104 protein-coding genes (2 of these 104 running past the window's edge) are annotated in these 113298 nt (G+C 72.2%); 54 read left to right on the top strand and 50 right to left on the bottom strand.

Annotation, left to right across the window (positions count from 1 at the left end):
* On the top strand, positions 1-288 hold the 3' portion of the coding sequence (locus VT50_RS20415) for a cupin domain-containing protein (protein WP_046089322.1). The gene continues 72 nt to the left of window position 1, outside the view; 288 of the gene's 360 nt are visible here — the last part of the coding sequence; its start codon lies beyond the left edge, outside the window; it ends in the stop codon at positions 286-288.
* A gap of 62 nt (positions 289-350) precedes the next feature.
* Here the strand turns inward: VT50_RS20415 and VT50_RS20410 are convergent, their stop codons facing one another.
* The 3 genes from VT50_RS20410 to VT50_RS20400 form a co-directional block, all read right to left on the bottom strand.
* On the bottom strand, positions 351-1049 hold the full coding sequence (locus VT50_RS20410) for a TIGR04222 domain-containing membrane protein (RefSeq protein ID WP_158083216.1): 699 nt from the start codon (positions 1047-1049) through the stop codon (positions 351-353).
* A gap of 119 nt (positions 1050-1168) precedes the next feature.
* The gene (locus VT50_RS20405; RefSeq protein WP_046089321.1) at positions 1169-1849 is read right to left on the bottom strand and encodes a maltokinase N-terminal cap-like domain-containing protein; all 681 of its coding nucleotides are present in this window, start codon (positions 1847-1849) and stop codon (positions 1169-1171) included.
* Positions 1850-2026: 177 nt separating this feature from the next.
* The gene (locus VT50_RS20400; RefSeq protein ID WP_046089320.1) at positions 2027-2650 is read right to left on the bottom strand and encodes a hypothetical protein; all 624 of its coding nucleotides are present in this window, start codon (positions 2648-2650) and stop codon (positions 2027-2029) included.
* A 174-nt stretch (positions 2651-2824) separates the two neighbouring features.
* Here VT50_RS20400 and VT50_RS20395 point away from each other — a divergent pair, with 174 nt between their 5' ends.
* The 15 genes from VT50_RS20395 (at position 2825) to VT50_RS20325 (ending at position 21118) form a co-directional block, all read left to right on the top strand.
* Positions 2825-3502 (top strand): response regulator transcription factor, encoded by a 678-nt coding sequence (locus VT50_RS20395; protein ID WP_046089319.1) that lies wholly within the window; start codon positions 2825-2827, stop codon positions 3500-3502.
* Between the two features lie 4 nt (positions 3503-3506).
* A complete protein-coding gene (locus VT50_RS20390; RefSeq protein WP_240529230.1) occupies positions 3507-5003 on the top strand; it encodes a sensor histidine kinase in 1497 nt (498 codons plus the stop codon).
* Between the two features lie 113 nt (positions 5004-5116).
* A complete protein-coding gene (locus VT50_RS20385; protein WP_240529237.1) occupies positions 5117-6562 on the top strand; it encodes an ATP-binding protein in 1446 nt (481 codons plus the stop codon).
* Positions 6562-7011, top strand: a complete 450-nt coding sequence (locus VT50_RS20380) for a roadblock/LC7 domain-containing protein (protein WP_046089318.1) — start codon at positions 6562-6564, stop codon at positions 7009-7011. Before VT50_RS20385 ends, VT50_RS20380 begins: the two co-directional genes overlap by 1 nt.
* Entirely contained in the window at positions 7008-7373 is a 366-nt protein-coding gene (locus VT50_RS20375; protein WP_046089317.1) for a DUF742 domain-containing protein, read from the top strand. The genes VT50_RS20380 and VT50_RS20375 overlap by 4 nt, the downstream gene beginning before the upstream one ends.
* The gene (locus VT50_RS20370; RefSeq protein ID WP_240529229.1) at positions 7357-8118 is read left to right on the top strand and encodes a GTP-binding protein; all 762 of its coding nucleotides are present in this window, start codon (positions 7357-7359) and stop codon (positions 8116-8118) included. Before VT50_RS20375 ends, VT50_RS20370 begins: the two co-directional genes overlap by 17 nt.
* A complete protein-coding gene (locus VT50_RS20365; protein ID WP_046089316.1) occupies positions 8115-9440 on the top strand; it encodes a cytochrome P450 in 1326 nt (441 codons plus the stop codon). Before VT50_RS20370 ends, VT50_RS20365 begins: the two co-directional genes overlap by 4 nt.
* Positions 9441-9489: 49 nt before the next feature.
* Positions 9490-10758 (top strand): cytochrome P450 family protein, encoded by a 1269-nt coding sequence (locus VT50_RS20360; protein ID WP_046089315.1) that lies wholly within the window; start codon positions 9490-9492, stop codon positions 10756-10758.
* Between the two features lie 183 nt (positions 10759-10941).
* On the top strand, positions 10942-13527 hold the full coding sequence (nirB, locus tag VT50_RS20355) for a nitrite reductase large subunit NirB (protein WP_240529236.1): 2586 nt from the start codon (positions 10942-10944) through the stop codon (positions 13525-13527).
* Positions 13524-13919, top strand: a complete 396-nt coding sequence (nirD, locus tag VT50_RS20350) for a nitrite reductase small subunit NirD (RefSeq protein WP_046089313.1) — start codon at positions 13524-13526, stop codon at positions 13917-13919. The genes nirB and nirD overlap by 4 nt, the downstream gene beginning before the upstream one ends.
* 159 nt (positions 13920-14078) lie before the next feature.
* Complete coding sequence (locus VT50_RS20345) at positions 14079-15122, top strand: LacI family DNA-binding transcriptional regulator (protein WP_046089312.1); 1044 nt, start codon at positions 14079-14081, stop codon at positions 15120-15122.
* 350 nt (positions 15123-15472) lie between these two features.
* The gene (locus tag VT50_RS20340) at positions 15473-16780 is read left to right on the top strand and encodes an extracellular solute-binding protein (protein WP_046089311.1); all 1308 of its coding nucleotides are present in this window, start codon (positions 15473-15475) and stop codon (positions 16778-16780) included.
* Complete coding sequence (locus VT50_RS20335) at positions 16780-17724, top strand: carbohydrate ABC transporter permease (protein ID WP_046089310.1); 945 nt, start codon at positions 16780-16782, stop codon at positions 17722-17724. The genes VT50_RS20340 and VT50_RS20335 overlap by 1 nt, the downstream gene beginning before the upstream one ends.
* On the top strand, positions 17721-18638 hold the full coding sequence (locus VT50_RS20330; RefSeq protein WP_078840925.1) for a carbohydrate ABC transporter permease: 918 nt from the start codon (positions 17721-17723) through the stop codon (positions 18636-18638). The genes VT50_RS20335 and VT50_RS20330 overlap by 4 nt, the downstream gene beginning before the upstream one ends.
* Before the next feature lie 65 nt (positions 18639-18703).
* On the top strand, positions 18704-21118 hold the full coding sequence (locus VT50_RS20325) for a beta-xylosidase/alpha-l-arabinosidase (protein ID WP_046089309.1): 2415 nt from the start codon (positions 18704-18706) through the stop codon (positions 21116-21118).
* A 28-nt stretch (positions 21119-21146) separates the two neighbouring features.
* Here VT50_RS20325 and VT50_RS20320 read toward each other — a convergent pair whose 3' ends face one another.
* Both VT50_RS20320 and VT50_RS20315 read right to left on the bottom strand, forming a co-directional pair.
* Complete coding sequence (locus VT50_RS20320; RefSeq protein ID WP_046089308.1) at positions 21147-23156, bottom strand: hypothetical protein; 2010 nt, start codon at positions 23154-23156, stop codon at positions 21147-21149.
* Between the two features lie 108 nt (positions 23157-23264).
* Positions 23265-23930 carry a TetR/AcrR family transcriptional regulator gene (locus VT50_RS20315; RefSeq protein ID WP_046089307.1) on the bottom strand — a complete coding sequence of 222 codons (666 nt, stop codon included), beginning with the start codon at positions 23928-23930 and terminating at the stop codon, positions 23265-23267.
* A 120-nt stretch (positions 23931-24050) separates the two neighbouring features.
* On the opposite strand from VT50_RS20315, the gene VT50_RS20310 reads away from it, so the two are divergent.
* The 3 genes from VT50_RS20310 to VT50_RS20300 all read left to right on the top strand — a co-directional run bounded on the left by VT50_RS20310 (position 24051) and on the right by VT50_RS20300 (position 27326).
* Positions 24051-25466, top strand: a complete 1416-nt coding sequence (locus VT50_RS20310; RefSeq protein ID WP_107424842.1) for an MFS transporter — start codon at positions 24051-24053, stop codon at positions 25464-25466.
* On the top strand, positions 25463-25852 hold the full coding sequence (locus VT50_RS20305; protein ID WP_046089305.1) for a cupin domain-containing protein: 390 nt from the start codon (positions 25463-25465) through the stop codon (positions 25850-25852). Before VT50_RS20310 ends, VT50_RS20305 begins: the two co-directional genes overlap by 4 nt.
* A 541-nt stretch (positions 25853-26393) precedes the next feature.
* Positions 26394-27326, top strand: coding sequence for an oxidoreductase (locus VT50_RS20300; protein WP_046089304.1), 933 nt, complete (start codon positions 26394-26396; stop codon positions 27324-27326).
* A gap of 64 nt (positions 27327-27390) precedes the next feature.
* On the opposite strand, the gene VT50_RS20295 is transcribed toward VT50_RS20300, so the two are convergent.
* On the bottom strand, positions 27391-28392 hold the full coding sequence (locus tag VT50_RS20295) for an NADP-dependent oxidoreductase (protein WP_046089303.1): 1002 nt from the start codon (positions 28390-28392) through the stop codon (positions 27391-27393).
* Positions 28393-28623: 231 nt separating this feature from the next.
* Between VT50_RS20295 and VT50_RS20290 the strand changes: the two genes are divergently transcribed.
* Together VT50_RS20290 and VT50_RS20285 are read left to right on the top strand one after the other, a co-directional pair.
* A complete protein-coding gene (locus VT50_RS20290; protein ID WP_046089302.1) occupies positions 28624-29607 on the top strand; it encodes a GlxA family transcriptional regulator in 984 nt (327 codons plus the stop codon).
* 163 nt (positions 29608-29770) lie between these two features.
* Positions 29771-30589 carry a putative protein N(5)-glutamine methyltransferase gene (locus VT50_RS20285; RefSeq protein WP_079343863.1) on the top strand — a complete coding sequence of 273 codons (819 nt, stop codon included), beginning with the start codon at positions 29771-29773 and terminating at the stop codon, positions 30587-30589.
* Between the two features lie 506 nt (positions 30590-31095).
* On the opposite strand, the gene VT50_RS20280 is transcribed toward VT50_RS20285, so the two are convergent.
* On the bottom strand, positions 31096-31536 hold the full coding sequence (locus tag VT50_RS20280; protein WP_046089001.1) for a MarR family winged helix-turn-helix transcriptional regulator: 441 nt from the start codon (positions 31534-31536) through the stop codon (positions 31096-31098).
* A 236-nt stretch (positions 31537-31772) separates the two neighbouring features.
* On the opposite strand from VT50_RS20280, the gene VT50_RS20275 reads away from it, so the two are divergent.
* The 10 genes from VT50_RS20275 (at position 31773) to VT50_RS20230 (ending at position 42099) form a co-directional block, all read left to right on the top strand.
* Positions 31773-32597 (top strand): CoA transferase subunit A, encoded by an 825-nt coding sequence (locus VT50_RS20275; protein ID WP_046089000.1) that lies wholly within the window; start codon positions 31773-31775, stop codon positions 32595-32597.
* A complete protein-coding gene (locus tag VT50_RS20270; RefSeq protein WP_046088999.1) occupies positions 32594-33445 on the top strand; it encodes a CoA-transferase subunit beta in 852 nt (283 codons plus the stop codon). Before VT50_RS20275 ends, VT50_RS20270 begins: the two co-directional genes overlap by 4 nt.
* Positions 33442-34674: a thiolase family protein gene (locus VT50_RS20265; protein ID WP_046088998.1), complete on the top strand. Its 1233-nt coding sequence runs from the start codon at positions 33442-33444 to the stop codon at positions 34672-34674. The genes VT50_RS20270 and VT50_RS20265 overlap by 4 nt, the downstream gene beginning before the upstream one ends.
* Positions 34675-34680: 6 nt before the next feature.
* Positions 34681-35448, top strand: a complete 768-nt coding sequence (gene pcaH / locus VT50_RS20260; protein ID WP_046088997.1) for a protocatechuate 3,4-dioxygenase subunit beta — start codon at positions 34681-34683, stop codon at positions 35446-35448.
* On the top strand, positions 35448-36092 hold the full coding sequence (gene pcaG / locus VT50_RS20255; RefSeq protein WP_078840896.1) for a protocatechuate 3,4-dioxygenase subunit alpha: 645 nt from the start codon (positions 35448-35450) through the stop codon (positions 36090-36092). Before pcaH ends, pcaG begins: the two co-directional genes overlap by 1 nt.
* A gap of 25 nt (positions 36093-36117) precedes the next feature.
* Positions 36118-37386 (top strand): 3-carboxy-cis,cis-muconate cycloisomerase, encoded by a 1269-nt coding sequence (gene pcaB, locus VT50_RS20250; RefSeq protein WP_053048729.1) that lies wholly within the window; start codon positions 36118-36120, stop codon positions 37384-37386.
* Positions 37387-37679: 293 nt separating this feature from the next.
* Positions 37680-38903: a bifunctional 3-oxoadipate enol-lactonase/4-carboxymuconolactone decarboxylase PcaDC gene (gene pcaDC / locus VT50_RS20245; protein WP_046086740.1), complete on the top strand. Its 1224-nt coding sequence runs from the start codon at positions 37680-37682 to the stop codon at positions 38901-38903.
* 117 nt (positions 38904-39020) lie between these two features.
* Positions 39021-40283: an ABC transporter substrate-binding protein gene (locus VT50_RS20240; protein WP_046086741.1), complete on the top strand. Its 1263-nt coding sequence runs from the start codon at positions 39021-39023 to the stop codon at positions 40281-40283.
* On the top strand, positions 40283-41209 hold the full coding sequence (locus VT50_RS20235; protein ID WP_046086742.1) for a carbohydrate ABC transporter permease: 927 nt from the start codon (positions 40283-40285) through the stop codon (positions 41207-41209). Before VT50_RS20240 ends, VT50_RS20235 begins: the two co-directional genes overlap by 1 nt.
* Positions 41209-42099, top strand: coding sequence for a carbohydrate ABC transporter permease (locus VT50_RS20230; RefSeq protein WP_046086743.1), 891 nt, complete (start codon positions 41209-41211; stop codon positions 42097-42099). Before VT50_RS20235 ends, VT50_RS20230 begins: the two co-directional genes overlap by 1 nt.
* Before the next feature lie 57 nt (positions 42100-42156).
* Here VT50_RS20230 and VT50_RS20225 read toward each other — a convergent pair whose 3' ends face one another.
* On the bottom strand, positions 42157-42858 hold the full coding sequence (locus tag VT50_RS20225; RefSeq protein ID WP_046086744.1) for a FadR/GntR family transcriptional regulator: 702 nt from the start codon (positions 42856-42858) through the stop codon (positions 42157-42159).
* Between the two features lie 224 nt (positions 42859-43082).
* Between VT50_RS20225 and VT50_RS20220 the strand changes: the two genes are divergently transcribed.
* Positions 43083-44234 (top strand): aminotransferase class V-fold PLP-dependent enzyme, encoded by a 1152-nt coding sequence (locus VT50_RS20220; RefSeq protein ID WP_078840743.1) that lies wholly within the window; start codon positions 43083-43085, stop codon positions 44232-44234.
* 82 nt (positions 44235-44316) lie between these two features.
* Positions 44317-45858 (top strand): APC family permease, encoded by a 1542-nt coding sequence (locus VT50_RS20215; RefSeq protein WP_046086745.1) that lies wholly within the window; start codon positions 44317-44319, stop codon positions 45856-45858.
* Here the strand turns inward: VT50_RS20215 and VT50_RS20210 are convergent.
* The 7 genes from VT50_RS20210 to dusB form a co-directional block, all read right to left on the bottom strand.
* Positions 45844-46959, bottom strand: a complete 1116-nt coding sequence (locus tag VT50_RS20210; RefSeq protein ID WP_053048594.1) for an ArsR/SmtB family transcription factor — start codon at positions 46957-46959, stop codon at positions 45844-45846. The genes VT50_RS20215 and VT50_RS20210 overlap by 15 nt on opposite strands.
* 429 nt (positions 46960-47388) lie before the next feature.
* Positions 47389-50115 carry a pyruvate, phosphate dikinase gene (gene ppdK / locus VT50_RS20205; protein WP_046086746.1) on the bottom strand — a complete coding sequence of 909 codons (2727 nt, stop codon included), beginning with the start codon at positions 50113-50115 and terminating at the stop codon, positions 47389-47391.
* Between the two features lie 491 nt (positions 50116-50606).
* The gene (locus VT50_RS20200; RefSeq protein WP_046086747.1) at positions 50607-54140 is read right to left on the bottom strand and encodes an SAV_2336 N-terminal domain-related protein; all 3534 of its coding nucleotides are present in this window, start codon (positions 54138-54140) and stop codon (positions 50607-50609) included.
* Positions 54137-55099 (bottom strand): AAA family ATPase, encoded by a 963-nt coding sequence (locus VT50_RS20195; RefSeq protein ID WP_046086748.1) that lies wholly within the window; start codon positions 55097-55099, stop codon positions 54137-54139. Before VT50_RS20195 ends, VT50_RS20200 begins: the two co-directional genes overlap by 4 nt.
* 15 nt (positions 55100-55114) lie before the next feature.
* On the bottom strand, positions 55115-57313 hold the full coding sequence (locus VT50_RS20190; protein WP_046086749.1) for a VMAP-C domain-containing protein: 2199 nt from the start codon (positions 57311-57313) through the stop codon (positions 55115-55117).
* A complete protein-coding gene (locus VT50_RS20185) occupies positions 57310-58635 on the bottom strand; it encodes a lipase family protein (protein WP_046086795.1) in 1326 nt (441 codons plus the stop codon). The genes VT50_RS20190 and VT50_RS20185 overlap by 4 nt, the downstream gene beginning before the upstream one ends.
* 94 nt (positions 58636-58729) lie before the next feature.
* Positions 58730-59941 (bottom strand): tRNA dihydrouridine synthase DusB, encoded by a 1212-nt coding sequence (gene dusB, locus VT50_RS20180; RefSeq protein WP_046086796.1) that lies wholly within the window; start codon positions 59939-59941, stop codon positions 58730-58732.
* Between the two features lie 211 nt (positions 59942-60152).
* Here dusB and VT50_RS20175 point away from each other — a divergent pair, with 211 nt between their 5' ends.
* Entirely contained in the window at positions 60153-61643 is a 1491-nt protein-coding gene (locus VT50_RS20175; protein ID WP_046086750.1) for an MFS transporter, read from the top strand.
* Positions 61644-61702: 59 nt separating this feature from the next.
* On the opposite strand, the gene VT50_RS20170 is transcribed toward VT50_RS20175, so the two are convergent.
* Positions 61703-62650: a helix-turn-helix transcriptional regulator gene (locus tag VT50_RS20170; protein ID WP_420822207.1), complete on the bottom strand. Its 948-nt coding sequence runs from the start codon at positions 62648-62650 to the stop codon at positions 61703-61705.
* Between the two features lie 119 nt (positions 62651-62769).
* On the opposite strand from VT50_RS20170, the gene VT50_RS20165 reads away from it, so the two are divergent.
* The 3 genes from VT50_RS20165 to VT50_RS20155 all read left to right on the top strand — a co-directional run bounded on the left by VT50_RS20165 (position 62770) and on the right by VT50_RS20155 (position 65998).
* A complete protein-coding gene (locus tag VT50_RS20165) occupies positions 62770-64257 on the top strand; it encodes an MFS transporter (RefSeq protein WP_206269445.1) in 1488 nt (495 codons plus the stop codon).
* A 119-nt stretch (positions 64258-64376) separates the two neighbouring features.
* Positions 64377-65399 (top strand): aldo/keto reductase, encoded by a 1023-nt coding sequence (locus VT50_RS20160; protein WP_046086751.1) that lies wholly within the window; start codon positions 64377-64379, stop codon positions 65397-65399.
* Positions 65400-65407: 8 nt separating this feature from the next.
* A complete protein-coding gene (locus tag VT50_RS20155; protein ID WP_046086752.1) occupies positions 65408-65998 on the top strand; it encodes a TetR/AcrR family transcriptional regulator in 591 nt (196 codons plus the stop codon).
* A 21-nt stretch (positions 65999-66019) separates the two neighbouring features.
* On the opposite strand, the gene VT50_RS20150 is transcribed toward VT50_RS20155, so the two are convergent.
* On the bottom strand, positions 66020-66313 hold the full coding sequence (locus VT50_RS20150) for a hypothetical protein (RefSeq protein ID WP_240529228.1): 294 nt from the start codon (positions 66311-66313) through the stop codon (positions 66020-66022).
* A 143-nt stretch (positions 66314-66456) separates the two neighbouring features.
* Positions 66457-67839 (bottom strand): glycine--tRNA ligase, encoded by a 1383-nt coding sequence (locus VT50_RS20145; protein ID WP_046086754.1) that lies wholly within the window; start codon positions 67837-67839, stop codon positions 66457-66459.
* A 150-nt stretch (positions 67840-67989) separates the two neighbouring features.
* Between VT50_RS20145 and VT50_RS20140 the strand changes: the two genes are divergently transcribed.
* The 5 genes from VT50_RS20140 (at position 67990) to VT50_RS20120 (ending at position 71818) form a co-directional block, all read left to right on the top strand.
* A complete protein-coding gene (locus VT50_RS20140) occupies positions 67990-68991 on the top strand; it encodes a metal ABC transporter substrate-binding protein (RefSeq protein WP_046086755.1) in 1002 nt (333 codons plus the stop codon).
* An 11-nt stretch (positions 68992-69002) separates the two neighbouring features.
* Positions 69003-69836, top strand: coding sequence for a metal ABC transporter ATP-binding protein (locus VT50_RS20135; RefSeq protein WP_167396613.1), 834 nt, complete (start codon positions 69003-69005; stop codon positions 69834-69836).
* A gap of 1 nt (position 69837) precedes the next feature.
* Complete coding sequence (locus VT50_RS20130) at positions 69838-70737, top strand: metal ABC transporter permease (protein ID WP_046086756.1); 900 nt, start codon at positions 69838-69840, stop codon at positions 70735-70737.
* A gap of 166 nt (positions 70738-70903) precedes the next feature.
* The gene (locus VT50_RS20125; RefSeq protein ID WP_046086757.1) at positions 70904-71329 is read left to right on the top strand and encodes a Fur family transcriptional regulator; all 426 of its coding nucleotides are present in this window, start codon (positions 70904-70906) and stop codon (positions 71327-71329) included.
* A 186-nt stretch (positions 71330-71515) separates the two neighbouring features.
* Positions 71516-71818: a hypothetical protein gene (locus VT50_RS20120; RefSeq protein ID WP_053048596.1), complete on the top strand. Its 303-nt coding sequence runs from the start codon at positions 71516-71518 to the stop codon at positions 71816-71818.
* 138 nt (positions 71819-71956) lie between these two features.
* On the opposite strand, the gene VT50_RS20115 is transcribed toward VT50_RS20120, so the two are convergent.
* Positions 71957-72331 (bottom strand): hypothetical protein, encoded by a 375-nt coding sequence (locus tag VT50_RS20115; RefSeq protein ID WP_046086758.1) that lies wholly within the window; start codon positions 72329-72331, stop codon positions 71957-71959.
* 213 nt (positions 72332-72544) lie between these two features.
* Between VT50_RS20115 and VT50_RS20110 the strand changes: the two genes are divergently transcribed.
* Entirely contained in the window at positions 72545-73519 is a 975-nt protein-coding gene (locus VT50_RS20110; protein ID WP_046086759.1) for an NAD-dependent epimerase/dehydratase family protein, read from the top strand.
* A gap of 24 nt (positions 73520-73543) precedes the next feature.
* Here the strand turns inward: VT50_RS20110 and VT50_RS20105 are convergent, their stop codons facing one another.
* Positions 73544-74146 (bottom strand): dihydrofolate reductase family protein, encoded by a 603-nt coding sequence (locus VT50_RS20105; RefSeq protein ID WP_046086760.1) that lies wholly within the window; start codon positions 74144-74146, stop codon positions 73544-73546.
* A gap of 71 nt (positions 74147-74217) precedes the next feature.
* On the opposite strand from VT50_RS20105, the gene VT50_RS20100 reads away from it, so the two are divergent.
* Complete coding sequence (locus VT50_RS20100) at positions 74218-74796, top strand: TetR/AcrR family transcriptional regulator (RefSeq protein ID WP_046086761.1); 579 nt, start codon at positions 74218-74220, stop codon at positions 74794-74796.
* 40 nt (positions 74797-74836) lie between these two features.
* Here VT50_RS20100 and VT50_RS20095 read toward each other — a convergent pair whose 3' ends face one another.
* The 5 genes from VT50_RS20095 to VT50_RS20075 are packed head-to-tail and all read right to left on the bottom strand — an operon-like array spanning position 74837 to position 77753.
* Positions 74837-75670 carry an isoprenyl transferase gene (locus VT50_RS20095; RefSeq protein WP_046086762.1) on the bottom strand — a complete coding sequence of 278 codons (834 nt, stop codon included), beginning with the start codon at positions 75668-75670 and terminating at the stop codon, positions 74837-74839.
* Positions 75671-75720: 50 nt separating this feature from the next.
* Positions 75721-76470: a DNA repair protein RecO gene (gene recO, locus VT50_RS20090; protein WP_046086763.1), complete on the bottom strand. Its 750-nt coding sequence runs from the start codon at positions 76468-76470 to the stop codon at positions 75721-75723.
* 15 nt (positions 76471-76485) lie between these two features.
* Positions 76486-76680, bottom strand: coding sequence for a DUF397 domain-containing protein (locus VT50_RS20085; protein ID WP_046086764.1), 195 nt, complete (start codon positions 76678-76680; stop codon positions 76486-76488).
* 10 nt (positions 76681-76690) lie between these two features.
* Positions 76691-76882 carry a DUF397 domain-containing protein gene (locus VT50_RS20080; protein ID WP_046086765.1) on the bottom strand — a complete coding sequence of 64 codons (192 nt, stop codon included), beginning with the start codon at positions 76880-76882 and terminating at the stop codon, positions 76691-76693.
* Between the two features lie 19 nt (positions 76883-76901).
* Positions 76902-77753 carry a helix-turn-helix domain-containing protein gene (locus tag VT50_RS20075; protein ID WP_107424841.1) on the bottom strand — a complete coding sequence of 284 codons (852 nt, stop codon included), beginning with the start codon at positions 77751-77753 and terminating at the stop codon, positions 76902-76904.
* A 142-nt stretch (positions 77754-77895) separates the two neighbouring features.
* On the opposite strand from VT50_RS20075, the gene VT50_RS20070 reads away from it, so the two are divergent.
* From VT50_RS20070 to VT50_RS20060, 3 genes are all read left to right on the top strand, one after another.
* Complete coding sequence (locus tag VT50_RS20070; RefSeq protein ID WP_046086767.1) at positions 77896-78339, top strand: ATP-binding protein; 444 nt, start codon at positions 77896-77898, stop codon at positions 78337-78339.
* Positions 78340-78482: 143 nt separating this feature from the next.
* The gene (locus VT50_RS20065; RefSeq protein ID WP_046086768.1) at positions 78483-79151 is read left to right on the top strand and encodes a class I SAM-dependent methyltransferase; all 669 of its coding nucleotides are present in this window, start codon (positions 78483-78485) and stop codon (positions 79149-79151) included.
* Positions 79152-79401: 250 nt separating this feature from the next.
* Positions 79402-79605, top strand: a complete 204-nt coding sequence (locus tag VT50_RS20060) for a hypothetical protein (protein ID WP_046086769.1) — start codon at positions 79402-79404, stop codon at positions 79603-79605.
* Between the two features lie 49 nt (positions 79606-79654).
* On the opposite strand, the gene VT50_RS20055 is transcribed toward VT50_RS20060, so the two are convergent.
* The 3 genes from VT50_RS20055 to VT50_RS20045 all read right to left on the bottom strand — a co-directional run bounded on the left by VT50_RS20055 (position 79655) and on the right by VT50_RS20045 (position 81567).
* Positions 79655-80203 carry a DUF1062 domain-containing protein gene (locus VT50_RS20055; RefSeq protein ID WP_046086770.1) on the bottom strand — a complete coding sequence of 183 codons (549 nt, stop codon included), beginning with the start codon at positions 80201-80203 and terminating at the stop codon, positions 79655-79657.
* 190 nt (positions 80204-80393) lie between these two features.
* On the bottom strand, positions 80394-80777 hold the full coding sequence (locus VT50_RS20050; protein WP_046086771.1) for a VOC family protein: 384 nt from the start codon (positions 80775-80777) through the stop codon (positions 80394-80396).
* A gap of 121 nt (positions 80778-80898) precedes the next feature.
* Positions 80899-81567, bottom strand: a complete 669-nt coding sequence (locus tag VT50_RS20045; RefSeq protein ID WP_046086772.1) for a hypothetical protein — start codon at positions 81565-81567, stop codon at positions 80899-80901.
* A 448-nt stretch (positions 81568-82015) separates the two neighbouring features.
* Here VT50_RS20045 and VT50_RS20035 point away from each other — a divergent pair, with 448 nt between their 5' ends.
* Positions 82016-82489, top strand: coding sequence for a carboxymuconolactone decarboxylase family protein (locus VT50_RS20035; protein WP_046086773.1), 474 nt, complete (start codon positions 82016-82018; stop codon positions 82487-82489).
* 186 nt (positions 82490-82675) lie between these two features.
* On the opposite strand, the gene VT50_RS20030 is transcribed toward VT50_RS20035, so the two are convergent.
* Positions 82676-83224 (bottom strand): GNAT family N-acetyltransferase, encoded by a 549-nt coding sequence (locus VT50_RS20030; protein ID WP_046086774.1) that lies wholly within the window; start codon positions 83222-83224, stop codon positions 82676-82678.
* A gap of 124 nt (positions 83225-83348) precedes the next feature.
* Here VT50_RS20030 and VT50_RS20025 point away from each other — a divergent pair, with 124 nt between their 5' ends.
* Both VT50_RS20025 and VT50_RS20020 read left to right on the top strand, forming a co-directional pair.
* On the top strand, positions 83349-83993 hold the full coding sequence (locus tag VT50_RS20025; RefSeq protein WP_206269439.1) for a GNAT family N-acetyltransferase: 645 nt from the start codon (positions 83349-83351) through the stop codon (positions 83991-83993).
* Positions 83994-84123: 130 nt separating this feature from the next.
* Positions 84124-84318, top strand: a complete 195-nt coding sequence (locus VT50_RS20020; protein WP_046086775.1) for a YegP family protein — start codon at positions 84124-84126, stop codon at positions 84316-84318.
* Here the strand turns inward: VT50_RS20020 and VT50_RS20015 are convergent.
* The 5 genes from VT50_RS20015 to leuA all read right to left on the bottom strand — a co-directional run bounded on the left by VT50_RS20015 (position 84287) and on the right by leuA (position 91918).
* The gene (locus tag VT50_RS20015; RefSeq protein ID WP_046086801.1) at positions 84287-84919 is read right to left on the bottom strand and encodes a response regulator; all 633 of its coding nucleotides are present in this window, start codon (positions 84917-84919) and stop codon (positions 84287-84289) included. The two genes, VT50_RS20020 and VT50_RS20015, sit on opposite strands and share 32 nt — an antisense overlap.
* Positions 84920-85059: 140 nt before the next feature.
* A complete protein-coding gene (locus VT50_RS20010) occupies positions 85060-86544 on the bottom strand; it encodes a sensor histidine kinase (protein ID WP_075200376.1) in 1485 nt (494 codons plus the stop codon).
* 238 nt (positions 86545-86782) lie between these two features.
* Complete coding sequence (locus VT50_RS20005) at positions 86783-88978, bottom strand: MMPL family transporter (RefSeq protein WP_107424840.1); 2196 nt, start codon at positions 88976-88978, stop codon at positions 86783-86785.
* Positions 88979-89125: 147 nt separating this feature from the next.
* On the bottom strand, positions 89126-89836 hold the full coding sequence (locus VT50_RS20000; protein WP_046086776.1) for a TerB family tellurite resistance protein: 711 nt from the start codon (positions 89834-89836) through the stop codon (positions 89126-89128).
* A 261-nt stretch (positions 89837-90097) separates the two neighbouring features.
* Positions 90098-91918: a 2-isopropylmalate synthase gene (leuA, locus tag VT50_RS19995; protein WP_240529227.1), complete on the bottom strand. Its 1821-nt coding sequence runs from the start codon at positions 91916-91918 to the stop codon at positions 90098-90100.
* 335 nt (positions 91919-92253) lie between these two features.
* Between leuA and VT50_RS19990 the strand changes: the two genes are divergently transcribed.
* On the top strand, positions 92254-93378 hold the full coding sequence (locus VT50_RS19990; protein ID WP_240529226.1) for a M4 family metallopeptidase: 1125 nt from the start codon (positions 92254-92256) through the stop codon (positions 93376-93378).
* A 27-nt stretch (positions 93379-93405) separates the two neighbouring features.
* Positions 93406-93672 carry a protealysin inhibitor emfourin gene (locus tag VT50_RS19985; RefSeq protein ID WP_046086777.1) on the top strand — a complete coding sequence of 89 codons (267 nt, stop codon included), beginning with the start codon at positions 93406-93408 and terminating at the stop codon, positions 93670-93672.
* Positions 93673-93690: 18 nt separating this feature from the next.
* Here the strand turns inward: VT50_RS19985 and VT50_RS19980 are convergent, their stop codons facing one another.
* The 14 genes from VT50_RS19980 to hrcA all read right to left on the bottom strand — a co-directional run bounded on the left by VT50_RS19980 (position 93691) and on the right by hrcA (position 108947).
* Complete coding sequence (locus tag VT50_RS19980) at positions 93691-94704, bottom strand: GTPase Era (protein WP_107424839.1); 1014 nt, start codon at positions 94702-94704, stop codon at positions 93691-93693.
* 93 nt (positions 94705-94797) lie between these two features.
* Complete coding sequence (locus VT50_RS19975) at positions 94798-95148, bottom strand: cytidine deaminase (RefSeq protein WP_046086806.1); 351 nt, start codon at positions 95146-95148, stop codon at positions 94798-94800.
* 203 nt (positions 95149-95351) lie between these two features.
* Positions 95352-97751, bottom strand: coding sequence for a beta strand repeat-containing protein (locus VT50_RS19970; RefSeq protein ID WP_046086779.1), 2400 nt, complete (start codon positions 97749-97751; stop codon positions 95352-95354).
* Positions 97752-98168: 417 nt separating this feature from the next.
* On the bottom strand, positions 98169-99479 hold the full coding sequence (locus VT50_RS19965; protein ID WP_046086780.1) for a hemolysin family protein: 1311 nt from the start codon (positions 99477-99479) through the stop codon (positions 98169-98171).
* Entirely contained in the window at positions 99476-99973 is a 498-nt protein-coding gene (gene ybeY / locus VT50_RS19960; protein ID WP_046086781.1) for an rRNA maturation RNase YbeY, read from the bottom strand. Before ybeY ends, VT50_RS19965 begins: the two co-directional genes overlap by 4 nt.
* A gap of 12 nt (positions 99974-99985) precedes the next feature.
* Positions 99986-100990 (bottom strand): PhoH family protein, encoded by a 1005-nt coding sequence (locus VT50_RS19955; RefSeq protein WP_046086782.1) that lies wholly within the window; start codon positions 100988-100990, stop codon positions 99986-99988.
* Positions 100991-101186: 196 nt separating this feature from the next.
* Positions 101187-102299, bottom strand: a complete 1113-nt coding sequence (locus VT50_RS19950) for a carbohydrate kinase family protein (RefSeq protein WP_046086783.1) — start codon at positions 102297-102299, stop codon at positions 101187-101189.
* A 161-nt stretch (positions 102300-102460) separates the two neighbouring features.
* The gene (locus tag VT50_RS19945) at positions 102461-103381 is read right to left on the bottom strand and encodes a ribonuclease Z (protein ID WP_046086784.1); all 921 of its coding nucleotides are present in this window, start codon (positions 103379-103381) and stop codon (positions 102461-102463) included.
* Between the two features lie 3 nt (positions 103382-103384).
* Positions 103385-103744 carry a histidine triad nucleotide-binding protein gene (locus VT50_RS19940; RefSeq protein WP_046086785.1) on the bottom strand — a complete coding sequence of 120 codons (360 nt, stop codon included), beginning with the start codon at positions 103742-103744 and terminating at the stop codon, positions 103385-103387.
* A gap of 77 nt (positions 103745-103821) precedes the next feature.
* Positions 103822-104517, bottom strand: a complete 696-nt coding sequence (locus VT50_RS39325) for a hypothetical protein (protein WP_158083215.1) — start codon at positions 104515-104517, stop codon at positions 103822-103824.
* A 261-nt stretch (positions 104518-104778) separates the two neighbouring features.
* Positions 104779-105522, bottom strand: coding sequence for a 16S rRNA (uracil(1498)-N(3))-methyltransferase (locus VT50_RS19930; protein WP_046086786.1), 744 nt, complete (start codon positions 105520-105522; stop codon positions 104779-104781).
* On the bottom strand, positions 105519-106610 hold the full coding sequence (locus VT50_RS19925) for a nitronate monooxygenase (RefSeq protein WP_046086787.1): 1092 nt from the start codon (positions 106608-106610) through the stop codon (positions 105519-105521). The genes VT50_RS19930 and VT50_RS19925 overlap by 4 nt, the downstream gene beginning before the upstream one ends.
* Positions 106611-106796: 186 nt before the next feature.
* Positions 106797-107930: a molecular chaperone DnaJ gene (dnaJ, locus tag VT50_RS19920; protein WP_046086788.1), complete on the bottom strand. Its 1134-nt coding sequence runs from the start codon at positions 107928-107930 to the stop codon at positions 106797-106799.
* Positions 107931-108947: a heat-inducible transcriptional repressor HrcA gene (hrcA, locus tag VT50_RS19915; protein ID WP_046086808.1), complete on the bottom strand. Its 1017-nt coding sequence runs from the start codon at positions 108945-108947 to the stop codon at positions 107931-107933.
* 165 nt (positions 108948-109112) lie between these two features.
* On the opposite strand from hrcA, the gene VT50_RS19910 reads away from it, so the two are divergent.
* Positions 109113-109835: an MBL fold metallo-hydrolase gene (locus tag VT50_RS19910; protein WP_046086789.1), complete on the top strand. Its 723-nt coding sequence runs from the start codon at positions 109113-109115 to the stop codon at positions 109833-109835.
* Between the two features lie 118 nt (positions 109836-109953).
* On the top strand, positions 109954-110775 hold the full coding sequence (locus VT50_RS19905) for a DUF3097 domain-containing protein (RefSeq protein WP_046086790.1): 822 nt from the start codon (positions 109954-109956) through the stop codon (positions 110773-110775).
* Between the two features lie 129 nt (positions 110776-110904).
* Here VT50_RS19905 and hemW read toward each other — a convergent pair whose 3' ends face one another.
* Positions 110905-112137, bottom strand: a complete 1233-nt coding sequence (gene hemW / locus VT50_RS19900; protein ID WP_046086809.1) for a radical SAM family heme chaperone HemW — start codon at positions 112135-112137, stop codon at positions 110905-110907.
* Positions 112138-112504: 367 nt separating this feature from the next.
* A protein-coding gene (locus tag VT50_RS19895; protein ID WP_046090749.1) for an ATP-binding SpoIIE family protein phosphatase crosses the window boundary here: on the bottom strand, positions 112505-113298 show its end. It continues 1264 nt past the right edge of the window; 794 of the gene's 2058 nt are visible here — the last part of the coding sequence; its start codon lies off the right edge, out of view; it ends in the stop codon at positions 112505-112507.

The raw sequence follows: 113298 nt of genomic DNA, 5'->3' as shown, positions 1-113298 counted from the left end.
CATCTGTTCCTGCATGACGGTCCGCTGCGGCAGAGCGTGATCGCCATGGTCTCCGGCTGTGAGCTCGACGAGCACAACGCTCCCCCGGCGGCCAGTCTCCAGGTGCTGTACGGGCATGTGCGGCTGACCGGCGGCGTGGACCCGCTCGATCTCATCGCGGGCCAGCTGCAGGAGTTGCCGCACGAACGGCACGGGTTGCGGGCGCTGGAGGACTCGGTGGTGCTGCTGACGGCCGTGACCGCCACGCATGGCTGCCCCGCCCCTTACGAGGACACGGCCACCGCTTGACGACGGGCCCGGTCGCCGCCGACGGCCGGGCCTAGAAGGTCTCCGGTTCGCAGCCCTAGTCCCTAGTCGCCGCCTCCGCCGCCACCGCCACCGCAGGAGTGGTGGCCGCCGCCGTAGTCGCCCCCGTGACCGCCATGGTCGCCATGGCTGCCATGGCTCCCGTGACCGCCATGGCTGCCATGGGCGCCGTGGCCGCCGCCATGGTCGTCGGCCCAGCCGTGCGCTTCGTAGAAGGGCTCCTGGTCCAGATACTCGGGGTCGTAGGCGATGAGGAGGTTCCGGTCCCAGTAGGCCGGGTCGCCGTTCGGGATCGGTATCGCGTCGCTGACGGCCCTGCGCCGGGCCGGTTCCGGGACGACGACGGGGCCGTGGAAGACGTACGGGGGGAGCGTCCCCTCCCGCACGGCCGCTTCCACGCGGCGCCTTCCCGTCCGGGTGGGGCGGCCCCGGAGACGGGTGAGCAGACCGCCGTCGGCGAGTCGGCGCCGGACCTCCGCCAGCTCGGGTCCGCCGAGCAGCGCGGGGACCACCTGGGCCACCGGCTTCGAGCGCGGGCACAGTGCGACGAGCGCGCGCTCGACCGGGTGCTCGGCCCCCTGCCCCACCGTGGCGCGGATCCGCGAGCGCCGGAGGGTGATCACATCCCGCTCCTGAAGCGCTATCAGGAGGGTCTGGATCACCCACCGCCGCCCGCCCACCAGATAGGCGATGTCATAGAGGTCCAGCGCCGGTGGCCCCACCGGAGCGGGGCGTCTGGTCATGGCACACATCGGAATGCCCCCGTCCATCCGGACTGCTCAACTACCGCCAGTTTTGTCTTTCTGAACGGTGACGAACCCCGATGAGTGCTGATTCAGAGCATGATTTGAGCTTTCGCGCCTTACCTGGACACCATGTCGCTGTCGCCGTCGTACACAACGACGTACCGGCCACGCGCCTCGCCGCCCTCCGGCAGCCGCCAGCCCGCGCTGACATGGCCCCGCGACCCGGCGGGCTCCGCGCCGGACTCCGGGCGCAGAACGCGCGCCACCTGGAGGGCGGGACCCCCGTCACCCAGCAGCAGACGGGTGCCGTCGGGACCGTTCGCGACGGCCGGAGCCCCCGCGGCCCCGGCCGGTACGTCGAGCCCGGCTCCGGTCACCTCGGCGGTGACGGAGGGGTCGGGGGTGTGGGACGTGCTCTGCGCCTGCGGTTCGGCGCGGCCCTGAAGGAGCGCGAGCAACTGGGCCACCAGCACCGGGTCATGCGGCCCGTCGTAGATCCAGCGCTTTCCCAGCACCCCGTGCTCGGTCGTGCCGATGAGGGCCTGCTCGGCTCCGTCGAGCGGTGCCGCGCGGTAGGTCATCGGTACGTGGTACCAGGCGGGCCGGTCACCGGCGTCGTCACGGACCACCATGAACTCGATCCCCACCTCGCCCTCCGGGTCGTCGAGCCGGAAGCCCCCGACCCTGGACAGCTCCGGCGGGCCGCCCGCGCTGGCGTACCACGGTTGCTCGGGCAGCCACGGGGTGAGGAGCTCCAACTTGGTCGGTCTCATCGTGGTCTTGTGAATGATCGACATGCCGTGTGAACGCCTTTCCTCGCCGTACGCTTCCCTCCCGGGCGCTGTTCCCTTCCCGGGGGCTGACACGATCGCACCCGGAGGCCGACACGATCGCGAACGGCGCGCGGGAAGGCCCGGCGCACCGCGCGCGCCGGGCCTCTTGACGGCCGACCCCCCACGTGGTCGGCCGGCGGATCAGGAGCGGGCCGCGCGAGCCGCCTCGGCCTCCGTGGCCGCCGTGGTCTTCGCGCCCGCGGACGGCTTGGTGGCCCCGTGCCCGTCCTTGGGCAGGACGATCACGCAGATCTTGCCCGGCTTACCGGGCTTGCCCGGCTTGGTGGGCATGGGCTTCCCGGGCTTGCCCGGCTTCGCGGGCGTGGCGGGCTTCCCCGGCTTCGCGGAGCCACGCTCGATCACCACGACCTTGCAGGTCTTCCCGGGATGGGTCGGGAAGGCGGGAATGACGACACAGGTTTCGGCGTGCCCGCGGGAGCGGTCCTTCGACGCCGCGGTGGCCTTCTCACCGGTGGCCTTGCCCGCCTCGGTCAGCTTGACCGACGTGGCACGCTCAACCACCTTGCCGGGCTCGGTCGGCTTGCCCGGCTCGGTCGGCCTGGCGCTGCCGTCCTCGTCCCGGATCACGCAGAAGGCCGGGCCGTGGGAGGTCTTCCCCTTGGTGGCGGAGGCCGACGCCGAGGAGGACTGGGAGGCGGAGGCCGAGGCGGGGGCCGTGGCCCCCAGCGCCAGGGCGCCAGCCGCCACGGCGAGCACGACACCGCGCCGCTTCGCGGCCGGGGCACGGAACAGGGAACGAGACATGGGCACAGCTCTCCTTCAACTCAGGGGGTTGCACTGGCTGCCGCGGATCCCTTGATCCGTCGGCGCACTCACCGTGGCGCACCGATGCTGAGTCCCCGCTGAACCACCTGAGGCCCCGCTGAAGCCGGTACCGGTTTCAGCGGGGCCTCAGCTCGCCCGTGCCATCCTTACCGCGTGCGCATACTGGTGGTGGAAGATGACGCCCGGCTACGCGAACTCCTCACCGAGGGCCTGGAGCAGGAGGGTTTCACCATCGAGACGGCGGCGGACGGGCTGAGCGGCCTGGCGCTCGCCCGGTCCGGCGAGTACGCCGCGATCGTGCTGGATGTGATGCTCCCCGGGTGCTCCGGCTATCAACTGTGCTCACGGCTGCGCGAAGAGGGCGACTGGACGCCCATCCTGATGCTCACCGCCAAGGACGGCGAGTACGACGAGGCCGATGGGCTCGATGTGGGCGCGGACGACTATCTGACCAAGCCGTTCTCCTTCGTCGTCCTGATCGCGCGGGTGCGCGCCCTGGTGCGGCGCGGCGGGCTGGACCGGCCCGACGTGCTGGAACTGGGCGATCTGCGGCTGGAGCCCGCGGCGCTGGCCTGCGCCCGCGGAACGGACGACGTCACGCTCACCGCCAAGGAGTTCGCCGTGCTGGAGTACCTCGCACGGCGCGCCGGGCAGGTGGTCTCCAAGTCCGAGATCGTGCAGAGCGTGTGGGACGCCGCGTACGACGGCGGGGCCAATCTCGTCGAGGTCTACATCCGCAGTCTGCGCCGGAAGATCGACGTGCCGTACGGACGGCGGTCGATCCGCACGATACGGGGCGCGGGCTATCTGCTGGCCCGCGACGGAGGGTGAGACGGTGGGCTCAGAACGCGTCGCGGACGCCGAACGCGTCGCGGACGCCGAGCACATGGCGGACGCCGAACGCATCGCGCACCCGCAGCCGGAGTCGGAGGGCGTCCGGGCCCACCGCCCGCGCCTGACCTCCGGGCTGAGCGTGCGCGCCAAGGCCGTGCTGGCCGCCGCCGGGACCGTGGCCTTCGCGATCGCGCTGTGCATGCTGGCCCTGGTGCTCGCCCTCCAGCACAACCTCCGTGACAGCGCCGACCTGGACGCCAGGAACGCCGCGGTGGCGATCAAGGGCCAGCTGGGGAAGACCCGGGCCATGCCACAGCGGGCGTACATCATCGCCCCCGGCGCAGTGACGATCAAGGACGCCTCCGGCCGTACGGTCACCACCCACACGACCCCGACGGACGCCACCTCGCAGGGGCCGACCGGGCTCTCTGATCTCCCCGCAGAACCAGCCGAACCCGTCGAGGCCATCGAGGCCGGGCAGCCGTACAGCGTGTCGGTGAGCCCCTCGACCACCTCCGTCAACAGCGCCACCGGGCTGCTGCTGCGCCAGGCCGCACCCGCCGCCGCCGGGCTGGTGCTGTTCGTGGCGGGGCTCACCTGGCTGCTGGTGGGGCGCGCGCTGCGCCCGGTCGCCGCGATGCGGCAGGAGTTCACCGAGATCACCGAGCGCGATCTGCACCGGCGGGTGCCGGTGCCCCGGGCGCGGGACGAGATCCACCGGCTGGCCAGGACCATGAACGCCACGCTGGACCGGCTGCACCGGGCCATGACCCGGCAGCGGCAGTTCGTGGCCGACGCCTCGCACGAGCTGCGCAGCCCCATCGCGGCCGTACGCGCCCAGCTCGAGCTGGCCCTGACCCGCCCCTCGCGCACCGACTGGCCCGCCGCCGTGCACAAGGCGCTGCGGGACACCGACCGGCTCCAGACCGTCGCCTCCGATCTGCTGCTGCTCGCCCGGCTCGACGCGCAGGAGGCGCCGCCCAAGGCCGCGGTGGACCTCGGCGCGCTGGCGGCCGAGGAGGTGCGGCGCCACCCGGGTGCCCTGACGATGGACCAGCCCACGACGGCCGGGGACCAGTCCACGACGGCCCCGAGCCAGTCCCCAAAGTCCGGGGACCACCTCACCAAGACCCGGGCCCAGGACCCGCCCGCCGTCGTGACCGGCAGCCGGGTGCAGCTGTCCCGGCTGCTCACCAACCTCGCCGACAACGCCCGCCGCCACACCCGTACGGCCGTCTCCATCACCGTGGCGGTCCGTGGCGGCACGGTCGAACTGGCCGTGGACGACGACGGCCCCGGCATCCCCGAAGGCGACCGCGAGCGCGTTTTCGAGCGGTTCACCCGGCTGGATGACGCCCGGGCCCGCCAGGACGGCGGCACCGGTCTCGGCCTCGCCATCGCCAATGACATCGCTCACGCCCACGGTGGCACCCTTACGGTGCTCACCAGCCCGCGGGGCGGTGCTCGCCTGCTGTTGCGCCTGCCGCGGGCGGCGTAGCCGGACCCCGACCCCGGTGCGGACGCGGCTTCCCGGTCGTGAGAGTTTGGCAACTACCGGACCAGACTGATCAGTTGGTCAGTAGTATCTGCCCTTTCTTGGCCGTGTCCCAGATGGAGGTGTCGAAGGTGCTGTCGGGGACGGGGGCCGTCGTGCTGGCCGCGTCCGCGGTGCTGGTACTGGTGTTATCGCTGTGCCTCACCTGGGTGGTCAGACTTCGCCGCGCGCTCGCGGGGGCGCGTAGGGCGACCGAGCGAGAACGAGCCGTTTCCGGGCGGGAACGAGCCAAAGCGGCCGAGGAGCGGGCGCTCGCGGCCGAGCGCGGCGAGGAGGTCGCCCGGCTGGCCGCCGTACAGACCGAGCTGGACGAGGCGGCGCGCAGGGAGCGGATCCTCCGGGACTCCGTCCAGGCGTCGTTCGAGTCCGTGGCCCGCAATATGCACGCCATGTCGATGGTGCAGCAGCAGGTACTCGACGGCCTGGAGCAGCATGTCGAGGACGCCGGGCTGATGGGCGAGGTCATGAAGGCGGACCACGCCGCCGCCCAGATGACCCGTAAGGCACAGACGCTGCTGGTGATGTGCGGGATCTGGCCCGCGCGTCGGGAGACCCGGCCGGTGTCGCTCTTCGACTGTGTGCGGGGCGCGCAGTCGCGCATCGTGGAGTTCGGCCGGGTGGACGTCCACGGCGGCCAGAACCTCTACGCGGTGGCCCCCGCCGTGGAGGGCCTGATGCACGCGGTGGCCGAACTCCTGGAGAACGCCACCGTCTTCTCCCCCTCCCGCACCCAAGTCGCGGTCGCCGTCCGCGAGGTCGCCGCGGGCGCGGTCATCGAGATCGACGACGCGGGGCTCGGGATGCCGCCCGACGTCCTGGAGAAGGCCGTCGACCAGCTGCGGGACGGTCTTGACCTGGCCCAGCTCGGCGCGGTGCCCCGGCTGGGGCTCGCCTGTGTGGGGCGCTGGTCGCGGGAGCTGGGCTTCGGCGTCGAGCTGTCCACGGCGTCCGCGTACGGCGGCACGCGGGTGGTGGTCTTCGTACCGCACCGGCTGCTGACCGAGCAGCCGAGCGCCGTAGGGGCGGCGGACCGCAAGCCGGTGGTCGTGGAGCCGGTGGTCGTCGGCACGGTGAACCAGGACGCGGGCGGCGCGGGGCTCGGCCCGGCCGCCGCGGGCCCGGCCGGGGGCGGCCTGCTGAACGACGCGTCCGTGGACGATGTTCCCGGCGTCCCCGACGCCCCCGGCGCGCCCGATGCCCCCGCGCCGCTGGACACCGGGCTGCCCCGGCGCCGCAACCGCCGCCGCCCGGCCTCCGGAACCGCCCGGGCCTCCCCGGCCTCCTCTCCTGACATGGCCGATGACATAGCCGACGCGGCGGCCCCCTGGACACCCGACGCCGCCCGCGCCTCCATCACCAGCGTCGTCTCCGGCACCCGCCGCGGGCGCGTGGAAGCGAAGACGGAAGCCGAAGCGGAAGCGGAGGGAGAAGCAGCGGCGGAGGCCGTACCGCCCGAGGACGCATCGAGTCCGGATCGAGAAGACCGAGAGGGAGGCCGGTAGTGGCCGGAACCATATCCAGATTGCCCGACGTTGGATGGATGCTGCGCCCGCTGACCGGGATCCCCGGGGTGCGCCATGCCGTCGTCGTCTCGGAGGACGGTCTGCGGATGGGCCATGACTCCGCCGAGGGACTGACCGGCGAGGTGTCCCGGCTCGGGGTGGACGAGGCCGAGTCGCTGGCCGCGGCCTGTGCCGCGCTCACGGTCACCAGCCAGTCCACGGTGTCGCTGCTGTTCGGCGACGAGGCCGGGGTCCGGCAGCTGATGATCGAGTCCGACAGCGGGTTCGTGCTGTTCACCTCGGCGGGCCAGGGCGCCTCGCTGGGGGTGGCCACCGACACGGAAACCGATGTCGGCCTGGTGGCGCAGCAGATGCAGTTACTGGTCGCGAAGATCGGTGCCCATCTGAGCAGCCAGCCGCGGAAGTCGATGGGCCGCCCGGCGTCATGAGCCGACCCGGCGAGGAACGCACCACGGCCGCGGTGCGCCCCTATGTGATCACACGGGGGCGCGCCGGTTCCTCACGGGATGCTCTGTCACTGGAAACGCTTGTCGTGGTGTCCGGGAGCGCGCTGCCGCCGCATCTCCAGCCCGAGTACCGGCGGATCGCCGACTTCTGCCAGGGGCTGCTGTCGGTGGCGGAGGTCGCCGCCCATCTCGGCCAGCCACCGGCCGTGGTGCGGGTGCTGCTCACGGATCTCATCGACTGGGGGCACATCGTGGCGCGTCCGCCGATCCGGGTGGTCAAGCGAAAACGTGCCGATTTGGACTTCCTGAGGAAGGTGCTCGATGGGCTTGAGAACAAGCTCTGAGATCTCGACGGCCGGTACGGACGGCACAATCAGGACCGGCCACCCGGCCCACCCGGGCCACCCGGCCCACCGGGGCCACGCGGACCGCACGACCCGCACAGACCACACCAACGAGACAGGCGAGACGGACGAGACGGGCGATACGGACGACATGGATGACATGGACGACAGCCCCGTCATGTACGTGGAGTCCAGCGTGGCCGGGGCGGCCAAGATCCTGGTGGTCGGCCCGATGGGCGTCGGCAAGACCACGCTGATCGGCACGGTGTCGGAGATCAAGCCGCTGTCCACCGAGGCGACGATGAGCCAGGCCGGGGCCCGGCTGGACACCAAGGTCCGGCCGTCGAAGACCACGACCACCGTCGCGCTGGACTTCGGGCGGATCACCCTGGGCGGCGAGCTGGTGCTGTACCTCTTCGGCACCCCCGGTCAGCAGCGGTTCCTGCCCGCCTGGAAGGACCTGGCGCGCGGTGCGCTGGGCGCGCTGGCGCTGGTGGACACCCGCGATCTGGAGGCCTCCTTCGACGCGATCGGGCATCTGGAGGACCTGGACGTACCGTTCTCCGTCGCCGTCAACGCCTTCCCGGACAGCAAGCCGCACAACGAGGACGATCTGCGCTCCGCGCTCGATCTGCTCCCCCACACCCCGCTGGTCATCTGTGACGCCCGGGAGCACAAGTCCTCGGTCCAAGCGCTGATCTCGCTCGTCTCGCATCTGATCGAGACGCTCACGGAGGCGTCATGACCGCCCGGGCCGCCTCCCGGGTGCCGCTGCACGGCACCGCGCTGGACGGGCCGCTGACCGAGCTGTACGAGCGGATGCGGCGCGACCACGGTCCGGTGGTCCCGGTGGAGATCGCGCCCCGGGTCGAGGCGTGGCTGGTCATCGGCCACCGTGAGCTGCTCCACCTCACCCGCGACGAGCAGTACTTCTCCCATGACCCGCGCCGCTGGACCCCGCTGCGCGAGGGCCGGGTGGCCGCGGACTCACCGCTGATGCCGCTCGTGGGCTGGCGCCCGGCGCTGCTGTTCGCCGACGGCGCGGCGCACCGCCGGATGCGCTCGGCGGTGGCCGACGCGCTGGGGCGGGTCAACGGCCATGAGCTGATCCGCAGGGTGCGGGCCACCGCGGAGCGGCTGGTCGCCGGGTTCGCGGACCAGCACGCGGCGGATCTGGTCGAGAGCTACGCGCGGATACTGCCGCTGCGGGTCGTCACCGAACTGCTGGGCCTGGACGAGGAGAACGGCGCCCTGCTGGTCGAGGCGCTCACCACGATCGTCGCCCCGACCGTGGCCGCCACCGGCGCCAACAAGCGGATGGGCCAGATCCTGCTGCGGCTGATCGCCGAGAAGAAGCGGCGGCCGGACGCGGACTTGACGTCCTGGCTGCTGGAGCACCCCGTCGGACTCAGCGACGAGGAGGTGCTGCACAACTTCGTGGTGATCATCGTCGCGGGCAACAACACCACCGTGAACTGGATCGTCTCCACGCTCCAGATCCTGCTCACCGACCCCGCGTTCCGCTCCTCGCTGGCCCGCGGCCATCTCACCGTGGACGACGCCCTGGACCTGGTGCTGTGGCGCCAGCCGCCCACCCAGAACTTCCCCGGCCGCTACGCCACCCGCGATCTGCGCTTCGGCGGCCAGGACATCCGCGCCGGGGACATGCTCATCCTGGGCCTCGCGGGCGCCAACGCGGACCCTGAGGTGCTGCCCGAGGACGGCCGCCCGGTGGTCGGCAACCGCTCGTACCTCGCGTTCGGGGCGGGTCCGCACGGCTGCCCGGCGCGGGATCCGGCCCGGCTGATCACCCGTACCGCCGTGGACACCCTGCGCCACCGGCTGCCGGACATGGAGATCGCGGTGCCGGAGGAGCAGCTTCCGTGGATCACCTCGCCGTGGTCCAAGGGCCTGGCCAAGCTGCCGGTGCGGTTCTCCGCGCCACAACTGGCCGCCGATGCCCCGGCGTCGGGCTCGGCTTCGGCATCGGGTTCGGCTTCGGGCTCAACTTCGGCTTCGGCATCGGGCTCGGCGTCGGGTGCGGCCCGGGCCGCGGGCCCCGGCTGACCGGCCCCGAGCCCCCGACTCCCCCCAACTCCCCCGCAGGAGACAGCAGATGACCGACGGCCGATGCCCCGTGGCGCACGCCGACCCCGCCGCCCCGCACCGCCTGGACCCCACCGGGGCGCGCCAGCACGCGGTGAACGCAGAGCTGCGCGCCCGCGGGGCCGCGGTCCCGGTCCTGCTGCCCGGTGACGTACCGGCGTACGCCATCACCCGGCACGAGGAGCTGAGGGACTTCGTCAGCCACCCCGACGTGGCCAAGAACGCCCGCCACTTCGCCGCGCTGCGGAACGACGAGCTGCCGCCCGGCTGGCCGATGCGGACCTTCGCCACCGTACGCGGCATGATCACCGCGGATGGCGAGGACCACAGGCGGCTGCGGTCCCTGGTGACCCGGGCGTTCACCCCGCGCCGGGTGGAGGCGCTGCGCCCGGAGGCCCACACGCTGACCGGCACCCTGCTGGAGCGGCTGGGCGGGGCCGCCGCGGCCGATCCGGACGGGGTGGCCGATCTCCGCCGCCACTTCGCGCTGCCGCTGCCGATGGGCGTGATCTGCCAGCTGCTGGGCGTGGACGACCGCTACCAGGACCGGCTGCACGAGCTGTCCAACGAGATCGTCTCCACCCAGACCGCGCCCGAGCGGGTCCCGGCCGCCAACCGCGAGATGGTGGCGGTCCTCGGCCAGGTGGCGGCGGCCCGGCTGCGGGACCCCGGGGACGATCTGACCAGCGCGCTGATCGCGGCCCGCGCGGAGGACGGCGACCGGCTCAGCGAGGAGGAGCTGATCGGCACGCTGATGCTGACGATCATCGCCGGGCACGAGACCACGCTCAACCTGATCACCAACGCGGTGCGGGCGCTGTGCAACCACCGCGATCAGCTGGATCTGGTCCGCTCCGGGGCCGCGAGCTGGGGCGATGTGGTCGAGGAGACGCTGCGGTACGACAGCCCGGTGTCCTTCTTCCCGTTCCGCTACGCCACGAGGGACCTCCCGGTCGGGGACGCGGTCATCCCGCGGGGCGCGCCCGTGCTCGTCTCGTACACCGCCGCCGGGCGCGACGAGCGGGCGTACGGCCCGGACGCCGACCGCTTCGACGTCACCCGCGGCGCACGTCATCTGTCCTTCGGCCACGGCGCCCACTTCTGCCTGGGCGCCCCGCTGGCCCGCATGGAGGCCGTGATCGCCCTCGAGGCCCTTTTCACCCGCTTCCCCGCGCTGGACCTGGCGGTCCCCGACGAGGAGCTGGTCCCCCACCCCAGCTTCGTCGGCAACAGCCCGCGACGGCTGCCCGTCCGGCTGGGGACGCCTCACAGCGGCTGACCCGGCGCGCTGAGGGCAGCGTTGCCCACGGGAAACGGCGGGGATGCGGCCGGGTAACAGCCGCCCCGCAGGCTTCCCGGCATGGAGTCGTACAACCCGCACGCTCATCCGGCTGACGCTCACCTCGGCATCCCGCGGAACGCCCGTGCCGCGGCCCCCACCATCGTGCTCGTCGGCCACGGCATGGTCGGCCAGCGGTTCCTCGAAGCGCTGGCCGAACGGAAGGTCACCGAGACCGCCCGTGTCGTCGTGTTCTGCGAGGAACCCCGCCCCGCCTATGACCGCGTCCAGCTGACCTCGTACTTCTCCGGACGCAGCCCGGACGGGCTCTCCCTCGTCGAGGAGGGCTTCATGGCGCGGCACGGCATCGAACTGCGCCTGGGCGACCCGGCCCGGGCCATCGACCGCGGGGCCCGCACCGTGACCAGCCGGTCCGGGCTGACCGTCGGCTATGACACGCTCGTGCTGGCCACCGGCTCGTACCCGTTCGTCCCGCCCGTGCCCGGCAGGGACAGCGACGGCTGTTTCGTCTACCGGACCATCGACGATCTGCTCGCGATCGAGGCGTACGCGAAGGACCGCGGGTCCGGCACCGTCGTCGGCGGTGGGCTGCTCGGCCTCGAGGCCGCCGGTGCGCTCAAGGGGCTCGGACTCACCACCCACATCGTGGAGTTCAACCCGCGCCTGATGGCCCTCCAGGTGGACGAGGGCGGTGGCGCCGCGCTGCGCCGCACGGTCGAGGGCATGGGCCTGATCGTGCACACCGGTGTCGCAGGTAAGGAGATCACGGCGGACGGCGACGGCGCCGTCACCGCCATGGCGCTGTCCGACGGCTCGTCCATCGACACCGACCTCGTCGTCTTCTCGGCGGGCGTGCGCCCCCGCGATCAACTGGCCAGGGACTGCGGCCTGGACGTCGGCGAGCGCGGCGGCATCGCGGTGGACGAGGCGTGCCGCACCAGCGATCCCGCGGTGTACGCGATCGGCGAGTGCGCGCTGGCCGCCGACGGCCGGGTGTACGGGCTGGTCGCGCCCGGCTATGAGATGGCCGAGGTGGCGGCCCGCGAGATCGCCGATACGCAGGTCGGCGAGGGCTCCAGCCCCCCGGGTTCCAGCGGTGCGGGCTTCAAAGGCGCCGACACCTCCACCAAGCTCAAGCTCCTCGGCGTCGACGTGGCCAGCTTCGGCGACGCCCACGGCACCACCGACGGCTGCCTGGACGTCGTCTACTCCGACTCCCGCACCGGCGTCTACAAGAAGCTCGTGGTGGGCGCCGACGGCGCCCTCCTCGGCGGGGTGCTGGTCGGCGACGCCGAGGCGTACGGCACGCTGCGCCCCCTCACCGGCGCGGTGCCGCCCATCAGCCCGGAACAGCTCGTCCTCCCGGCGGGACCGGGCGCGCCCGCCGCCCTCGGCCCGTCCTCACTCCCGGACGAGGCGGTGGTGTGCAACTGCCACAACGTCACCAAGGGCGCGATCCGCTCGGCCGTCACCGACCACCACCGCACCACCGTCCCCGAGGTGAAGAAGTGCACCGGGGCGGGCACCGGCTGCGGCAGTTGCGTCAAGGCGCTCACCTCGCTCGTCAACGACGAGCTGGAGGCGGGCGGGATCAGCGTGGACAAGGGGCTGTGCGGCTGCTTCGCGTACACCCGCGCCGAGCTGTACGAGATCGTCCGCACCCTGCGCATCACCACCTACGCCCGGCTACTGGACGGCCACGGCCGGGCGGAGGCCCGGGAGGGCGACGGCTGTGAGGTATGCAAGCCCGCCGTGGCCTCGATCCTCGCCTCGCTGGCCCCGACCCTCGGCGCGAGCGGCTATGTGCTGGACGGCGAGCAGGCGGCCCTCCAGGACACCAACGACCACTTCCTGGCCAACCTCCAGCGCAACGGGTCGTATTCGATCGTGCCCCGGATCCCCGGCGGGGAGATCACCCCGGAGAAGCTGATCGTGATCGGCGAGGTGGCCCGCGACTTCGGGCTCTATACGAAGATCACCGGCGGTCAGCGGATCGACCTCTTCGGCGCCCGGGTGGACCAGCTCCCGCAGATCTGGACGCGGCTGGTGGACGCCGGTTTCGAGTCGGGCCACGCGTACGGCAAGGCGCTGCGCACCGTGAAGTCGTGCGTGGGCCAGACCTGGTGCCGCTACGGGGTGCAGGACTCGGTCCGGATGGCCATCGACCTGGAGCTGCGCTACCGGGGGCTGCGCGCACCGCACAAGCTGAAGTCGGCCGTCTCCGGCTGTGCCCGCGAATGCGCCGAGGCGCGCGGCAAGGACTTCGGCGTGATCGCCACGTCCAACGGCTGGAACCTCTACGTGGGCGGCAACGGCGGGGCGGATCCGCGCCACGCCGATCCGCTCGCCCAGGACCTGGACGACGAACGGCTGATCCGGCTCATCGACCGGTTCCTGATGTTCTACATCCGCACCGCGGACCGTCTGGAGCGCACCTCGGCCTGGCTGGAGCGGATCGAGGGCGGCCTTGACCACGTCCGCGAGGTGGTGGTCGAGGACTCGCTCGGGCTGTGCGCCGAGCTGGAGGCGATGATGGCCGACCATGTGGCCGGTTACCGCGACGAGTGGGCCGAGACCCTGGGCGATCCGGAGCGGCTGCGGCGCTTCGTCTCCTTCGTCAACGCGCCGGGCGCGCCCGACCCGACGGTGAGGTTCGTGCCCGAGCGCGACCAGGTCAAGCCGGACCTGACGGTCCTGGCGGGCCCGGCCCTCCCCGTCCGTACCCTCGAAGGGACCGCCAGCCGATGACCACGGCACCCGGGACACCACCCGAGCGGACCGCGGTCCGTGTGGAACTCCTGATCGACCAGCGGTGGTTCACCGTCTGCGGGCTGACCGACCTCACCCCCGGGCGCGGGGTGGCCGCCCTGCTGCCGGACGGCGCCCAGGTGGCGGTCTTCCTGGACCGCGCGGGGCGCACGTACGCGATCGCCAACCGCGACCCGTTCACCGGCGCGTATGTCCTCTCCCGGGGGCTGCTGGGCTCGGCGGGCGGGCGCCCGTTCGTCGCCTCCCCGCTGCTGAAGCAGCGCTTCGACCTGGTGACGGGGCGGTGCCTGGACGACGAGGGGGTCGCCGTCCAGGCGTATGCGACCCGCACGCGGGCGGTCCCGGACGAGGTGACGGCCCGGGTCGCCTGAGTCCGGCGCCCCACGCTGGGGCCCGTCGCCGTTCCCGTGCTGAAATGGCCGCGTACTTCACGCCCGATCCGGTTTTCCGGAAGACTTCTGCAAGGTTCCGAGGGTGCGCCCCCGGGAAGTGCGGGGCGGGGGTGGCTCCCGTCAACGGAGGAGGCGGTCATGGCTACGGAGAGCAGGGGCACCGAGGACGGCACTCGGCCCAAGGTGACGATCACGGCCATCGCCCAGGAGGCCGGGGTGTCGGTGCCCACGGTCTCCCGGGTGGTCAACGGCCGTTCGGACGTCTCGCCCGAGACCCGGGCCCGGGTCGAGGACCTGCTGCGGCTCCACGGCTACCGCCGCCGCCAGAGCGCGCCCGGCCACCGCGCCGCGCTGGTGGACCTGGTCTTCAACGACCTGGACAGCCCCTGGGCGGTGGAGATCATCCGGGGCGTGGAGGACGTCGCGCACCGGGACGGGGTGGGCACGGTGGTCTCGGCGATCCACGGCCGCGCGGGCTCGGCTCGGCAGTGGCTGAAGAACCTGCGGGCCCGCGCCTCGGACGGGGTGATCCTGGTGACGTCCGTACTGGAGCCGGTGGTCCACGAGGAGCTGCGGCGGCTGAACGTGCCGATCGTGGTGGTCGACCCGGCCGGTTCCCCGGCGCTGGACGCGCCCACCGTGGGGGCCACCAACTGGGCGGGCGGCATGGCCGCCACCGAACACCTGCTGGGCCTCGGCCACCGCCGGATCGGGCTGATCGCCGGTCCGGCGCGGCTGCTGTGCAGCCGCGCCCGGCTGGACGGCCACCGCGCGGCGCTGGAGGCGGCGGGGGTGCCGTTCGACCCGGCGCTGGTGGCGCAGGGCGACTTCTACCACGAGTCCGGTTTCCACGGCTGCGACCAGTTGATGTCCGGACCCACCCCGCCGACCGCCATCTTCGCGTCCAGCGACCAGATGGCGCTGGGGGCGATCGAGGCGCTGCGGCGGCGGGGGCTGCGGGTTCCGGAGGACGTGAGCATCGTCGGCTTCGACGACCTCCCCGAGGTCCGCTGGTCGGCGCCGCCCCTGACGACGGTGCGCCAACCGCTCGCGGACATGGGGAAGCTGGCCGCCCGTACGGTGTTGCGGCAGGCGCGGGGCGAGGAGATCGAGTCCCCGAGGGTCGAGCTGGCCACCCAACTGGTCACCCGCGCCAGCACCACCCAACCCTCCGGGGGCTGACCCCAGGCCCAGCTCGCCGGGGCTGGTCCCACCGCGTGCCGCGCGCCGAGGGTTGATCCCCCACTCCGCCCCTTCCCGAAACGGGGGCTCCGCCCCCGGCCCCGGACGCCCTTCGGGCGTGTCCTCAATCGCCGGACGGGCTGGAAAATCCAGCCCGTCCGGCGATTGAGGACGGGGGTCCGGGGCGGAGCCCCCGCGTTGGGGGCCGGGGAGGCCCCCGGTTCGGGAAGGGGCGGGGTGGGGGAACAGAAGCCAGCTCACTGCCGGAGACCTTGACACCGCATCAGCGCCCCCCTACCTTCCACGCAACCACTTCCGAGAATTATCGGGCTACTTCCGGAAGGAAGACGATGCGCATACCTCGGTCAAGGTCCACCCTCCGCGCGTCCACCCTCACAGCAGCCGTGCTGCTGTTCGCAACCGCGCTCACCGGCTGCGGAAGCGGCGGCCCCGGGGGTTCGGACGACGGCTCCCTCGATGTCTGGGTCTACCAGGACGCCTCGACCAAGGTGCAGCGCGAGGTCATCAAGCGGTTCAACAAGACCTCCGACATCAAGGCGAAGCTCACCGAGGTGCCCGGTGAGGGCTACTCGGACAAGATGCGCACCTCCATGGGCACCCCCAACGCCCCGGACGTCTTCTTCAACTGGGGCGGCGGCAGCATCAGCGACTTCGTGAGGAAGGACATGCTGCTGGACCTGGACCCGGCGATCGCCAAGGACCCGGAGCTGAAGAAGGCGTTCATCCCCACGATCCTCGACGCGGGCGCGATCGACGGGAAGCACTACGGGATCCCCATGCGCGGAATGCAGCCGGTGATCCTCTTCTACAACAAGGAGGTCTTCGAAGACGCCGGGGCCAGCCCCCCTGAGTCCTGGGACGACCTGCTGGGGCTCATCGACACGTTCAAGGGCGCGGGCGTCACGCCGTTCGCGCTGGCCGGCACCGATGCCTGGACCGAGCTGATGTGGGTGGAGTACCTGGTGGACCGCTACGGCGGGGCCGGGGTGTTCCGGAAGGTCCAGAGCCGGGGCATGGCGGCGTGGGACGACCCGGCGGTGCTCAAGGCCGCGCAGACGGTCAGGGACCTGGTCGGCCGGGGCGCGTTCGGCAAGAACTACAAGTCGGTCAACTACACCGCCGACGGAGCCTCGACGCTCTTCGCCAAGGGCAAGGCGGCCATGCATCTGATGGGCAGCTGGGAGTACGCCAACCAGAAGGCCAACCAGCCCGCGTTCGCCAAGTCGGGGCTGGGCTGGACCACCTTCCCCGCGGTGCCGGGCGGCAGCGGTGACCCCAGGAGCGTCGTCGGCAACCCGACCAACTACTGGTCGGTCAACGCCAAGCTGAAGGGCGACGAGCGGAAGACCGCCATCGAGTTCGTGAAGTTCGCGGCGGGGCAGGACTACTCCAAGGACCTCATCGCCAACGGGGACGTCCCCACCACCTCCGACGCCGCCGCCCTGCTCGCCGAGCACGAGAACCCCGACTACGCGCGGTTCCAGTACGACCTGGTCAAGCGGGCCCCCGACTTCACGCTCTCCTGGGACCAGGCGCTGCCCGCCACGTACACCCCGCCGCTGCAGACCGCCGTGCAGAAGCTGTTCAACGGGCAGCTCAGCCCGGCCGGGTTCGTCGACGCCCTGAAGGGCATGTGATGGCGGACGCCGCGCCGACCCGCGCGCGGCGCCCGGCGCGCCAGCCCCGCCGAAGCGTCGGACGGGCCGGGGTCGGGCGGCCCGGCGTCGTCTGGGCCCTGCCCGGCGCGCTGTTCTTCGTCTTCTTCGCCGTGGCGCCGATGCTCCTGGTCGGCGCCCTCGCCTTCACCGACTGGGACGGCATCGGCACCCCGAGCTGGACCGGGATGAGCAACTGGTCCCGGCTCTGGGACGACCCGGAGACCCATCAGGCCATCCGGCTCAGCCTGGTGCTGACCGTGCTGACCTGGGTGTTCCAGACCCCGCTCGCCCTGCTGCTGGGCGTGTGGGCCGCCGGGCGGCAGCGCAACCGTGCCGTGCTGTCGGCCGTCTTCTTCCTGCCGCTGCTCGGCTCCTCCGTGGCGCTCGCGCTGGTCTGGAAGTCGCTGCTCGACCCCAACTTCGGTCTGGTCGCCGACATCGGGCCCGCCCTGGGCTTCGCGGACGGCGATCTGCTCGGCAGCTCCAACGGCGCCTTCGGGGCGATCCTCTTCGTCACCGCCTGGCAGTTCATCCCGCTGCACACGCTGATCTACCAGGGCGGTGCCCGCGCCATCCCGCGCTCGCTCTACGACGCGGCCGCGATCGACGGCGCCGGGACCGTACGGCAGTTCTTCTCGATCACCCTGCCCCAGCTGCGCAACACCGTCGTCACCTCCTCGGTGATCATGGTGGTGGGCGCGCTGACCTTCTTCGACACCGTGCTGATCCTCACCAAGGGCGGTCCCGGCACGGACACCACGATCGTGCCGTACCTGATGTACAAGAACGGCTTCCAGGCGTTCGACCTCGGCTACGCCAGTGCGGTCGCCACCATCCTCGTCTTCGTCGCCACCACCGTCTCGCTGCTGCTGGTGCGGCTCACCGGCTTCGCCGCGATGCGCAGCACCCGGGAGGGGATGTGACCGAGGTCCTGCACGACCGCAAGAACCACCCCCCGAACGGCGTCCGTACGCCGAAGAAGACCCCGGCGGCCCCTCGCCCCCGCCTCAGCCGCCGGGGTCTGCCCCGCGCCAACTACCCGGCCGGGCTCGGCGCCCTGATCTGGCTCGGCATCGTCGGACTGCCGCTGTACGTCCTGGTGGCCACCACCTTCCAGACCCGCGACGGCTATATCGACGACGGCCCGCTGGCCCTGCCCGACCATCCGACGCTCACCAACTACCGGCGGGTGCTGCGCTCCGACTTCCTCTCCTACCTCCTCAACACCGCGCTGGTCACGGCCGTGTGCGCGGCGATCGTGATCACGCTGTCGGTGACCGTCGGCTACACCGTCGTCCGCGCCCGGGGCCGCGCCTCCCGCCGGATCTTCCAGATCTTCCTGCTGGGTCTCGCGATCCCCTCCCAGGCGGTGGTGATCCCGGTCTATCTGGTCATCACCAAGCTCCAGCTGTACGACACCCTGCTCGCGGTGATCCTGCCGACGGCCGCGTTCTCCCTCCCGGTCAGCGTGCTGGTCCTGGTCGGCACGATGCGCGACATCGACGAGGAGCTGTACGAGTCGATGGCACTGGACGGGGCGAGCCCGACCCGGGTGCTGCTCCAGCTCGTGGTGCCGCTGTCGCGGTCCGCAATCTCCACGGTCGGGGTGATGTCGGCCCTGCACGCCTGGAACGGCTTCCTCTTCCCGCTGCTGCTCACCCAGTCCAAGGGCAACCGGCTGCTGACCCTGGGGCTGTACGACTACGTGGGCGAGTTCCGGGTGGACACCCCGGCGCTGCTCACCGCCGTGGTGCTCTCCATCGTCCCGATCTTCCTGGTCTATCTCTTCGCCCGCCGTCAGCTGATCAGTGGGCTGATGGGCGTGGGCGGCAAATAGGCCCCACCGGTGGCCCGCCCGGCCGTTCTCCCGCCCCCGCCGTCCTCCCCCCGACAAGGAGCTTCATGCCTCAGCCCTGGCAGGACACCTCCCTCTCCGCCGAGGACCGCGCGGCGGCCCTGCTCTCCTCGATGACGCTGGAGGAGAAGCTGGCCCAACTCGTCGGCGTATGGCCGGGATCCGAGGCCGAGGAGGGTGGGGACGTCGCCCCGCTCCAGCACGAGGTGTCCGAGGCCGTGGACCTCGACGGCCTCCTCCCATACGGCATCGGCCAACTGACCCGCCCCTTCGGCACCTCCCCCGTCGAACCGGCCGAGGCCGCCGCCGCGCTGGCCCGCCTCCAGGCCCGGATCGCCGCCGGGAACCGCTTCGGAATCCCGGCGCTGGCCCACGAGGAGTGTCTGACCGGCTTCTTCGCCTGGCGCGCCACCGTCTTCCCCACCCCGCTCGCCTGGGGCGCGTCCTTCGATCCCGCGCTGGTGGGGCGGGCGGCCGAGCTGATCGGCGGTTCGCTGCGGTCGGCCGGTATCCACCAGGGTCTGGCCCCGGTGCTGGACGTGGTGCGGGACGCGCGCTGGGGCCGTACCGAGGAGTCCATCGGCGAGGACCCGTACCTCGTCGCGACCATCGGCACCGCGTACGTCCGCGGGCTGGAGTCCGCCGGGATCGTCGCCACCCTCAAGCACTTCGCGGGCTACGCCGCCTCCCGGGGCGGCCGCAACCACGCACCGGTCTCCATCGGGCCACGGGAACTCGCCGATGTCATCCTGCCGCCCTTCGAGCTCGCGGTGCGGGACGGCGGCGCGCGGTCGGTCATGCACTCCTACAACGATCTCGACGGTGTGCCCTCGGCCGCAAATCCCTGGCTGCTGACCGAACTGCTCCGCGACACCTGGGGCTTCACCGGCACCGTCGTCGCCGACTACTTCGGGGTGTCCTTCCTGGAGCTGGCCCACCGGGTGGCCGCCACCCGGGGCGGCGCGGCCGGGCTCGCCCTGGCGGCCGGTGTGGACGTGGAGCTGCCCGCGGTGCGCTGCTTCGGCACCCCGCTGCGGGAGGCGGTACGGGCCGGGGAGGTGGACGGGGCGCTGGTGGACCGGGCGGCGCTGCGGGTGCTGCGGCAGAAGTGCGAGCTGGGGCTGCTGGACGCGGACTGGTCGCCGGTGCCGTCGGCGCTCGCGGGAGCGGCGGACTCCGTGGGGGCCGTGGGCTCCGTGGAGGCCGTGGGCTCCGTGGAGGCCGTGGGCTCCGCAGACCCCGTCGATCTCGACCCACCGGAGATGCGGGCCCTCGCGCGGGAGCTGGCCGAGGAGTCGGTGGTACTGCTCGCCGACGACGGCGATGTGCTGCCGCTCGCGCCGGACGCCCGGATCGCGGTGGTCGGCCCGCTCGCCGACGACCCGGCCGCCATGCTCGGCTGCTACACCTTCCCCCGCCACGTCGGGGTGGACCACCCCGAACTGCCCCTGGGCATCGAGGTGCCGACGCTCCTCGCCGCGCTGCGCGCCGAGCTGCCCGGTGCACGGATCACCCATGCCGAGGGGTGCGCCGCGCCCGGCCCGGCCACATCCACCGGGTCCGCCGGGTCCGCCGAGAGCCGACTGGCGCGGGCGGCGCGTACGGCGGCGGACGCGGATGTGTGCGTCGCGGTGCTGGGCGACCGCTCGGGCCTGTTCGGCCGGGGCACCTCGGGCGAGGGCTGTGACGCCGCCGACCTCGAACTCCCCGGTGAGCAGGGGGCGTTGCTCGACGCCCTGGTGGCCACCGGCACCCCCGTGGTGCTGGTGCTGTTCACCGGGCGGCCGTACGCCCTCGGCCGCTGGTCGCGCCTGCTGGCCGCCGCCGTGCAGACGTTCTTCCCCGGGGAGGAGGGCGGCCCGGCGGTCGCCGGGGTGCTCAGCGGGCGCGTCAACCCCTCGGGCCGGCTGCCGGTGAGCGTCCCGTACGGGCCCGGCGGCCAGCCCTGGACGTATGCCCAGCCGCCGCTCGGGCTGGGCGGCGACGCCAGCTCGAGCGACCCGACCCCGCTGTTCCCGTTCGGCCATGGGCTGTCCTACACCTCGTTCGCCTGGGAGCGCCCGGAGGCCGACGCGGCCGAGGTGCCGACCGACGGGGAGACCACGGTCCGGCTGACCGTGCGCAACACCGGTGACCGGGCCGGGACGGAGGTCGTCCAGCTCTACCTCCACGATCCGGTGGCCCGTACCGCCCGGCCGGTGTCCCGGCTGACCGGCTACGCACGGGTGCCGCTGCGGCCGGGCGAGTCCGCCGAGGTCCACTTCGCCTTCCACGCCGACCTCGCCTCGTATCCGCTGGGCGCCGATGGCAGACGGGTGGTGGATCCGGGCGCCCTGGAGCTGCGGCTGGCCTCCTCCAGCGCCGAGTCCGACGTGCGGCACACCGTGCCGCTGACGCTGACCGGGCCGGAGCGCACGGTGGACCACCGGCGGCGGATGGTGTGCGAGGTGCGGGTGAAGTAGGCGCCCCGGGGATGCGCTGGGGGGCGGTTCAAACCGGCCCCTCGCCCTTCTCCACCAGCGACCAGGCGTGGGCGAACAGTTCGGGCAGGGTGCGGGTGGGCAGCGGGAGCGGATTCTCCAGCCGACGGTTGTAGGAACGGCGCAGCCCGATCAGCTCCGCCTTCCACGCCTCCATGGGCTGGTACGGCTTCTTGGCGTGGATCCACTCGCCGGGCAGGAAGAGCTGACGGCCCGCCCGGGGGCGCTTGTCCTCGATGACGAGGCCGCGCTCGACCAACGTGGCGGCGGCCTTCTGGTGCCGGGCGGTCCGCCACCCGTTCCAGGTGCGGACGTTGCGGTCGGTCGGCGCGGGCAGGGCCAGCAGCTGGAGGTGGAGCGCCGCCGCGTCCTCATCGAGGCCGAGCGCGTCGGCGACCCGGGCCACCAGGTCGGGCGCGGAGGCCGCCGGGTTGGACTCGTACGCCCCGGCCGGCAGCGACCCGCTCTCGACCCGCTCGACGATGCGCGCGCAGACCGGGCCGCGCACCCACTCGACCAAGGGCAGATCCTCCCGGCCGGAGCCGGAGCCGGAGGCGAGGGCCGCGAGGGCCCGGGAGCGCTCGTCGTCGCCGTAGAACGCGGGGCGGAAGTGCACCCTGGGCGGGGAGCGGTGGCCCCTGCGGTCCACCGCGCCGTCGGTGATGACGGTGAGCCCGTCGTCGATGCTCGCCACGTCCAGCCGCTCGGGGCCCGCATACGGCCGGAACCCGAACCGCTCCTGGAGCTCGGCGACCGTACGCTCCGGACCGGCGGGGCGCCCGGCGCCCAGGAGCAGCCCCGGGTGGTCCAGCCGCTCGAGGAGCAGCCGTACCAGTCCCGGCAGCCCCTCGCGGACCGGGTCACCGGCGGGGAGCTCGCCGTAGACCAGGGCCAGGTGCGGCACGAGGGAGTGCAGACGGTCCTCGAACCGCATGATGTCCCACCGGGCGTCGGTGACCAGCGGGCCGTGCTCGCTGTTCATGATCCAGGTGTCGAGGGGCGCGCTGAGCCCGGGTTCGGCGGCGGGGTTGGTGAACGCCGCGCAGAACTCGGCCGCCGAGAGGCGCGGCAACCGCAGCTCCACGACCGCCTTGAGGGTGCGCTCGGGCACCACGGCCCGCTGGCCGCGCCGCGCCTGCCACGCGTCGGCGAGCCGCTCCGCCACCCCGCGCATCCCGTCCGGCTCCCACAGCCCGGCCGGGTCCTCGGGCAGCACGTCCGCGAGCAGGTCCAGCCGCTCCGGCGCGGTCAGCCGGGCCAGTTCGGACGCGCCGTCCTCGGCCTCGGCCGCCTTCAGCCGCAGCGTCGCCCGCTCGTCGGCGTCCAGGAACGGGACGTACATCCGCTCAAGGAGCCCGGCGAGCGCGAGGGACGCGGCGGGGCGCCCCATGCCGGTGCGCTCCCGCAGCAGGGCGACGGCCTCCTGGTCCCACGGGGCCGGGCCCCGCTCGCGGACCAGCGCCACCAGCCGCCGCAGCTGTTCGGGGCTCCCCCAGCCGCGCGGCACCTCCCCCACCTCTTCGATCTCCCCCAGGCTGGGCGGCTCCGCGTCCCCCGTCCGCAGCTCGACGAACCGGCGCCGCCCCTCACGGCTCCACCCGACGCTGACGGCCGCCCCGCGCCCGTCGCGCACCGCCGACCGCTCGGTGACCACGATCCCGGTGCGCAGCCGGGCGACCGGATCGGCGAACGGGCTCTCCGCCCACATCTCCAGCAGCGCCAGCTGCCGCTCGCGCCGCTCGGGGCGGGTGGACGCGACGGCGGCCCGGAGCGCGACGGCCCCGATCCGCCCGATGAACCGCACCCAGGACCCTTCCCCGGCGATCCCGGGTCCGTCCTCGCCCCCGGGTCCGTCCTCGCCCCCGGGGCGGGGCGGATCCCACGCCCCGGTCAGGAACCGGCCCGTACGGTCCATGCAGGCCAGCGTCCCGGTCCGCCACATCCCCATGCCCTCGATGAGCCCGCCGAGCGCGGGCACCACGCGCTGGTCGTCCACCGCCGCCCAGGCACCGTCCGTCATCGGCCCTCCCCCGTCTCCCCCGTCGCACACGCCATGGAGGGATCATCGCTCACGGGTCCGACAGCGGCCCCCGCCACACCACCTCCGGCGGGCCCGTGCACCCGGCGGTCAGCTGGCCAACAGGCCGTCCACCAGGGCGCGGAGCCCGTCCCGGTAGGTGTCCTCGGCGGTCAGCTCGGCCCAGCGGCCCGACAGCCGCGCCAGGCGCGGGAGCTCGCCGGGGTCGAGATCCGCGAAGACCCGTTCCCGGTAGGTCGGCTGGTCGTCCGTCGCGCGCCGCCGGGCCGCTGTCGCCCGGACCAGGATCTCCCCGGCGGTGTAGTACCAGATCGCGCGGTAGCCGTGCACGGCCCGCTCGGGCGTCAGCCCGCACTCGACCAGGTTGTCCACGATCTGTTCGACGAACCACAGGGCGGTGGTGGACATCAGGTCATCGGCGGTCAGCACCTCCACGATCCAGGGACAGGCCGCCAGCACATCGTGGATCGCGGCAGCGGCGACGACGACCCGTTCGCGCGGCTGGTCGGGCAGCGCGGGCCGGTGCAGCGTCCGCTCGGCGTAGTCGTTCAGCAGCAGGAGGAGCAGTTCCTCCTTGCCGCGGACGTGGTGGTAGAGCGCCATCGGCGTACTGCCGACCTCCTGGGCGAGCCGCCGCATGGTCAGCCGGTCCGCGCCCTCCTCGGTCACGATCCGGCGGGCCGTCCCGATGATGTCTTCCCGGGAGATACGGGCAGGTCGGCCGGGTGTCTTGCGCGGCGCTGAGGAGTGCGACATGGCCTCATCATCCACCAGGTCTCGACATCGGCAAGGAGCTTCCGCTATTTTTCTTACATGTATAGAAACCAAATCGTGGACCCAGTGGCGGGCCCACACCCCCCACGGCCCCGCCCCGGTGTGGTGCTGGCCGCCGCGGCCGTCACGCAATTCGTCGTCGCGCTGGACATGGCGGTGGTGAACGTCGCGCTCTCGGCGATCCGGGCCGATCTGGGCTTCGCACCGCTCGACCTGTCGTGGGTCGTGCATGTCTACGCGCTCACCTTCGGCGGCTTCCTGCTGCTGGGCGGCCGGACCTGCGACCTCTACGGCCGGCGCCGGCTGCTCCTGCTGGGCCTGGGCGTCTTCGGGCTGTGCTCGCTGGCGGGCGGACTGGCCCAGGCTCCCTGGCAGTTGATCGCCGCCCGCGCCGGACAGGGCCTGGGCGCCGCCGCGGCCGCCCCGGCCGCGCTGGCGCTGCTGACCACCACCTTCACCGAGGGCCCACGCCGGGTCCGGGCGCTCGGCGTGTGGAGCGCCACGAACGCCGCGGGCGGCGCGTTGGGGGTGCTGGCGGGCGGTCTGCTCACCGAGTACGCGGGCTGGCGCTGGGTGATGCTGATCAACCTGCCCATCGTGGCGGCGGCGCTCGCGCTGATCGCCGCCGTACCCGCCGAGGGACGGCCCGCCCGGCGAGAGAAGCCGGACGTGCTCGGCGCGGTCCTTGCCACCGGCGGAATCGGACTCCTGGTGCTCGGCGTCGTCCGCACCGACACCCACGGCTGGGGCTCCCCCGCCACCCTGGGCACGCTCTTCGCCGCGGCCGTGTCCCTGACCGCCTTCGCCTTCGTCGAATCGCGGGCGCCCGCGCCCCTGTTGCGGCTGGCCCTGCTGCGCAGCCGCTGGGTCGCGGGCGCGAACGTGCTGGTGTTCCTGGCGGCGGCCGGGCAGTTCACCGCGTTCTACTTCGTCTCCCTGTATATGCAGCAGGTCCTCGGCATGAGCGCCGCCGCGACGGGCACCGGATTCCTGCCCTTCTCCGTGGGCCTGGTGGCGGGCACGGCCGTCGCGACCCGTATCACCGCGGCCCGCTCCCCCCGCGCGTCCCTGGTGCCCGGCGCCCTGCTGGCCGCGGCGGGGCTGGCCTGGTTCGCCCTCATCAGCCCCGACGGAGGCTTCCTTACGGATGTCCTCGGCCCGTCGCTCCTCACCAGCGTCGGCGCCGGACTGGTGCTGGCCCCGGTCGCCGCCGCCGCGACCACCGGAGTCGCACCCCACGAGGCCGGGATGGCCTCCGGCGTCCTCAACAGCTCACGCCAACTCGGCGGCTGCATCGGCCTGGCGGCCCTGGCCACCGTCGCGGCCCACCGCACCGGCACGGCCACCGACCCCGCCGCGCTGGGCGACGGCTACGCCCTGGGGCTGGCCGTCACCGCCGCCCTCTTCGTCCTCGCGGCGGCCGTGGCGATCGTCGCCCTCCCCCGCCACCGGGCCACCCAGCCCGAGCCGCGCCCCACCACCTCCACGGACCCCCAACTGGAAGGAACCGCGTCATGACCACCCACCCCATCGACCTGTTCTCCTCGGCGCTGCACATCCACCTGGACGGTGAAGTCCGCGCCGCGGAACGGCAGATGACGTCAAGCGACTCCGGCGCCTGGCAGGTCGCGACGTTCCACGTCGAGACCGACGCGGACGTCCACGCCGACCACTGGGAGCAGCACCCCGAGGCCGAGGAGGCGGTCTGCTGCCTGACCGGCGGCGTGCGCCTGTACTTCCGCCCCACCGACCCCGACGACGCCGAAGAGATGGTGCGGCTCCCGGCGGGGCACGCCGTGATCGTCCCCCGCGGCCGCTGGCACCGCCTGCGGCTGGACGCCCCGAGCGACCTGATGACGATCACCCTCCGCCAGGGCACTCGCCTAGAGAAGCGCACCCCCTGAAGCCCGCGCCCCACGGAGCCGATTCCCCGGCAGGCGCGGCACCCCTCTGGCCGTGGGCCCTATGGGGGTGTCCGGCGGGCCACGCGGCGAAGCCTCAGATCGTTCTTTGGCCGGTGCCGATGCCGAACGGCAGGAGTGGGGTGCCTTCTGGAAATCGCTTGATGTATGAGTTGCGCCAGATCAAGTACTTTCCGGAGGGGTACCGGGAGGGACGGAGTCGAGTGCGGCGTTGGACCACCGAAACACCTCCCGGCGTGGCCCTGCATCGCACTTACCGGGCTCTTCCCCCACCACGCCCGCCTGCCCCGCTGCTCCATTGCGCCGGAGGCGCGGGACGGCGCCGCGCCCGACCGGGCCGGGCAGCCCCTCAGCGGCGCCGCGTACCGCTGGGCGGCGCTGCCCACGCCCAGCGGCAAGGGCGTCTGGTCCGAGTGCGGGCCCGCGCACCTCGCACCTTCGGCACCCGGCCCTTAGGCTGTCGCCGCACACAGGGGCTACCGGCGCGTAGCGCACACCGCGACGGACCGCGAAGGAGCGCGTGATGAAGGGCTGGACCGCGAGCGACATCCCCGATCAGACCGGCCGCACCGCCGTCGTGACCGGTGCCAACAGCGGGCTCGGCCTCGTCACCGCACGGGAGTTGGCCCGGCGCGGCGCGCATGTGGTGCTCGGGTGCCGTAGCGAGAAGCGGGGGGCCGAGGCCGCGGAGCGGATCCGGGCGCGGGCGCCGGGCGCGCGGGTGGAGGTCGCGCGGCTGGACCTCGCGGACCTGGCGTCCGTACGGGCCTTCGCGGCCGGGCACAAGGGCGACCGGCTCGATCTGCTGATCAACAACGCGGGGGTGATGGCCCTCCCGCACCGCAGGACCGCCGATGGCTTCGAGACGCAGTTCGGCGTCAACCACCTGGGGCACTTCGCGCTGACCGGGCTGCTGCTGCCGAAGCTGCTTGCGGCGGGCCCGGGGGCGCGGGTGGTCACCGTCTCCAGCTTTATGCACATCCTGGGGACGGTGGACCCGCGCGATCCGAACATGGAGCGGGGGTACCGGCGTTGGGTCGCCTACGCCCGCTCCAAGTCCGCCAATCTCCTCTTCACCCATGAGCTCGCCCAACGGCTGGGCGCGGCGGACGCCCGCCTGGTGGCCGCCGCCGCGCACCCCGGCTACGCGGCGACCAACCTCATGTCCGCCGCGCCGAAGATGGAGGGGCACCGGGCGAAGGAGCGGTTCATGGAGATCGGCAACCGCTACTTCGCGCAGAGCCCGGAGCGGGGCGCGCTCCCCGTGCTGTACGCGGCGACCGGGCCTGATGTGCGTCAGGACGACTTCTTCGGCCCGCCGCTCCAGGGGCTGTGGCGCAGCTCCCCCGTCCGCTCGGCCCGCGCCACGTGGACGCGCGACGACGCGGCGGGGCGGGGGCTGTGGGCAGCGTCCGAGCGGCTGACGGGGGTGCGGTACGTGGCGCTCGCGGGCTGAGTCGCCTCGACCGCATCGACCGCTTCCGTCGCTTCCGCCGCCGCCCCGGATGAGCCGTTCCGTCTCAGCGCACGGTGATGACCAGCTTGCCCGTGGTGCGGCCGGTCTCCCCCTGGACGTGGGCCCGGGCGCCCTCGGCGAGGGGGAAGGTACCGGAGACATGGGCGCGGAGCCTGCCCCGCTCGACGAGTCCGGCGATGGCGCGCATCCCGGCCTGGTCGTGCTCGACGAGCAGGGTGACGGCGCGGACCCGCGCCTTCTCCGCCGCGGCCCGGGTGTCCTCGGCGCCCGGCAGCAGGGAGACGAGGACACCGCCGGGGCGCAGCACCCCCACGGAACGGGTGGCGGTCTCCCCGCCGAGGGTGTCGAGGACGACGTCGTAGCGCTCCTCGGTGTCGGTGAAGTCCTCGGAGCGGTGGTCGACGCAGACATCCGCGCCGAGCTCGCGCAGGAAGTCATGCTTGGGGGCGCTCGCCGTCCCGGTGACATGCGCGCCGCGCTCCTTGGCGAGCTGTACGGCGAGATGGCCGACGCCGCCCGCAGCGGCGTGGATCAGCGCCCGTTGCCCGGCCCGGAGGCCCGCGGTCTCCACGAGGGCCTGCCAGGCGGTGAGCGCGGCCAGTGGCAGAGCGGCCGCCTGGACGTGGTCGATTCCGGCGGGCTTGGCGGCGAAGGCGCGGGTGGGGCCGGTCACGTACTCGGCGTGGGAACCGGCCCCGTACGGGTAGGGCAGCATGCCGAACACCTCGTCACCGGGCTGGAAGAGGGTGACGCCGAAGCCGGTCTCCACCACGGTGCCGGAGACGTCCCAGCCGAGGGTCAGCGGCGGGGGCGGCAGGAAGATGCTCAGGGCGCGGTGCTTGAAGTCCGTGGGGTTGAGTCCGGCCGCGTGCACGGCGACGAGGATCTCCCCGGGGCCGGGCGCGGGCCGCGGAAGCTCGGTCAGCCGCAGCACCTCGGGGCCGCCGAGGGCCGTCTGGTGCAGGGCGAGCATCACGGGGGCGCCGCCCGGGGTGGCCGCCGTCGCCGAGGAGTCGAGGTCTTCAGGGGTGTCCGTCGAAGTCATGCCTCGATCCTGGCCGTACGGTCCGTCCTGGACGATGGCCAGAAGGTCAGCCTCCGATACATTCCTGCCATGGCCATCGCCCCCGCCGCCCGCCGCGTTCCCCGAGCCCAAACCACTCCGCGCCCCCGCCCCGCGCCCGCCGCGTCCGCCACGTCTACCGCGTCCACCCCGTCTGCGGCTCCATCCCGGGCCCGTGACGTCGCCGAGCGCGCCGCCCGGCTGGACCGGCTGATGCACCCGGACCCGCGGCCCGGCGCGCACAAGGTCGTCGTCCTCGCCCTCGACGGCGTCTACCCCTTCGAACTCGGCATCCCGCACCGGGTCCTGGGGTCCGCCGACGGCCGCTACGAGGTGCTGTCCGCGAGCGCGGACGGGCGGCCCGTGCGGACCGACTCCGACCTGACCGTCACCCCCGCGCACGGCCCCGAGGTGCTGGCCGAGGCGGACACCCTGGTCATCCCGCCGTACGCGATCTCCCGGGCCTCGGCCGCCGCCCCGGACCCGCAGGCCCTCGCCGCCCTGGCCCGCGTCCGCCCCGGCGCCCGTCTGGTGTCCATCTGCACCGGCGCCTTCCTGCTCGCCGCCGCCGGGCTCCTGGACGGGCGCCGGGCCACCACCCACTGGGCGCTCAGCGACCACTTCCGGGAGCTGTTCCCCCGGGTCGAGCTCGACGCCGGGGTGCTCTTCGTCGACCACGGTGACGTACTGACTTCGGCCGGGGCCGCGAGCGGTGTCGACGTCTGTCTGCACCTGGTGCGCCAGGACCACGGCAGCGAGGTGGCCAACCAGGTCGCCCGCTGCTGTGTCGTACCGCCGTACCGGGACGGCGGACAGGCGCAGTACATCGAACGTCCGCTGCCGCCGACGGGCGGAACCAGCACCGGGCCGACCCGCGACTGGGCGCTCCAACGGCTGGAACTCCCGCTGACGCTGGACGAGTTGGCCGCGCACGCGGCGATGAGCACCCGCACCTTCGCCCGGCGCTTCCGGGAGGAGACCGGGCTGAGCCCCGGCCGCTGGCTGACCCAGCAGCGGCTGCGGCGGGCGCGGCACCTGCTGGAGTCCAGCGACCTGCCGGTGGAACGGGTCGCCCACGAGGTCGGCTTCGCCACCGCCACCTCCCTGCGGCGGCATCTGGCGGCGGAGGCGGGGGTCGCCCCGTCGGCGTACCGGCGCACCTTCCGCGCCCCCTTCCGCACCCCCGGTACCTCGTGACCGCCGCGCCGCCGGGGCATCGGGTACTGTGGCCCCACCCGTACGCACCGAGGAGGTGAGACCCATCAAGGCCAGTTCAGGCTGGGTGCTCGCCGTGACGTACGACGCGGCATAGCCGACCGGCGGGAGCGCCCCGGGCATCCCGAAGGGTTTTCCGCTCTCCATGTCGTCTTCGTCGCCACCTGTCACCTTTTCCGCCGTCGTCGCCAGGCTCCGCGCCGCCGGGTGCGTATTCGCCGAGGACGAGGCGCGGCTGATCCTTTCCGCAGGCCACGGTGGCGCCGAGGCGGCCGAAGCGGCCGAGATCGACGCCATGGTGGACCGGCGCGCCGCCGGGCTGCCGCTGGAGCATGTGCTGGGCTGGGCGGAGTTCCGGGGGCTTCGCATATCCATCGACGCCGGGGTCTTCGTACCGCGCCGGCGCACCGAATTCCTCATCGAGCGGGCCGTGCCGCTGACCCGCCCCGGGGCCGCCGTGGTCGATCTGTGCTGCGGCTCGGGCGCGCTGGGCGCCGCGCTGGCCTCGGCGGCCCCGGGCGAGGTGGAGCTGTACGCGACCGATATCGACCCGGTCGCGGTGCGCTGCGCGCGGCGCAACGTCGGGGCGGCGGGCGGCACGGTGTACGAGGGCGACCTCTACGAACCGCTGCCCGCAGCGCTGCGCGGCCGCGTGGACGTCCTGCTGGCCAACGTCCCGTACGTGCCCACCGAGGAGGTCGGCCTGCTGCCGCCGGAGGCCCGGGTCCACGAGGCGCGCGTGGCGCTGGACGGCGGGGCGGACGGGCTGGACGTCCTGCGCCGGGTGACCGCCGGGGCGGGCGACTGGCTGACCCCGGGCGGCTCGCTGCTCTTCGAGACGAGCGGGCGGCAGGCGCGGACGGCGATGGCCATCGTGGCGGAGAGCGGGTTGGAGCCAGGGCTGGCCGAATGCGACGAGCTGGACGCCACGGTCATCATCGGCACCAGCCCCTCGCCCACTTAGCCGCCTACGGCGGTCTGCCCCCGCCCCGCCCCTCCCCGAAACTGGGGCCCCAGCCCCCGACGACGCCCCGGAAGCGCGCGGACGCCCGCCGCGCTGCGCTTCCCCGCCCCGCCCCTTCCCGATACCAGGGGCTCCGCCCCCGGACCCCGCATCTGGCGCGAAGCGCCACCACGCGGCGGAGCCGCATACCGACGCTGCGGGAAGGCCCAGTGCCCCGGCCCGCGTGAGGGGACGGATGCCTCCGTCCAGGGTCAGGAGCGGAGCCCCAGGCTCGACGTCTCGGCCAGCGCCCCCGGGCCGGGGTCGCGGCAGCGCCCCCGGCCCGGGGTCTGGGGCGGAGCCCCAGATGTGGGAAGGGGCGGGGAGGGGAGTGGCCCGCCGCAGGCGTCGCAATCCGTTGGACCTTCAGGGGCCGCCCAGGCGGGGTTCGCGCCCCCGGGTCCGGCAGCGGTGCGGCCGGAGCGGCGCCCCCTTGCTCGCCCCGCGCGCCTAGTCGCCCGCGGGGCCTACGCGCGCAGTTCCTCCGCCGCGTCCGTGACGCGGGCGATCAGGCGGAGTAGGGTCTTCCGCTCCTCCTCGTCCAGTGGGGCCAGGAAGACCCGGTTCATCCGGGACGTCCGGGTGACCAGCTTGCGGTGGACGCGGGCGCCCTCCTCCGTCAGGCGCAGGACGTTGCGGCGGCCGTCGTTCGGGTCGCGTACGCGTTCCAGCAGGCCGCGGCGGGCCAGCCGGGCGACCAGGTCGGCGATGGTGGAGCGGTCCAGGTGGACATGTTCGCTCAGCGTCCGCTGGTCGATGTCCGGCTTCTCGATCAGCGCGTTGACCACCGCGAACTGCGGCGACGTGGTCTCCTCGGAGACCATCGCGCCCCACAGCAGGGCGTGCGCCTGCTGGAAGCGGCGGGCCAGATGCCCGGGGTGCGTGTTCAGATCGACCGCGCCGCCCATGCCCTGCCTCCCGGCTGCTTCCCTGCTGCTCGGTTGCCCAGCTGCCTGCTCAGCTACTCAACCGCTGCATCTCTTATTACTCCGTGCACTGAGCGATTCTGCCCTGTGGAAGACCCCATGTCGAGAGGCCGACATAAGACCTAGACTCCCTTGACGGGCGCGCCAGCCAATGGCACCGTGCGAAACCGGCACCATATTAGTCAGCATACTGAGCATCCCGACCCCGCGGAGTGACGATGGCCGACATCCGAAGCCTGCAGGACGCCGTGGCGGACCTCGTCCACGACGGGGACACCGTCGCGATGGAGGGATTCACCCACCTGATCCCGTACGCCGCCGCGCACGAGGTCATCCGCCAGGGCATCACCGACCTCACCCTCGTCCGGATGACCCCGGACGTCATCTACGACCAGCTCATCGGCGCCGGACTCGTCCGCAAGCTGGTGTTCTCCTGGGGTGGCAACCCCGGCGTGGGCTCGCTGCACCGCTTCCGTGACGCCGTCGAGAACGGCTGGCCCCGGCCGCTGGAGCTGGACGAGCACAGCCACGCGGGCATGGCGAACCGCTATGTGGCGGGCGCGTCCAAGCTGCCGTTCGCCGTGTTGCGCGGCTATCGCGGCAGCGACATCCCGACCCGTACGGACACCGTCTCCACCGTCGTCTGCCCCTTCACCGGCGAGGAGCTGGCCGCCGTCGCGGCGCTCAACCCGGACGTCACCGTCATCCACGCCCAACAGGCCGACCGGGCGGGCAATGTGCAGATGTGGGGGCTGACCGGGGTGCAGAAGGAGGCGGCGCTCGCGGCGGACCGGGTGCTGGTGACCGTGGAGGAGGTCGTCGAGGAGCTGCGGCCGCGCCCCGGCGGGATCGTCCTGCCGACGTGGGTGGTCGACGCGGTGTCCGTCGTCCCCAGTGGCGCCCACCCCTCCTACGCCACCGGGTACTCGACCCGTGACAACGACTTCTACCAGGCATGGGACCCGATCGCCCGCGACCGCGAGGCGTTCCTGACGTGGATCGAGGAGCACGTGCGCGACAGCGAGGGAGCACTCACCCGATGACCGCGACCCCCGCAGGGACGACGGGATCCACGGCAGGGACAAGGGACTTCACATCCGACGAGCTGATGGAGGTCAACGCCGCCCGCGCGCTCGCCGACGCCACCACCTGCTTCGTCGGCATCGGCCTCCCCAGCACCGCCGCCAACCTGGCCCGCGCCACCGTCAACCCCGGCCTCGTGCTCATCTACGAGTCCGGCACCATCGGCTCCAAGCCCACCCGGCTCCCGCTGTCCATCGGCGACGGCGAACTCGCCGAGACGGCCGACGCGGTGGTCCCGGTGCCGGAGGTGTTCAACTACTGGCTCCAGGGCGGCCGGATCGACGTCGGCTTCCTCGGCGCCGCCCAGGTCGACCGCTACGCCAACATCAACACCACCGTCGTGGACCGCGGCCCGGACCGGCCCGAGGGCCGCCTCCCCGGCGCGGGCGGCGCCCCCGAGATCGCCTCCAACTGCGGCAAGGTGCTCATGGTGCTGCGCCACTCCACCCGCAACTTCGTGGAGCGGCTGGACTTCGTGACGACCCTGGGCCACGGCGGCGGCCCCGGCGACCGTAAGAAGCTCGGCATGCCGGGCGCGGGCCCCACCGCCGTCATCACCGACCTGGGCGTGCTGCGCCCCGACCCGGCCACCGCGGAACTGGTGCTCACCGAAGTGCACCCGGACGTCACCGTGGAGCGGGTACGGGCCGCCACCGGCTGGGAGCTGACCGTCGCCGACACCGTGGGCACCACCGAGCCGCCCACCCCCCGCGAGCTGGCGGCGCTGCGCGCCCTCAAAGCCGCCGGGAAGCCCGGGACGTCCGGGAAGCCCGAGACATCCGGGAAGCCCGGGAAGGAGACCCGATGACCACCCCGCGTACCCCGCGTACCTCAAGTGACATCTGTCGTGACGTCTATATCGTCGATGCCGTCCGCACCCCCATCGGCCGTTACGGCGGTGCCCTGGCCGGAGTGCGCCCCGACGACCTGGCCGCCCATGTGGTGCGCGGCCTGCTCGCCCGCACCCCCGCCCTGGACCCGGCGCGCATCGACGACGTCTACTTCGGCAACGCCAACGGCGCGGGCGAGGAGAACCGCGATGTCGCCCGCATGGCCGTGCTGCTGGCCGGGCTGCCCGTCACCGTGCCCGGCGCGACCGTCAACCGGCTCTGCGCCTCGGGCCTGGAGGCCGTGCTGCAGGCCGCCCGCGCGATCGCGGTCGGCGACGCGCACATCGCCCTCGCGGGCGGTGTGGAGTCGATGAGCCGCGCCCCCTGGGTGCTGCCCAAGCCCGAGCGCGCCTTCCCCGCCGGGCATCAGCAGCTGTACTCCACGACCCTCGGCTGGCGGATGACCAACCCGGACATGCCGCCCGAGTGGACCGTCGCCCTCGGCGAGGGCGCCGAGCTGATCGCCGACAAGCACGGCATCACCCGCGAGGCACAGGACGCGTTCGCGCTCGCCAGCCATGAGCGGGCTGCGCGGGCGTGGAAGGACGGGGCGTACGACGCCGAGGTGCTGCCGTACCCGGACACCGAGCTGGTCCGGGACGAGTCGATCCGCGAGACCACGTCGACCGAGGCCCTGGCCAAGCTCAAGCCCGCCTTCCGCAAGCCCGGCGGCACCGTCACCGCGGGCAACGCCTCGCCTCTCAACGACGGCGCCGCCGCGCTGCTGCTCGTCGACGAGGAGGGGCTGAAGGCCACCGGACGCGAGCCCCTGGCCCGGATCGGCGCCTCGGCCGTGACCGGTATCGACCCGCGGTACTTCGGGCTCGGCCCGGTCGAGGCCGTACGCCGCGCCCTCGCCAAGGCGGGCCGCTCGTTCGCCGATCTGGCCACCCTCGAACTCAACGAGGCGTTCGCCGCACAGGTGCTGGGCTGCCTCGCCGAGTGGTCGGCCGAGAACCCCGGCTTCGACCCCGGCATCGTCAACCCGCGCGGCGGCGCCATCGCCATCGGCCATCCGCTCGGCGCCTCCGGCGCCCGGCTCGCCGGGGCCGTCGCCCACCAGCTCGCGGCCCGCGGCTCGGGAACGGGCCTGGCCACCTTGTGCATCGGCGTCGGCCAGGGCCTCGCCCTCGTCCTGGAGAGGTGATCAGACATGGCTCTCACCCAGTCCGACATCGACGGCGAACTCGCGCGCGTACGGGAGTCGTACGACAAGGCGCGCGCCGAGGGCGCGCCCGCCGCCGACCACCCGCCGCGCGACTTCCCCCCGTACCGCAGCAGTGTGCTGCGCCACCCCAAGCAGCCGCTGGTCGCGGTGCACGGCGACCCGGAGACCGTGGAGCTGCACACCCCGGTCTTCGGCCACACCGACATCACCGCGATCGACAACGACCTCACAGTGCAGCACCAGGGCGAGCCGCTGGGCGAGCGGATCACCGTCTCCGGACGGCTCCTGGACAGCCGGGGCCGCCCGGTCCATGGGCAGCTCATCGAGCTGTGGCAGGCCAACGCCTCGGGCCGCTACGCCCATCTGCGCGATCAGCACCCCGCACCGCTCGACCCCAACTTCACCGGTGTGGGGCGGACGTTGACCGGTGACGACGGTTCGTACCACTTCACCACCATCAAGCCGGGGGCGTATCCGTGGCGCAACCACGAGAACGCCTGGCGCCCCGCGCATCTCCACTTCTCCGTCTTCGGCGCGGCGTTCACCCAGCGGCTGGTCACCCAGATGTACTTCCCCGGCGATCCGCTCTTCGCCTACGACCCGATCCTGCAGTCGGTGACGGAACCGGCGGCGCGGGAGCGGCTGGTCGCGACGTACGACCACGCGCTGTCGCGGCCGGAGTGGTCGCTGGGCTACCGCTGGGACATCGTGCTGGACGGGCCGTCCGCCACCTGGATCGAGGAGGGCCGCTGATGAGCAAGAGGCTCACACCCGAGCAGGGGCCCGCCCCCGCGCAAGCGCTCGCACCCGCCGAGGGGCTGGCGCCCACCCCCTCCCACACCGTGGGCCCCTTCTACGGCTACGCCCTGCCCTTCCCCGGCGGCGGCGAGATGGCCCCGGCGGGCCACCCCGGCGCCATCACGCTCCATGGATACGTACGCGACGGCGAGGGCGCCCCCGTCCCGGACGCGCTGATCGAGCTGTGGCAGGCGGGCCCGGACGGCTCACTGGCCGGGGCGGGCGGGTCGATGCGGCGCGACCCGGTGACCGGCGGCTTCCTCGGACGCAATGGCGTGGACTTCACCGGTTTCGGCCGCGTCGCCACCGATGCGGACGGCCACTGGACGGCCCGTACGCTGCCGCCGGGCGGCCCGGCCGCGCCCGCCGCCCCGTACATCAGCGTGTGCGTCCACGCCCGGGGGCTGCTGCACCACCTCTTCACCCGGGTGTACTTCCCCGAGAACGCCGAGGCCAACGCCGCCGACCCGCTGCTCGCCTCGCTGGATCCGGCGCGCCGCGAGACGCTGGTGGCGACGGCGGCGTCCCCGCCGGGCACCTATCGCTTCGACATCCGCCTGCAGGGCGAAGGGGAGACGGTTTTCCTTGAGTTCCGCTAGTCCTGGTACTCCCGACAGCGAGGACGTGGGGCTGCTGGCACCGGTGCGGACCGGGTCGGCGGTGGAGGCCGCCACGGGCGACCCGGCGTTCCTGCAGGCCATGCTGGACGCGGAGGCCGCGCTGGCACGGGTGGTGGCACCGGCCGGGGCGGCGCAGGCGGTGGCGGCCGCGGCCCGCGCCGAGCTGTACGACGTACGTGATCTGGCGCTGCGCGCCCGCTCCGGGGGCAACCCGGTCATCCCGCTGGTCGCCGATCTCACGGCGGCGGTGGCCCGTACGGACGCCGAGGCCGGGTCGTACGTCCACCGAGGCGCGACCAGCCAGGACATCGTGGACACGGCCACGATGCTGGTGGCCGCGCGGGCGCTGCCGCTGATCGTGGCCGATCTGGAGCGTACGGCGGCGGAGCTGGCGCGGCTCGCCGCCGCGCACCGCGACACCCCGATGCCCGGTCGCACCCTCACCCAGCACGCCGTGCCCACCACGTTCGGGCTGAAAGCGGCGGGCTGGCGGGCGCTCGTCCTGGACGCCCGCGACCGGCTCGCTGCGCTCCGGCCGCCCGCCCAACTGGGCGGTGCGGCGGGCACGTTGGCCGCCTTCGACGGCGGGGTTCGGCTGCTGGGCCGGTTCGCCGAGGAGACCGGTCTCGCCGAGCCCGACGTGCCCTGGCACACCCTGCGCACCCCCATCGCCGACCTGGGCACCGCGCTCGCCTCCGCCGTGGGGGCGCTGGGGAAGGTGGCGGCGGATGTGCTGGTGCTCTCGCGGACGGAGATCGGGGAAGTGGCGGAGGGGGCGGGGGGCGGCTCGTCCGCGATGCCTCACAAGTCGAACCCCGTGCGCGCCACGGTGATGGCCGCCGCGGCCCGTCAGGCCCCGGGGCATGCCGCCACCCTGCTCGGCTCGCTCGCCGCGGAGGACGAACGGCCCGGTGGGGCGTGGCACGCGGAGTGGCAGCCGCTGCGGGAGCTGTTGCGGCTCGCGGGGGGCTCCGCCCGGGATGCCGTGGAACTCGCCTCCGGGCTGCGGGTCTTTCCTGACCGGATGGCGGCGAACCTGGGGCTGACGGAGGGGCTGATCGTCAGCGAGCGCCTGATCGCGGCGCTTGAGCCGGGGGTGGGCCGGGCCCGTGCGAAGGGGCTGCTGGCGGAGGCGGCTCGGGAGGGGAGGGGGCTGGCCGAGGCGCTGTCGGGCGTCCTGCCGCCTGATCGCGCGCGCGAGCTGCTGGACCCTGCCACGTATGTGGGCGCGGCCTCGGCCCTGGTGGAACGTGCGCTGTCCCGCCGTGGGTAACCGCCTCCGGCGGCCCAGTCCCCACCCCGCCCCTTCCCGAACCGGGGGACACCCCCAGCCCCCCACCTGTGGGGGCTCCGCCCCCACACCCCCGCCGGGGTTCCGCCCCGAACCCCGCTCCTCAATCGCCGGAGGGGCTGGATTTGGCCCGCGCTGTGGGCCATCGTTCTGCCCGGTGTCCGGGGGCGGAGCCCATGGTCCGGGAAGGGGCGGGGTGGGGGAAGGCCACCGGCCCCAGGGACAGCGCAGCCACCCTGCCGCACCACACCAAACACCCCCGGAGCAGCCAGCCCATGACCGACACCCCTCCGCACCACGCCCTCAGCGGACCCCCCACCGCCCCGCCCCTCGTCCTCGGTTCCTCCCTCGGGACCTCCCTCGCCGTCTGGGAGCCGCAGCTCGCCGCGCTCGCCCGGGGCCATCGCGTACTGCGCTGGGATCTGCCCGGCCACGGCGGATCCCCCGCCTCGGCGTTGCCCTCGGACGGCTCGGCCACCATCGACGATCTCGCCGCCCTCGTGCTGCGGCTCGCCGACGATCAGGGGTGGGAGCGGTTCGCGTACGCGGGGATCTCGATCGGCGGCGCGGTCGGGCTGCACCTCGCCGCGCACCACCCCGACCGGATCAGCAGTCTGTCCGCCGTCTGCTCCTCGGCCCGCTTCGGGGATGCCGCCGTCTGGCGTGAGCGGGCCGCGCTCGTACGGGCCGAGGGGACGGAGGCGATGGTGGCGAGCCGCCCCGGCACCTGGTTCTCGCACGACTTCGCCCACACGCCCCTCGGCGCCGCGCTGATCGGGGATCTGCGGGCCACCGACCGTGCGGGCTACGCCGCCTGCTGCGACGTGCTCGCCGGGTACGACATGACGGCCGACCTGGCGAAGATCACGGCGCCCACCCTCGTGGTGGCCGGTCGCGACGACCCCGCGACCCCGCCCTCCCACGCCCGCCGCATCGCCGACGCCGTGCCCGGCGCGAGCTTGCTGGAGGTGGCCGGGGCGGCGCATCTCGCGGGCGTGGAGCGCCCGGAGGCGGTCACCGGGGCGCTGCTCGCCCACCTCAACGGCCCGGCGGCACCCCCACGCGACGACGCCGCACGCCACGCCGCCGGGATGGCGGTGCGCCGGGCCGTGCTCGGGGTCGCGCACGTGGAGCGCGCTGTGGCCCGTACGACCCCGTTCACCGCCCGCTTCCAGGACTTCATCACCCGCTACGCCTGGGGCGAGATCTGGACCGGCGACGGGCTGGACCGGCGGACCCGCAGCTGTATCACCCTCACCGCGCTCATCGCCCACGGCCATGACGCCGAACTGGCCATGCACATCCGGGCCGCGCTCACCAACGGGCTCACCCGTGAGGAGATCGGCGAGGTACTGCTCCAGTCCGCGATCTACTGCGGCGTCCCGGCCGCCAACTCGGCCTTCGCCACCGCCCAGCGCGTCTTCGACGACATCGACGGCACCGACGGCACCGACGGCACCGACGCCGACTCTGCGTCACATTCCGATACCGAAAGGTGACATCCTCCCGCAACAACTCTGTCGCAATCCGCCTCCATCGTTGATCGTTGAGTCGTACGGAGTCCGGGAGCCCGGGAGCCCGGGACTCCGAGACCGGGAGACGAGGGGGCGCACGCCATGTCCATGAGCCGCCGAAGGCTGCTGGGTGCGGGCGGAGGGCTGGCCCTCACGAGCGCGCTCGCCTCCGCCTGTGGGTCCAACACCGGGCGGGACGGCGATGACCACGCCGGTCAGCCGGTGATCGAGCAGTGGTACCACCAGTACGGCGAGCCCGGCACCGAACAGGCCGTCAGGCGCTACGCCGACGCGTATCAGAAGGCGAACGTCCAGGTCCAGTGGCGGCCGGGCAACTACGACCAGCAGACCGCCGCCGCGCTGCTCACCAAGTCCGGCCCGGATGTCTTCGAGGGCGGCCCGACGCTGGACCAGATCCAGGGCGGCCAGGTGGTCGACCTCACCGACCTCCTCGCCGAGGCCAAGGACGACTTCAACCCGGCCGTGCTCGCCCCGAAGACGTACCGGGGCAAGATCTGGGGCGTTCCGCAGGTCATCGACACCCAGCTGCTCTACTACCGCAAGAGCCTGCTCAAAGACGCGGGAGTGGAGCCGCCGCGCAGCCTCGACGCGCTGGTCGACGCGGCGAAGGAGCTGACCACCAGGGACGTCAAGGGGCTCTTCCTGGGCAATGACGGCGGCCCCGGCGTGCTCAGCGGCACCCCGCTCAACGCCGCCGGGCTCACCCTGGTCACCGAGGACGGCAAGGTCGGCTTCGACGACCCGGCCGCCGCCCGGACGCTTCTCAAGCTGCGACAGCTCTACGCGGAGAAGTCGCTGCTGCTCGGGGCGCCCTCCGACTGGTCGGACCCGGCCGCGTTCACCCAGGGGCTCACCGCCATGCAGTGGTCCGGGCTGTGGGCGCTGCCGCAGGTGAAGAAGGCGCTGGGGGACGACTTCGGGGTGCTGCCGTTCCCCCGGGACGGGGCGCACGGCGCGCCCGCGGTGCCGGTCGGCGCGTACGGCGCCGCGGTCAGCGCCAGGGCCCGGGACAAGGCGCTGGCCAAGGCGTATGTGAAGTGGCTGTGGGTGGAACGGACCGACTACCAGGAGGACTTCGCACTCCGCTACGGCTTCCACATCCCCGCCCGGATCTCGCTCGCCACGAAGGCGGCCAAGCTGCGGCAGGGCGCGGCCGGTGAGGCGGTGCGCTACGCCACCGACCACGGCCACGCCGAGCCACTGCTGTGGACCTCCGCGAGCAAGACGGCCTATCAGGACGCGCTGAGCCGGATCATCAAGAGCGGGGCCAACCCCGACCGCGAGCTGCGGTCGGTGGTCCGCGAGACCGAGGCCGAGCTGCGGCGCGTCAAGAAGAAGAGCTGATGCGGAAGACGTTCGTCCGCGGGCTTCTGGGCCCGCAGAACCGCCATCTGTGGTTCTGGATATTCGTCGGCCCGTTCGTCCTGGGGCTGACCCTCTTCACCTACGTCCCGCTGGCCTGGAGCGTCTACCTCAGCTTCTTCGACGCCCACAACACCGTCTCGCCCACGGACTTCGTCGGTTTCGACAACTACACGGCGATGCTGGGCGACGGCGCGTTCACCGGCAGCCTGGTGACGTTCCTGGTCTTCACGGCGTTCATCGTCCCGGCGACGTACGCGCTCTCGCTCGCGCTCGCGCTGATGGTCAACCGGCTGCGCTGGGCGCAGGCGTTCTTCCGGTCGGTGTTCTTCCTGCCGGTGGCGTGCTCGTATGTGGTGGCGGCGCTGATCTGGAAGATGTCGATCTTCAACGGGGTGCGCTTCGGTCTTGCCAACACCGTGCTGGACTGGTTCGGCGCCGAGCGGATCGCCTGGCTCTCGACCACGGATCCGCCCTGGTACTGGCTGGTCATCGTGACCGTACGGCTGTGGCTCCAGGCGGGGTTCTACATGGTGCTGTTCCTGGCCGGGCTGCAGCGCATCTCCCCGCGGCTGTACGAGGCGGCGGCCGTGGACGGGGCGCGGCCCGGCTGGCAGGTGTTCCGGCACATCACCTTTCCGCAGCTGCGGGCGACCTCGGTAGCGGTGGTGCTGCTGCTGGTGATCAACGCCTTCCAGGCGTTCGACGAGTTCTACAACCTGCTGTCGGACTCGCGCGGCTATCCGCCCTACGCCCGCCCGCCGCTGGTCTACCTCTACTACACGGCGCTGGGCCAGGAGCAGAACCTGGGCCTGGGCAGTGCGGGCGCGGTGATCCTGGCACTGATCATCGCCGTGGTGACGGTGGTACAGGCCCGCTGGTTCGGCCTGGGCCGGAAGGAGGACTGATGCGATCCCCCTCCCGGGAGGCCCGCGATGCCCGGCGCCGGAACGCCCGCGACGTCCGGGACGCGCTCGTGGGCGTGGGGCGCGCCGTGCGGCTGGTGCTGCTGCTCGCGCTCGCGCTGGTCTTCCTGATCCCGTTCTATCTGCTGGTGCGCAACGGGCTGTCCAGCGAGGCCGACATCACCTCGCCGGACTGGACGTTCTTCCCGGCCGAGCTCCACTGGTCCAACGCCAGCGAGCTGTTCGACGACCCCAATGTGCCGATGGCGCACGCGCTGCTCAACTCCTCGCTGATCGCGGTCCTCACCACCGTGGGCACCCTGCTGCTGGCCTCGCTCGCCGGGTACGGCCTGGCGCGCATCCCGTACGCCTACGCCAATGTGGTCTTCTACTGGATCCTGGGCACCTTGATGGTCCCGGCGGCGGTCACCTTCGTGCCCAGCTTTGTGCTGGTCAGCTCGCTCGGCTGGGTGTCCACGCTGCGCGGTCTGGTGGTGCCCACGCTGTTCAGCGCGGTCGCGGCGTTCATCTTCCGCCAGTACTTCCTGGGCTTTCCCCGGGAGCTGGAGGACGCGGCGCGGGTGGACGGTCTCGGCTACTGGCGTACGTACTGGCGGGTCGTGGTGCCGAACTCCCGGCCGGTGTTCGCCGCGGTGGGCACGATCGTCTTCATCGGCGCCTGGAACTCCTTCCTGTGGCCGCTGGTCATCGGCCAGGACCGGGACGCGTGGACGGTGCAGGTGGCGCTGTCGACGTTCACCACCGCCCAGACCGTCAACCTCCATGAGCTGTTCATGGCGGCGGCGGTGTCGATCGTGCCGCTGCTGGTGGTCTTCCTCGTGCTGCAGCGCTATATCGTCGCGGGCGTCGAGCGCACGGGCATCGATGACTGAGCGCTTCGAGCGCCACGGGCGGCGACGGCTGTGGCCGGTGACCGGGGCCGGTGTGGTTCATCCGGCGGCCGGGCCGTCGTCCGGCAGCGGGGCGTACCGCCGCAGCCAGACCTCGGTCTGGGACAGATGGGCGGTGGCGGCCGCAGCGGCGGCCGCCGGATCGCGGGCGGCCATGGCGTTGATCAGCGCCTCATGGCCGAGGTCGCTGGCCAGCCGGATGGTGTCGGCCTCGGCGGCGCCGTAGATGCTGTAGTGGCTGCCCCGGGCGCGCAGTACGTCGATCAGGGCGGCCAGCGCCTCATTGCCGCTCGCCCCGCAGAGCGTGGAGTGGAACTCCCGGTCCAGCGCGTGCCGTTCGGTCTCGTCCTCGGAGACGGCCAGCCGCTTCTGGAGCCCGCGCAGCCGGGCGACCGTCCGCTCGTCGGCGCGGGCGGCGGCCAGCGCGGCGGCCTGGGCCTCCAGGGGGCGGCGGACGTCGAACAGCTCCAGCAGCCCGTCGAGCGGCAGGACGTCCACGGTGGCGGCGAACCCGGCCAGCATCTGCCCGGGGCGCAGCGCCGATACGAACGTGCCCGAGCCGTGACGGGACTCCAGCAGCCCGAGGGCGGCGAGGGAGCGCACCGCCTCGCGCAGCGAGCCGCGCGAGACGCCGAGCCGGGTGCAGAGCTCGGGCTCTGCGGGGAGCCGCTGCCCGGGCGCCAGCTCACCCTTGGCGATCATGGCGCGGAGTCCGTCCGCCGCCTCGTCGGTCGCGGTCATCCCGCCGCCCCTTCCTGACCGGCTCCGGTCGATTCCTGACCAGCTTTTCAGTCGAGTCATTAGATGACTCCATGCTACCGGTTGGCTTCGTTACCCCCAATTTACGTCGAGCCCCTGTTCAGAATGGCTCCTCCCTCCTACGGTTCCGGGAAGCCCAAAGAAGTCATCGGACAACTACGGCCAAGCCAGCCAGCACGAAGCCAACCAGCACGAGGAAGGGACCCATGACCACCCCGTCGTCGCACTGGACGCTCGACCCCTCGGTCGTCCATCTCAACCACGGCTCGTTCGGCGCCGTGCCGCGCACCGTCCAGGAGGTCCAGCGGGCGCTGCGCGAGGAGATGGAGACCAACCCGGACGCGTGGTTCCGGGAGCTGCCCGAGCGGGTGGGCAGGACGCGCGCCGCCGTGGCGCGGTTCCTGCGGGTCCCGGCGGAGCACACCGCCCTGGTGCCCAACGCCAGCGCCGGGGTGAGCACCGTCCTGGGCTGTCTGCCGCTGCCGCCCGGCGGCGAGGTGCTGCTGACCGACCACGCCTACGGCGCGGTGGCGATGGGCACGGCGCGCGCCGCCGAACGGGCCGGGGCCAGGGTGCGGACGCTGCACATCCCGCTGGAGGCGACCGCCGAGGAGATCACGGCCGTCTTCGCGGGAGCGCTGAGCGAGGCCACCGCGCTGGTGGTCGTGGACCAGATCACCTCGGCCACCGCCCGGCTCTTCCCGGTGGCGGAGATCGCCCGGCTCGCCCGCGCCGCCGGGGCGAAGGTCCTGGTCGACGGCGCCCACGCACCCGGCATGCTGGCCGACCCGGTCGGGCTGGCCGGGGCGGCCGACTTCTGGGTGGGCAATCTGCACAAGTGGTGCTGCACGCCGCGCGGTACGGCGGTGCTGATCGCACGCGGACCCGATGCCCAGGACCTGTGGCCGCTCACCGACTCCTGGGGCGCCCCTGACCCCTTCCCCCAACGCTTCGACGTCCAGGGCACCTTGGACCTCACCGCCTGGCTCGCGGCGCCGCGCTCGCTGGAGTTCATCGAGGAGGCGTACGGCTGGGACGCCGCCCGCGCCCGGATGACCAAACTGGCCGAGGTGGCGCAGGGGCTGCTGGCCGACGCCCTGGGCGCGGACCTGGCCGCCGTCAGGGCCAGCGAGGCCCCGACGATGCGGCTGGTCCCGCTGCCCGCCGGACTCGCCACCGACTACGAGGCCGCGCACGTGCTGCAGCGCCGGATCGCGGCCGACACCGGCTGCGAGACCGCGATCACGACCTGGGACGGGCGGGGCTTCCTGCGGCTCTCGGCCCATCTCTACAACACCGTCTCCGACTACGGGCGACTGGCCGAGCACCTCCCCGGGGTGTTCACGACGCGGTCGTGAACACCCCGCTCACGGCGTAGTCGCCCGTGGGTGCACGTACGGGCCCAGTCGCACGCGGGCCCAGTAAGGAGTGACCACCGCCATGCGCAACAAATCCATCGAAGCGACCATCCAGGACGCGGCGAGCCCGGAGACCCGGCTCGCCCGCGCCCTGGGCCCGCTCCAGCTGACCCTCATGGGCATCGGCGTCACCATCGGCGCGGGCATCTTCGTGCTGACCGGCACGGCGGCCGCGAACTACGCCGGGCCGAGTATCGCGCTCTCCTACACCATCGGCGCGGTCGCCACCGCCCTAGTGGCACTGTGCTACATGGAGTTCGCCAGCACCGTCCCGGTGGCGGGCAGCGCCTACACCTTCGCGTATGTCTCGCTCGGGGAGCTGGTGGCCTGGCTGATCGGCTGGGACCTCATCCTCGATATGACGATGGGCGCGAGCGCGGTGGCCAGTGGCTGGTCGCAGTACGTCACCGACTTCCTGGCCACGTTCGGGATCCACATCCCGGCCTCCGTCTCCGGCCCGGACGCGGCCGTCAACATCCCGGCCGTGCTGGTCATCCTGGTGCTCACCGCCATCCTGGCCTCCGGGGTGCGCACCACCTCCCGGATCAACACGGTGATGACGATGGTGAAGCTCGCGGCCATCGTCATCTTCCTCGTCATCGGGGTGACCCATGTGGACGCGGCCAACTGGTCGCCGTTCATCCCAGCGTCCCAACCGGTGGGCGGCGACGGCGACATGTGGGAGCAGCCGCTGCTGGGTTGGGCCGGTCTTGGCGCGGACGCCACGTTCGGCATGGCCGGGATCCTCACCGGCGGCGCGATCGTCTTCGGCGCGTACTCCGGCTTCGACATCATGGCCAGCAACGCCGAGGAGGCCAAGCGGCCGCAGCGCACCCTGCCCATCGCGCTGCTGTCCACCGTGGCCGTCTGCGCGGTGCTCTACGTGGCCGTCGCGCTGACCGTGACCGGGATGCAGCACTACTCCGAGCTGGACAACGCCGCCCCCATCACCGGCGCGCTGAAGGCGGCGGGCGCGGACTGGGCGGTGCGGATCGTGGGCATCGGCGCGATCTGCGGGCTGACCACGGTCGTGATGATCATGCTGCTGGGGCAGAGCCGGGTGTTCCTCGCGATGAGCCGCGACCGGCTGCTGCCCGAGTGGTTCTCCCATGTCCACCCGGTGACCCGCAGCCCGCGCCGGATCACCTGGACCCTCGGGCTGATGGTCGCGTTCATGACGGCGGTGCTGCCCATCGGGGACCTCGCCGAGCTGGGCAACATCGGCATGCTGACCTCCTTCATCGTCGTCTGCGTGGGCGTGGTGTACCTCCGTCGCTCCCGCCCCGACCTGCCGCGCGGCTTCCGCACCCCGTGGGTGCCGGCCGTCCCCGCCGTCGCGGTGCTGCTGTGTCTGCTGCTGGTGGGCAATCTGCCGCTGATCACCTGGGCGCGGTTCCTGGGCTGGATGGCCGCCGGACTGCTGATCTACCTCTGCTGGGGCCGTCGGCACAGCAAGGTGGCCACCGGCGAACTGGCCGCGGGGGGCACGCCGGGAACGGCCGAGGACCACGACATGGCCGGGGGCCGGGGGGCCTCATCCCGGGGCGCCTCATCCGCGCCCTGAAGGACCCCGCCCGCTCGTGGCGACCGGCGGCAGCGCCGCCGGTACCCCGAAGACCCGCTCCCCCGGCGCCCCGCCCCGCAGCAGCGCCGCCCCCAGCGGGGTCAGCGTGTGCAGGACGGCGCCGCCCTGGCGGAGGGTGTGCACCAGGCCCGCCTCGCGCAGCACACTGGCGTGCTGGCTGGCCGAGGCCAGCGATACGCCCACCCTGCGGGCGAGTTCACTGGTCGTACAGCCGCCGCCGACCTCCAGCAGCACCGCCGAACGGGTCTGCCCGACCAGCTTGCCGAGCGTCCGGGCGGACCCCGACCCGGATCCGGCCCCCGATCCGGATCCGGACGCGGACCCGGCCGCGGACGCCACGGCGGGCCGCTGCTCGGGGCGGGATGTCAGACCGCACCGGGCGTGTTCGACTGGGTAGACCAGCACGGGCGTCAGATCCGGGTTCCGGAAGGTCACCGGCGTCCCCCGGCAGAAGAACGACGGCAGCAGCAGCAACCCCCGCCCCCGCAGCCACAGATCGCGGTCCACCGGATAGTCGACCTCCAGCACGGGCACCCGCCACCGCATCGTCGGCGGCAGCGAGGCCAGCAGCCCATCGGCGCCCCCGTCCAGCAGTGCGCGGCCCCGGGCCACCCGGTCGGCCTCGATCCGGGCCTGGATATGCGGCCAGTACGGGGCGATCGCGGCCTGGTGGTACGCGCGCAGCGTGCTGATCAGCCGGTCCAGCGGTCTCCGCTCGCCCTGCGCCAGATCCCGTATCCACCCCGGGAGCGCCCGGGCCGCCGGAAGCCCGGTCAGCTCCGCGTGCAAGCGCTCACCCGAGATGGCGCGCAGCGCGGACATCGCGGCATCGCAACCGATTACCCCTTCGGCGGGTGTCAGGAAGTCCGGGAAATAACCGCGCGACGGAATGAGCGGCGCAAGCAGCCGCGCTTCGCCGTTGAGTCGGTTTCGCGCCTCGGAACGCCATTTCCCGTATACGCTCTCGGCCCGGTTCTCCCGCAGCCTATGGAAACTTAAAACGGTTTCCCAGAGCGCGTCCGGGCGGACCGCCATCCGCAGCCGGGCCAGATCGAGTTCACTGAAATGAACACGGAGCACCAGACCCCCACACGTGACATTGCGACCGCCCCCCGATCACCGTTGAGTATGCACGCTTACACGTTCAGTCACCACGCCCTTTTGGCCAGATGTGAAACGAGGAGCGGTATCGAGCCCCGCCGAGGAAAGCTGTTCCCAAGAAAACCGGGGGCCGCCGGGAAAAACTTCCCGACAGCCGTCCGGAATTCAACAGGCGGTGCTCAGCGCCAGTTTGCTCGTTCCCGTGGGGGGTGACGAGTACGTTAAGGCGACTGGGCACTTATGTTGCCGCGTCGTAGCCGATGCGCGCGGCAACAGCTCCCGTGGGGGGAGTGAGAGGGGGCGGCACCTCCGCACAAGGTGCCGCCCCCTTTGAGGTCCGGAGCCGATGCCGGGGGTGAGGGTGGGTTCCCGGCGACGGCTCCGGTGGTCTTCTCGGCTGCTACCGGTTCACCGGCCGTTGGCCGCCGCGCGGCCGGCCTCCAAGCGGGCCACGGGGATGCGGAACGGGGAGCAGGAGACGTAGTCCAGTCCCACCTCGTGGAAGAAGTGGACGGACTCCGGGTCACCGCCGTGCTCACCGCAGATGCCGAGCTTGAGGTCGGGGCGGGTGGCGCGGCCCGCGTGGGCGGCGTCGCGGACGAGGGCGCCGACCCCGTCCTTGTCGATGGTCTCGAACGGGCTGACGCCGAAGATGCCCTTCTCCAGGTAGGCGGTGAAGAAGCTGGCCTCGACATCGTCCCGGGAGAAGCCCCAGACGGTCTGGGTGAGGTCATTGGTGCCGAAGGAGAAGAAGTCGGCGGATTCGGCGATCTGGGCGGCGGTCAGCGCGGCGCGCGGCAGCTCGATCATGGTGCCGAGGGTGAGCTTGAGGTTCACGCCCCGGGCCTGTTCGACCTCCGCGATGACCCGCTCGGCCTCCTCGCGGACGATCTCCAGCTCCTGGACCGTGCCGACCAGCGGAATCATGATCTCGGCCCGGGGGTCGCCCTTGGCGTTCCGGCGCTCGGCGGCGGCCTCGGCGATCGCGCGCACCTGCATGGCGAACAGGCCCGGGATGACCAGGCCCAGGCGGACCCCGCGCAGGCCCAGCATCGGGTTCTGCTCATGGAGCCGGTGCACGGCCTGGAGCAGCCGCAGATCGTTCTCGTTGTGGTCCTTGCGGGACTCGGCGAGCGCGACGCGCACCGACAGTTCGGTGATGTCGGGCAGGAACTCGTGGAGCGGCGGGTCGAGCAGCCGGACGGTGACCGGGAGCCCGTCCATGGCCTCGAAGAGCTCGACGAAGTCGTCCTTCTGGAGCGGCATCAGCTCGCCCAGCGCGGTGTCCCGCTCCTCCTCGGTGTGGGCGAGGATCAGCCGCTCGACCTTCTCCCGGCGCTCGCCGAGGAACATGTGCTCGGTGCGGCACAGCCCGATGCCCTGGGCGCCGAACCGGCGGGCGCGGGCGGCGTCCTCGGCGTTGTCCGCGTTGGCCCGTACCCGCAGCCGGCGCACCCGGTCCGCGTACGCCATGATCCGGTGCACCGCGCCCACCAGCTCGTCGGCGTCGTCGGCTCCCGCGTGCATCCGGCCCTCGAAGTACTCCACGACCGGCGAGGGCACGACCGGGACCTCGCCGAGGTAGACCTTGCCGGAGGAGCCGTCGATCGAGACGACGTCGCCCTCCTCGATGACGAGGGCGTCCTTGCCGTCCCGGCCGGGCACCGTCATCCGGCGCCGCTTGGTGTCGACTTCGAGCTCCTCGGCGCCGCACACACAGGTCTTGCCCATGCCGCGGGCGACGACGGCGGCGTGCGAGGTCTTGCCGCCGCGCGAGGTCAGGATGCCCTCCGCGGCGATCATGCCGTCGAGGTCGTCGGGGTTGGTCTCGCGGCGGATGAGGATGACCTTCTCGCCCGAGCGCGACCATTTGACGGCGGTGTACGAGTCGAAGACGGCCTTGCCGACGGCGGCGCCCGGGGACGCGGCGATGCCCCGGCCGATCCTCTGCACGGCGTCGCCGGAGGTCACCTCGTGGTCGAAGCGCGGAAACATCAGCTGCGCGAGCTGTGCCCCGTTGACCCGGCGCAGCGCCTCGGCCTCGTCGATCAGCCCCTGGTCGACCAGCTGGGTGGCGATCCGGAAGGCGGCCCCCGCGGTGCGCTTGCCGACGCGGGTCTGGAGCATCCACAGCTTGCCGCGCTCGATGGTGAACTCGATGTCGCACAGGTCCTTGTAGTGCGTCTCGAGGGTTTCCATGATCTGCAACAGCTGGTCGTAGGACCGCTGGTCGATCCGCTGGAGGTCGGCCAGCGGCACCGTGTTGCGGATGCCCGCGACCACGTCCTCGCCCTGGGCGTTCTGCAGGTAGTCGCCGTAGACGCCCTGGTGGCCGCTGGCCGGGTCGCGGGTGAAGGCGACGCCGGTGCCAGAGTCGGGGCCGAGGTTGCCGAAGACCATGGAGCAGATGTTGACCGCGGTGCCGAGGTCGTGGGGGATGCGCTCCTGGCGGCGGTAGAGCTTGGCGCGGTCGCCGTTCCAGGAGTCGAAGACGGCCCGTACGGCGAGGTCCATCTGCTCGCGCGGTTCCTGCGGGAAGCCCCGGCCGGTCTCCTTGGCGACGATGTTCTTGAACTCGCCGACCAGCTTCTTGAGGTCGGCGGCGTCGAGGTCCACGTCGACGGTGACGCCCTTGGCGTGCTTGGCCTGCTCGATGGCCTCCTCGAAGTGGTCGCCGTCCACGCCGAGCACGGTCTTGCCGAACATCTGGATGAGCCGCCGGTAGGAGTCCCAGGCGAACCGGTCGTCACCCGCCTGCGCGGCGAGCCCGGCCACGGACTGGTCCGAGAGGCCGATGTTGAGGACGGTGTCCATCATCCCGGGCATCGAGAACTTGGCGCCGGACCGTACGGACACGAGGAGGGGGTCGTCCGCCTGGCCGAGCTTCTTGCCCATCTTCGCTTCGAGCGCGTCGAGGTGCGCACTCACCTCGTCGCGCAGGGCCGGGGGCTCCGTGCCGCTGTCCAGGTAGACCTTGCAGGCCTCGGTGGTGATGGTGAAGCCCGGTGGCACGGGGAGACCGAGGTTGGTCATCTCGGCGAGGTTGGCCCCCTTCCCGCCGAGGAGGTCCCTGAGATCCTTGTTGCCCTCGGTGAAGTCGTAAACGAACTTCTGCTGATGTTGTGTTTCCGGCACGGGACTCGATCTCCTCGGCTCGGCTGCCCTGACGGCGGGGAGCGTACCCAGATCAAAGGCCCCTGAGCAGGTCCACTCCACCGTCATACGGCCGTAACCACCCGCCTGCCACGTGTTCGAAAGCGCGGCGCCCGAACGAGGCTCTTATGAGATGCCTTCAAGCCTCGAACACACACCCACCCTCCGCCCGTGATGGATGCTGGGAATTTCACTATACGTAACCGATGGTTCGAGGTGTCGAACATCAAGTGGGTGGCACTGAGTGCCACGCATTGGAGAGGTGAGCACGGCGGGATGCCGTCCTTCACCCCTCAGTGGCCGCTCATCTGAGCGAGGACCCAATCAGAGTGGCGAGAATCACGCCTTGTCATGGACCGTTGTCTCGCCTTTTGGATACAACGAGAGGGGCCACGCTCAGATGAGCGATACGCCGAGCGACACGCCGGAAGGGGTGGCCGACCACCTTTCAGGACGCCATGTCAGGAGGTCTGTCAGGACGCCTGGCCGTCCCCGAGGCCCCGCAGCCCGGCAAGGGCCTCGCGGGTCTTCACCGTGCAGTTGTGCTCATCGCCCAGGACGCGCTCGCTGATCTCGAGCACATCCCGCCATTCGGCCTCCGCGTCCTCGATGCGGCCGAGGCCCTTGAGGGTGACGCCGAGGTTGTGGCGGGTCCAGAGGGTGTTGGCGTGCTCCGGGCCCACCACGCGGAGCCGCCCCTCGATCGTCGCCCGGATCTCCCGCTCGGCCTCCGCGAACCGGCCGAGCCTGTTGAGTACGTACCCCCAGCTGTGCCGCGCCGCCAGCGTCGGCTTGGCCTCGGCGCCCAGGACCCGGACGCGCCCCTCGACCACCCGGCGGAACTCCGCCTCTGACTCCTCGTAGCGCTCCTGATCGCGCAGCAGCACCGCCAGGTTCAGACGGGTCGTCAGCGCGTTCGGCGCGTCCAGGCCCAGGACCCGGGCCTCCGCCTCCACGACCACGCGGTACTCGGCCTCGGCCTCCTCCCGGCGCCCCAGGCTGGCCAGGGCCCTGGCCCGGCCGCCCCGGGCCATCAGGCTCGACTGCGTATCCGGTCCGAGGACGCGCAGCGAGTCGGCAAGCAGCTCGGTGTACTCCGCCAGCGCCTCCTCGTGGAGCCCCGCCAGCCGCATGCTGGTCGCCAGGCAGTAGCGCGTGCTCAGGACGTTGGCATGGTCCTCCCCGAACACGGGGATCTGCTGCTCGAGGAGTGCGCGGTAGATCGGCCGCGCCTCGTCGTACCGCTGCTGGTCCTCCAGGACGAACGCGCGCAGCCGCTGGGCGACGAGCGAGTCGTCGTGCCACTTCCCGAGCGTGCCGACCGTCTCCTCCACCAGCGTGTCGAGTTCGGCCTCCGCCTCGGCGTACCGGCTCAGTGCGCGCAGCCGGTGAACGCGGTTGCGGCGGGCACGGCGGATCCGCCAGTTCCACGGCTTCAGGCCCGCGGAGGTCCGCTCGACCAGCTCCCGCCACAGCGCCTCGGCCTCCTCGTTGCGCTGTCTGGTGTCCAGGATCTCGCCGAGGGCGTACTCCGCCGTCAGCAGCGCGTCGCCCAGCTCCGACTCCGCCGGGCGGCAGTCCTCGACCGCCGACCTCAGCTCGGCCTCGGCCCCGTCGTACAGCCCGAACCTGCGCACCGCGGCGGCCAGCCAGACCCGCGCGGTCACGGTGCTGACATGCGCGGGGCCGTCCAGCTCGCGGCGTCCCGCGGCCACGGCACGGAACTCCCGCGCGGCCTCCTCCACGCGCGCGAGGTCCAGGAGCACCCGCCCGTAGACCTGGCGCCGGGACAGGACCTCCGACCGATGGTCGCCGCTCTCCCGCCGGCCCCACGCGTCGAGCAGCGTGCGGGACTCCTCCGCCGCCGCCTCCAGCCGCCCGGCGTCGTACAGCAGGTCCACGAGGTAGCTGCGGGCGAAGAGGGTGTAGTCGTGCTCCTCGCCGTGCACCCGCGCCGAGACCGCGACCACCGCCCGGAGCTCGCGCTCCGCCTCCTCGTGCTCCCCGAGCTTGTTCAGGGTGAGCGCCAAGTGCCCACGGAGATTGCGGGATTCGAGGTCTTCGGCGGTCCTCAGCCCCGCGATCTGCTCCCGCGCCGCATCCTTCAGCACATCGGCGTGGGCCCCCCACCCGGCCCTGACGAGCTCATGGGCCAGGCTGGGCAGGAACCGCACGCCCCACCAGCCGGATTCCTCGTTCCGCTCATCGGCGTTGTCCAGCACCTGGTCGACCTGGTAGCGCACCCCCCTCGGCAGTCCGTCATCCGCCGCGAACCGCCGCACCAGCTCGATCATCAGCGGCTGGACCCGCTCGGAGGTGTAGGACCGGGGCGGGACCTCACCCGCCGGGGACGGGGTGGCCGGGTCGGGCGGCTGCCGTACGGGCTCCTCGCGCTCCGGCGGCCCGTCCGCCGCCGCGTCCTCCTCCGCCGCGTCCGCCACCAGTCCGAGCCGCGCCAGCAGCTCCGGGGACGCCGCCGCGAACGGACGGGCCTCCTCGGCGACGCGGGAGTCCCCGTGGTCGCCCGAGAGCCGGGCGCGGAACTCGGGGCCGCTGCCCTGGCGGTGCAGCAGGAACTCGGTGACCTGCGCCGCCGTCTCCAGCGCGTCCGACGTCCGTACCGCGTCCAGCAGCAGATCCGCGACGCCGGGGCGGAACTCGTACTCCTCCGCGCTCCCCGCCCGGCTGCGCAGCAGCCCGCCCAGGAACACCTCGGCCAGCTGCGCCGGGTGGAAGCGCTCCGCACGGCCCGCGCCCGCCTGGTGGACCAGCCGCATCACCGGCAGCGTCAGCGGATGGACCGTGGCCAGCGCCCCGGCCAGCCGCTGGGCCTCGGGCGAGGCCGCGCCCCGGAAGCGGCGCAGCCGCTCCTCGGCGGTCGGCTCAGGGACATGGGCCGTGACCCGCGCGGCCACCGGCTTCTCGGCGCCGTCCAGCAGCATCACCGGCAGCGGCTCGCCGCCGCCACCGGTACCGGTGAGCGCCGCCCAGGTGCCCAGCTCGCCCTCGGCCAGCTCCAGCACGGGCACCGGTGTCGCGCCGTCGTACGACACCAGGCCGCGCGGCAGCACCGGATGGCGCACCGACAGCGCGCGGCCCGGCGCGCCCTCCCGGCCGCCCGCGTCGACCAGCAGCCGCTGGGTGGGCATACCGCGCTCCGGCCACATCCGCGCGGGCAGCGGCTGGAGCACCGCCACCGGCGAGTGGCGGGCCCAGCGGCGCAGCAGCCGCGGAATCGCGCCACCGCGCCACCCAGGGCCCACCCCGTCCGAGAGGACCAGCATCACGGTGCGGCCGGAGGTGTCGGTGAGCTGGCGCGCGGTGCGGCGCGGGGCGCCCGGGGCGTACGGGCGCGCCCTGAGCACCGGCCGGTCCTCGTCGGCGCTGTCCAGGCCGTAGGTCCGCACCGAACGGAAGGTGCCCTGCCGCTCCAGCAGTCCGCGCACCTCGGCGGCGAGCTGCTGCCACAGCACCATCGACGGGCCGTCGTCCACGATGAGCGCGACGCTCAGCCAGCGCTCCGGGCGGGGGCGCAGCACCACGTCGGGGAGCCCGGTCTCGGCGATCCACTCGGCGGTGGCGGTCTCGTCCACGCGGAAGGAGGTACGGGACGGCACGCTGCGCCGCAGCGGCCGCAGCGCGCGGGACAGCCGGCGCGTCCCGGGGAGCGCCCGGACGCCACGCACGCCGACGGCGCGGGCCGGGCGGGCCATGGCCGGGCGGGCGGTGCCGGGGGCGTAGAGCCCGGCGGGGACGAGGGGTCCCGGCTCGGGGTCGCCGGCGCCGTGCGCCCCGGGGGGCTGCCGCTGGGCGCCCTTGGTCTCGTCCTCGCCGTCCGCCGCGCCGGAGACGGGTGCGGCCGGGCGCCGGGACGGCGGCGGCTCGTCGCCGTCCCCTTCGCCGCGCGCCGGGGCAGTGGTGGCGGCGAACCACAGGACATCGCGGAGCTCCACCTCGGAGAGGTCGACCCCGGCGTCCTCCAGCAGGGCGCACAGCCGCTCGATCATTGCGCGTCGACTTCGTTCAGCGAGCGGAAGAGCTTGTCGAGGACGTCCTGGTCGACCCGCACCCCGGAGGAGCGCAGCCGGACCGCGTTGAGCAATTGGTCGGTGGCCAGCTCCCGTTCGTTGCGCCGGGACACGAAGTCGGCGATCAGCTCCTGGGCCCGTGCGCCGACCTCCTCGCCCAGGTGCATGGTGACGATCTGCTTCAGCTGCGCCTCGTCGGGCTGCTTGAGGTCGAGCCGGACGCAGCGGCGCAGAAACGCCGGGGGGAACTCGCGCTCGCCGTTGCTGGTGATGACGACGACGGGGAAGACCCGGCAGCTGACCCAGCCGCTGGTGATCCCGACCTTCTCCCGGGAGCCCGCGTACTGCACCCGGACCTCCCTCCCCTCCCCCAGGCGGGCCAGCTCCGGAATCTCGAACTCGCCCTCCTCGAAGACCGTGAGGAGGTCATTGGGCAGGTCGACATCGCCCTTGTCGAGCTCGTCCACGAGCAGGACGCGCGGGGTGCGGGCCGGGAGGAGCGCGGTGCCGAGCGGGCCGAGCCGCAGGTAGTCGCCGATGTCCGGCTCGGTTCCCGCGGCCTCGTCGGCGCGCCGCTTGAGGGAGGCTTCGCGCAGCCTGCCCACCGCGTCGTACGAGTAAAGGCCCTCGGTGAGCGTGGAGCGGCTGTTGACCGGCCAGTGCAGCACCTCGCCCAGCGTCAGCTCGCGGGCGATGGCGTGGGCCAGGGTCGACTTGCCGGTGCCCGGGCGGCCGGTGACCAGCAGCGGGCGGTGGAGGTGCAGCGCCATGTTGACGACGTCGCGGTCCTCGTCGGAGATCAGATACGGCAGCGGCCGCTCCTTGTCCCGGCGCCGCGCGTCCTCGCCGAACCGCCGCCAGGGCGGGGCGGCGGGCCAGGTCTCCACCGTGTGGGGCCGGGTGTCGCCGCCCTGGAAGAGCCTCCAGTCCTGTGTCATCTTCTGTGTCTCTCCTCAGGGTGCGGACAGGTCGAGCGGGTCGGGGAGCGGGCGGTGCGGATCGTCCCACAGGAGCGCCATATGGCTGCCGTGGTGGCTCTTGTAGGGGTCGCCGTCGGACCGGAGCTCACGCAGCCGCTGGGGAAGGGAGCGCAGCGGCCGCTCCGCACCGAGCAGCTCGCGTATCTCGTCCTCCGCTATGGCCGGTTCCGCCTCGCCGTGCCAGATGAGGACGGGCACCCCGCCGAACAGACAGGCGTTGAAGAGGTCCGCACGGGCCCGTACGGGGGTGGTCGTCACCGCGCCCGGTGTGTCCATGGACTGCTGGACCACGCGGTACACCTCGCCGCAGTCCATATGGCCCGGCAGCCAGCGCAGCTCCTGGGTGCCCGCGGTGCCGACCCGGTTCCAGCGGCGCTTCCACAGTTCGTGCCGCTGGGGTTCGCGGAATTCGGTGCAGCGCATGACGACCGGGTAGTCCGTGCCCAGATGGCGCTTGACGGGCCGGTCGAACTGCCACTGGTGCACGGCCAGTTCGAGGTCGGTGGCGGAGACGAAGAACTCCAGCAGGGTGTCCGGCGCGTAGGTCTGGGCGCTCAGCAGGGCCTCGAGGCCGCCCTGTATCTCGTCCAGGGAGGCGGGGGTGTCCACCTTGGCCAGGGCGTGGACGTCGTCGCCGCGCCGCGTCCACACCTCGTATCCGCGCCGCTGTCCGGGCCCGCTGGACGGGTGGAGCCGGATCTGGACCCGCTGGTCCTCGGCGAGCCCGGCCGCCTTGATCGCCTCGGCGTACTCGGTGGCCTCGCCGCGCCGCTCCATCAGCTGGCCCGTCAGCCCCAGCCGTTCGGCGCACCGCAGTGACCAGGCGCGCAGCTCGGCGGCGACCGGGCCGCCGTCCACGGCCGCGAAGCGCTCCACGACCCTGAGCAGCTGGGGAAGCCGGTCCGGCTTGGGCAGCAGCTCCTCCAGCGCGTCGGCGAGCCGGGCCGGATCGTGGAACGGCAGCTCGACGAGGCCGAACAGCGCCCGGGCCGCCTCGGCGAGGTCGCACCGCCCCCGCTGCCCCAGCCGCTCCAGCAGCCCGGCCAGCTCGGCGTACTCGGCGCGGGTCAGCCACTGGCTCTGGAGCACATGGCACGCCTTGCGGATCTCCGCGCGGACCGGGGCCCGGGCGCTGAGCTCCGCGAGGAGGGTGACGGTGCCGTGGGGGTTCTCCAACGCCCAGTCGACCAACTCCTCCGGCGAGGGAGGCGTCGTGGTGGGCGGGTCGGTGGTGAACTGCTCGCAGAGCCCGACGACGGCCTCCGCCGCGCGGCCGGGCCGCTCCCCCAGCAGCGCGCCGACCGCGTGGATCAGCTTGCCGCGCTCCCGCCGCTGCTGGTCGTCCAGCGGTGAAGGGGGCGGGCCGAGCGGGATGTCCCCGCCATTCCCGTACCCCCTGCTGATGTGCACGGTCGGGAACTGCCGCAGGCCCTCCTCCCGGCCCAGCCGCACGAACTCGTCCTGGACGCCCTGCCACACCCGGTCGAGGTCCGGTGCCACGCCACCGGCGGAGGCCGCTTCGAGCTGCCGTAACAGCACGGAGGTGAACAGGCCCGCGCCCTCCTGGTTCTTGGACACCGCCCCGGGCTGGCAGGCGCGCATCCAGTAGATCTCGCGGGCCTTGTTGACCTCCGGCTTCCTGGTGAGCTCGTCCGGGTCGGCGACCATCATGTGGGTGTGGAGCGGAAGGGCCCGCCAGCAGGCGTCGATGATCACGGTGACCCGGTCCACGCCCCGCTTCGGCAGGTGCTCGGTGCGCAGCAGCGTCATCAGGTTCAGCGCGTCCAGACCTCGCATGTCCCGGTCCCGCGTCTCCGGGTACAGCAGGCTCCAGCGGCCTCCCGGGGCCTGTACGCCGTGGCCCGCCCAGTAGATCCACAGCCGGTCCGCGTCGAGGGACCGCAGCTCCTCCTGGAAGACCTCACGGATGGTGGGGCCGTCCGCCGGGCGGTGGTCGCGGTCCGCCACCTCCACGGCGGCCTTGTTCCCCTCCGAGGGCGAGGCCAGCAGCCGGATGTTCTCCGGCGGCACGCCGAGCCCGGTCAGCCAGGTCCGCATCGCGAGCGCGTCGTTCACCGGACCGTCGAGGGTCCAGCCGTCACTGCCGCGGTACTGCTCGACCGCCACGATCACGGCGTGGGTGCGGCGCCAGTCGTCCCCCACTGCTGTCACTTCGGCAGCTCCGGGGCCAGCAGGTCGTACAGCCGCTGGTGGGCGAAGTACGAGGTGTGGGCGCGCGGGAAGGGCTGGCGGGTGTTGACGCGCAGATCGGTGACCCGGCCGGGGAAGACCTTCTCCCCGACGAAGCCGAGCAGATCCTGCTCGTCGTAGACGTTGATCCAGCGGGGGAAGGCGGCGGGCAGCGGTTCGTCGCGGCGCAGCGCGGTGAGCGCGTCCAGCTCGTAGAGGAACGGCGCCTGGGAGCCGACCGTCACCAGCAGCTCCACCCCGGCGGGCGGATCGGGCTCGGCGAGCAGATCGACACAGGCGATGCCGCCGAGGCTGTGGGCGAGCAGCACTACGGGGCCGTCCCCCGACTCGGTCGCGTCGCGTACCGCCGCCCGGATCGCGGCGCGCACCCCGGCGCCGCGCACCTGGTAGCGGAGGATGTCGCCGCTGGCCGGGACGGAGCCCTTGGTGATCCCGCCGCGGAAGGTGCGGGCCAGTGAAGACAGCGGCGAGAGGTAGGAGTTGAGCGCCCGTACGGCGACCCCCTTCGCGGCACCGGCGACGAATCCGCTCCGGTCGGTGCCGCCCAGCCGCTCGGTGAGCGCGCCGACGACCGCGTCGCGGTCGGCGCCGTCCACCGCGAGCGGGTCATCGTCGCGGTAAGGGCCCTCGGCGCGCTGGACGGCCAGGGCGTACACGGCGCGGGCCGCGATGGGCTCGATGCCGTCGGCGGGCGAGGTGCCGCCCAGGCTGCCGGAGATCTCGTCGGCCACGCGGTCGGCGGCCTCGTCGAGGTGGGGCGCGAGATCCGCGATCAGCCGCGGCAGGCCGCCACCGGGCTGCCCGGCCGCGGGCGCCGCCGACCCGGGCGCCAACTCGGGCTTCCCCGCCTCGGGCGCCACCGACGCCGCGGACGCCGCGGACCTGGGCGCCACCGACTCCAGCGTCAGGGCGCGGACCTTGTCGGCGATGGTCTCCCAGGGGTCGACACGGCCGGGCACGAAGCCCGTCTCCTCATCGTCGTCGCGCACCGCCTGCGCGAACTCCCGCAGCTCCGCGAGCGGATCCACCTCCAGCAGCGCCCATACGGCCAGCGGATCGTCCTCGTCCAGCAGGCCGTCATCGCCGGCGCCGCGGTTCTTCGTGCGCACTGGGAGCGACGCCCCGCCGAGCCCCAGCGAGGCCCCGTGCTCCTCGCCCCAGAAGCAGCGGGCGACCCGGATATCGGCTCTCACCCGCCCCAGGCCGCTCACGACCCGCGCGAGGCTCTTCTCGTACGACTTGGCCCGGACCCCCGTGCCGTGGACGAAGACGACGCTTGTCACCGATCCCCCCAGATCGTCCAGATCCCACCGCGACCACGAACCCATCACTTTAACCGGTGATGCCCGCATGGGACCCGGGACCACCGAGTCCGGTTCAGCCGCCCGAGGTGTCGAGTTCGGCCTCCGCGGCGACGCCCGCGCAGTCGTACGGGTCGTCCAGCCAGCCGTCGGGCAGCACCACGCGGTTGCGGCCGGAGGTGCGGCCGCGGGGGCCGTCGGCGCCGGGTGGCCACTCCTGGTCCAGGTCCAGCTCGGCCAGCAGGGCGTCCAGCTCGGCGAGGGACGAGGTGATCGCCAGCCGCTTGCGCATCTCGGATCCCACCGAGAAGCCCTTGGTGTACCAGGCGACGTGCTTACGGAAGTCGATCACGCCGCGTTCCTCGTCCTCCAGCCACTCGGCCAGCAGCTCGGCGTGGCGGCGCATCACGGCCGCGACCTCCTTGAGGGTCGGCCGCGCGTACCCGGACGCTACGGGACCGGACACCGGCGCGCCGGGGCCGGGCCGCGACGCTGCGGCGCCCGGTTCGAACGCGGCCACCAGGTCGCCGAAGAGCCAGGGCCGCCCCAGACAGCCGCGCCCCACGACCACGCCGTCACAACCCGTCTCGCGCATCATCCGGACCGCGTCGTCGGCGGACCAGATGTCGCCGTTGCCCAGCACCGGGATCTCGGGGACGGCCTCCTTCAGGCGGGCGATCGCCTCCCAGTCGGCGGTGCCGCCGTAGTGCTGGGCCGCGGTGCGGCCGTGCAGGGCGATCGCGGTCACGCCCTCCTCGACCGCGATCCGGCCCGCGTCGAGGTAGGTGATGTGGTCGTCGTCGATGCCCTTGCGCATCTTCATGGTCACCGGCAGCGGGCCCGCCGCGGTCACGGCCTCGCGCAGGATCGAGCGCAGCAGACGCCGCTTGTACGGGAGCGCCGAGCCGCCGCCTTTACGGGTCACCTTGGGCACCGGGCAGCCGAAGTTGAGGTCGATGTGGTCGGCGAGGTCCTCGTCCACGATCATCTGGACGGCCTTGCCGACGGTCACCGGGTCCACTCCGTACAGCTGGATGGAGCGCGGCTTCTCGGTGCCGTCGAAATGGATCAGCCGCATCGTCTTGGCGTCCCGCTCCACCAGCGCCCTGGTGGTGATCATCTCGCTGACGAACAGCCCGCGCCCACCGGAGAACTCCCTGCACAGGGTGCGGAACGGAGCGTTGGTGATCCCCGCCATCGGTGCCAGAACGACCGGCGGCTGGACGGTGTGGGGTCCGATCCGCAGCGGCGTCCGCTCCGTGGGCGGCGTCTGCGGCGATTGCGTCATGGGATCAGCTTCCTCGTGCGTACTACGGTGGGAGGGCGGGGCCGATCTCTCATTGTCCCGCACCCGCGGGGAGGATCCGTCCCGCACCCGCGGGAAGGATCCGTACCGCACCCGCGCGGGATCCGTATCCCGCGCCCGCGAGAGGGACCGGAGGGGGATGGACAGGGCGGTGATGGCCGCCGCACCGACGGTATCGATGTAGCGTTCAACCATGCGTGAGCTCAGCCATCGGCGGCGCATGCTTGTGCTGGCGATTTGCTGCATGAGCCTGCTGCTCGTCAGTCTCGACAACACGGTTCTCAATGTCGCTCTGCCCTCGATACGGAGTGATCTGCACGCCTCCGTCTCCGGGATGCAGTGGACGATCGACGCCTACACCCTGGTCCTCGCCGCGCTGCTGATGCTCTCGGGGTCGACGGCCGACCGGGTGGGACGCAAGCGCACCTTCCAGACCGGGCTGGTGATCTTCACCCTCGGATCGGGGCTGTGCAGCCTCGCGCCCAATCTGGAAGCGCTGGTGATCTTCCGCATGGTGCAGGCGATCGGCGGTTCGATGCTCAACCCCGTCGCCATGTCGATCATCACCAATGTCTTCACCGAGCCCAGGGAGCGGGCCCGCGCCATCGGGGTCTGGGGCGGGGTCGTCGGCATCAGCATGGCGGCCGGGCCGATCGTGGGCGGGCTGCTGGTGGAGTCCGTCGGCTGGCGCTCGATCTTCTGGATAAACCTTCCGGTCGGGCTCGCGGCGCTGTTGCTCACCGCGCGTTACGTCCCCGAGTCGCGTGCGCCCAGGCCGCGCCGGGCCGACCCGGTCGGCCAGTTGCTGGTCATCGCGGTGCTTGGCACCCTCACGTACGCGATCATCGAGGCGCCGGACCGCGGCTGGGACTCGCCGCTGATCGCGACCTGTGCGGGGATCGCCGCCCTGGGGCTGCTCACGCTGATCCACTATGAGCGGCGGCGTGCGGACCCGCTGATCGATGTGCGGTTCTTCCACAGCGCGCCGTTCAGCGGGGCGACGGTCGTCGCGGTGTGCGCCTTCGCGGCGCTCGGCGGCTACCTCTTCATGAACACGCTCTACCTCCAGGACGTGCGCGGGCTCAACGCGCTGCACGCCGGGCTGTGGATGCTGCCCATGGCGTTCATGTGCTTCGTCTGCGCACCGCTGTCCGGGCGGCTGGTGGGCGCCCGCGGGCCACGGCCGTCGATGCTGGTGGCCGGAGTGGCCATAACGGCCAGCGGGGTCCTGTTCGCCCTCTTCGACGCGCAGGCCACGGATGTGGGGCTGCTGATCGGCTATGTGCTGTTCGGCCTCGGCTTCGGCATGGTCAACGCGCCCATCACCAATACGGCCGTCTCCGGGATGCCCCGCTCCCAGGCCGGGGTCGCCGCGGCCGTCGCCTCCACCAGCCGCCAGGTGGGCCAGTCGCTCGGCGTCGCGGTCATCGGCGCGGTGCTGGCCGCGGGCGCCGCGTCGGCGGCGGCGGGCCGGATGGGACACGCCGCCTCGCCCGCGGCCGCCGCGGCCTTCGTGGACGCGGCCCGCCCCGCGTGGTGGATCATCGCGGCGTGCGGTGCGGTCATCCTGCTGCTGGGTCTGGTGACCACGGGCCGCTGGGCCGAGCGGACGACCCGGCACGCGGCCGCGCTCTTCGAGGAGGGCGCGCCGACGGGTCAGACGTCGGCGAACGCGAAGGCGTGAGGGACGGCGCGAAGGCGAACGCCAGCCGCGGGCCGTCCCCCACCCCGCCGCCCCGTGCGTCAGACCGCCGCCGGGGCGGCATCCGCGGGCTCCGCCGTCGCCGCCTCCTCCGCGAGCGCCAGCGCATACAGCCGCTCCAACCGCTCCTGCGTCTCCACGTCCGCCGGGGTGTACGTGAGCAGCTTGGAGCCCTGCTGGGGGCCGGTCCACAGGCTGGTGGAGGCCAGCCGGAGGATGCCCACCCGCGACTGGCGGTAGACCTTGATCTTGTCGCCGGGCCGGACCACCTCATGCCGCGCCCAGATCTCCCGGAACTCCGGCGACGCGTCCTCCAGCCGCTTCACCATCGCCTTCCAGGCGGGCTCCGCCACATGCTCGGCCATGACGGCGCGGAACTTGGCCGCCATGATCCGGATCGTCTCGTCCCGGTCCACCAGGCTCGAACGCCACTCGTCATTGGTGAAGGCCAGCCACAGGCAGTTGCGGTCCTCCGGCGCCACCTGGTCCAGGTCGCACATCAGCAGCCGGTAGCTGCGGTTGTAGGCGAGCAGGTCGAAGCGGCTGTTCTGGACACACGCGGGGAACGGTTCCAGCCGCTCCAGCATCAGCTGCAGCGCCTGCGGAACGCCCGTGCACTCGCTCGCCGGAGTCGGGTCGATGGTCCCGGCGAGCGCGAAGAGATGGCTGCGCTCGCTGCGGTCCAGGAGCAGCGCCCGGGCGATGGCGTCGAGGACCTGCGCCGAGACGTGGATGTCGCGGGCCTGCTCCAGCCACGTGTACCAGGTCACGCCGACGGTCGAGAGCTGCGCGACCTCCTCGCGGCGCAGCCCGGGGGTGCGCCGGCGGCGACCCCGGACCAGCCCCACCTGCTCGGGCGTGATCCGCTCCCGCCGACTGCGCAGGAACGCGGCCAGCTCGCCCCGCCGTATCTCGGCCCCCGCACTCCTGCTCTCGGCCGCGGCACCGGCCGTCGCCCCCGCTGTCGCGTCCCGCACCATCGTGGTCATGGCTCCAGGGTGCCCGAGGCCTCAGCCAGTTGCCAGGTACTTCTTGTACCAGGATAAAGAGACTCTGGTACCACCTTGAGCGACGCGGGATCTTCGTAAGCGTGACCGACGTGACCAATGTGACCGAAACGCAGACTTCCACGATACGAGCGAGAGCCGCCGCCCCGGGTGCGGCGAAGGCCCCCGGGCGGACCCAGACCCGGGCCCAGAACCACACCTCCTCCGGACCCGCGCTGAGCCCCCTCGGGCTGTTCACCGTGCTGCTGGGCGCCGCGCTCCCGCTGATCGACTTCTTCATCGTCAATGTGGCCCTGCCCACCATGGACCACGACCTCCACGCGGGTCCGGCCGTCCTGGAGCTGGTCGTGGCCGGATACGGCGTGGCGTACGCGGTGCTGCTGGTCCTCGGCGGGCGGCTGGGCGACACCTTCGGGCGGCGTCGGCTCTTCCTCGCCGGGATGGCGGCCTTCGGGCTGACCTCGCTGGCCTGCGGGCTCGCGCCGGACGCCTGGAGCCTGGTGGGCGCCCGGGTGGCGCAGGGCGCCTCGGCCGCGCTGATGCTTCCGCAGGTGCTGGCCACGATCCACTCCTCGACCAGCGGTTCGCGCCGCGCCCGCGCGCTCAGCATGTACGGCGCGACGGCCGGTCTTTCCATGGTCGCGGGGCAGATCCTGGGCGGTGTGCTGGTGGCCGCGGACATCGCGGGCACCGGATGGCGCGCGGTCTTCCTGGTCAATGTGCCGGTCGCGCTGATCGGCCTGGTCCTCGCGGTCCGTACGGTTCCCGAGACCCGCTCGGAGCGGCCCGCGCCGGTGGACGTGCCGGGCACCGTACTGCTGGCGCTGTCGCTGATCACGCTGATGGTGCCGCTGACCGAGGGGCGGGCGGCGGGCTGGCCGCTGTGGACCTGGCTGGGTCTTGGCGCGTTCCCGTTCGTGGCCGCCGCGTTCTACGCCGTGGAGCGGCGCGCGGACCGTGCGGGGACGACGCCGCTGCTGCCGCCGAGCCTGTTCGCCCTGCCCGGGCTGCGGCGCGGGCTGGCGATGGTGGTGCCGTTCTCGATCGGCTTCGGTGGCTTCATGTTCGTCATCGCGGTCGCGCTGCAGCAGGGGCTGCGGTACGGGCCGGTGGACGCCGGGCTGGCACTGGCGCCGATGGCCACGACGTTCTTCGTGGCCTCTCTGCTGGGGCCGCGCCTGGTGGGCCGGTACGGCAGTCGTGTGGTGACCGCGGGCGGGCTGATCCAGGCCGTGGGCATCGCACTGCTGATGCTGGCCGTATGGCGGAACTGGCCGGATCTGTCGCTGGCCGGGCTGCTGCCGGGCGTCGCACTGGCCGGGTTCGGGCAGGGGCTCCAGCTTCCGGTGCTGATCCGGATCGTGCTGGCCGATGTGCCCAGCGAGCGGGCCGGAGTGGGGAGCGGCGTGATGGTCACCACCCAGCAGTCGGCGCTGGCGCTGGGCGTGGCGACGCTCGGCACGCTCTTCCTGTCCCTGGGGTCGTCGGCGGGCATGGGTGACGCGCTGCTCATCACGCTCGCGGCCCAGCTGGGGGCGATCGCGCTGACCCTGCTGATGAGCCTGCGGCTGCCGCGCACGGTGGCGTAGGAGGCCGCGGAGCCAGCGGATGGGGTGACCGGCACGCGATGACAGATATTGAAATCTGTCATCGCATATGCCATGCTCTTCTTGGATACTCCACCCCGACATCCCAAGGAGCGCACCCCGTGCAGAACCGCCAGCTCGGCACCTCCGGCCCCCAGGTCTCCGCCATCGGCCTCGGCTGTATGGGCATGTCCTCCATGTACGGCGCCGGCGTCGACCGCGCCGAGTCCATCGCCACCATCCACGCCGCGCTCGACGCCGGGATCACCCTGCTCGACACCGGCGACTTCTACGGCATGGGCCACAATGAACTGCTCATCCACGAGGCCCTGCGCACCGCCCAGGCCGCCAGCCGCGAACGCGCCCTGACCAGCGTGAAGTTCGGCGCCCTGCGCGGCCCGGACGGCGCCTGGACCGGCCATGACGGGCGCCCCGCCGCCGTCAAGAACTTCCTGGCGTACTCGCTCCAGCGGCTGGGCACCGACCACATCGACATCTACCGCATCGCCCGCCTCGACCCGGCCGTCCCGATCGAGGAGACGGTCGGGGCCATCGCCGAGGCCGTACAGGCGGGTTACGTACGGCACATCGGTCTCTCGGAGGTGGGCGCCGAGACCATCCGGCGGGCCGCCGCCGTCGCCCCGATCTCGGATCTCCAGATCGAGTACTCGCTGCTCGCGCGCGGCATCGAGGACGAGATCCTGCCCGTCTGCCGTGAGCTGGGCATCGGCATCACCCCGTACGGGGTGCTCTCGCGCGGTCTGATCAGCGGCCACTGGAGGCGGGAGCGCACCACGGACGCGCAGGACTTCCGCAGCAGGGCCCCGCGGTTCCAGGGCGAGAACCTCGACCGCAACCTCGAACTCGTGGAGGCCCTGCGCAAGATCGCCGCCGCCAAGGGCGTCAGCGTCGCCCAGATCGCCATCGCCTGGGTGCTCGCACAGGGCGTCCGGCGCTCCACCGCCATCGTCCCGCTCGTCGGGTCCCGCCGCCGGGACCAGTTGGCCGAGGCCCTGGGCGCGCTTGACGTTACGCTCGACGCCGACGACCTGGCCGCCGTCGAGGAGGCCGTCCCGGCGGGCGCCGCCGCGGGCGACCGCTACCCGGAGGCCCAGATGGACACCCTCGACAGCGAGAAGAAGTAAGGGACCCGATGCCGCCGCCCGAGACCCCCCTGACGCCCGCCCGCATCCTCGAAGCCACCGAGGACGTGCTGCGCCGCTACGGCCCCGCGAAGGCCACGGTGGTGGACGTGGCCAGGGCGCTGGGGGTCAGCCACGGCAGCGTCTACCGCCACTTCCGCTCCAAGACGGCGCTGCGCGAGGCGGTCACCGGGCGGTGGCTCGACCAGGAGCACGCCGACCTGTCCCGCATCGCCCGCGCCAAGGGCCCGGCGGCCGACCGGCTGGAGGACTGGCTGCTCACCCTGTTCGCCGCCAAGCGCCGTAAGGCGGGCGTCGATCCGGAGCTCTTCGCCACGTATCTGGCGCTGGCCTCCGAGAACAGCGAGACCGTGGCACGCCACGTCGACTCCATGATCGACCAGTTGACCGCGATCGTCGAAAGCGGCATCGCGAGCGGGGAGTTCACGATGCGGGAGGCCCGCACCGCGGGCCGGGCGCTGTGGGACGCGACGGCGCAGTTCCACGACCCCGTCTACGCGCCCCGGTGGTCGGACCCCGACATGGACCTGGCCTTCGCGGCCGTCCGCGAGCTGCTGCTGGACGGTCTGCGGATGCGCTGAGCGCTGCGCCAGGGCGCCTGATCAGCCCTGGGAGGCCGCCCACCAGACGATGACCGCGGCCACCGCGAAGCAGGCCAGCATGATGAGGGCGACCTGGCGGCGCGCCGCCGCGTCGGCGGTCATCCGCGGTGCGCCGAGGGCCCCGTGTGCCTGGGCGAGGTGGTCGAGCCCCTTGTGCCGGGCGCCGCCGTGGGTGATCCGCTCCCGCCAGTCGCAGTGCTGGCAGCCGAGCAGCCGCCGGCGCCCCGGACCGTAGCCGTAGCTCACCTCGAAGACCGTGCCGTCCTCGTGGACGGCGGTGATGTGATGCGTCACGCCTCGCACGATGGGCCAACCCCCCGTTCTGCCGAGTCGACGGGCTCCGGTGCCACGGACGCGAGGTCCGCGGCACCGGAGCCCGTCATCGGGTTTGTGTCCGGTACCCGTGCACGGTCCGGGCGCGATGGCCCGGGCCCGGGTCAGCAGCCGATCAGACGGCCGCCGAGGTAGGACTGGATCTGGTCGAGGGAGACCCGCTCCTGCTTCATCGTGTCGCGCTCGCGCACGGTGACGGCGTTGTCGTCGAGGGTGTCGAAGTCCACCGTGACGCAGAAGGGCGTGCCGATCTCGTCCTGGCGGCGGTAGCGGCGGCCGATCGCGCCCGCGTCGTCGAACTCGATGTTCCAGTGCTTGCGCAGGTCCGAGGCGAGCCCCTTGGCCTTCGGCGAGAGCTGGGGGTTGCGGGACAGCGGCAGCACCGCGACCTTGACCGGCGCCAGCCGCGGGTCGAGCCGCATCACGGTGCGCTTCTCCATCTTGCCCTTGGCGTTGGGCGCCTCGTCCTCGACGTACGCGTCGAGCATGAAGGCCAGCATCGCGCGGCCCACGCCCGCCGCCGGCTCGATGACGTAGGGGGTCCAGCGCTCGCCGGCCTCCTGGTCGAAGTACGACAGGTCCTGGCCGGACGCCGCGGAGTGCGCCTTCAGGTCGAAGTCGGTGCGGTTGGCCAGACCCTCCAGCTCGCCCCACTCCGCGCCGCCGAAGTTGAAGCGGTACTCGATGTCAGCGGTGCGCTTGGAGTAGTGGGAGAGCTTCTCCTTGGGGTGCTCGTACCACCGGATGTTGGCCTCCTGGAGACCGAGGTCCCGGTACCAGTTCCAGCGCTGCTCCATCCAGTACTCGTGCCACTTCTCGTCCTCGCCCGGCTTGACGAAGAACTCCATCTCCATCTGCTCGAATTCACGCGTACGGAAGATGAAGTTGCCCGGCGTGATCTCGTTGCGGAACGACTTGCCGACCTGCGCGATGCCGAACGGCGGCTTCCTGCGCGAGGTCTGCTGGACGGCGAGGAAGTTGGTGAAGATGCCCTGCGCGGTCTCGGGGCGCAGATACGCGACCGAGCCGGAGTCCTGGGTCGGGCCGAGGTGGGTGGCGAGCAGCCCGGAGAACTGCTTGGGCTCGGTGAAGCTGCCCTTGTTGCCGCAGTGCGGGCAGTTGACGTCGGCCAGGCCGTTCTCGGGGAGCCGCCCGTGCTTGGCCTCGTACGCCTCCTCCAGGTGGTCCGCGCGGAACCGCTTGTGACAGGAGGTGCACTCGGTCAGCGGGTCCGTGAAGGTGGCGACGTGGCCGGACGCCTCCCACACCTCACGGGCCAGGATCACGGACGAGTCGAGTCCGACGACGTCGTCACGCGAGGTGACCGTGGAACGCCACCACTGCCGCTTGATGTTCTCCTTCAGCTCCACACCGAGCGGTCCGTAGTCCCAGGCGGCGCGCTGGCCGCCGTAGATCTCGCTGCACGGGTAGACGAAGCCACGGCGCTTGCTGAGGCTGACGATGGTGTCGATCTTGTCGGCGGCCACGGTGCTCTCTTCATTGATGACGACATTGACGACGAAGCGAATGCTTCAGGTTACCGGCGGCGGCACCCCCCGGATCAAATCGATAGTCGAAGCGATCAACAAGAGGACAGTTGTTGACAATCGTTTCCAACTTTGTTGAAAATGAGAGTCATGAACATACGCCGCCTCAGGCCCACGACCGCCCTCGTAGGAGCCGCCGCACTGGGTCTGACCACCCTCACAGCCTGCTCCACCGACGCCGGAGACGGAAGGACGGACGGCAAGCTGGATGTGGTGGCGTCGTTCTATCCCATGCAGTTCCTCGCCGAGCGGATCGGCGGGGGCGCCGTCCATGTCTCCTCCCTGACCAAGCCGGGCGTAGAGCCGCACGATCTGGAGATCAGCCCCCGGCAGACCGCCGACCTCAGCGAGGCCGGTCTGGTGGTCTACCTCAAGGGGCTCCAGCCCTCCGTCGACCGGGCCATCGCCCAGGCCGAGCCGAAGCAGGTGGCGGACGCGGCCTCGTACACCTCGCTGGAGGACCACGGCACGGAGGTCGAGGGGGAGCACGGGCACGGCGATGAGGGCGAGCACGGCGATGAGGGCGGGGGCGAGGCGGGGCACGAGGGGCACGACCACTCCGGCGACGCCGCCGCCGACCCCCACATATGGCTGGATCCGGTGCGCTACGCCCAGGTGGCCAAGGGCGTCGGCAAGGCGTTGGAGAAGGCCGACCCCGATCACGCCGCGACGTACAAGAAGAACACCACCGCCCTGGTCAAGGAGCTGGGCACGCTCGACCAGGACTTCCGGAGCGGTTTGAAGGGCCGTTCTTCGGACACCTTCATCACGACCCATGCCGCCTTCGGCTATCTCGCCGAGCGCTACGGCCTGCGGCAGGAGGCGATCTCCGGGCTCGACCCCGAGTCCGAGCCCTCCCCGGCCCGGGTCAAGGGACTGCACACCATCGCCAAGAAGGACAAGGTCAACACCGTCTTCTTCGAAACCCTGGTGAGCGATCGCACGGCCAAGACGCTGGCGGGCGACCTCCATCTGCGGACCGATGTGCTGGACCCGATCGAGGGCATCGGCTCCCGGTCCAAGGGCGATGACTACATCCAGGTCATGCGGGCCAATCTGAAGGCGCTGCAGAGGGCGTTGGGCGCCAAGTGACGGAGGACGCCATGGAAGCCGAGGAGACCCGGGAATCCGGGGTGGCCGCGGACCCGGCCCCGGACCCGGCCGCCGACCCCGCCGCGGACCCCATATCCCTGCGCGGCGCGACGGCCACCCTCGGTGGCCGCCCCGTGCTGCGCGGTATCGATCTGACCGTACGCCGCGGTGAGGTCGTGGCGCTGCTCGGCGCCAACGGCTCGGGCAAGTCCACCGCCGTACGGTCCATCGTCGGCCAGGTGCCGCTCAGCGGCGGTGAGCTGGCCCTCTTCGGCATCCCCCACCGCCGCTTCCGCGACTGGGCCCGGATCGGTTACGTACCGCAGCGCACCACCGCCGCAAGCGGCGTCCCCGCGACCGTGCGCGAGGTCGTCTCGGCGGGGCGGCTGGCCCGCCGCCGGTTCGGCCCGCCGCGCAAGGCCGACCGGGCGGCCGTCCAGCGGGCCCTGGAACTCGTCGGCATGGCCGACCGCGCCCGGGACCCGGTGAGCGCCCTGTCCGGCGGTCAGCACCAGCGCGTGCTGATCGCCCGCGCCCTCGCGGGCGAACCGGAGCTGCTGATCATGGACGAGCCGATGGCCGGGGTCGACCTCACCAGCCAGGAGATCCTCGCGGGCACCCTGCGCGAGCAGGTCGCCCACGGCTCCACGGTCCTCCTCGTCCTCCATGAGCTCGGCCCGCTGGAGCCGCTGATCGACCGCGCGGTGGTGCTCCGCGACGGCTGCGTCGTCCACGACGGACCGCCGCCGAAGGCCGTGGGCCAGCACGCGCTGCCCGGCCACGACCACGTCCATCCCCATGCGGCGCCCGACGCCGAACCGATCCGGACAGGGCTGCTGACCTGAGATGCTCGAGATCCTCGACTACGCCTTTATGCAGCGGGCCCTGCTCGCCGCGGTGCTGGTGGGCATCACGGCGCCCGCCGTCGGCATCTACCTCGTCCAGCGCCGTCAGGCGATCATGGGCGACGGTATCGGCCATGTCGCCCTTACGGGCGTCGCCCTCGGCTTCCTGACCGGCACCAACCCGGTGTGGACCGCCGTCCTCGTCTCCGCTCTCGGCGCGGTCCTCATGGAGCTGATCCGCTGGTACGGCAAGACCCGGGGCGACCTCGCGCTCGCGATGCTCTTCTACGGCGGGATGGCGGGCGGTGTGCTGCTGATCAACCTCTCGCCGACCGGCTCCAACGCCAACCTCACCACCTATCTCTTCGGCTCGATCACCACGGTCTCCCCCGAGGACGTCATCGCGATCTCCCTGCTCGCCGCCTTCGTCGTGCTGATCACCCTGGGGCTGCGCCGCCAGCTGTTCGCGGTGTGCCAGGACGAGGAGTTCGCCCGGGTGACCGGCCTCCCGGTGCGCACGCTCAATCTGCTGCTGGCCATCACCGCGGCCGTCACGGTCACCGTCGCCATGCGCGTCGTAGGGCTGCTCCTGGTCAGCGCCCTGATGGTGGTCCCGGTCGCCGCCGCCCAGCAGGCCACCCGGGGCTTCGCGATGACGCTGGCGCTGGCGATCACCATCGGCGTCGTGGTGACCCTGTCCGGCACGGTCTTCTCGTTCTACGAGAACGTCCCGCCCGGCGCGAGCATCGTCGTCCTCGCGATCGGTGTCTTCGCCCTGATCACGGCCCTGGCCGCGCCCCTGGCGAAAAGACGCGCCCAGCAGCTGGCCGCGGCCGAGGAACGCTGCACCCTGGGGGACGATGTACTTGTGGAGTCCACCGCTCGCGGTGGACGCCCATAGTCGACCGCTCGTCCACCACCCGGCGGCCAATGCCCGGCCCCGTCGCCCGTCCCATCACTCTCGTCCGCCACCCGAGCGATAACTGGCACAATGGCCGGGCAGAAAGCGCGGTGGGTGCGGAACGAGCCCCGAGAGCGACGGAGCATGCGAGGTTGAGGAGGCAGCTGTGGCGACCGCCGGTCCCCCAGTACGCGGCCGGTCCACCAGACAGCGCGCCGCGGTGGCGGCGGCACTGGACGAGGTGGATGAGTTCCGCAGTGCGCAGGAGCTCCACGACATGCTCAAGCACCGGGGCGACTCGGTCGGCCTGACCACCGTCTACCGCACCCTCCAGTCCCTCGCCGACGCCGGTGAGGTCGATGTCCTCCGCACCACGGAGGGCGAGGCGGTCTACCGCCGGTGCAACAGCGAGGAGCACCACCACCACCTGGTCTGCCGCGCCTGCGGCAAGGCGGTCGAGGTGGAGGGCCCCGCCGTCGAGAAGTGGGCCGACGCGATCGCCGCCGAGCACGGCTTCGTGGACGTGGCCCACACCATCGAGATCTTCGGCACCTGCGGCGACTGCGCCGCGGCCAAGACGTCCCAGGCCTGACCCCCGTCCTCCGTGTGCTGCGCCGAGCGCGCTCCGTGCTCGGGCGGTGCGGGGCTGGGCGCATCCGCGGCTGAAGCGGCCCAAGCGGGTGGCGGCGGGTGCCGCTGTGCTGCTGGTCGTGCCCGTACTGACCGCCGGGGTGGCGCTGCGGCTGCAGTACGCGGGGGATCCCGCGCCCGGGACGCGGTGTGGCTGGGGCACGCCCGGGCGGACGGGAGCAAGGGTGAGGCCCAGCTGGCCGGGCTGATCCGGCGGATGCGCGGCACCGGCGTACGGGCTCCGTACGTCCACGCGGGCCCGCTGGAGCATGACGGCAGCCTGTCCGCGGCGCGCCATCCGAAGGCCCGGCGGCTGGTGGAGGCGGTACGGCGGGAGCTGCCCGGGGTGCGCGTCCAGGCGTGGCTCGGGGATGTGCTGTCGGCCGAGGGCACGATGGGGATGGACCTCGGCGAACCGGCGACGCGCGAACGCGTCGTGCTCCCAGGCTAGGGCGGCGACCATCACGGACCGTTCAACGTGGCCTCTGCAACGAGCAAAGAGTGCCGCCGGGGAACGGCTCAAGGCCAGGCGGGTCGGCACTGAGCACTCAGCCATTGAGTGAGTCATTGACTCATCTCGGCTATCGAGTCACAGAGACTCCAGCTCCCCGATCCGCGCCACCGTCGCCCCCGTCTTCGGGCATACCCACACCGCCGTGTCCGTGGAGACAGTCGCCGTCAGCGGATGCGTGTCCGGGTGTGTCGGACACGGTGGCCAGACCGCCGATGCGCCCTCGGACCACAGCGCCTCCACCGCCCAGCCCTGGACCTGGTCAGCCAGGTGCGCCAGCAGCTCCGCGGCGGTGCCGCCCACTGGTGACGTCAGGCCCTGGGCCGAACCGTCCGGCGCCCAGAGCATGGTCCCGTACCCGTCGTCCGTACGTACCTCCGGCCGCACCGCGCACCGTGCCTGGAGGTCCCTCAGGACCGTCTCCAGAGCGTCGGCGAATTCCAAGTCGTCCACTGGGGGCTCCTGATCACATCGGAAAGAACCAGCCCACAGTCTCCACCGCCTTGAAGCTTGCCGACGATCTTTTCCGGCCCACGCCCCCGTTTCAGCAGCCGCCTCAATCCCGGTGCGGGCCGTTGACGAAACGGAACGAGGATCCGTATATTAATCGGAACGAGGATCCGTTTTCCGGCGCAGCCGTAACCATGCCACAAGGAGAGCTCAGCAATGATTCTGGTCACCGGGGGGCTTGGCTTCATCGGCTCCCACACCGTGCAGGCCCTGCTGGCCGCGGGCGAGGAGTGTGTGCTGGTCCAGCGCAGTTCCACCGAGCCGCCGGTCGGGCGTTTTGACGCGCCGGTCGTGGTGGAGCGGGCCGACATCACCGATCTGAGCGAGTTGCTCGACGTGGGCACCCGCCACAAGATCACCGGCGTGGTGCACCTCGCGGGGTCCATGCCCTGGCCGCCGGACCCCGAGCAACCCGTCGAGGCGACGCGCACGGCGATCGGCGGTCTGCTCAACGTCCTCCAAGCCGCGCGGGATTGGGGCGTGCGGCGGGTGGGCGTCGCGAGCACGATCGGCGTCTACGGCGGAGGCGGACGCGGAGGCGAAGGCGAAGACGGCGGAGCCCAGGGCCCGCTCACCGAGGACATGCCCGTGTCATTGAGCTCGGGGCACCTCATCCCGACCTTCAAGAAGGTCGGCGAACTCCTCAACGACCACCTGGCCGACGCCACCGGCATCGAGATCATCAACTACCGCATCTCCGGCATCTGGGGGCCGCTCGAGCCGCACGGTCCGCTGTTCTTCGCCGCCCCCGAGCTCATCCACGCCGCCGTGCGCGGCACCGGGCCGGACCTCTCCCCGCTCCCCGGGCCCGCGTACGCGGAGGACTCGCTCGACCTGTGCTACGCGAAGGACGCGGGCCGGGCCATCGCACTACTCCAACTCGCGGACCGCCTCAACCACCGCACCTACAACGTGGCCTCCGGCCGCGCCACGAGCAATGCCGAGATCATCGCCGCCATCAAGAAGGTCGTCCCCGAGGCTCGGGTCGACCTCCCCACCGGCGGCACCACCCCGCCGCGCCACCTCGACATCACCCGCATCCAGCAGGACACCGGCTACGCGCCCGCCTACGACACCGAGCGCGCGGTCGCCGAGTACATCGCCTGGCTGCGGGCGGGCAATGAGCGGTGAGGATCCGACCTGAACAGTCCCAAGTCAGCGACGGGCGAGGCGGGTCAGGCGGGTGAGCGTGACGCCGTTGGGAAAGGCCGTGCGCTCGGCGACCTCGAAGACGGTGGGATCGAAGGCACCGTCGAAGGCGGGGGTCCCGGCGCCCGCGACAACGGGGTAGTTCTTGATCACCAGTTCGTCGATCTCCGGCAGCAGGGCGCCCGCGAGCGCGCCCCCGCCGCAGAGCCACACGTCCAGCCCCGCGCCGTCCTCCCCCTTGAGCTCGCGTACGAGGGCGATCGGGTCGCCCGGGACAACGGTGACGGCCGGATCGGTGTCGGGCTTGAGGGTGCTGGACACCACGTACTGGCGCAGATGGGCGTACGGGCTGGTGACCCCCGCGTCGAGGGCGGGACGGTAGGCGCCGAGGCCCATGACGACGGTGTCGAAGCGCCGGTTCGGCGCGTCGGCCAGGCCGACCGCCGCGCGGTACGCGGTCGGGACCGTCTCGGGGAACAGCGAGTTGACCCAGGTCGAGTAGGCGGCGGACTGCTGGGCGTCACCGCTGGGGAAGAAGTCGTACTCGCCGCCGGGACCCGCGATGCGGCCATCGAGCGTGACGGCGACGTAGTACACGAGCTTTCGCATCTCAAGCCGCTCCCCACATAGTACTCTGACTGTAGTGGCCAAAATGTAGTACTACAGCTGGAGTGGTGTCAATGGTGAGACGGAACGACCAGCGGCGCACCGCCCTCGTGGACGCCGCGATCGAGGTACTGGCCAGGGAGGGCGCGCGCGGACTGACCTTCCGCGCGGTGGACGCCGAGGCCGCCGTACCCGCCGGGACAGCGTCCAACTACTTCGGCAGCCGCGACGACGTACTCACCCAGGCCGGTGCCCGCGTCTATGAGCGGCTCCAGCCCGACGAGGCCACGGTCGCCCGCCAGCGGGCGGCGGGGCGCGACCGGGAGACCTACGCGGAGCTGATGCGTGAGCTCGTCAGCCGCGTCGCCGCCTTCCGCACCGGCTATCTGGCGCTGCTGGAACTCCGCCTCGAGGCCACCCGTCGGCCCGGGCTGCGCAAGGTCCTCACCGAGCGGGTCCGGGCCGACGTCGAGGCCAACGTGGCGTACCACGAGGAGTCGGGCCTGCCCGGCGGCGCCACGGCCGTCAAGCTGCTCATGCTGGCGCTGAACTGGCTGATCGTCGAGCAGCTCACCCTGCCGGAGGTGTTCACGGAGGCGGAGCGGGATCAGCTGGTGGCGGCGGCGGTGGAGCGGATCGTGACGGCGGAGTAAGAGGGTCGGTCCTCCTACCGCGCGCACGGGCTCCTACCGCTTACGCGGACGGGGAGTCCTTCTTCAGCTGCTCCTCGTTCGGGATCGCCCCGCCGAAGCGGCGGTCCCGCGAGGCGAACTCCAGGCACGCCCGCCACAGGTCACGGCGGTCGAAGTCCGGCCACAGCACGTCCTGGTACACCATCTCGGCGTACGCGCTCTGCCAGATCAGGTAGTTGGACGTGCGCTGCTCGCCCGAGGGGCGCAGGAAGAGGTCCACGTCCGGCATGTCCGGGTAGTAGAGGTACTTCGCGAACGTCTTCTCGTTCACCTTCGACGGATCGAGGCGGCCCGCCCGGATGTCTTCGGCCAGCGCCTTCGCCGCGTCCGCGATCTCCGCACGGCCGCCGTAGTTCATGCAGAAGTACATGGTCATGGCGTCGTTGCCCGTGGTCTGCTCCTGGGCGACCTGGAGCTCCTGCGCCACCGACTTCCACAGCTTCGGCATCCGGCCCGCCCAGCGGATCCGCACGCCCATCGCGTCCATCTCGTCGCGGCGGCGGCGGATGACATCGCGGTTGAAGTTCATCAGGAAGCGCACCTCGTCGGGCGAGCGCTTCCAGTTCTCGGTCGAGAAGGCGTAGAGGGAGAGGTTCTTGACGCCCATCTCGAGGCAGCCCTTGAGCACGTCCATCACGACGCCCTCGCCGACCTTGTGCCCCTCGGTGCGCGGCAGTCCGCGCTCCTTGGCCCAGCGGCCATTGCCGTCCATCACGCAGGCCACGTGCTGCGGCACCAGCTCACCGGGGATCTTCGGCGGCCGGGCGCCGGACGGATGCGGTTCCGGGGTCCGGTACTCGCGCCGCTGTCGGCCCAGAAACCCGCGTCCTGCCATGCCTGCCACGTCTCCCTCAGCTGTTGCTCTCTGTACTACTGCTTCTGCTGCTACTTCTCTACGTACCGCAGCGACCGAAGTCCCCGCTCCAGGTGCCAGTGCAAATACGCCGCCACGAGCCCGCTGCCCTCCCGGGCGTGCCGCAGCTCACACGCGTCCGCCGTCTCCCAGTCCCCGGTCAGCAGCGCGCCCAGCAGCGTCAGCGACTCCGCCGAGGGTACGACGCTTCCGGGCACCCGGCACTCTCCGCAGATGACCCCGCCCGCGCCGACCGAGAAGAACCGGTTCGGACCGGGCATCCCGCACTTGGCGCAGTCGTCGAAACTCGGTGCGTAGCCGTTGACGGCGAGGGAACGGAGCAGAAACGCGTCCAGGACGAGATGCGGCTCATGATCCCCGGCGGCGAGGGTGCGCAGCGCGCCGACGAGCAGCAGATACTGCTGTACGGCGGGCTCGCCCTCGTGGTCGGTGAACCGCTCGGCCGTCTCCAGCATGGCCGTACCGGCGGTGTACCGGGCGTAGTCGGTGACGATCGACCCACCGTACGGGGCGATGGTCTCGCTCTGCGTACACAGCGGCAGCCCGCGCCCGATCAGCTCGCCCCCACCGCGCGCGAAGAATTGCACGTCAACGTGGCTGAACGGTTCGAGCCGCGCCCCGAACTTGGACTTCGTACGCCGCACCCCCCGCGCGACGGCGCGGACGCGGCCGTTGTTGCGGGTGAGCAGGGTGATGATCCGGTCCGCCTCGCCCAGCTTCTGGGTGCGCAGCACGATGCCGTCGTCGCGGAACAGACTCATGGCGCCCATTGTCCCCTAGCGGGACAGCCAATCGAACCGCCCGGCCCGGGCGGCCCGGGTAAGCGCCTGCAGCGCGTCGGGGGTGGTAGCGATCACGGTCTGCGGCTCGTCGCTCTCGCGCAGGAGGATCGCGGTGGGGGCACGCTGCGCGAGTTCGACGCAGTTGCTCTCGTTCTGGTCCGAGTACGAGGACTTCCGCCAGTGGTGCATGTCCACCCCCTCAGCTAGCCATGTGGTCAAACCCGCCGGTCTTGATCCTCGCGACAAGCCCTCGGAGAGCAGCTGGGGTGGTTGTGATCACGACGCCGGGATCATCGCTCTCGCGGAGGAGTACGGCGTCCGGCACGCGGCCGAGTTCCACACAGTTGTGCTCGGCATCCTCTCCGGAGTACGAGGACTTCCGCCAGTGCATATCGGGGCATCTCCCGTTGTCAGAGTCGCTGTGCTATATCGCGGATGAGGTCACTCGTGGCCTCTGGCGAAAGGGCCAAGGCTTCCATCTGGTCCAAGATACTGCCGTAGCGTTCGAGGTGCGCTTCCGTATCGAGGAAGGCAACACCCGAGGGCGTATCGGCCTGCACGGTGTCCAGTTGCCGGACCGGCCCGAACGCGTAGAGCGTGCTCATGCCTGGGCTTGAGAACCCACCCGCCGAGAACGGAACCACGCGTACGGTCACGTTGCCCCGCTGCGATGACTCGATGAGCTGCTCCAACTGTGCCCGCATCACCTTCGGTCCGCCGAACTCCATTCTCAGCGCGGCCTCATGGATGAGGAAGGTGCACTGCGGCGGATCGTCCCTGTCCAGTACGTCCCGGCGCCTGAGCCGGTAGGAAATGCTGGCCCGCAACTGCGTCGGCGTAGGGCTGGACGTGGTGGTGGAGAACACGGCCTTCGCGTAATCCTCCGTCTGGAGCAGCCCGGGCACATGCATGATCTGCGCCGAGCGCATGGCCACCGCGTGATGTTCGAGCTCGGCCAAGTCGAGTGCGTTCGCCGGAGTCTTGCCCCGGTAGTCCTCCCACCAGCCGTGGACGCGTTCCTCGTTCATGACGACGAGAGCGTCGACGTACGCCCTGTCCATACAGGAGTAAATGGTCGCGAGCGTTCTGATGCGGTCCTCGCTCACGCCGAAACGCGCAGCCTCGATATTGCTGATGCGAGTGCGGTTCACGCCGAGGAGTTGACCGGCTTCCACCACGCTCATGCCTGCCCGCTCGCGCATCTTGCGCAGCTCTGTGCCGAGACGCCGCTGCCTCGCGGTCGTGGCCGTCCTCTGCCCCACGCGTTCCCCTCTCCGGTACCTGGGACGACGATCCCACATCCTAACGAGTTCCACCGCGATAGTGGAACTCGTTACCCAGCATGCCCTATGGTCCTTACCACAGCGTGACGAACAAGCCACGCACCGCGTTGGGAGAACCGCCATGCCCGAAGCCGCAAACCTTCCGTACGCCTACCGACTCAGCGCCCCCAACTCCCCCAAGAGCCCGAGGGTCTGCCGTGACGCCATCGCCGCACTCCTCCAGGCCAACGACCTGCACGACCTCGCGGACACGGCGAAACTCCTGGTCTCCGAGGCCGTGACGAACGTCAACCAGCACACGGACACCCAGCTGATCCACATCGACACCCTCGTCCGCGACCGCATCGCGACGATCGCCGTACGCGACGGCTCCCCGGAACGCCACCCGTACCCCCGCGACGCAAGGCCCGACGAGGAGGGCGGACGCGGGCTGTTCCTGATGCAGGAGCTGGCCTACGCATGGGGCGTCACCTGGGAGAACAGCCTGCGTCCCACCGGCAAGCACATCTGGTTCGAGCTGCGCGCACCGCTGATGGAAGCCCCGCCCACGTCCGCTCTGGCCTGACCCACTGCCAGCTCGCACGAGGGTGGTCAGTGTGCGACCTGGGCGCGCTCGGCACTCGTGCGGCTGAGACGACGTGATTCCGCTGTGGCCAACGGCAGACATGGGTACGTTGGCCAGCCTGTCGGACACCCCGGAGGACGCCCATGCCGCGCGAGTCGACCACCTTGCCGGAGTACTGGGACGCCTACAAGCCGTACCGCGGGGAGGGCGAGCAGCCCGCGCCTGACGTGGGGGCCTTCGCGTGGACCCAGTACGACGGGCACGGCCCCGGCGAGGAGTTCCTGGGCAGCCCGCGTACCGCGCTGGAGCTGGGCTGCGCCGAGGGCAAGGAGGCCGTGTACCTCGCTCGTACCGGCATCGCGGTGACCGCGTTGGACTTCTCCGCCGCCCAGGTCGCACGCGCCCGCCGCTGGTGGGACGGCACCCCTGGGCTGACATTCGTCCAAGCCGAGGCATGCGGCTACCTCGCTGCGGCTGAGACGACGTACGACGCGGTCTTCTCCGTCTGGGGCGCGCTCTGGTTCACCGATCCCGATGAACTGATCCCACTGATCGCCAAACGCCTCAGCCCAGGCGGCACCCTCGCCTTCTCGCAGGCCGAACCGCTCGAGGGCTACTACGGCCCACAGCCCATGTACGGGAACGGCCTCGCGGGCCGCAAGCTCACCCTCCTGCGCTGGTCATACCCGCCGCCGTGGTGGGCCGATCTGCTCAAGCGGACGGGGTTCACCGACATCGACGCCCGTGTGCTCCCCGCGCCCAGACCGGAGGACGTCGGCACCCTCATGGTGCGCGCGAACGCCCCGAAGTGAGTGATCAAGGGCTGGCCAAGTCCGAGTCCTCGCCGTGGTGGGTGGAAAGGTCGGCCAGGAACTCGCGGCGCAGGGTGTGCGATGTCGCGGCCGCAACCTCGCCCCCGCGATGTCACAGCCGTGTGCTGGACGCGATCTGGGCCGGTCACAACCCAGCGGAGGCAGGGCGGTTGGTGGCCCGGCGGCGTTCTCCACCGCGCACACTGGTGGTGCGGGGGGGGCAAGTCAGCGACGAGTTGGGGGATACGCCATGGCGGCCGGTTGCCGGGACTGTGAGACATGTACGAGGTCGTGGCTGGGGCGGCTGTTCCAGAACGCGGCGGTGGGGCTGATGCATGTGGTGACCATCGGCATCAGCTATCTGGTCAAGAAGGGGTTCAGGCGGCACTGCCCGCAGTGCGGGCACCTGCTGTCCGGGCACGCGCGCAGGGCGGACGGTTCGTTCCGCGACTAGGGCCTGCCCGGCGGATGGCGCCGGACAGGCCCCTGGTCCTGAGGAGGGCTCAGCGCTTGAGCGTGAAGGTGAAGTCGCCGCTGAGCTTGGTGCTCAGCCGGACCGCCGAAACGAGTTTGCCCTCCGCGATCAGCCTTTCCACCTCGGCCCGTGACAGGCCGCACCCTTCGGCGATCAGCCGCAGCGGCCGGACCGGGATCCGCGCCGCGAAGCGGACGGACACGTCGATCACCTCGCGGTCCAGGTGATCCGAACCGCCGGTGTCGAGGCGCCAGGCGCCGTCCCAGTCGAGGGCGACGCGATTGCGGTGCCGTACGACCGGGTCCTGGAGCAATTCAGCCGTCAGGCCGGGGTCGTTGTCGTGCAGCCGGTCCAGCAGCTCAGGTCGTACGGAGCGCACATTCATCCGCTCCAGGACCGTGAGCTTCGCGGTTTCCCCGCAAGCGGTACAGAGCACGAGCAGCCAGGCTTCGATGAGCTTGTGGTGGGCGTTGACGCGGAACTTACCGCTTGCCCGGAAGCGCTCGGACGCGCACGCGTGGCAACGGCGGAGAACGAGCGGCAGGCAGGTGGGCATGACCACCCAGTTACAGAGCACAGAAGTACACCGGTTTCAGTGAGAAATCCGCAGCAAAAAGAGGCGCGGCGCATATGCGCGACGCGCAACAGATCAGCGCTTGGGAGGTCTCACACGGTGTACAACGGCACGCCCTTGCCTAGACGACGTCAGTCGGCAGCACGGTAACGGCGCACGGCGGTGCCGCTCCACCGATTTTTGCCGAAGCCGGTCAGAGGGGCTGGAACCGGCGGCGCAGAAGGCAGAACTCGTTGCCTTCCGGATCGGCCAGGACGTGCCAGTTCTCGGTGCCGGTCTGACCGACGTCCGCGGGCCTGGCGCCGAGCGCGAGCAGCCGCTCCAACTCGGCGTCCTGGTCGCGGTCGGTGGCGTTGACGTCGATGTGCAGCCGCAGCTTCTCGGGCCGGGGGTCGCTGCTGGGGCTGAGGACGAGGGTGGGCTGCGGGCCGCCGAAGCCGGTGTCGGGCGGTCCGATCTCGATGCTTCCGTCGTCATCCCGGTCGAGTTCGACGTAGCCGAGGACGTCGCTCCAGAACGCCGCGAGCCGTTCGGGGTCGACGCAGTCGAGGACCAGTTCACTGATGCGGCATGCCATGCCCGTCAGTCTACGGAGAGAACGCGAGAAGTCGCCGCGGCGGTGGAGCCATCGGAAGGTGCTCCACCGCCGCGGCGACGCGGACGCATACTCGCGCGGACGCTTTTGCTCACGCAGACGCTTACTCGTGGGAGCTGATCACGCCGCGGGTACTGAGCACGATGTACACGCCGTTGGCGTCGAGTCCGTCATCGTGCTGGTTCGCCTCCAGCGTGCCGTCCACCGAGCCCTCGTTGCCGATGATCTGCGCACGGTACCGAGCCTCGCCGACCTTCGTGACCTTGGCCGTCCAACCGCCCGCCAGGTTGAAGGTGCCCGGTGCCCGGTGTTCGCCGCCCATCCAGGACTGGACCTCGCCGCCCGACGTGACCACGACGTACATGCCGTTGGCATCGAGCCCGGCGTCGTGCTCGTTCGCCTCCAGCGTCGCCAGGACGTCACCGTCGTTGACGATCTGGACGCGGTAGTGCAGGTCGCCCAGCTTGTGGATCTTTGCGGTACTGCCGTCCACCAGGGTCTCGGTACGGTCCGGGGATGCCGCCCCGTCCGTAGCGCCCGCCTTGGTGTCGGTCTTGGCGCCCGCCCCGGTTTCGGTCTTGGCGTCGGAGCCCTTCGTTCCGGTGGCGGTGTCCGCGCTGCTGGACCCGGCGGAGGAGGCCGGGGGCTTCGAGCCGGTGTCGTCCGAGTCGTTGCAGGCGGTCAGGCTGAAGCTGGCGGCCGCGACCAGGGCCGCGGCGGCAATGCGCAGGGTGCGGCGACGGGCGGTGCGGACAGTGGTGTTGGAGTTCATCGCGGGTCCCCCCAGGGGCGTTCGGTGTGGTGGTCTCCTTGGTGCGTCACCCACTCTGGTCGGGCCCCCTACCGCGAGACTGCCGCTCCGCTAACGGTCGGCTAACCCGGGCGCGGTGTGAGCGTCACTCGGCGGCGGCTTCCGCCTCGGCGGCGTCCTCGGGGCCCGCCGGTGCGGGGAGGCTGGGCAGGAGCAGGCACAGCGGGACGGCGACGGCGGTGAGGGCCACCGACCACCAGAAGGCGGTGCCGAAGCCGTCGGCCAGGGCGCCCGGGGTGTGGGCGGCACCGGTGCTGCGCTGGATGAGGCCGCCGCGGACCCGCTGGAGGCGTCACGATCCGTTGGGGTGAGACACAGGTCACGTTCGGGGCTGTCACATCTCTCCGCTCCGTGCCGTCAGGGAGGTGTAACCACGGCAATCGCATAAGACCGCATAGGAGAGCCCATCGTGGACGCTCGCTTGAACCTCTTCGGCAGCCCGCTCATCGGCACCTTCCTCAAGCACCTCGGCTCCGCGGGCAAGGTGATCTCGGACTCGGCGCTACCGGCCACGACACAGGAGCTGGTGAAGATCCGGGCCAGCCAGATCAACGGCTGCGGCTTCTGCACCGACATGCACACCAAGGACGCCGCGAAGGCCGGGGAGACCTCGACGCGGCTGAACCTGGTCGCGGTCTGGCGGGAGGCCACGGTGTTCACCGACGCCGAGCGCGCCGCCCTGGAGCTCGCGGAGCAGGGCACCCGCATCGCCGACGCGGCCGGTGGTGTCACGGACGAGGCGTGGGCGAACGCCGCCACCCACTACGACGAGGAACAGCTCGCCGCTCTGGTGTCGATCATCGCCGTCATCAACGCCTACAACCGGCTGAACGTCATCGTCCAGCAGCCCGCGGGCGACTACCAGCCCGGCCAGTTCGGGTAAGGCCCGGCGTCCGGGTGCCCGGCCTGCCCCATACGCGTGATGGCCGCGCGTTCGGCAGGCGCTCGGGAAAGTCGGGCGTGGGGCTGTACGGGGGTCATGCCCCACGCCCGACTTCACCGGTCCGCACCCGGCCGGGAGAGGGAGCCCCGGCTCCCCCCTTGCCGCGTCCGCCCGGATCCCGCCGGATCAGACGTGGTCGAACGGCTCGGCGTACTGGAAGGGCCCCTTGACGGTCGGCTGATAGGCGGTCAGGGTCCGGACCTGGAAGTACTCGCCCCAGGCCGGATCCGGGGCCGTGATGCCGTACTCGGTCGCCGAGCGGAAGCCGAACCGACCGTAGTAGGCGGGGCTGCCCAGCAGGGCGACCAGCGATTCGCCGAACGCGTCCGCGGCGCCGAGCACCGCGTGGACGAGCGCGAGGCCCACGCCGCGCCCCTGATGGGCAGGGTGCACGCTGAGCGGGCCGAGGCCGAGGGCGAGGGCCAGGTCGGAGCCGACGTGGCCGCGGGTGCACACGACATGGCCGATCACCTCGCCGCGGTCGCCGGTGGCGACGAACGACAGCGCGGGCAGCCAGCCGTCGCAGACCCGGAGCGCGTCCAGCAGCGTGGCCTCGACGGGAGCCGGGGGGTGCGAGCCGTGCGAGGCGTCCGAGGTGTCCGACTTCGCGAACGCGGCCGAGGTGACGGCCCGTACGGCGTCGATGTCGGAGCGGGTCTCTCGTCGGATCAGCATCGGGTCAGGATGCGTCCGAATACCGCACCACGGCAAACGAATTGCGCACCCGCGCGCGGGGCGGGCCACGCCGTCGGCCGTAATTGACTCGACTCGGCGGCCACGGCTCCGGCAGCCTCCCGTCATGGACCCCCATTACTGGCCCCTGTACGGGCTTCGCCTGCGTACGCCGCGCCTGGAGCTGCGGCTTCCCGACGTCCCCCGGCTCGACGAGCTCGCCGCGGTCGCGGCGGGCGGGGTGCACGACCCGGACGAGATGCCCTTCTCCATCCCGTGGACCGACGCGCCCCCGGAGGAGCGCGGACGCGCCACCTTCCAGCATGTGCTGCGCACCATCGCCGAATGGCGGCCGGAGCAGTGGACCCTGAGCCTCGCGGTGCTGCACGAGGGGGCGGTGATCGGGCGGCAGGACCTGTTCGCGACCGAGTTCGCCGTCGCGCGGGAGGCCGAGACCGGCTCCTGGCTGGGCACCGCCCACCAGGGCAAGGGCCTGGGCACGGAGATGCGGGCGGCGGTGGCGCACCTGGCCTTCGAGGGCCTGGGCGCGCTGTCGCTGATTTCGGGTGCGATGGTGGAGAACGGCCGCTCGCTGGGGGTGTCCCGGCGGCTCGGCTACCGCTCCGACGGGCTGTCCACGGTCGCCGTACGGGGCGAGGCCCGCACCATTCAGCGGCTGCGGCTGGAGCGTGCGGCCTGGGAGGAGCACCGCGCCACCCCGGTCGATATCGCCGGACTGGAGCCGTGCCGCGCGCTGTTCGGCGCTCCCTGATGACGCCCTCAGGCTCCGATGGACTCCGATGGGCACCGGGAGTGCGAGCTTCGGCTCCGGGAGTGCGAGCCCGCATGGCCCGCTCTACGGTGGTTTGAGGGGGCTGGGACGGCTAATGGAGGTGGCATCCATGGCGGGCAAGTTTGAGATCTACGAGGACAAGCGCGGCAAGCACCGCTTCCGGCTGAAGGCGGGCAACGGCGAGATCATCGCGGTCGGCGAGGCCTATGAGTCCAAGTCCGCCGCGCAGAAGGGCGTCGAATCCGTCAAGAAGAACGCCCCGACGGCCGACGTCAAGGAGATTCCGACCGACAAGTCGGGGTGACCAGGCCGGACTCATAGGCCGCGATGACGAGTTGGGCGCGGTCGCGGGCGCCCAGCTTGCCCATGATGCGGCTGACATGGGTCTTGGTGGTGAGCGGTGAGAGGCCGAGGGTCTGCGCGGCCTCGGCGTTGTTGAGGCCCCGCGCGACGAGGGCGAGCACCTGCCGTTCGCGCTCGGAGAGCGCGGCCAGCGCGGCGGGCGCGGGAACGCCCGGCTGCGGGGCCTCCGGCAGGCGCAGCACACGGGCGATGAGCCGGGCGGTGGGGCCGGGCGAGAGCAGGGACTCCCCCGCCGCCACGGTCCGTATGGCGTCCAGGAGTTCGGCGGGTCTGGTGTCCTTCACCAGGAAGCCGGACGCGCCCGCGCGCAGCGCCTCGACGATGTGCTCGTCGGTGTCATAGGTCGTCAGCACGAGCACCTTGACCCCGGCGAGGTCTTCGTCGGCCGCGATCCGGCGGGTGGCCTCGATGCCGTCGAGGTCGGGCATCCGGATGTCCATGACCACGAGGTCGGCGCGTGCGGTGCGGGCCAGTTCGACCGCCTCACGGCCGGTGCCCGCCTGCCCGACCACGTCCATGTCGCGGGCCGAGGAGACCAGCATGGCGAAGGCGGAGCGGACCAGCGTCTGGTCGTCCGCGAGCAACACCCTGATCGGCGCGGCGGCCCCGGGGGCGGGGTCCGGTGCGGGGTCCGAGGCGAGGGGCACTGGGCCGGTTCCGGACGGCGGGCCCGGTGGCGTGGTCATGCGGTGGCCTCCCTGGGCGGTACGGCGGTCTGTCCGGTGCCGGTGCCGGTGTCGGTGTCGGTCCTGGTGCCGAGGGCAGCGCCGGAGCCAGTGGCGGTGTTGGTGTCGGTGGCCGTACGGGCGCCGGGCGGGCCGCTCCTCCCCCACGGCAGGGCGGCCCTGATCGCGAAGCCGGGGCCGTCCTCGCGCGGTCCGGCGGACAGGGTGCCCGCGACGCTGCGGGCCCGCTCGCGCATGCCCACGATGCCGTAGCCCGTCTCGACGGGCGCGGTGACGGGCGGCTCCTCGCCCCTGGGGCCGTCGTCCACGGCGGCGACGCACAGCTCCCCCTCGTCCCGTACGAGCGTGATCCGCACCCTCGTGCCGGGCGCGTGGCGAACGGCGTTGGTCAGCGCCTCCTGCACGATCCGGTACGCGGCGGCGCCCACGGCGGGCGACAGTTCGGACGCCTCCACGTCGACCGTAAGGTCCACACGGACGCCCGCCGCCTCCGCCGCAGCGGCCAGGTCGGCGAGTCCGGCGAGCCCCGGCAGCGGCCCGGTGTCCTCCTCGTCCGCGCGGTCGGCGTCGCCGCCCGCGCCGCCGCGGAGCACCTGGAGGGTGGCCCGGAGTTCGGCGCGGGCGTCCCGGCAGGTGTCGGCGATCGAGTCGAGCGCCTTGGCCATCGCCTCCCGGTCCAGCCGCTCGGGGTCGGCGATCAGGACATGCGCCGCGACGGAGGTCTGGACGCCGATGAGGGTGATGCTGTGCGCGAGCAGATCGTGCAGATCGCGGGCGATGCGCAGCCGTTCTTCGGCGACCCGCCGGGCCGCCTCGTCCTCGCGGGTCCGCTCGGCGCGTTCGGCCCGCTCCAGGATCGCGGCGATGTACTTGCGGTGGATGCGGACGGCCTCGCCGATCACCACGACCGACAGCACCCAGCCGGAGGTGCGCAGCATGTCGAGACCGGCGTGCGGCCGCCCGCTCAGGGCCATCGCCGACACCATGATCGAGATCACGGCGGTGACGGTGAGGAAGGACCGCAGCGGCGGGCCGATGACGGCGAGGGTGTAGACGGCGAGGAGCCCGGCCGGGACGACCGCGGTGTGGACGTTGTCCATGGCGTGGTACGGCCCGACCATGAACACCACCGCCACCGTGGTCACCATCGGGCTGTGCCGCCGCCCGATGAGCACCGTGGCGCTGGCGACGAGCAGCACCCAGCCGAGCGCGTCCGGGCGGTGGCCGTTGCGGTCGGGGTTGAGCAGTGCCAGGGCCACCTGGAGGACCAGCACCGCACCGGCGATCCGGGCGTCCACCCACCGCCGCCCGCGGGCCTCCTTAGGGGTCTCGGCGGGGCGGGGGCCGTTGTGCAGGGCGCGCGACGCGGAGGCGATCGCGCGGTGGACGGCGGACCGCGCGGCGGGGCGCCGGGCGTCGGCGGCACGCTCCGGCGGAGTGGTCGCGGAGTGGGTCGTAGCGGGTACGGGCACGGGCTCCATCCTCGGGGATCCGCCTCGGGCCGGGCCATAGGGCTGTACACGTCCCGTAGGGGCGGTATGCGTCCCATAGGGCTGCGTGCACGCCATAGGGCGGTGCGGGCGGTAACGGGTCCAGGAAGCGGCCGTAAGGCCGTCAGGGGCGCCCACAGGGCCGTACGGAGGGAGTCCCGGACCGGCCGTCCCCTGTGCGGCCGGTCCGGGCTGAGAGAGGACGTCAGCCGCCCCGTACGGCCCGGTGTCAGCCGCCCCGTACGGCCGGTTCCGGACGGGACCCGGCGGCGGGTCCGTCCTGGGTGGCCGGAGCCGCCGGGTCGGGCGTACGGCGGAAGAGCGCGCCCGGCCACCACACCCACCGCCTCAGCAGCAGGCTCGCCGACGTCACCAGGTACGTCCGCACGAGGAAGGTGTCGAGCAGCACCCCGACCGCCACCACGAACCCCATCTCGACCAGCATCACCATCGGCAGCGTGGCCAGCACCGCGAAGGTCGCCGCCAGCACCAGACCGGCCGAGGCGATCACCCCGCCCGTCGTGCGCAGCGCGGTCACCGCCGCGTCCGGGACGTCCGCCCCGCGCAACGACTCCTCCCGCATCCGGTGCATCAGGAAGATGCCGTAGTCCACGCCGAGGGCGACCAGGAAGACGAAGGAGAGCAGCGGCAGCCCGGGGTCGACCCCGGCGAAGCCGAAGACCGGGTCGAAGAAGAGCCCGCCGAGCCCCATCGCCGCGCCCCACACCGCGACCACGGCGACGACGAGGACCAGCGGCGCGACGAGGCTGCGCAGCAGGGCGGCGAGGATCAGCAGCACGGCGATCAGCACCAGCGGGATGACCAGCGTCCGGTCGCGGGCACTGGTGTCCTTCAGATCGAGCTGCTGGGCGCTGGGACCGCCGACGAGGGCGTCGGCGCCCCCGACCCGTACCAGACCGGAGCGCAGGGCGTGCAGCGCGGCCGTCTCCTCCGCCGACTGCGGGGCGCCCCGCGGGAAGACGTCGATCTCGGTCCAGCCGCCGCCGCTGCGCCCGGTGTCCGCCCGTACGACCCCCTCCGTGCCGCGCGCCCGCCGCAGCACCTCGTCCGCGCCCGCGGTGCGCGCCATCACACTGATGGGCTGGCTGCTGGCGTCCGGATAGGCATCGGCGAGGGTCTGGGTGGCGGCCACCGACTCGGGCTTGTCGGTGAAGGTGTCCGCCTGCTTGAGGTCGCCCGGCATATTGAGCACCCCGAGGGCGAGGGCACCCAGCAGCGCGGCGCCGCCGAGGAGCACGGCTACCGGCCGGCGGCGGGCCGAGTCGCCCATCGCCTCGAAGAACCCGCGCCGGGTCGCCCGCGGTTCGCTGCCGTAGACGGGGATCAGCGGCCAGAACACCCGCCGCCCCAGCAGCACCAGTACCGCGGGCAACAGCGTCACCATGGCGGCCAGCGCGCAGACGACCCCGACCGCGCCGACCGGGCCAAGTCCGCTGCTGCTGTTGAGGTCGGCGGCGAGCAGGCACAGCAGCCCGGCGGCCACGGTGCCGCTGGAGGCGAGCACGGCCGGACCACAGCCGCGCAGGGCCTCCCGCATCGCGTCGTACGGGGCGCGGTGGCGGCGTAGCTCCTCGCGGTAGCGGGACACGATCAGCAGGGCGTAGTCGGTGCCCGCGCCGAAGACCAGCACCGTCATGATCGAGGAGCTCATGCTGGTGACGGTCAGGTCGAAGCCCTGGACGAGGCCGTAGACGATCGCCATCGCGGCCATGGCGGCGACGCCGACCACCCCCAGCGGCACCAGCCACAGCAGCGGACTGCGATAGGTGATGATCAGCAGCAGGGCCACCACCCCGGCGGTGGCGAACATCAGCGTGCCGTCGGTGGAGGCGAAGACCTCCTGCGAGTCGGCGCTGAGCGCCCCGGGGCCGCCGACCTGGACGGTCAGGCCCTCGGGGTTCCCGGAGCGGGGGGCGAGCCCGGCGCGGACGTCCTTGACCGCGTCGGCGCGCTCCTTCTCGTCCGTCAGGCCGGTGAGCGCCATGGGGTACATCAGGGTCGTGCCGTCCTTGGACGGGACGGCGCGCGGCGCCGTGCCGCCCACGAGGTCATGGCGGGCCGCCACCTCGGCGACCCGCCCACCGGCCGCCTTACGGTCGGCACCGGTCAGCCCGCCGTCGCGGTGGAAGACCAGGACGAGGTCGATGGTGTCGCCGCCGGGCAGCCGCTCCTGGAGCCGGGCGACCTGGGTGGAGTCGGCGCCCGCCGGGAGGTAGTCGACGGCCGTGTCCCGTTTGGCGCCCTCAAGATCGCCCGCGAAGGGGGCGGCGACCAGGAGCAGCAGCACCCAGCCCGCGATGACCGCCCAGGGCAGCGAGCGCCGCCGCTTGCCGCCGCGCCCGGCGGCAGGCGGCGCTTCCGGTTGTTGGGGATCTCCAGCGATCCCTGACGATGTCGTCTGCATGCCCCCAGGCTTCCGGCGCCGGGGGGCCGATGCCTCGCGCGGACGAGGGAAATGGCGGCTACTACGCCGGGGGCGGACCGGGGGTGATTACTCCCCGGGGAGTACGGAGAGCGGACCGGAACCCTCCGCTCAGAACGCCGCCTCTGCTCAGAACGCCGCCCTTGTAGCCGCCAGCAGACGGGCCGTGTCGTCCGGACAGATCATCAGCGCCCGGCCGACCGTTTCCAGGACCGCGCGCTCGGCCGGGCGGTACGGGCCGTCGGCCACGGCGATCCGGGCGCCCTGGAGGAGGATGGCCTCCCGGCCGGTGGGGGCCAGATGCGGGGCCAGCGGCTCCAGGGCCTCGTGCAGCTCGATGGCCAGCGCCGTACCGCACGGGTCCAGGCCGTCACGCTCGCCGCACGCGCCCGGCAGCCGCCCGGTGTCGGCGGCCAGGGCCTCGATGAGCGCGAGCAGCTGCTCTTCGCTGCAGTCGGCGAACCCGGCGGCGCGCACCGCGCCCACCGCGACCTGCCGGACCGCCGTCGCCTCGGTGCCGCCCGCGGCGAGGACCGCGAGTGCCACGGTGTGCACCGCGTCCCGCAGCATCGCGGAGAAGCGCGTCGTGGTCGGGTGGTCGAGCACATCCGTGCCGTAGCGGCTGGCGCAGGCCGCGCATTCCACGATGGGCGCGACCGGACCGCGCGGCAGCACCGGCAGGCCGAGCACCACGATGCGGCGGCGGCCGGTACGGCGGCGGTAGTTGCGGTCACCTCCGCACTCGGGGCAGTAGAACTCACCATCGCCGACGGTCCGCCACAGAGTGCGTACGCCTACCACACACAGGTCCCGGTCACGGCGGGCTCGCCGGTGCACCACGTCACACCTCCATAACGCTTCGGCCACGTTGCCGCGTTGACGTGATGCTAGCCACATCCATGATGTGACGTCAGTACCCCGAACGGAGACAACAGGCCAAACCCGAGGCCCCGCTCACCTCGCGGGGTGAACGGGGCCCATGTGGGTGACCAGGTCAACGGGGTGATGACCCCATCCGATCAGACCGGTGAAAGATCATCTACACATCTGAAGGATTTCGAAGGAATCCGTAAAGATCAAGGAATCCGTAAGGACCGAGGATCACCGGCGAGCCCGGTTCACCGCGGAGACGACCGCCTTCAGGGAGGCGCGCACGATGTTGGCGTCGATCCCGACACCCCACAGCACCTGCCCGTCGATCGCGCACTCGATGTACGCGGCGGCCTGGGACGCGGCGCCCTCGCTCAGGGTGTGCTCGGAGTAGTCCAGCAGCCGTACGTCCACGTCGATCGCGGCCAGGGCGTCGAAGAAGGCCGCCAGCGGGCCGTTGCCGGTGCCGTTCAGCACCGTCTCGGCACCGTCCACGACCGCCTCGACGGTGAGCGCGTCGGTGCCCTCGGTGGTGGTCGAGGTCTGCGCGCTGCGCAGTGAGATGCGGCCCCACCGGTTGTCGTCGGTCGGCAGGTACTCGTCCTGGAAGGTCGCCCAGATCTGCCCAGGGGTGACCTCGCCGCCCTCGGCATCGGTCTTGGCCTGAATCGTCCGGGAGAACTCGATCTGCATCCTGCGCGGCAGGTCCAGGTTGTGGTCGTTCTTCAGGACATAGGCGATGCCGCCCTTGCCCGACTGGGAGTTCACCCGGATCACGGCCTCGTAGGAGCGGCCGACGTCCTTGGGGTCGATGGGCAGGTACGGGACGGCCCACTCGACCTCGTCCACCGTCTTGCCCTGCTCGGCCGCGCTCGCCTCCAGCGCCTCGAACCCCTTCTTGATGGCGTCCTGGTGGGAGCCGGAGAAAGCGGTGTAGACCAGGTCGCCCGCGTAGGGGTGGCGCGGGTGGATCTCCATCTGGTTGCAGTACTCGGCGGTGCGGCGGATCTCGTCGATCTGCGAGAAGTCGATCTGCGGGTCGACGCCCTGGGAGAACAGGTTCATGCCCAGCGTCACCAGGTCCACGTTTCCGGTGCGCTCGCCCTGGCCGAACAGGCAGCCCTCGATGCGATCGGCCCCGGCCATGATCGCCAGCTCGGCGGCGGCGACGGCGGTGCCGCGGTCGTTGTGCGGATGCACCGACAGGCAGATGTGCTCCCGCCGGGACAGCTGGCGTGACATCCACTCGAAGCGGTCCGCGTGGGTGGACGGGGTGGAGCGCTCGACGGTGGCCGGCAGATTCAGGATGATCTCGCGGCCCTCCTCGGGCTGCCAGACGTCCATGACGCCCTCGCAGACCTCCAGCGCGAAGTCCAGCTCGGTGTCCGTGAAGATCTCCGGGCTGTACTGGTAGCCGAAGACCGTGTCATCGCCGAGGATCTTGTCGGCGTACTCCACCACCAGCCGGGTGCCGTCCACCGCGATCTGCTTGACCTGCTCCCGGGTGCCGCGGAAGACGACGCGGCGGAAGGTGGGGGCGGTGGCGTTGTACAGGTGCACGGTGGCCCGGTGCGCCCCGCGCAGCGACTCCACGGTGCGCTCGATCAGCTCCTCGCGCGCCTGGGTGAGGACGGAGATCGTCACGTCCTCCGGGATCGCGCCCTCCTCGATGATCGACCGTACGAAGTCGAAGTCGGTCTGGCCGGAGGAGGGGAAGCCGACCTCGATCTCCTTGTAGCCCATGCGCACCAGCAGGTCGAACATCTCGCGCTTGCGGGCCGGGGACATCGGGTCGATCAGCGCCTGGTTGCCGTCCCGCAGATCGGTGGACAGCCAGCGGGGGGCGACGGTGATGCGGTTGTCAGGCCAGGTGCGGTCCGGGATGTCGACGGCCTCGTACGGGCCGTACTTGTGGATCGGCATCCCCGAGGGGCGCTGGGTGACGGTCGCGGCGGTGATGGGGGTGGGACGGCCGACGGCGTCACCCGGGATCGCGGAGGTCCCGGGGGTCGAGGAGGTCTCGGAATGGCCGGGCGTATCGGAGTGGGTCATGGTGCGCGGGGCTCCTTGGATGGTCCGCTGTCCGCTGGACGGATCCGCCGTCGCGGAGGTCCTGGGGCGGCCGACGGGGCGTGATCAGAGCAACGCCGAACTCCGCGGGGAGGGGGTCGGCCGTTCGACTACAGGCCCTCGCCGCGGCAGCTAAGAAGAAGCAGCCCGAAACGCATGATGGAAAGCAGCCTAACCGAGACGTGTGGGCGAAGCGGACCCGTATCACTATGCGGACCGAAGCATGTGCTTCGGAGGAATACACATCTTCCACTCGATTTCAGCAATCATGACCGCAAGGCGTGACACAGCCATCACGCGGTGCGACATTGCCAGCCATGGACGCCAACGCCAACGCCCGCCCTGTCCGCCGTGCCCGCCCCGCCCACGGGCACCGCCACACCGCCTTCTGCACGATCGTGCCGCCGCACGTCCTGGACAAGCTGTCCCATGCCGAGGACGCGTCGCTGGCCGATCCCGCCCGCCGCACACTGGAGCACGACGCCTTCCAGCGCACCCGCCGCCGCATCACCACCGTGCGCGGCATCCCGGCCGCGCGGGCGGCCGCCCCCTCCGACAAGCCCCAGCGCACCATCTGCGACGCCCAGCACAAGACCTCGCTGCCGGGCAGGAAGACCCGCGGCGAGGGCGACCAGGCGGGCGGGGACGACTCGGTGAACCGCGCGTACGACGGGCTCGGCGCGACCTTCGAGCTCTTCTTCAAGGCGTACGGCCGGCGCTCGATCGACGACTCGGGACTGCCGCTGAACGCGAGCGTCCACTACAGCGAGGACTACAACAACGCCTTCTGGGACGGCGAGCAGATGGTCTTCGGCGACGGGGACGGCGAGGTCTTCCAGGACTTCACCATCCCGGTCGACGTGATGGCCCACGAGCTCACCCACGGCGTCACGCAGTACACCGCCAACCTCGAGTACTTCGGCCAGTCCGGGGCGCTCAACGAGTCGCTGTCCGACGTCTTCGGCTCCCTGGTCAAGCAGCACGTGCTCGGCCACGGCGCGGAGGAGGCCGACTGGCTGATCGGCGCGGGGCTGCTGACGGACCGGGTCACCGGGGTCGCCCTGCGCTCGATGAAGGCCCCGGGCACGGCGTACGACGACGATGTGCTGGGCAAGGACCCGCAGCCGGGCACGATGGACGACTACGTCCGCACCTCACGTGACAACGGCGGCGTCCACATCAACTCCGGCATCCCCAACCACGCCTTCTACCTCGCCGCCACCGCCCTGGGCGGCAACGCCTGGGAGCGCGCCGGGCAGATCTGGTACGACGTGCTGACCGGCGGCGATCTGGCCTCCGACGCGGAGTTCGCCGACTTCGCCCAGCTCACGGTGGCCGCGGCGCACGCCCGCTACGGCGAGGGCGAGGAGCAGGCGGCGGTGCGGGAGGCCTGGGCCGGGGTGGGCATCACCGATCTGCGGGCCCACGCGGGCGCGCGCTAGGGCGCGCCATCGGGTAGTGATGGAGCCATGCGCATCTCCGTCACCCGCACCGGCGGTTTCGCCGGTATCGAGCGCCGGGCCGAGCTGGACACCACCGGCCGGCCCGACGCCACCCATCTGGACGCCCTGGCCCACCAGGCCGTCGAGACCGGCCACACCACGGCCCCCCGCGGCGTCCCCGACGGCTTCCAGTACGAGATCTCCATTGACGGCCGCACCGTCCACGCCGCGGATCCCCAGCTGAGCGACGCCCAGCGGGAACTGATCCGTACGGTGTTGAAGGAGGGCGCGTAGCGGCCACGTGGACCGGGCTCAGAACCCCAGCTTCCGCAGCTGCTTCGGGTCGCGCTGCCAGTCCTTGGCGACCTTCACGTGGAGGTCGAGGAAGACCGGCGTGCCGAGCAGCGCCTCGATGTGCTTGCGGGACTTGGTGCCGACGTCCTTGAGGCGGCGGCCCTTGGGGCCGATGATGATGCCCTTCTGGCTGGGCCGCTCGATGTAGAGGTTGGCGTGGATGTCCAGGAGCGGCCGGTCCGCGGGGCGGTCCTCGCGGGGCAGCATCTCCTCCACCACCACCGCGATGGAGTGCGGCAGTTCGTCCCGTACGCCTTCCAGCGCGGCCTCCCTGATCAGCTCGGCCACCATGACCTGCTCGGGCTCATCCGTAAGGTCGCCCTCGGGGTAGAGCGCCGGGCCCTCGGGCAGCAGCGGGACCAGCAGATCCGCCAGCAGTTCGACTTGGCCGGTCCCTCTCCCACCGCCGTCCCGCGCCGAGGGACCGCGTCCGGCCCCTCCTCTTTCCGCGTCCACCGCCGACACCGGGACGATCTCGGCCCATTCGATGCCCAGCTCCTTGCCGAGCCGGTCGACGGCGATCAGTTGCTGGGCCAACTGCTCGGGCTCGACCAGGTCGGTCTTGGTGACGATCGCGACCTTGGGGGTCTTCTTGATCCCCGCGAGCTCGGTGGCGATATAGCGGTCGCCGGGGCCGAGCTTCTGGTCGGCGGGCAGGCAGAAGCCGATGACGTCGACCTCGGCCCAGGTGGTGCGCACCACGTCGTTGAGCCGTTCGCCGAGCAGGGTGCGCGGCTTGTGCAGACCGGGGGTGTCCACGAGCACCAGCTGGGCGTCGGGGCGGTGCACGATGCCGCGGACGGTGTGGCGGGTGGTCTGCGGGCGGTTCGAGGTGATCGCGACCTTCGTCCCCACCAGCGCGTTGGTCAGGGTCGACTTGCCCGCGTTGGGGCGGCCGACGAAGCAGGCGAAGCCCGAGCGGTGCGGGGTGTCCCGCCGCTCGGTCGGGGACGGGGGGGTACCGGCAGTCATGGCCCCCATTCTCCCCGATGCCCCGGCCCGCTCGGACCAGCCGTCCCGGGCCCCGTACGACCGCCGGGGCAGGTGGGCCCGGGGCCGGTCCGGTCAGGCGTCCAGCGTGGCCCTCAGGGCGCCGTCGGGGCCAGCCAGCAGCACCGGGGTCCCGGCCCCGCCGAGGTCACGGACGGCCGCGCGGTCCTCCTCGGACGCGCTCTCCGCATCGGTCACCACGGCGGCGGCCTCCAGGGACGTGGCGCCGCTCGCCACGGCCATGGCGACGGCGGTCCGCAGCGCGCTCAGCTTCAGCGAGTCGAGGGCCACGGTCCCCGCGACATACGTACGCCCCGTCTCGTCGCGGACGGCGGCGCCCTCCGGCACGTCGTTGCGGGCCCGCACGGAGCGGGCCAGCGTGATGATCTTGCGGTCTTCGGGGTCCAACTGCGCTGCTTCGCTCATGCGGATGAGCATATGCGGGGCGTTGACCGGCGGTGACGCCGGTGGGCACCCGGCGGCCCGCGCCGGGCAGCGGTGCGGCGGCCCGGCGCGGGCGATGCGCGGTGGTGCTCAGCTCCTTGCGGGAGGAGCGGGTCTCCTTACGGGAGGAGCGGGGTCTCCTTACGGAAGGAGCGGGGTCTCCTTACGGAAGGAGCGGGGTCTCCTTACGGAAGGAGTGGCGTCGGCTGGAAGGTCAGCGAGGCCGAACCCGACGCCGGGTTGAGGCCCGGGGCGCCCGCGAAGGAGGCGGTGTACGTCGAGGCGGTGACCACCGTCGGCGGGACGGTGACGTTGCTGACCGTCGCCGTGCCACTGGCATTGGTGACCGCGCTGCCCAGCGCGAGCGGCCCCAGGACGGAGTTGGCGACGAACGTGAGGGTCTGGCCGGGGACCGGGTTGCCCGACGCGTCCCGCAGCGTCGCGCTCAGGGTCGGGATGACGAACGTGCCGTTGATCCGCAGCCGGATGGTGGCCGGGGTGGCGGTCACCGTGGTCCCGGCGGGCGCCGCGACCACGACCTGGGTGAGGGGCGGCGAGGTGGAACCGGCGAAGCAGGTGTCGCCGCCGTAGGTGGCGGTGACCGTGTGCGACCCGGCGGTGAGGGCGCTGGTGCTGACCGTGGCCAGCCCCGACGCGTTGAGCGTGCCGGTGAGGGTGGGCCCACCGCTGATCACGAAGGTGACGGTCCCGGTCGGGGTGCCCGTCGCGGGCGGCACCGCGGTCACGGTGGCGGTGAAGGTCACGTTCTGGCCGGAACCCGACGGGTTCGGCGAGGAGATGAGCGTGGTCGTGGTGCTCGCCTGGCCGACGGTGACGGAGCCGGAGGTCGTGGAGCCCGCCACCCCCGCGTCGCCCGCGTACGTCGCCGTCACCGCGTGGGTGCCCGCCGGAATGGCACTGGTCGTCACACACGCCTGACCGGTCGCGTCCAGCGTGCCCGTCAGGGTCGGACCGCCCGCGACCGTGAACGTGACCGTCCCGGTCGGCGTACAGGTCCCCGGCAGGGTCGTGGTCACCTGCGCGCACAGGGTGATCGTCTCGCCGCACGACGGCGCGCCGGGCGTGATGTTCAGGGAGGTGGTCGAGGACGCCTGGTTCACCGTGGCGATCGCGGTCCCCGTCGATCCCATGACACCCCCGTCGCCCGCGTAGGTGGCGGTCACGGTGTGGGAGCCGACCGGGATGGCGCTGGTGGTCACGCACGCCTGACCGGTCGCGTCCAGCGTGGCCGTCAGGGTCGGACCACCAGTGATCACGAACGTCACCGTGCCCGTGGGCGTACAGGTACTCGGCGCCACCGCCGCCACCTGGGCACAGATGGTGACCGACTCACCGCAGACGGACGGGGTGGGCAGGACGCTCACCGAGGTGGTCGAGGCGCCCTGGCCCACGGTGATCGACGCGGTGCCGGTGGAGCTCTCGACGTCCGTGCTGCCCCCGTAGGTGGCGGTCACGGTGTACGACCCCGCGGTCAGGTCGCTGGTGGTCACACACGCCTGGCCGGTCGCGTCCAGCGTGGCCGTCAGGGTCGGACCACCAGTGATCACGAACGTCACCGTGCCCGTGGGCGTACAGGTACTCGGCGCCACCGCCGCCACCTGGGCACAGATGGTGACCGACTCACCGCAGGTCGGCGAGGCCGGGGACGCCGATACCGTCGTCGTCGAGGCCCCCGCGCCGACCGTGACCGATCCGGTGTCGGTCGAACCCGAGATGTCCCCGTCGCCGTTGTAGGTGGCCGTCACGGCGTATGTCCCCACCGGGATGCCACTGGTCGTCACGCACGCCTGACCGGTGGCGTCCAGGGTGCCCGTGAGCGTCGGGCCACCGGCGACGGTGAACGTCACCGTGCCGGTCGGGGTGCAGGTGCCGGGCGCGACGACCGCCACCTGGGCGCACAGGGTCACCGTCTCGCCGCAGACCGGTGCGGCCGGGGAGACGCTGAGGGTCGTGGTGGAGTCCGCGGGGTTGACGGTGAGCGGCGTCAAGGGCGAGTTGGACGGGGCGAAGTCGGTGTCGCCGTTGTAGAAGGCGGCGACTTGGTGGCTGCCGACGCTCAGGGCGGAAACGGTGACGGAGGCCTCCCCGGACGCGTCGAGGGTCCCGGTGACCGTGGGCCCGTCCGCGCTGATGATGAAGGTGACCGTACCGGTGGGGGTGCCGCCGCCCGGGGGTGCCGCCGCCACACTGGCCGTCAGGGTCACGGTCTCGCCGCAGACGGGCGCGGGCGGGACGAAGGTGACGGTGGTGGTGGTCGCCGACTGGTTGACCTGCTGAATGGTCGTCCCGGACGAATTGTCCAGGGGATCGGTGGAGTTGACGAAGTTCGCCGTGACCAGGTGGGAGCCGACGGCGAGGGTGGAGTCGGTCACGCTGGCCGTGCCGGAGTCGACCCCGGTGGGGGTGAGCGTCACGGGGCCGAGGGTCGGGCCCCCGGCGATGACGAAGGTCACGTCGCCGAACGGAGCCGACCCGGCGGTGATGCCGGTGACGGTGGCGGTGTAGGTGACGGATTGACCGAAGACGGAGGGATTCGGCGTGGAGGTCACCAGGGTGGTGGACATGGAAGCGGCCGCCCTTTCCTGAGCTCAGGGGGATGAGCCGCCCGGCTCCGCGCGGCGCATGCCGCGCGGAGCCTTGGCCTCTGTGCGGGGGTGCCCATACGGCCGACCCGTCTACGTCAAAGCAGACAGGCCGGCTGTCCCCCGACAGAGGTATGGGCGACCCACCAGTCGGTATCTGCAAGTAAGCGGGCGCCTACGCCAGATGAGCCAGGGAGCGGACGGCTATTCCACCCAGATGGCGCAGCGCGGACCGCGCGTTGCCGGTGCGCTGGCGCGAGGGACCGCCTACGTACGGGCGGGTGCCGCGCCCCGGCGCATCCGGCGGGAGCGCGGAAGGTGGGCCGGGGCGCGGCGGAGCAGCAGTGCGGCCCCGCCCACGGGTCGTGGGCGGGGCCGCGGCACGGCGTGCGCGGGGGCCTACTCCGGCTCGGCCGCCGCGGTTTCACGGACCGGCTCGACCAGCACCGTGACGATGCGGTTGCGGCGGCCCGCCGGGGACTCGGCGGTCAGCCGCAGCGCCTTGAGCGCGGGGTCCACCCCGCCCTCGGGGACGTCCACCTCGGTCTTGGCGCCCGCGATCGGCACCCGGCCCAGCGCCTTGGCGAGCAGCCCGCCCACCGTCTCGACGTCCTCGTCCTCCAGATGGGTGCCGTACAGCTCCCCGAGGTCACCCAGGGCGAGCCGGGCGGTCACCCGGTGGGTGCCGTCGCCGAGGTCCTCGACGGGCGGCAGCTCGCGGTCGTACTCGTCGGTGATCTCGCCGACGATCTCCTCGAGGATGTCCTCGATGGTGACGATCCCGGCCGTGCCGCCGTACTCGTCGATCACCACCGCCACGTGATTGCGCTCCTGCTGCATCTCGCGCAGCAGATCGCCCGCGTTCTTGGTGTCCGGGACGAAGGCGGCGGGCCGCATCGCGGTGGAGACCAGCTCGGCCTCGGCCTCGCGGTTGATGTGCGTCTTGCGGACCAGGTCCTTGAGGTAGACGATCCCGACGATGTCGTCCTCGTTCTCGCCGGTGACCGGGATCCGGGAGAAGCCGGAGCGCAGCGCGAGGGTGAGGGCCTGCCGGATGGTCTTGAAGCGCTCGATGACCACGAGGTCGGTGCGCGGCACCATCACCTCGCGCACCAGGGTGTCGCCGAGCTCGAAGACGGAGTGGACCATGCGCCGCTCCTCGTCCTCGATCAGCGACTCCTGCTCGGCGAGGTCCACCAGGGCGCGCAGCTCGGCCTCGGAGGCGAACGGGCCCTTACGGAAGCCCTTGCCCGGCGTGAGCGCGTTACCGAGGAGGATCAGCAGCGGGGGGATGGGGCCCATGACCCGGGCCAGCGGGATCAGCACATAGGCGGCGACGGTCGCGGTGTTGAGCGGATGCTGGGCGCCGATGGTGCGCGGGGAGACGCCGACGGCCACGTACGACACCAGGACCATCACGCCGATCGCGACGGTCAGCGCCTTCCAGGTCTCGGGGAACTCGCGCAGACTCGCGAACGTCACGACCGCGCCCGCGGCGACCTCGCAGGCGACCCGGACCAGCAGGGCCACATTGAGATAGCGGGTGGGGTCCTCGGCGACGAGCATCAGCTTGGCACTGCCCCGGCGCCCGGAGCGCACGGCCTCCTCGGCGCGGAACCGGGTGGTGCGGGCCAGACCGGCCTCCGCACAGGCCGCCAGCCAGGCCACCACGACCAGCAGGACGGCCGCGGTGACGAGCTGTGCGCTCATCGGACGGTGGGGGCCGGGGAGGGGCCGGTGACGCCCTGCTCCGCGCGCCAGCCGTCGACGATGGCCGCCTGGAGGCCGAACATCTCGGCCCGCTCGTCCGCCTCCTCGTGGTCATAGCCGAGGAGGTGGAGGACGCCGTGGACGGTGAGGAGCTGGAGCTCCTCGTCCATGGAGTGCCCGGTCGGCGCCTCCTCCCCCTGCTTCCTGGCCACTTCGGGGCAGAGCACGATGTCCCCCAGGAGGCCCTGCGGGGGCTCCTCGTCGTCCTTGACCGGCGGGCGCAGCTCGTCCATCGGGAAGGACATGACATCGGTCGGACCCGGCAGATCCATCCACTGGATGTGCAGCTGCTCCATGGCGTCGGCGTCGACGACGATCACCGAGAGCTCGGAGAGCGGGTGGATACGCATCCGGGCGAGCGCGTAGCGGGCGATGTCCAGCACCGCCCGCTCGTCGATATCGATACCGGATTCGTTGTTGACGTCGATCGCCATGGGGGTTCGTGGTTACTTTCCGTTGCGACTGTCGTACTGGTCGTATGCGTCGACGATCCGGCCGACCAGCCTGTGACGGACCACGTCGGTGCTGGTGAGCATGGAGAAGTGCACGTCCTCGACACCGTCCAGGATCTCCCGCACCTGACGCAGACCGCTCTTGGTCCCGCCGGGGAGGTCGACCTGGGTGATGTCGCCCGTGATCACTATCTTGGAGTCGAAGCCGAGCCGGGTGAGGAACATCTTCATCTGCTCGGGGTTCGTGTTCTGGGCCTCGTCGAGGATGATGAACGCGTCATTGAGCGTACGGCCACGCATATACGCCAGCGGCGCGACCTCGATCGTGCCCGCGGCCATCAGGCGCGGGATGGAGTCGGGGTCGAGCATGTCGTGCAGCGCGTCGTAGAGCGGCCGCAGATACGGGTCGATCTTCTCGTAGAGGGTGCCGGGCAGGAAGCCGAGCCGCTCCCCCGCCTCGACCGCGGGGCGGGTCAGGATGATCCGGTTGACCTGCTTGGACTGCAGCGCCTGAACCGCCTTGGCCATGGCGAGATAGGTCTTGCCGGTGCCCGCGGGGCCGATGCCGAAGACGACCGTGTGCTTGTCGATGGCGTCGACATAGCGCTTCTGGTTGAGCGTCTTGGGGCGGATGGTGCGGCCACGGTTGGAGAGGATGTTCTGGGTAAGCACCTCGGCGGGCGTCTCCTGCTCCCCGCCCTCGCCGTTCTCGGCCGCGCGCAGCATGGAGATCGAGCGCTCCACCGCATCCTCCGTCATCGGTTGACCGGTGCGGAGCACCAGCATCATCTCATCGAACAGACGCTGGACCAGGGCTACTTCCTTCGGGTCCCCGGTGGCGCTGACTTCGTTGCCCCGCACGTGGATATCGGTCGCCGGGAACGCGTTCTCGATCACACGCAGCAGCGCGTCACCGGATCCCAGGACCATGACCATGGGGTGCTTGTTCGGGACCGTGAACTGCGCATGCGCCTGCGGTGCTGTGGTTGGTTGCGTCATGGGCCGGCTCTCTGGCCTGCTCCTACCTCCCGGTACAAGGGTTCTCGCCGCTCGACAACCTTGGGTTCCAAGGGTACGACGGAGCACCGACAACACCCGAGCCCTTTTACTCCTATCCACTCATCACCCCGCTCATCCGGGGCCTCCCGCGTCCCGCGCGATGCCCGCCCCGCACTACGCATGGCCCGCGACCGCGCTACGCATGGCGGAAACCGATCGTCGGGACGGCCCGGCGCAGCGGCCAGGGGCGGGCGGCGGCCGGGAGCAGCCGGTCGAGGAAGGCATAGCGGCGCAGCGCGCGGGCGGGCTGGTCGTCGTAGGCGCGGGCGTGCTGCCACCAGGCGGCGATCTCGACCCAGCCGGGCGCCGACAGCGAGCCGCCGAACTCCTGCACCGACAGCGCGGCGGTCAGCCCGGCGAAGGCCAGCCGGTCGGCGAGCGGCCACCCGGCGAGCGTGCCGGTGACGAACCCGGCGACGAACACGTCCCCGGCCCCGGTCGGGTCCAGGGCCTCCACGGAGATCGCGGGCACCTCGGCGGTCTCGCCGGTGCGGCCGTCGACCGCGTACGCCCCCTCGGAGCCGAGCGTGACGACGGCCAGCGGGACCAGGTCGGCCAGGGCCCGGGCGGCGGCGCGCGGGCAGTCGGCGCGGGTGTAGCGCATCGCCTCCTCGGCGTTCGGCAGGAACGCCTCGCAGTGCTCCAGCTCGGCGAGGTCGGCCGGGTCCCAGCGGCCGGTGTCGTCCCAGCCGACGTCCGCGAAGACCTTGCTGCCGCGGCGGGCGGCCTCGGCGACCCACTCCTGGCCGCGGCCGGGCACCAGGGAGGCCACGGCGGCGCGGGCCGGGGGCGGGCAGCTTGGTGCGGGCTCCTCTGGCGGCGGGGCCTCATGGCCGTGGGAGACCATGGTCCGCTCGCCCTCGTAGGCCATGGAGACGGTCACCGGGGAGTGCCAGCCGGGGATCGTGCGGGACAGTGAGAGATCGATGCCCTCGCCGTGGTCCAGGGCGTCCCGGCAGTAGTCCCCGTAGTGGTCGTCGCCGAAGGCGGCGGCGAGCGAGGTGTGCAGGCCGAGCCGGGCCAGGGCGGTGGCCATGTTGGCGACGCCGCCGGGGCTCGAGCCCATACCGCGGGCCCAGGACTCGGTGCCGCGGACCGGGGCGCTGTCGAGACCGGTGAAGATGATGTCCAGGAAGACGGTGCCGGTGAGATAGACGTCGCAGTCCGCGTCGCCGGGGCGGCGCACGTCCGCGAGCGGGTCGAGCAGGTGGTAGCCCGCCGTGAGCTTGTCCGCGTCGTGTGTCGTCACCGCGCTCTCCCAGGTCTTGCAGGTCTTGCAGGTCTTGCAGGTCCGCCTCCGCCCTCGGATACGGATGCGGCCAGTGTGCACGATGGCACCGACAGTGGGTCCGGGGTCGGCCCCCCGTCACCCTCGGCGGTGATCGGCCCCGGGCCCCCGCAGGGGCGTCCTCAGCGCCGTTTGGGCAGCGCCACCGTCATCAGGTCCTGGGCGACCGTGAGCTCCCCGTCGAACCCCGCGTCCCGCGCCTGGCGCTCGAACTCGGAGGGGTCGCCGTAGCGCTGCGAGAAGTGCGTCAGCACCAGATGCCGCACCCCGGCCCCGGCGGCGAGCCGGGCGGCCTGCCCGGCGGTCAGATGCCCGTACTCGACGGCCAGGGCCTCGTCCTCGTCGAGGAAGGTCGACTCGATGACCAGCAGATCGCACCCCTGGGCCAGCGCGTCGGCGCCGTCGCACAGCCGGGTGTCCATGATGAACCCGAAGCGCTGCCCCCGGCGCACCTCGCTGACCTCCTCGAGCGCCACCGTGCGGCCCTCGGTCTCCAGCACCCGCTCCCGCTGGAGCCTGCCGATCTCCGGGCCGCGGACGCCGAGCGCGGCGAGCCGTTCGGGCAGCATCCTGCGGCCGTCCGGTTCGATCAGGCGATAGCCGTAGGACTCGACGGGGTGCGAGAGCCTGGCCGCCTCCAGCGTGTACGCGGGGGTGCGGGCCAGCACCGCGGCGTCACCGGCGACCGGCTCCTCGGTCAGCGCCACCGTCTCGCGGTAGGCGGTCGCGTAGCGCAGCCGCTCGAAGAACCGCTGTCCGCTCGCCGGGTAGTGGGCGGTCACCCGGTGCGGCACCCGGTCGAGGTTGATCCGCTGGATCACCCCGGCGAGACCCAGGGAGTGGTCCCCGTGGAAGTGGGTGACACAGATCCGGTCGATGTCATGGGCGGCGACCCCGGCCCTCAGCATCTGGCGCTGGGTGCCCTCGCCGGGGTCGAACAGCAGGCCCTCGCCGTCCCAGCGCAGCAGATAGCCGTTGTGGTTGCGGTGCCGGGTCGGCACCTGGCTCGCGGTGCCGAGGACGATCAGTTCCCGCGCGGACAAGGGTTATCCGGGGGGCCAGTTGAGCCCGCGGCCGCCCAGGACGTGGGCATGCGCGTGGAAGACGGTCTGACCGGCGCCGGAGCCGGTGTTGAACACCACGCGGTAGCCCGTCTCGTCCAGCTTCTCCTCCGCCGCGACCGAGCCCGCCTCGCGCAGCACATCCGCGGTGGCCCGCGGGTCGGCCGCCGCGAGGGAGGCGGCGTCCGGGTAGTGCGCCTTGGGGATCACCAGGACGTGGGTGGGCGCCTGGGGGTTTATGTCGCGGAAGGCGACGGTGGTGTCCGTCTCACGGACGACGGTGGCCGGCACCTCCCCCGACACAATCTTGCAGAACAGGCAGTCGGCCTGCGGTTCTCCCGCCACCGGTGGCTCCTCACGGATCGTCGGCACGTACGGTCCGGATGGTACCGGGAGGGCCTGCCCACGGAAGCGATGGCGGGCTATTCGCTGTGGCCGCCGCCCCCGGTGCCGCCCTTACCGTCGTTACCGGCGCCGTCGTCGGCACCGACCTGATCGGCACCGACCTGATCGGCACCGACCTGATCGGCGCCGCCCTGGTCGGCGCCGCCCCCGGTGGTCGGATGCTCCTGGGGGTGGCCGCGGGTCGGCTCGGGGGGCTCCGTGGTCCGGTGCTCCCAAGGGCGGCTATGGGTCGGCTCGGGGGCCTCGGTCGTACGGTGCTCCCAGGGGTGGCCGCGGGTCGGTTCAGGGGCCTGCGTGGTCCGGTGCTCCCAAGGGCGGCTGCGGGTCGGCCGGGGGCTCCCGGAGTCCGGGCCGCCGCCCTGGCACTCCCCGATCACCGTCGCCTCGAAGACCTTCCGGCCGTCCACCTGGCCGGTCAAGTCGCCCCGGACGCAGTGGTCCTCCCGGACGTAGGTGACCCGGCCCCTGACCCTGACGTCCCTGTCATTGTCGGTCCTGCCGTGGCAGTCCACCCGTGCGTCGGTCTCCCCGGCCCGCTCGCTCCGCGAGGGCGAAGCGGCACCCGCCGTACGGCCGTGCTTGAACTCGGCGTTGCAGCTCATCCAGCGGACGCCGACACCGCCCCGCTCCAGCGCCTCGGTGGCGACCTGGTCCGTGGTGATCGCGACCGTCACGGAGCTGATGCCGCCGCCCGTCGGCTCACATGCCGTCACGGCGACCGCCGCGGCGCCGACGACCGCGAGGGCGAGAAGCGCCCGCCCCCGCCGTGTCCGTCCCGTCTGGTGTGCCCGTCGTGCCTGCCGTGCCCGCCATGTCCGCCATATCCGCCTTGCCTGGCTCCATACCCCCATAGCGGGTAGGTTCCCATCGGCCGGCGCGAACCGGAAGGCCGTCCTCGGCCAGCTGCGGACATACCCGGCGGGGCCCCCGGCGAGGACCCGAGGAGTCCCCGGAGGAGTCCCCGGAAGGGCCTTTCACCCCCAGCGGCCGGTGCGGCCGAGCAGTAGCGCGGTGGCCGCCGTTCCCGCCGTGGAGGTGCGCAGCACGCTCGGGCCCAGCAGGTACGGCCGCGCGCCCGCCTCGGCGAAGGCCGCCAACTCCTCGGGGGACACACTCCCTTCGGGCCCGATGACCAGCACGATCTCGCCACTAGCGGGCAGTTGGGCCGTCGCGAGCGGTTCCCCGCCCTGCTCGTGGAGCACGGCAGCGAACGCGGCTCCGGCGAGCAGCCCGGCGACCTGCCGGGTCGTCATCAGGTCCGTGACCTCGGGGAAGGTCAGCCGACGTGACTGCTTGCCCGCCTCGCGGGCGGCCGACCGCCATTTGCCGAGCGCCTTAAGGCCGCGCTCGCCCTTCCACTGGGTGATGCAGCGGGCGGCCGACCACGGCACGACGGCGTCCACGCCGGTCTCCGTCATGGTCTCCACCGCCAGCTCGCCCCGGTCGCCCTTGGGCAGCGCCTGGACGACGGTGATCCTCGGGTCCGGGGCGGTCTCCCGGCGCACCTCGTCCACCGCGACCTCCAGCCGGTCCTTGCCCTCGACGGCCGTCACGGTGCCCTGGACGCCCGTACCGTGACCGTCCGTCAGCACCACGGGCTCACCGATGCGCAGCCGCCTTACGGACACCGCGTGGCGCCCCTCGGGGCCCTCCAGCAGGACCCGGGCTCCCGCGGCCGCCCCCGCCAGGGATTCGGCGACGAACACCGGGGCGGTCACGACACCACGCCCCGCTGACGCTGGAAGCCCAACGCGGCCCGTGTCGCGTCGAGTTCCACCGCGAGCGTCTCCACCAGCCGCCCGGCGGGCAGGTCACGCGCCAGCCGGTGGCCCTGCCCCGCCCACAGCGCCATCCCCTGGGGGTCGCCCGCCTTGGCGGCCGCCTTACGGAGGCCGGATGTCATGTGGTGCAGCTGGGGATAGGCGGCGGGCGCGTACGGCGCGTGCTCGCGCATGAAGCGGTTGACCAGGCCCCGGGCCGGGCGCCCGGAGAAGGCGCGGGTCAGCTCGGTGCGGCCGAACAGCGGATCCGTCATCGCCTGCTTATGCAGGGCGTTCGCCCCGGACTCGGGGCACACCAGGAACGCGGTGCCCAACTGGGCCGCGGCCGCGCCCGCGGCCAGCGCGGCGGCGATCTGCGAACCGCGCATGATCCCGCCCGCCGCGATGATCGGGATCTGGACGTACTCACGGACCAGCGTGATCAGCGACAGCAGCCCGAGCCCGACGCCCATCCCGTCCGCGGCCGGGTCATTGCTGTACGTGCCCTGGTGGCCGCCCGCCTCCACGCCCTGCACACAGACCGCGTCGGCGCCCGCCCACTGGGCGGTCTGTGCCTCGACGGGCGAGGTCACGGTGACGACCGTACGGGTGCCGACTTTGGCGAGCGCGTCGAGGACGGCACGGGTCGGGCAGCCGAAGGTGAACGAGACGACCGGAACGGGGTTGTCGAGGAGCACGGCGAGCTTGGCGTCGTACGCGTCGTCCGAGCCCGACTCCGGGTCGCCCAGCGAGGTCTCGTACCAGGCCGCCTCGCCCATGAGCCGTTCGCCGTAGGCGGCGACGGCGGCCGGGTCCGGATTGGGCGGCTGCGGCATGAACAGATTGACGCCGTAAGGCTGGTCGGTCAGCCCCCGCAGCTGTTTGATCTCCTGGTACATGGCCTCCGGCGTCTTGTAGCCGGCGGCGAGGAAACCGAGGCCACCGGCCTCGGAGACAGTGGCGGCGAGCTGCGGGCAGGAGGCTCCACCCGCCATCGGCGCCTGCACGATCGGATACCGGTAAAGATCGGTCAGCGCGGAGGACATGGCCACATCGTGTCATGCCCCCCGCACCGGCTCACCACCGCACCGGCGGCGCCGCCGCGGGCCCCGTACCCCCGGCCGAAGCGCCTACCGCCCGTTGAACGCATCCTTCAACCGCGAGAACAGCCCTTGCTGCCCCGGCTTGCAGCGCCTTCCCGGGGGCAACCCCCGTACCCCCGGCCGAAGCGCCTACCGCCCGTTGAACGCATCCTTCAACCGCGAGAACAGCCCTTGCTGCCCCGGCTTGAATTCGCCGGTCGGGCGCTCCTCGCCGCGCAGCTTGGACAGCCGCCGCAGCAGCTCCTCCTGCTCCGGGTCCAGCTTGGTCGGGGTGGTCACCTCGACGTGCACGATCAGGTCACCCCGGCCGCCGCCCCGCAGATGGGTGATGCCGCGCTGGTGCAGCGGGACCGACTGGCCGGACTGGGTGCCGGGCCGGATGTCGATCTCCTCCAGGCCGTCCAGCGTCTCCAGCGGCACCTTGGTGCCCAGCGCCGCCGCGGTCATCGGGATGGTCACCGTGCAGTGCATATCGTCGCCGCGCCGCTGGAAGACCGGGTGCGGGAGCTCATGGATCTCCACATACAGGTCACCCGCCGGGCCGCCACCCGGCCCGACCTCGCCCTCACCGGCCAGCTGGATCCTGGTGCCGTTGTCCACACCGGCGGGGATCTTCACCGTAAGGGTGCGCCGCGAGCGGATCCGGCCGTCGCCCGCGCACTCCGGGCACGGGGTCGGCACCACGGTGCCGAAGCCCTGGCACTGGGGGCACGGCCGCGAGGTCATGACCTGGCCCAGGAAGGACCGCGTCACCTGGGAGACCTCACCGCGGCCACGGCACATGTCACAGGTCTGCGCCGAGGTACCCGGCGCCGCGCCCTCGCCGCTGCACGTCGTGCAGACGACCGCGGTGTCGACCTGGATGTCCTTGGTGGTCCCGAACGCGGCCTCGCTGAGCTCCACGTCCAGCCGGATCATCGCGTCCTGACCGCGCCGGGTCCTGGAGCGCGGACCGCGCTGCGAGGCGGTGCCGAAGAACGCGTCCATGATGTCGGAGAAGTTGCCGAAACCCGCGCCGAAGCCGCCGGCGCCACCGCCGCCCGGCCCGGCGTTCGGGTCCCCGCCCAGGTCGTAGACCTGCTTCTTCTGCGGGTCCGACAGGACCTCATAAGCGGCGTTGATCTCCTTGAACCGCTCCTGGGTCTTCGGGTCCGGGTTCACATCCGGATGCAGCTCGCGGGCGAGCCGCCGGAATGCCTTCTTGATCTGGTCCTGCGAGGCATCACGGGGCACGCCCAGGACTGCGTAGTAGTCCGTCGCCACTTACGACTCCGCCAGGATCTGTCCGACGTAACGTGCCACTGCGCGTACCGCTCCCATCGTTCCGGGGTAGTCCATGCGGGTCGGTCCGACCACGCCGAGTTTGGCGACCGCCTCGTCGCCGGAACCGTAGCCGACCGCGACGACCGAGGTGGCGTTCAGCCCCTCGTGAGCATTCTCATGCCCAATCCGCACGGTCATACCCGAGTCCTTGGCCTCGCCCAGCAGCTTGAGGAGGACCACATGCTCCTCAAGCGCCTCCAGGACGGGCCGGATCGTCAGGGGGAAATCATGCACGAAACGCGTGAGGTTCGCGGTGCCGCCGATCATCAGCCGCTCCTCGGTCTCCTCCACCAGCGTCTCGAGCAAGGTCGACAGCACGATCGAGACGGTCCCCCGGTCCTCCTGTTCGAAGGACTCCGGAAGATCCTGCACCAACTGCGGCACATCCGCGAAACGCCGCCCCACGACCCGGCTGTTGAGCCGGGCCCGCAGATCGGCGAGCGAATCCTCGGTGACCGGGGTGGGGCAGTCGACCATGCGCTGCTCCACCCGGCCGGTGTCGGTGATCAGCACCAGCATCACCCGGGCCGGGGCCAGCGGCAGCAGCTCCACATGGCGCACCGTCGAACGGGTCAGTGACGGATACTGCACCACCGCCACCTGCCGGGTCAGCTGCGCCAGCAGCCGGACCGTGCGCCCCACCACATCGTCGAGGTCGACCGCACCGTCCAGGAAGTTCTGAATGGCCCGCCGCTCCGGGCTGGACATCGGCTTGACTCCGGCCAGCCTGTCCACGAAGAGGCGATAGCCCTTGTCCGTGGGGATCCGCCCGGCGCTCGTATGCGGCTGGGCGATAAAGCCCTCATCCTCCAGAGCGGCCATGTCGTTACGCACCGTGGCCGGGGAGACCCCCAGCCGGTGCCGCTCGGTGAGCGCCTTGGAGCCGACCGGCTCCTCCGTCCCCACATAGTCCTGGACAATGGCACGCAGCACCTCGAGTCTGCGTTCGCTGAGCACCCCGCGCACCTCCAGTCCAGCGGTCTCATCAGGGTCGTCCGTCTGGCACTCACCAGGCACGAGTGCCAGAGCCCCTCCGCCAGTGTACGGCGGGGTGCGGTGGCAAGGGCAAGAGCCGCCGTTGGCAGCAACTCTCCCCCATCTCCATTGAGCTAGCGTCGCGGTATGGAGACGTGTTGGGAAGAGGCGGGCTGGGAGCGGCTCGCGCCCGGCGTGGCCCGCCGTCGGATGCCGCAGTGGGACGAGACGGTCGGCGTGGTCGTCGGCCGGACCGACATCCTCGTCGTGGACACCGGCGCGACCCTGCGCGCCGGGGCCGGGCTGCGCTCCGGGATCACCCGGCTGACCGGCCGCCGCCCCACCCGGATCGCCCTCACCCATCCGCACTTCGACCACGTCCTGGGCTCCGCCGCCTTCGCGGGCTGCGAGGTCTACGGGGCGATGGGCCTGGACGAGTGGCTGGTCCGGGAGCGGGAGACGCTGCGCGAGGACGCGATCCGCCACGGAGTGGACCGGGACGCCGCCACCGAGGCCGTGGACCACCTGGCCTCACCGCACCACCTGGTCTGCGGGGAGCTCAGCCTCGACCTCGGCGGCCGTACGGCGCTGCTGGCCAATGTGGGGCCCGGCCACACCGCCCACGATCTGGCCGTTCTGGTGCCCGGCCGACCGGAGGTGGTCTTCTGCGGCGATCTGGTGGAGGAGTCCGGCCCGCCCCAGGCCGGGCCCGACGCGATCCCCGGCCACTGGCCCGCCGCCCTCGACCGGCTGCTCGCCCTCGGCGGCGCGGACGCCCGGTACGTGCCGGGGCACGGCTCAGTCGTGGACGCCGCTTTCGTACGGGCCCAACGCGACGAACTGGCCGCCCGCTTCGGCGTGTCCGGCTGACCGCCGCTCTGGCCGTTCGGCTAGTCCTTCGGCTAGTCCTTCGGCTAGTCCTTCGCCCGGTTGTGCGCCTGTGTGCTCCTGCGGAAGCGGGTGGCTTTCGCGCGCTATCGTCATCCGGATGCGACAGTACGACCCGGACCTGACCCCTCCCTGGAAGCGGCAGCGGCCCGCCCCCGAGGTCCCCGCCGAACCGGACCTCGTCGTGGAGGAGGTCACCACCGGATTCTGTGGTGCCGTGATCCGCTGTGAGAAGACCGCCCAGGGTCCGACGGTCACTCTGGAGGACCGCTTCGGCAAACATCGCGTCTTCCCCATGGAGCCGCGCGGCTTTCTGCTCGAAGGACGTGTCGTCACCCTCGTACGCCCGCGTGCGGCGGTCCCCGGCGCGCCCCAGCGCACGGCCTCGGGATCGATCGCCGTTCCGGGCGCGCGTGCGAGGGTCGCCCGCGCGGGGCGCATCTATGTCGAGGGGCGCCATGACGCGGAGCTGGTCGAGCGGGTCTGGGGCGACGACCTGCGCATCGAGGGCGTCGTCGTGGAGTACCTGGAGGGGGTCGACGACCTGCCCGCCATCGTCGACGACTTCGCCCCCGGCCCGGACGCCCGGCTCGGCGTCCTCGTCGACCATCTGGTGACGGGCTCCAAGGAGTCCCGTATCGCCGCACAGGTCACCGGCGAGCATGTGCTGGTCCTCGGCCACCCCTACATCGACATCTGGGAGGCCGTGAAGCCGTCCTCGCTGTCCATCCCGGCCTGGCCGACGGTGCCGCACGGCCAGGACTGGAAGAAGGGCGTCTGCCGCGCCCTGGGCTGGCCGGAGAACACCGGGGCCGCCTGGCAGCGGATCCTGTCCTCGGTCCACTCCTACAAGGACCTCCAGCCGGAGCTCCTGGGCCGGGTGGAGGAGCTGATCGATTTCGTGACGGCCCCACAGGGCTGATGACGTCCGTAAGGGGCTCACGGCTTCCGTAAGGGGCATGCGGCACGGCCGCCGTAACGGCTCCCGCTTACGGGCTGGCGGGCCCTTACCGGCTGACGTGCCCCCGCCTCAGTCCTGACGGGCGCCGCCTCAGTCCACCAGGTCCCGCACCACCGCGTCCGCCAGCAGCCGTCCCCGGAGCGTCAGGACGGCCTGCCCGCGCCCGTACGGCTCCGGCTCCAGCAGGCCGTCCTCCAGGGCCCGTGCCGCGGCCGCCGCCCCGACCGGGCGCAGCAGCTCCAGCGGGCAGCCCTCGGCCAGCCGCAGCTCCAGCAGGATCCGCTCCACCCGGCGCTCCTCCGCGGACAGCAGCTCCCGGCCCGCGCCGGGCGACCGGCCCTCGCCCAGGGCCTGTGCGTACGCCCCGGGGTGCTTCACGTTCCACCACCGCACACCGCCCACATGGCTGTGTGCGCCGGGGCCCGCGCCCCACCAGTCGGCGCCGCGCCAGTACAGCTCGTTGTGGCGGCAGCGCCCGGTGGGCGAGGTGGCCCAGTTGGAGACCTCGTACCAGGCGAACCCGGCGGCCGACAGGGTCTCCTCGGCGATCAGATAGCGGTCCGCGTGCACATCGTCGTCGGTCATCGGCACCTCGCCGCGCCGGATCCGCCGCGCCAGCTGGGTGCCCTCCTCCACGATCAGCGCGTACGCCGACACATGGTCCGGGCCCGCCCCGAGCGCCGCCTCCAGGGAGGCGCGCCAGTCCGCGTCGCTCTCGCCCGGTGTCCCGTAGATCAGGTCCAGGTTCACATGGCCGAATCCGGCCGCCCGTGCCTCGGCCACGCACGCCTCGGGCCGCCCCGGGGTGTGGGTACGGTCCAGCACCTTCAGGACGTGCTGCCGGGCGCTCTGCATCCCGAAGGAGATCCGGTTGAACCCCGCCTCCCGCAGCTCCGCCAGATACCGCGGATCGACCGACTCCGGATTGGCCTCGGTCGTGACCTCGGCCCCCTCGGCCAGCCCGAACTCGTCCCGGATGGCGCCCAGCATCCGCCCGAGATCGGCCGCCGCGAGCAGGGTCGGGGTCCCGCCGCCGACGAACACGGTCTCCACGGCCCTCGGATCGCCCCCCAGCACCTTCCGCGCCAGCCGTACCTCCTCGACGACCTGCTCGGCGTAGTTGTCCCGCGAGGCGAGCACGCCGCCGGAACCGCGCAGCTCACTGGCGGTGTAGGTGTTGAAGTCGCAGTAGCCGCAGCGAGTGGCGCAGTACGGCACATGCAGATAGAACCCCAGCGGCCGCCGCTCCGCCCCCGCCACAGCGGTCGCGGGCAGTGCGCCGTCCTCGGGCATGGGCTCACCATCAGGCAGTGCGGAAGGCATGCCCCCATTGTCCGGCACGACCGGCACCACCCGGCACCACGAGCCGGCGCCCGCCCGCCGCGGCCCCGACGACCGGGGCCGCGGCGGAGCCGCATACCGGTGCTTTCCCCTCCCCGCCCCTTCCCGATACCAAGGGCTCCGCCCCTGGACCCCACCGCCCACACGAAGCCCGCCACACGGCGAAGCCGCGGCCTGGGAGCGGAACGCCGGGGTCCGGCGTCTGGGGCAGAGCCCCAGGTCCGGGACGGAGCCCCGGTTGGGGGCTGGGGCGGGGTCCCGGTTTTGGGGAGGGGCGGGGAGGGGAACAGCCCGCCGCAGGCGCCACGACCCGCCGGACGCCCCCGCAGCGCCGGACGCGCAACGCGCCCTAGAGCACCTTCAGGACCAGCATCGCCAGATCGTCGTCCGGCGGCTCCGCCGCGAACTCGTCCACCGCCCGGCGCACCCGCTCCGCGACCTGCCGCGCGCTCAGCCCCGTGCACAGCGCGAACGCCGCCGCCAGGCCGTCCTCGTCGTCGAACTGCCGGTCACCCGACCGGTGCTCCGTCACCCCGTCCGTCACACAGAGCAGCGTTTCCCCGGGCGTCAGATCGAACGATTCACTCTCGTACGACACATCGTCCACGACGCCCAGCAGTATCTGCGGCGCCGCGACCGTCCGCACCTCGCCGTCGGGCCGCAGCACCAGCGGCAGCGGATGCCCCGCGCTGGCCAGCGTGCAGCGCACCCCCAGGCCGTCGCCCAGCGGTTCCAGCTCCCCGTACAGCAGCGACAGGAACCGCGCGATCCCGCCGCCCGCCGTCGGCCCCGCGCCCCCGACCAGGCCGCCGTCCACCAGCTCCACGACCCCGGCGGGGCCTCCCACGGCCTCCACACCGGCCACCACGGCCTCCGCGGCGCCCTCGACGGCCTGCTCCACCGCCTCCTCGCCCAGCAGCTGGTTGAGCCGGTCCAGGACCTCTCCCACGCCGTACCCCTCGCGGGCGAGCAGCCGCAGCCAGGGCCGGACGAGGCCGGTCACCACGGCTGCCTCCGGGCCGTTCCCGCAGACGTCGCCCAGGACGAAGCACCAGCGGCCGTCACCGGCCGGGAAGACGTCGTAGAAGTCGCCCCCGGCCGAGATCTCGCCGGTCGGCTCGTACACCACCGCCGACTCGACCC

Source organism: Streptomyces antioxidans (assembly GCF_000968685.2).
In the GTDB taxonomy this organism is placed as follows: Bacteria; Actinomycetota; Actinomycetes; order Streptomycetales; family Streptomycetaceae; genus Streptomyces; species Streptomyces antioxidans.
Note: the sequence above shows the minus strand (reverse complement) of the source record. Positions and strands in the feature narration are given on the sequence as shown.

What these genes read in the sequence shown, in the direction of transcription:
- VT50_RS20200 (WP_046086747.1), bottom strand. Translation starts at nt 54,140, where the DNA reads ATGATCGAGCGGCTGTGCGCCCTGCTGGAGGACGCCGGGGTCGACCTC.
- VT50_RS19925 (WP_046086787.1), bottom strand. Translation starts at nt 106,610, where the DNA reads ATGTCCTCCGCGCTGACCGATCTTTACCGGTATCCGATCGTGCAGGCG.
- VT50_RS20290 (WP_046089302.1), top strand. Translation starts at nt 28,624, where the DNA reads ATGCACCCGGACCCGCGGCCCGGCGCGCACAAGGTCGTCGTCCTCGCC.
- VT50_RS20230 (WP_046086743.1), top strand. Translation starts at nt 41,209, where the DNA reads ATGCGATCCCCCTCCCGGGAGGCCCGCGATGCCCGGCGCCGGAACGCC.
- VT50_RS20295 (WP_046089303.1), bottom strand. Translation starts at nt 28,392, where the DNA reads ATGACTTCGACGGACACCCCTGAAGACCTCGACTCCTCGGCGACGGCG.
- VT50_RS20175 (WP_046086750.1), top strand. Translation starts at nt 60,153, where the DNA reads ATGCGTGAGCTCAGCCATCGGCGGCGCATGCTTGTGCTGGCGATTTGC.
- VT50_RS19965 (WP_046086780.1), bottom strand. Translation starts at nt 99,479, where the DNA reads ATGAGCGCACAGCTCGTCACCGCGGCCGTCCTGCTGGTCGTGGTGGCC.
- VT50_RS20320 (WP_046089308.1), bottom strand. Translation starts at nt 23,156, where the DNA reads ATGACGGACGGTGCCTGGGCGGCGGTGGACGACCAGCGCGTGGTGCCC.
- VT50_RS20315 (WP_046089307.1), bottom strand. Translation starts at nt 23,930, where the DNA reads ATGTCGCACTCCTCAGCGCCGCGCAAGACACCCGGCCGACCTGCCCGT.
- VT50_RS20080 (WP_046086765.1), bottom strand. Translation starts at nt 76,882, where the DNA reads ATGCACTGGCGGAAGTCCTCGTACTCCGGAGAGGATGCCGAGCACAAC.
- VT50_RS19910 (WP_046086789.1), top strand. Translation starts at nt 109,113, where the DNA reads ATGGAGACGTGTTGGGAAGAGGCGGGCTGGGAGCGGCTCGCGCCCGGC.
- VT50_RS20400 (WP_046089320.1), bottom strand. Translation starts at nt 2,650, where the DNA reads ATGTCTCGTTCCCTGTTCCGTGCCCCGGCCGCGAAGCGGCGCGGTGTC.
- VT50_RS20065 (WP_046086768.1), top strand. Translation starts at nt 78,483, where the DNA reads ATGCCGCGCGAGTCGACCACCTTGCCGGAGTACTGGGACGCCTACAAG.
- VT50_RS20070 (WP_046086767.1), top strand. Translation starts at nt 77,896, where the DNA reads ATGCCCGAAGCCGCAAACCTTCCGTACGCCTACCGACTCAGCGCCCCC.
- dusB (WP_046086796.1), bottom strand. Translation starts at nt 59,941, where the DNA reads ATGACGCAATCGCCGCAGACGCCGCCCACGGAGCGGACGCCGCTGCGG.
- VT50_RS20195 (WP_046086748.1), bottom strand. Translation starts at nt 55,099, where the DNA reads ATGACACAGGACTGGAGGCTCTTCCAGGGCGGCGACACCCGGCCCCAC.
- ybeY (WP_046086781.1), bottom strand. Translation starts at nt 99,973, where the DNA reads ATGGCGATCGACGTCAACAACGAATCCGGTATCGATATCGACGAGCGG.
- VT50_RS20225 (WP_046086744.1), bottom strand. Translation starts at nt 42,858, where the DNA reads ATGACCGCGACCGACGAGGCGGCGGACGGACTCCGCGCCATGATCGCC.
- leuA (WP_240529227.1), bottom strand. Translation starts at nt 91,918, where the DNA reads ATGACCCACTCCGATACGCCCGGCCATTCCGAGACCTCCTCGACCCCC.
- VT50_RS20240 (WP_046086741.1), top strand. Translation starts at nt 39,021, where the DNA reads ATGTCCATGAGCCGCCGAAGGCTGCTGGGTGCGGGCGGAGGGCTGGCC.
- VT50_RS19990 (WP_240529226.1), top strand. Translation starts at nt 92,254, where the DNA reads ATGGACGCCAACGCCAACGCCCGCCCTGTCCGCCGTGCCCGCCCCGCC.
- VT50_RS20305 (WP_046089305.1), top strand. Translation starts at nt 25,463, where the DNA reads ATGACCACCCACCCCATCGACCTGTTCTCCTCGGCGCTGCACATCCAC.
- VT50_RS20025 (WP_206269439.1), top strand. Translation starts at nt 83,349, where the DNA reads ATGGACCCCCATTACTGGCCCCTGTACGGGCTTCGCCTGCGTACGCCG.
- VT50_RS20215 (WP_046086745.1), top strand. Translation starts at nt 44,317, where the DNA reads ATGCGCAACAAATCCATCGAAGCGACCATCCAGGACGCGGCGAGCCCG.
- VT50_RS20005 (WP_107424840.1), bottom strand. Translation starts at nt 88,978, where the DNA reads ATGCAGACGACATCGTCAGGGATCGCTGGAGATCCCCAACAACCGGAA.
- VT50_RS20335 (WP_046089310.1), top strand. Translation starts at nt 16,780, where the DNA reads ATGGCGGACGCCGCGCCGACCCGCGCGCGGCGCCCGGCGCGCCAGCCC.
- VT50_RS20410 (WP_158083216.1), bottom strand. Translation starts at nt 1,049, where the DNA reads ATGACCAGACGCCCCGCTCCGGTGGGGCCACCGGCGCTGGACCTCTAT.
- VT50_RS20045 (WP_046086772.1), bottom strand. Translation starts at nt 81,567, where the DNA reads ATGAACTCCAACACCACTGTCCGCACCGCCCGTCGCCGCACCCTGCGC.
- VT50_RS20405 (WP_046089321.1), bottom strand. Translation starts at nt 1,849, where the DNA reads ATGTCGATCATTCACAAGACCACGATGAGACCGACCAAGTTGGAGCTC.
- VT50_RS20280 (WP_046089001.1), bottom strand. Translation starts at nt 31,536, where the DNA reads ATGGGCGGCGCGGTCGATCTGAACACGCACCCCGGGCATCTGGCCCGC.
- VT50_RS20345 (WP_046089312.1), top strand. Translation starts at nt 14,079, where the DNA reads ATGGCTACGGAGAGCAGGGGCACCGAGGACGGCACTCGGCCCAAGGTG.
- VT50_RS20375 (WP_046089317.1), top strand. Translation starts at nt 7,008, where the DNA reads ATGAGCCGACCCGGCGAGGAACGCACCACGGCCGCGGTGCGCCCCTAT.
- VT50_RS20170 (WP_420822207.1), bottom strand. Translation starts at nt 62,650, where the DNA reads ATGACCACGATGGTGCGGGACGCGACAGCGGGGGCGACGGCCGGTGCC.
- VT50_RS20265 (WP_046088998.1), top strand. Translation starts at nt 33,442, where the DNA reads ATGACCACCCCGCGTACCCCGCGTACCTCAAGTGACATCTGTCGTGAC.
- VT50_RS20050 (WP_046086771.1), bottom strand. Translation starts at nt 80,777, where the DNA reads ATGGCATGCCGCATCAGTGAACTGGTCCTCGACTGCGTCGACCCCGAA.
- VT50_RS20095 (WP_046086762.1), bottom strand. Translation starts at nt 75,670, where the DNA reads ATGGCAGGACGCGGGTTTCTGGGCCGACAGCGGCGCGAGTACCGGACC.
- VT50_RS20110 (WP_046086759.1), top strand. Translation starts at nt 72,545, where the DNA reads ATGATTCTGGTCACCGGGGGGCTTGGCTTCATCGGCTCCCACACCGTG.
- VT50_RS20105 (WP_046086760.1), bottom strand. Translation starts at nt 74,146, where the DNA reads ATGCGAAAGCTCGTGTACTACGTCGCCGTCACGCTCGATGGCCGCATC.
- VT50_RS20285 (WP_079343863.1), top strand. Translation starts at nt 29,771, where the DNA reads ATGTCGTCTTCGTCGCCACCTGTCACCTTTTCCGCCGTCGTCGCCAGG.
- VT50_RS20135 (WP_167396613.1), top strand. Translation starts at nt 69,003, where the DNA reads ATGGAAGCCGAGGAGACCCGGGAATCCGGGGTGGCCGCGGACCCGGCC.
- VT50_RS19985 (WP_046086777.1), top strand. Translation starts at nt 93,406, where the DNA reads ATGCGCATCTCCGTCACCCGCACCGGCGGTTTCGCCGGTATCGAGCGC.
- VT50_RS20220 (WP_078840743.1), top strand. Translation starts at nt 43,083, where the DNA reads ATGACCACCCCGTCGTCGCACTGGACGCTCGACCCCTCGGTCGTCCAT.
- VT50_RS20275 (WP_046089000.1), top strand. Translation starts at nt 31,773, where the DNA reads ATGGCCGACATCCGAAGCCTGCAGGACGCCGTGGCGGACCTCGTCCAC.
- VT50_RS20130 (WP_046086756.1), top strand. Translation starts at nt 69,838, where the DNA reads ATGCTCGAGATCCTCGACTACGCCTTTATGCAGCGGGCCCTGCTCGCC.
- VT50_RS20140 (WP_046086755.1), top strand. Translation starts at nt 67,990, where the DNA reads ATGAACATACGCCGCCTCAGGCCCACGACCGCCCTCGTAGGAGCCGCC.
- VT50_RS20385 (WP_240529237.1), top strand. Translation starts at nt 5,117, where the DNA reads ATGGAGGTGTCGAAGGTGCTGTCGGGGACGGGGGCCGTCGTGCTGGCC.
- nirD (WP_046089313.1), top strand. Translation starts at nt 13,524, where the DNA reads ATGACCACGGCACCCGGGACACCACCCGAGCGGACCGCGGTCCGTGTG.
- VT50_RS20020 (WP_046086775.1), top strand. Translation starts at nt 84,124, where the DNA reads ATGGCGGGCAAGTTTGAGATCTACGAGGACAAGCGCGGCAAGCACCGC.
- VT50_RS20015 (WP_046086801.1), bottom strand. Translation starts at nt 84,919, where the DNA reads ATGCTGGTCTCCTCGGCCCGCGACATGGACGTGGTCGGGCAGGCGGGC.
- VT50_RS20235 (WP_046086742.1), top strand. Translation starts at nt 40,283, where the DNA reads ATGCGGAAGACGTTCGTCCGCGGGCTTCTGGGCCCGCAGAACCGCCAT.
- VT50_RS19955 (WP_046086782.1), bottom strand. Translation starts at nt 100,990, where the DNA reads ATGACGCAACCAACCACAGCACCGCAGGCGCATGCGCAGTTCACGGTC.
- VT50_RS20060 (WP_046086769.1), top strand. Translation starts at nt 79,402, where the DNA reads ATGGCGGCCGGTTGCCGGGACTGTGAGACATGTACGAGGTCGTGGCTG.
- VT50_RS20030 (WP_046086774.1), bottom strand. Translation starts at nt 83,224, where the DNA reads ATGCTGATCCGACGAGAGACCCGCTCCGACATCGACGCCGTACGGGCC.
- pcaH (WP_046088997.1), top strand. Translation starts at nt 34,681, where the DNA reads ATGGCTCTCACCCAGTCCGACATCGACGGCGAACTCGCGCGCGTACGG.
- pcaDC (WP_046086740.1), top strand. Translation starts at nt 37,680, where the DNA reads ATGACCGACACCCCTCCGCACCACGCCCTCAGCGGACCCCCCACCGCC.
- VT50_RS20155 (WP_046086752.1), top strand. Translation starts at nt 65,408, where the DNA reads ATGCCGCCGCCCGAGACCCCCCTGACGCCCGCCCGCATCCTCGAAGCC.
- pcaG (WP_078840896.1), top strand. Translation starts at nt 35,448, where the DNA reads ATGAGCAAGAGGCTCACACCCGAGCAGGGGCCCGCCCCCGCGCAAGCG.
- VT50_RS20365 (WP_046089316.1), top strand. Translation starts at nt 8,115, where the DNA reads ATGACCGCCCGGGCCGCCTCCCGGGTGCCGCTGCACGGCACCGCGCTG.
- VT50_RS20360 (WP_046089315.1), top strand. Translation starts at nt 9,490, where the DNA reads ATGACCGACGGCCGATGCCCCGTGGCGCACGCCGACCCCGCCGCCCCG.
- VT50_RS19905 (WP_046086790.1), top strand. Translation starts at nt 109,954, where the DNA reads ATGCGACAGTACGACCCGGACCTGACCCCTCCCTGGAAGCGGCAGCGG.
- nirB (WP_240529236.1), top strand. Translation starts at nt 10,942, where the DNA reads ATGGTCGGCCAGCGGTTCCTCGAAGCGCTGGCCGAACGGAAGGTCACC.
- recO (WP_046086763.1), bottom strand. Translation starts at nt 76,470, where the DNA reads ATGAGTCTGTTCCGCGACGACGGCATCGTGCTGCGCACCCAGAAGCTG.
- VT50_RS19975 (WP_046086806.1), bottom strand. Translation starts at nt 95,148, where the DNA reads ATGAGCGAAGCAGCGCAGTTGGACCCCGAAGACCGCAAGATCATCACG.
- hemW (WP_046086809.1), bottom strand. Translation starts at nt 112,137, where the DNA reads ATGCCTTCCGCACTGCCTGATGGTGAGCCCATGCCCGAGGACGGCGCA.
- VT50_RS20300 (WP_046089304.1), top strand. Translation starts at nt 26,394, where the DNA reads ATGAAGGGCTGGACCGCGAGCGACATCCCCGATCAGACCGGCCGCACC.
- VT50_RS19980 (WP_107424839.1), bottom strand. Translation starts at nt 94,704, where the DNA reads ATGACTGCCGGTACCCCCCCGTCCCCGACCGAGCGGCGGGACACCCCG.
- VT50_RS20340 (WP_046089311.1), top strand. Translation starts at nt 15,473, where the DNA reads ATGCGCATACCTCGGTCAAGGTCCACCCTCCGCGCGTCCACCCTCACA.
- VT50_RS20325 (WP_046089309.1), top strand. Translation starts at nt 18,704, where the DNA reads ATGCCTCAGCCCTGGCAGGACACCTCCCTCTCCGCCGAGGACCGCGCG.
- VT50_RS20010 (WP_075200376.1), bottom strand. Translation starts at nt 86,544, where the DNA reads ATGGAGCCCGTGCCCGTACCCGCTACGACCCACTCCGCGACCACTCCG.
- VT50_RS19970 (WP_046086779.1), bottom strand. Translation starts at nt 97,751, where the DNA reads ATGTCCACCACCCTGGTGACCTCCACGCCGAATCCCTCCGTCTTCGGT.
- VT50_RS20270 (WP_046088999.1), top strand. Translation starts at nt 32,594, where the DNA reads ATGACCGCGACCCCCGCAGGGACGACGGGATCCACGGCAGGGACAAGG.
- VT50_RS20085 (WP_046086764.1), bottom strand. Translation starts at nt 76,680, where the DNA reads ATGCACCACTGGCGGAAGTCCTCGTACTCGGACCAGAACGAGAGCAAC.
- VT50_RS20100 (WP_046086761.1), top strand. Translation starts at nt 74,218, where the DNA reads ATGGTGAGACGGAACGACCAGCGGCGCACCGCCCTCGTGGACGCCGCG.